This window comes from Bacillus cereus (genome assembly GCF_007678085.1).
In the GTDB taxonomy this organism is placed as follows: Bacteria; Bacillota; Bacilli; order Bacillales; family Bacillaceae_G; genus Bacillus_A; species Bacillus_A cereus_BE.
This window is the reverse complement of the sequence record NZ_VEDW01000001.1, coordinates 1,442,412-1,557,754: the sequence shown is the minus strand read 5'-3', so window position 1 is coordinate 1,557,754 and position 115,343 is coordinate 1,442,412. Positions and strand designations below refer to the sequence as shown.

Genomic DNA, 115,343 nt, shown 5'->3' with positions numbered 1-115,343 from the left:
TCTTGGTATAAGCGTACTCTTATTTGGGAAACTGCGAGACCATATATTTATATGAGAACTACTGCAGATAACAGGATTATTATAGGTGGGTTAGATGAAGATACAAACATTGCTCAAGAAAGAGATTCAAAATTAATTCATAAAAAAGAGAAATTAGTAAATGAATTTAATAAGCTCTTTCCAAATATAACAGTTGAACCTGAATTTTATTTAAGTGCTTTTTATGGTGGTACTCATGATGGTTTACCTATAATTGGAATGTATGAAGAGTTTCCAAATTGTCACTTTATCTATGCATATGGAGATAATGGATTAGTATATAGTATGGTACTTTCTAAAATTGTTCGAGATGTAATTATTAGCGGTTCAAGTCCGGATTTGAATTTATATTTACAAACTAGACCAAAACTAAATGAGTAAGCTGCACGTATGCAAAATCATAGTATTTAGGGTACCATATAAAAAGCGCTATTTTAAATGCATTAGTTTAATGTGACTATTTGTTATGTTTATGAATGCTTAAATAAAGCATTCATAAACAATATTATTTGTTACATCCATTCATTTTACTAAGTCCTGTTATTTGTATAATCCATTCTTTTTTTAGGTAGGGGAGAGTTGCTTGGATATGATGATATTCCCATTCTTCCTCCATGGCAGGATAAAGATCAAATAAGTATTTTTCTTCATCACTTGTTATAATTGCTTTAGGATTGTCAGTAAGTTTAAAATAAATGTCGCACCATCGACTATAGTTTGTTAGCATGAATAAAAAATTAGGACATGCGAATTCGATGAGGTATATTTCTTTCTCTAATTGAATATCTGATAGTAATTCCCTTACTGTCTCAACAGTAGGCTTTTTTTTGTAACCGTTGCATGAATGCCATGCCCAAATGGGCAAATCTATAATAAAATCAATACCACTCTGTTTCATATGTCTTACAATGTATTTATATGCGGTGAAATCTTCTTTACTAACAAAAATAGGATCGGCTATAAGCTTACCTGTATTCAAAAGTATATTTATAGCATTTTTGTTTTGAAAAGTACATAGGATTGTTGAATCCATAGATGTATTTAAGTTTGACTGTTTATCAAATTGTTTTCCCATATTTCTCTCCAGTTTCTTTTTATTTTGCAGAATTAAGAATAAGTATGACTAATCGGACAATAAAAAAGACCTATGCTAGATACAATTGTAAATGCTTATTTAAAGTAACAGCAAGGAATAATCTTTGTATATAGAGTGTACAATACATGCAAAACAGGATTAAAGAAGATTTTAAATATAATATGAAATAGTACAAAATAAGAATTTGATATATCTTTTATATATAAACTATTAATTGAAGTTTGTAATTATACGTTATAGTTAGTATGCTAACTATGTAATTAGTGTACTAACTATATTGGAGGTTATATGAATAATTTAGGCTATTTATTACACAAGGTAAGTATAATGACGAAAACAGAATTATCAAATCAATTAAAAGAATATAAAATAACAGCTCAGCAATGGTCTGTGTTAAAGGATATATCTCTTTATCCAAATGGAACCACCCCGGCTATGATTGCTGAAAGGCTCTTAGCAGACCGTCCAACAGTAACCGGAATTATACAAAGATTATTGCAAAAAGAATGGATTCTTATAAAACATAATCCTAAAGATAAACGGTCACATTTAATATTTTTAACTGATGAAACTAAGGCATTAATACAGGAGATAGAAAATGTAAGCGATGAAGTTATAAAAAATGCTACAGCTAGTATTCCTAAAGAGGAAGTAGAAAATACAGTTCGAGTTTTGCAAAGTATGATTCAAAATTTACAAAAAAATAAAGGGTGATTAAAATGATTTTAGTAACAGGTGCTACAGGGAATGTAGGAAAAGAGGTTGTAAAATGCCTAATAAAAAGAAATGCTACTTTCAAAGTCACAACGCGCAGTAGAGAAAATGAAGGAGTATATTTTGATTTTGAAAACCCCTCATCTGTAAAGGCGGCTTTAAAAGGTATTACTAAAGTCTTTCTAATAAGACCGCCACATCTAGCTGATGCAAAAAAGTATTTCCAGCCTGTTGTAGATGCCGCAAAAGAAATAGGTATAAAACACATTGTATTTTTATCTTTATTAGGTGTAGAAAAAAATCCGATAGTACCTCATGCTAAAATTGAAGCTATGATAAAGACTTCTGGGATCCCTTACACATTCCTAAGACCGAGCTTTTTTATGCAAAATTTATTATCACAACATGGTGATGAATTAAGAAATGAAAAAATAATTGAAGTACCTGCTGGTAAAGGGGAAACAAGTTTTATAGATGTACGGGATATTGGAGAAGTTGCAGCTAAGATATTAACCGAAGAGGGGCATGAATTTAAAGCTTATTCTTTAACGGGAAATGAGGCATTAACATATTATGAAGTTGCTGCTATTATTTCAAAAATAATAAATAAAGATATTACTTATACAAATCCAAGTATATTTAAATTTAGAAAAAGAATGGTTCAAAAGGGACTTAACAATGAATTTATTTGGGTTATGATTGGAATATATACAACTGCAAAATTAGGATTAGCTAAAAAAGTCACATCAGATTTATCGAATTTACTAGATAGAAGTCCAATAACTATGGAAACGTTTGTTTATGATTACAAAGAATTATTAATATAATAATGCAAAAGTAAAAAAGATGATCATTCACATAAAGAATCTATTATGTTTTAAGAGTAAGAAAGGATAGCCATGCAAAATAAAATTATCGTTATGTTTCAAAAAGATTTTCGTTTATATGATAACCCAGCACTATTTGAAGCTGCTCAGTCCGGTGAGGTTGTTCCGGTATATGTACATGACGAAACTTTTTCAATAGGAAGTGCGTCAAAGTGGTGGTTACACCATGCAATAATAGATGTTCAAAAGCAACTTGAGGCATTGGGCTCTACTTTAATAATTCGCAAAGGAAATACACAGAAAGAAATATTTTCTCTCATAGAACAATTAAGTATAACGGCTGTATATTGGAATATTTGCTATGATCCGGACAGATTACAATCTAATGAAAAAATGAAAATGATGTTAGAAGGTAAAGGTATTATTTGTAAGGAGTTTAATTCACATTTATTATTAGAACCGTGGATTATTAAAAAGAAAGATAACACTGAATATAAGGTGTTTACGCCTTTTTACAATGCATTTCAAAAGCAGGTAATACATAAGCCTATTAGTAAAGTGCAGCGTATAAAAGGAGGAAACTCTTTACCAGCAAGCTTATCTGTTTCAGAATTACATTTGCTGCCGACAATACGGTGGACATCTCATATTGAATCAATATGGGATCCTACAGAAGAAGGAGCATATAAAACATGTAAGAAATTTTTCTCTAGCAAATTAGCCTCTTATAGTGAAGGAAGAGATTTTCCAAATGAAAATGCTCATTCGATGTTGGCACCGTATCTTTCATTTGGTCAAATATCAGTAAAGTTTATGTATCATTACTTAGTAAATGAAAGTACCGAAAGACAATGTAGTCTTTTTGAAAAACAAGTGAATAGTTTTATACGTCAATTGATTTGGCGAGAGTTTTCTTATTATTTGCTATATCATTATCCATTTACAGTATATAAACCTCTTAATAAGAGCTTTGAACATTTTCCGTGGAATAATGAAGAGGAGTTATTAACAGTATGGCAGAAGGGTGAAACTGGCTATCCGTTTATTGATGCTGGAATGCGGGAACTATGGCAAACAGGTTTTATGCATAATCGGGCAAGAATGGCTGTAGCTTCTTTTCTTGTAAAGCATTTGTTAATTCCGTGGCAAGAAGGAGCAAAATGGTTTATGGATACACTGTTAGATGCTGATATTGCAAATAATACAATGGGATGGCAATGGGTTGCTGGAAGCGGGGCAGATGCATCACCGTATTTTCGTATTTTTAATCCAATCACACAAGGAGAAAAGTTTGATAAAGAGGGGGAGTATATAAGAAAATGGGTACCAGAATTAAGAGATATGCCTAATAAATATATACATAAACCTTGGGAAGCACCTGAGCATATTTTACAAAAGGCCAATATAACGCTTGGTCATACATATCCTTTGCCAGTTGTTAATCATAAGGCAGCACGGGAGAGAGCACTTTGTGCATATAAAAGTATGAAAGAGTTTGTATAAAATAGGTTAAACAATATGTATTTGAAATTTAAATATTCGAATTTTATCCATTACAAGGACATACTAATCATATAAAGTTTCTATAATCTTCTAGTAAAAAGGAGAATGTTTATGAAAAAATCTAGTATTATAGTGTTCTTACTAACGTATGGATTGTTTTATGTTTCTAGTGTTTTATTTCCTATTGATCGCATGTGGTACGCTGCGCTAGAAAAGCCGTCTTGGACACCTTCTGGTATGACAATCGGAATGATTTGGGCAGTATTATATGGACTGATTGCATTATCAGTTGCAATTATTTACAACAAATATGGATGTAAGCCAAAAACATTTTGGTTTGTATTCCTTTTAAATTATATGTTCAATCAAGCGTTCAGCTATTTTCAATTCAGTCAAAAAAATTTATTTTTAGCAACAGTAGATTGTTTACTAGTCGCTATTACTACGTTACATCTCATAGTGGTTTCTTCCCAATTATCTAAAGTATCGACATGGTTGCTAATTCCATATTTTTTATGGTCTGCCTTTGCTACATATTTATCTTGGACCATTTATAGTATAAATTAAAGACGTAAATAAAAACTTGAGCACAATAAAAATGCTCGAGTTTTTATGTGTATGAATGGTAATCTAAAATATAGAATATATACATCTTAGGGAGGTCATCTTTGTGAAGAAATGGATGAAAATTATTCTGTACTCTTTACTAGGTATTTTAATTATAGGAAGTATTACGTTTTTGACTTGGTCTCAGTTTACTTATAAACCAACGAAAGAGGCGTTGTCGTTAGTAGATGATAAAAAAGATGAAGATCATATCGTTTTTGGACAGAAAGATGCTAAAGTAGGGATTATTTTTTACCAAGGAGCTAAAGTAGAAGCTGAGGCTTATAGTTACTTAGGGGAAGCTCTTGCAAAAGATGGGCACTTTGTAGTGATGCCTAAGTTACCATTAAACTTAGCGATACTTGGAATCAATGCGGTAGACAGTGTAATGGAACAGTATCCTGAAGTTCAAAAATGGTATGTTGCAGGGCATTCAATGGGGGGAGCTATGATTTCTAAGTATGCCTTCCAACATGAAGACAAGGTAGACGGAATCATTTTCTTAGGCTCTTATCCTGCAGATGACTTCTCTACGAAATCGATTCCAATGTTATCAATTTATGGGGAAGTAGATGCTTTAGCAAATGTAGAAAAAATAGAGAAAAATAAAAAGTTCATGTCAAAGAATACAACTATGCACATGATAAAAGGTGGAAATCATGCTCATTTTGGCATGTACGGTGAGCAAAAAGGTGATAATGCAAGCTTAATTACGCCAAAAGCACAACGAGATGAAACTGTGAAAGTAATTGAACAATGGTTGTTAAAACAATGATAATGAATTTAATAAAGTGATCTAAAGAATTCTACTTCCTCAATATATCCTAATGGTAGGTTGGAGAGGTAATCAAGAGCCGGCTCATAAGAGTAGGCTCTTTTATTTAATTTCTACCTCTAATTGCTTTCTTATTTTCTCCGGAATATCCTTTTCAGAAATAACGTCGTAAGAATACACATACTTTCCTTTTACATGAATTTTTAAGTGAGTTTTTTTATAAAATCATTAGGGGTGCTAGTTCCTACTGTATATTCTTTCTCATTCTTTGATTTATCAACACCTTTTAGGGTATACATAGCTCGTCCTTTATGATGATAATCTGGAACACCATATCCCTTCGCAATGGCGTATACATTTTTTTCTTCAGCAATCGGATTAAATCTATCCAAATCCCCGCGTAATATGAAAGGTAATAAGTATATAGGTAGGCCTAATCCTATTGGGAAAAGTACAAATTTCTTCATGATCATTTCTCCTCTTGTTCATTTATATAATTCAGTATAGAAAAAAATTCTTATAAATATAGAGGGAAATTCCTTAAGGTTTTCTTAATAAAGTTTAACTGCGTGAAAAAAGATTAACTTGAGTATTAAGCCTATGGAATGAATAGCCAAATAACCTGTTTTCTTTATTTTTTGATGGTAGGTTATTTGGTTTTATATTGTTATGGGTGAATTAAGAAATAAGTGAGATTTAGGAACTAGAATAAATGTATCTTACAGTAATAGGAGAATTATCTAAATAAATTATAGTGAGAACAATTAAAGAAGGCATCTATCGGGGTGCTTTTTTCTTTTGGAATAGAGAACCTCATGGGTCAGTTACATGTAATGCAGCGCTGTGCTTCTATGTCGTTGGAAAATCCAATGATCAAAAAAGAGGCTTGTCTTCCAAACGAATTGTTATTTGTAACACTGTTATCAAAGCAAAGTGCTCGTGACATTTCTTTGATATTCAAAAACATTAATAACCTATTGCATGAAGTTTTTTGAAAATTTAGGTTTAACATCTTTAAAATAGGTGTATTACATATTACATAACAACTAAATAAGAAAATAAAAAACTAAGGGAGGAAAAATACAATGCATAAGAATGAAAGAAAACCGGTGGTTCATGAATATGAAAATGAACAGGAAGTAGTTATGAAAGTAAAAGAGCTAGAATTGCAAGGGATTCACCAAGATGACATTTACGTCTTAACACATGAAAAACATCTAACAAAAAAGATTGCGGATGATACAAACACAAATACGATTGGAGTAAAAGAACAAGGATTGGGAACAAGTATTATCAACTTTTTCTCCAAAAAAGGGGACGAACTTCGAAATCAAATGGAAGAAATGGGGTTGTCGAAGGAGGAAGCTAACTTATATGAAGAAAAACTAGATCAAGGGAGAATTTTACTCCTAGTAACAGCTGAAACACCAACGGCGAGTGATAGGCAGCCGCAAAACTATCATTCTCTCTAATAGATTGCAACATCTGATAAATAGGTAAGGTAATACTAACTTGCTATTTTAAGAAAAAATTGAAATAGGCTACATTTTAGGTTGTAGCATGGAAGAAAATAAAAGTAGAGAAGGGTGAGAAAAATGAAACATACAATATTTAAATATGCTGTGATTGGGATTACGACCGGAGTCATGGTTTCCCTATTAAAAAAAGAAAATCGGAAAGCTATACAAACAAAAGGAAAAAGCGTAAAAGACAAACTACAAGAAGGAAACATAAAGGAAACATTAGAGAAGGTAACTGAGACAAGTAAACAATTCTCTGTAACTGCAGCTAATGTTGCAAAACAAACATTACCACAACTACTTACAGCCACACCAGTTGTCATTTCTACTATTAAAGACTTAACAGAAAACGAAAATAATAAAAAGAAAAAAGATGAAAAGGATTACGAAATAAATCAAAATAGTAAGGACATAGATGAGGAAAAAACGAAAAATGAAAAGAAATATATGAAAGAAGGGAAAGAAGAGAGTGCTTAGATTTAATTCTAAAAAGAGAAAGTGAGGAAAAAAGTATGAAATCTCTGTATGCAATTGATGTAGGAATTGGCTTTACCAAGCGGGCATATCGACAGGATGTAGATTCTGAGATGACGATTAAGAGTGAAGCTTCCACACTAGCCCCTGTACCTAATCATGCTGAAAGTGACGATTTAACAAAGGTAAGTTTTATAGACTTAGACTTTGCATACTACATGGGAAATGAAGCACATCAATCTGACGCTTCATTTCTTCCTCCATTTGACGAAGAAATAGAAAATTATTATGAAAGCGAACAGTTTAAACAACAAATATTTGGTTGCATTGCAAAGGATTATAAAGAAAATGTCGTGTTACCTTTAGTTGTTACCGGGCTTCCCGTTACTTGTTTTGGTAGTCAGCATGAGCAATTACAACGTGCACTAAAAAAAGAAACTTCCGTGCAAATTGATGGGAAATTTATTAATATTACGGTGGAAAATGCTTTGATTCTTCAGCAACCGGTCGCTTTACATGCCTATTTCTTAAAAGAGGGAATCATTGAGGAACGAGATCGTATCTTAATTATTGATGGTGGATTTCGTACATTAGAAATGACAGATATGAAACAGAATGTTATTTTAAATCATTATGAGACGGAACTAGGATGTAGCAAGCCTTTGAAAAATATTAAGAATATCCTGCAGAATCATGCAGGGGAAAGTGATCACTTGCATATTAACGACATGCCAAAAATATTAGAAAAAGGATATGGAGGTCGAGAAGAAAATCATCAAACAAATCAGGTTGCTACTTTGATTCAAAAAGAGTTGGATACACACTTCCAAGACGTTATGCGTGTATTACAAGAACAATTTAAGCTAGACCAGTATGACACTATTATTTGGACAGGAGGAATAGTAGATATCCACAAAAAACGAATTGAAAAAATGCAAGGTGAAATTTCTTCTTTCCGTATGGTAGATGCTTCGAAAGAGGCTGCACTTCATGGATACTATATGATTGGAAGTCAAGTATTTGACGACATCACCAATCAATCTGCATATGAATCCAAATTATAATAACGACTGAAATGGAGTTCGTTGAATAGACTTGCCAAATTATGTAGCTTCTGTTCCACATATAATAAATTCTTTATAAGAAAAGATAAAAATAGCTAATATATAGGGGGTCTTCCTTGTAACAGAATAAGACCTCCTATGCCATTTAGTTTGTAATTTAGATGATCTAAAAACTTTTCCTCCAAGACATGAATACCTACATACAAATTTCATATTACGGATATGATTCGATCGAACATAAAACTATTCAGAAAGGAAGAATAATATGGAATACATAAAAATGCCGAAATGGAATTGGTATCATGTGGAAACTAGTGAGCTTGAAAAACTTTCTTCTATAATCCCTCGTGATGTAACATCTTATTTCTCTCAATTTGTAAAGAAAATAATTTCTCCTTGTGAAAATGGATTATATGTTTATACGTTATCACCAAGTCAAACTTGCGTATATGGTTCGTTTTTATATGATCAAGATAAAAAGGACGCCAAAATTCAAAAATTCCTTCATTATTTCGTAGCTCATGGAATACTGATAACGGTCCAGGAAAAAGAGGAAGAGAATTTTCGAAAATTAATACATAATTTTCCTATAGGTATAAAAAATTGTAATAGTTCCGCTGAAGGAATATGTGCTATCTTATCAATATTTATATCTCACTATTTACGAAAGGTTGACTATTTTGAAAACAATTTCAGAAATGTGTTATGGGATTTTTATCATCATAATAACATAGCGGTTTTAGAAAGAATTTATCATATTCGTCATGAATTATTTATGAATACACATGTGTTTCGCTTAATACAAGAAGTGTTACAAGGCTTGGAGGAAGCTTGGTTAGAAAATATAACAAAAACTCTTTGTTATAAACAAACAAACTTGAAATTAGAGCGTGGATTACAACTCGTTAAAGAGTACCAAGAAGAATTAGACACGATGATTCATTTACAAGAAGTTGTTTCTTCTCATCGTGGGAATGAAATTATGAAAGCTCTTACTGTATTAACTGCTGTGAGTACGCCTTTGACAGCCTTAGGAGCATTGTGGGGTATGAATTTTAAATACATGCCTGAACTAGAATGGAAATATAGCTATTTAATCGCTCTCTTATTTATTATTTTCACAACAGGGGGTATGTATTTCTATATGCGAGTCAAGGGATGGACAGGTGATTTATTACGAGTAAAGAAAAAGAAATCTTTTTTTAAATCTAATTAGTCCTGTTTATAAAAAATATGATAGATATTAACTAGAAATATGGTTAGTAATATTTATTAATAGGGGTAGCGCCACATCGCTATCAAGCTAATAAAACAAAATCCCCCCTAAAATAAAAAATACGCTATTCTTTCTGTAGAATCATAGGAAAGGATAACGTATTTTTTGATTTCTTCTATTCAATGTGTACGTTAATATTTACGCATGATGTGATGACTTATATTAACCTTTTATTGTTACTAAGGTAGGAGATATACCAAAAATAGGATTATAAAGTACATTTTTCTTGAGTGGCTCCAAAAGTAAAGAATCGTTGCCTTCCCCCTTAAACGGTTAACTACACCCAATTTTTTTCTATTTTGACGACATGCTCAGCGCTGTGGAAAAATAAGTTTATTTTCTGTTCCTAAAAGCAGCCTTTGTATATTTTCCATATGCCTGAAAATAACCATAAACGCCATTAGGAATGCAAATATATAAAAATATAAGGTATTCTCAAAAACAGGAATAAATGAAATGACCGCGACAAGCAATGTAGCACATATTGTACCTAAAGAGACATAACGGGTTAAAGCTACTATTATCACAAAAAAGCCAAGGCATAAAAGGGCCATAACCCAGTCAATCATAAACAGTACAGCCACTGCTGTAAGTGCTCCCTTGCCTCCTTTAAACCCAAAATATACCGGCCAGTTATGCCCTATAACCGCCCCTGCGCCCGCCGCTAAAAGGCTTACGCAATCTTTAGCCTCGCCCGAATAAAAGTAAACGCTAAGGAACAAGCCTATATAACAGGCAATTACCCCTTTTAATATATCTCCCGCAAGAACAAACACTGCAGCAGATTTCCCAAGTACCCTTAGAGTATTGGTAAGCCCCGCGCTTTTGCTTCCATGGCTTCTTATATCCTTGCCGTATATTTTCCCTACAATCACCGCTGTATTAAGGCTTCCTAAAAGATAACCAAAAACTAAGGCCGCAAAAATCTTTAAAATATCAATCATCCCTCTTCTCCCTTTACATTATTCTAAATTTCTTTTTTTCTACATCAATACAGGGTTTTAGCATTGTTCTTCTCCAGAAAATTTTTCAATAAACTTCTACTTATTCATTCAAGTTAAAAGGGCATCTACAATAAGGACGCCGCGCATGACTGAATAGCCAGAAAAATGACAGATAAAAAATCCTTCTTTAGTTACAACATTTTGGATCTAAACTGCACGCTTTCCTTCTTCTACTTCAATGATCCGATCAATTAATAAAAGGGGATAACGATGGGGAGTAATTTCTTCAATTTGTTGAATATTGAGCATGAATGTCTCTCCTTTATATCATAGCTAGATATTTTAGTTAGTTTAATTTCCAGAAATAAAATGTTTGAAAATCGACAATAATTAGTATCTAGTACTATTATTTGAGTATATAACTAAGTGTTAAAATAGTAAAGGAGGATAAATGTATGCAATCAAAAGCAAGAATTACAGCTATTGGTACCTATGTACCTGAAAAAAAACTGACCAATGATGATTTAGAAAAATTAGTAGATACAAATGATGCATGGATTGTACAAAGAACTGGGATGAAGAAAAGAAGAATTACTGGTGATAGCGAATATGCCTCTACATTAGCTTTTAAAGCTATTGAAAACTTAGTGGAACGTTATTCCGCCTGTTCAATCTCCTACAGCAAAACGGGCGAAAATCACATCGTTATGAGAAGAAAAGAGTCTTTGATATATTAGGTGTCGTTTACAATTGTACCCTGTCTGATAATCAAGTCGCTTAAAGTAAAAAAAATGAAACCCGTTAGGGTTTATTTCGTATGCAAAGCTTTAAATTCCCTATACGTAGTTTTTAGAAAAAAGAAACAACCCCTACTATAATTGACATCGCTATCAACCTAAGTGCCAGGATAGGAATGTATAAAAAATGCATAGATCGATAGAACAAAGAAAAGAGGTTCCCTTGTAAGTGGAAGATTCTTCCTTGGCCTTACTAATGATGCGCTATGTTAACTGCATATGTATAGAGTATACAGCTAAAAAAGTACAATACATCGCTTCTTCTAAATGGTACAATTAGGGAAAAGGGGTGGAAGAATATGTATGATTACAAATTTGTGGAAGTCGAAATTAATGGATGGAAAGGGCAACCCAAAGAAGATTATAAGCGTATTATTATCGAACATGCTGAGGATGGTTGGGAATTTGTTCAAGTCCTTACTCTAACAATCTCAGGATATACGACTTCTATGGAGATTATTTTCAAACGAACCAAAGAACTTCTTTAAAAAACGAAAGAGGTTTGCCTTAAATTAAATACAAAAAGAACTGAAATATTTTTGTATTTAATTATTATCGATTTAACTTATAAGACAAATAAGCTAATATTAATCAACTTCCAACAACGATGATTAGGTAAAATAAACGATATTCGTAGTGGCGAATAAAACGGAAGCAAATAAAAAAGTGGAAAGAATAGAAAAAGCATTTTAAAACAAAGGGGTATATGTCAATGAAACGTAAAATTTTATCTTTTTTAGTAGTTCCAATGTTAATGTTAACTGGGGTTGGATGTGAGACAAAGGTTAAGAAAGATGAAGCAATGGAAGCTTCTGTTAAACAGAATAAAAAAGAAGACTTCAGTAAGAACCTAGAATATTTAATGAAAGATTTCTCCGAACAATCTAAGGAAATAGAAGGTATTGTAAAAAGTAGCAAGTCAATGAAGAAAAAGTCAGAAAAGTTAAAAGAAGTATCTAAACCCTACTTAGAGTTAGTGGACAAAATAAGTAAGTTAGAGTATGAAGAAAAAGATCACCCAGTACAACATAATGTAGGTGTAGCGATGATTCATGTAAAAGATGGGGTTGCAATCATACAAGAAGGTTTAGATAAGGGTAAAGAAAATGAAGTTGATGCTGGGGTTGAAAGATTAGAGACTGCTTCTAAGTTAATTGATAAAGCAAACAAAGAATTGAAAAAATCTAAGTAACCTAACTATAGGGGAGTGTGAAAGAAAAAAGTTTATGTTAGTGGCGAAGTTAAATGATCTAATAGAAAATAAAAAGTTACAATTAGTAGAACTGGTAATTAAACATGGTTTTAGTTATACGAAAGTCCTCCATTTAAGTCAGGAAATTGATAAATTAATTAATAAATATATGATTATAAAAAAAGGAACCCTATAATAGTAGGGTTCAAAGGGAACAGATACATAAAATAAATAAAGAGAATAATTTAATTATATAAGAAGATTGATACTGTAATATTGAGAAAGTGTAAAAACTGAATTAATTATTTTCGTTTGAAAAGTGATGTGATTACTATTTTAAAATTAAGAACAGATTTAATAGAGAAAGCAATTAAACTAAAACATATAAAAGAAGACACTAATGTTAGTAAACAGGATGTAAATATTGCATTTAATTTATATGAAGAGTTACAAAAAATAGATGAAGCTAAGAAATTTAAATTTTATCCTTATAATGAAAAGCAAGCCAGTGAATTTTCACTATCTGATTTCTCGAAAGACGCTAAAATAATTCCTCGTTTTAGAAGTGCTGCCTATAATTGAATTATTTAAGAAAGTGGGAAAGTTACCCCTAACTAGGGAGAATGATGACTTTATAGAGTATCTTGAAGATTGTTTTATTACTTATATCTCAGGGTTAGAGAGCATTTGTAGTGCAACATTAGAAACAGTGATTACTAAAAAGGATTTGGAGCTTGTAAAGGATTTGTGTAATGGGATTATTAATTCTTTAAAAGAATATTATAGAGGTTTTCCGTCAAAGGCTTTTATAGAATTTCGTAGAGTTTTATTAAATAACGTGTCTATACCAAATCATTTCAATGATAAAAAAACACATCAAAACTTTGACAATGAATTCCTCTATAAAATGCGAGTCGGTACCGATCATGTATTTACAAGTAAAGAAATGTTTCATATTCCGTTAGAACTTCGGGGAATAGTCAGCACAAATAGATACAGTATTCCTGGGTTACCATGTATCTATTTAGGAAGCTCAACCTTTAACCTGCTGGGAAGAACTTAATAAACCTGATTTAAATACGGTTCAGACTTCAGTATTTAAATCAGATGATATAAGTTATATAGATTTATCTACACCACCTGTTGTTTTTATAGATGAGATAATTAAGAAATTCCACGATTACGGTACAATTATGAAAAAACGTTTATTTGCGAAGGAGTTAAATGAACCAAATGAAGTAATTTCTTATCTAATTATTTGGCCTTTAATGGCAGCGTGTTCTGTACGTGTAAAAAATACGACTGACACATTCAAACCAGAATATATTATCCCACAACTATTATTGCAATTTATAAGGTATGATGAATTTTTTGATGGCGTAAGTTACTTCTCAACTAAAGTGGATAACTATTCTGCTGCAACAGCCGTACTTTATAAAAATTTTGCTTTTCCAGTTCAGGATGGAGCAACTAAAGGTCTTTGTTCAAAATTACAAAGTAAATTTGATGTTTCCGATGCAGTACTGTGGAATATGTTTCAGTTATATAAGGATTCACATCATTGTCTCCCCAATGAGGGAGAGAAACGAGTTGAACATGAATTCATTAATGGAATGAGTTTATTATATTCTTCAACAGATTTTAGTAAGCTTGAAACTTTTTTACAGAACAAATTTTTATTAGAAAGATCTAATTGACATTAGTCTAGAATGTGGGAAGGTATTCAATCTATAGATTCAAATGTTTAGGAGACTAAATGAATTTGTGATATATTTTTAAAGTAGTGCACAAGTGCAAAATCACAAAAAGATCACCTATGAAATTTTGTAGGTGGTCTTTTCATGTTCGTTAAATAAACTTTTGTTCCAAATAGTCCAGATGTTTTTTTGCGTATTTTCAATAGATAAAACTATATGAAAAAATAAGTGAAAAAGTGGAGGGTTATTTGTCTAAAAATATAGAATTTTTTAACAAAAATTCGTAATTATGTTATATAATGATGTTAACAAACCATATTTTAGGAATTACCCCCGATTGTGTAGAATAAATAATTTTTCGATGAGCTAAAGTATTTGGCTAAAAGAACTTGTAGCGGGGCCTTGCTACAAGTTCTTTTATTTTTTCAGTAAAGGAAAATAAGAAAAAAGAAGGGGACACGAGTATGATCGGAAATTTAAAGAAAGCAGCATTGAATTCGTTAGATGGGAAATGGGGATAGGTATAGGAGTATCAGCTTTATTCTATTTTGTACCAACCTTAAGTGCATCAGCAATCGCCTTTTTTATGTATTTAATATTTGTACTGTTTATCGGGATAATTGGCCCTGATGCATTATTTATTTATCCAATAGGTGGGCAACCACAAGTAGATCCAGTAGTACTTGCTGTACTTATTCTAAGTTATATTGGTTTAGGTGTGGTATGTTTCCTAATTTATAGTCTCATACAAGGTATCTTCAATTATGGATATTCTGTTTTTACTTTACACTTAGGGAAAAAAGAAGATGCTAAGGTAGACGATGTATTTTCGGGATTTAAAAAGAAGAATGTGTTTAAATCAATGAAATTGGGGCTGTTGCAAGCTATTTTTCTTTTTTTATGGAGTCTCTTATTAATTGTTCCAGGTATTATTAAATATTTTTCTTATTCCATGTCGTATTACATATTAGTAGAGAATCTTGATTATACAGCAAGTGAAGCATTGAGAGAAAGTAAAAGAATAATGAAAGGACAAAAGCTAAAGTTATTTGTTCTTTGGTTATCATTTATAGGATGGTTTTTATTAGCCGCATTTATAGGGATGTTTACATTTAATCTATCATTTATTTTTATTTCTCCTTATTACAACACAACTGTCTCACATTTTTACTTAGATTTAATTAAAAAGCAGGATATTGGAGAAGCGAAGGTAAGTATATAAATAGAAAAAAAGTATGGTTAAGGTGAAAAATATAATATTAAAAGTCTTAAGCTACTGGTTATATCCTGATTATTATGATTTGAGTAAGGATACCGCAAACGTATTGCAAGTTAGATAGAATAGGTGTAGCACTACATCACTTGTAAGCTACGGTTATAAAGTCCTCCTGAACAAAGAATATCCCTTTACAATTATTTATGAGTATTTAGTTCAGCTTTATCAAGCATATACTTACCTACCGTTTACTTTTAATATATTATAGTAAAGACAGAAATCGGTTATGGCTATAATTCTATATAGGCTTTTTCTCCACCTGGAATCTTGAATGTATTTACATCAAATTCTTTAATTATATATATCTTTATCGCTTCAAAATCCTTACCAAAAGCGAGAGATGGATTTTTTAAGAAATATATTATTTTTTCCTTGTCATAGATTCGGGCTGTAATTATTTCTTTGTCCGAGTGAAACGATAAATTGACTCCTTTGTAAAAATATTCGTAGTATCCCTCTTCATCCTGCTCACTCTTATCTTCAAAAGGAACAGATTCAATATAATATATAGTGCCATTTACATATGTTGATTTCATACAGCATTACTCCCTTTTCAAGAATATCCATAAGAAATTATATAGTCTCTGTCTATTATACAAAAAATAGGGAATCTACTTTTAAAATTTTAAATAATATATAGGATCAAATTAAAATCTTTATATTATTTTTTATATTACTTTATTAACTTTGTACAATTGTGTAATTTGTCATAGAAAAAGACGTATTACAATGAGTTGCAGTGAAGAGGAATATTCCTTGAGAATATAAAAAAAGAAAATCAATCTAGAAAGGCAATCTAGTTCGATTTTCTTTTATTGGATTTTTAATTAATGCATTTTTACTCTTAAAATAAAATTCTCAACGATTGGATTATTCTTTACATCCTCAAAATCGGGTCTAATCTTAAAGTCAAATTCATTTGTTATATTGTCCAATGTATAAAGGTTTGTTCCATCTACACTTGTATGAGGGGCAATATATCCTTTTTGATCCCAATTCCCTTTGAAATCTGATGGTATTGTACTTTTACCGTTTTGTTCTATTTTAGCTCCAGGTGCACCGGAAAAAATAGTTTGGTTTGTAGTGTTATTAATTGTGTATTTTACACGAACGATATTATCAGTTTGTTCAACTTTATGAACTGTAACAATAATTCCATGTTGTTCTAAAGTAACACTTGTAGCCGATTGCTCTTGATTTTGATTCGGTTTTTGTTGATTACTGTTAGAATTATTATTCGAATTATTACTACTATTAGTGTCCCATTCATTACCTGTATTAGTGTTGTTATTCACGTTACTATTACCATTAGAATTGTTTGAATTGCTGTTACTGTTATTATTGCCATTAGAGTTATTTGAATTGCTATTGTCGTTATTATTGCCATTAGAGTTGTTTGAATTGCTGTTACTGTTATTATTGCTATTAGAGTCATTTGAGTTGCTATTACTGTTATTATTGCTTGATTCACTATTGTTATTGTTTTGTTGTTTACTAGATTCCGCATTTGTTTTTTCTTTATTATCAGTTACACCACAAGCTGCCATAGAAAATGCTAATCCAGTTGCCAACAAAATTTTCCCCGATTTTTTCTTCAAATATTTCATGATATTTTTGTCTCTCCCTCTCCAAACCCTTTGGTCATGTTAAAAAGGAATGTAAATTACTTCTATAGGCCCCTAGAAAATTCCTTTATATGTATAATATTTTACAGGAAGTTACAAATTGAGTCAAAGGAATTTGCGCAATTCCGAAAATTAAATTGGTTATATTGATATATAATTAATTCGGGTTTTACCCAATAATGAGTTGTTTGGAAGGTAAGGATAATTATAATTTATATCCATTGGGTTGCATTTATTTTACAATGAAAAAAGCCCTTGGCATAGGACTAGACTGGTGTAGTTAAAGATTTAGGACCAGTTGTAAATAGCTCCATTAATCTGAAACATTCCATTGATGAGGCAAAACCTGGGATAGAGGAACTTGTACAAGTAACGCGAAAAAACGCTCCAATTATTGCGCAAGATTTACAAGCATTGGATGCGAAAGTCCCAGGATTCTTCACAGATTTCAACATGGGATTAGCTCTTGCAAATACATTTATGGACTCCGCTAATAGAATAGCAAGTCATAAGATTGATGTATCTACTGCTGCCATCAATGTTGGAAATATTGACTTGAGTAATGCACTACGTGAATTAGGTGGCGATCCATCTAGAGTATATGATCGTAAGAATGATGGAGATGTATCATTCGTATTGGGTATGACGCCTATAATTGGTACAGGAAAAGAAATTGGACAACTCATCAAAGGGGAAGACTTAGTAACAGGTCAAAAATATGATCCAGAAGATTATGTATGGGGTACATTGGCTGTCGTATCTGGTGGTACAACACGGGTTATCGGTAAAGTTGTAGGGAAGGCTGGAGACCTTGAGAAGAAAGGTAAGGCTTTAGAAGCGGCAGCCAAGAGTACAAAATTCACGAAATATCCTACGGGTTTTGATGAAGTCGCTCAATATATAAAACAAAATAAGAAATTACCGGATAATTTCATCACAAAGCAACAAGCTGAGGCTTTAGGATGGGATAGAAAGAAAGGAAATCTCCACGAAGTAGCTCCAGGAAAAAGTATTGGTGGAAATGTTTACTATAATAATGAAAGGCTATTACCGAACGCTCCAAATAGGACTTGGTATGAAGCGGATATTAATTATTCATCAGGGTATCGAGGTAATGATAGAATTCTTTATTCTAATGATGGATTAGTATATAAAACTTCTGATCATTATAAAACGTTTACCGAAGTAAAATAGGAAATAGAGGGATTAAATTTATGGATATAGTAAAATTGGATGGAAGAACACTTACTAGTAAAGAAGTATTGCACAAAACATTAAAAAAACAATTAGATTTCCCTAGTTTTTATGGGGAAAATGCAGATGCTTTGTGGGACTGTTTAACTGGATTTATAGGTCTTCCTATAACAATAGAATGGGAATTTTTCGAGAGTACTCAAAAAATGTTAGGACCTTATGCGGATTTAATTTTAAAAATATTTCAAGATGCACAAAATGAAATGCAAGGTAAATTCTATATTGTTGTAAAATGATCTTAGGTAAAATAAAAACTGTGGAAATATTTAATTTCCACGGTTTTTCTTCTTAAGAAATATTTATTGTTGTTCTAAATTTCTTATATAAGATTTTACAGCTTGCAATAAGAATTCTTCCTGTCCCATACCATTATCCGCTGCCATGTGCACTACTTTCTGCTTAAATTCATGATCTGCATGAAAAGTTAATGGCTCTACATTACTTTTAAAGTAAATTCCTTCAACATGTGGAAGTATCGTACCGGATTTCATATGAGAATGTAAGTATTTAATCTCTTCTTGAAATTGCAATGGATCAACTTGTAATACGAAAGGTTTAATTTCTAATTTAATAGTATCAGATGAAACACTCAATCGCATATTTGTGACACCTAGCTCTTTATAAAATAAATTTATTAGATTATAAGTAATGGAATTAAATAGCTGAGGTTTTTTAAATGAAAAAGATAAATACCCTCGTTTTGTAATTACAGCTTGCTTACGGAAAGGTTCAAAGGAGTAATCATGTTCTTTATACGTGGATAGAAGGGAAATTTCTTCGTCTTCTGTAAGAATCTTGCCGTCTGCTCCATTGACTTCTATTACTCTCGCTATTTTTCCGGTATGTTGATGTGTTAATAATTGAAATAAATATATATCTTCGTCTTGAATCTTAGCAATGAATGTTTTTCGCTCTTTTGATGTAGTTTTTTCATAAGTAAGTTGAAAAGTTTCAAGGTCCTCTTTATCAATGATATATACTTCTTTTCCGCGCTTTTCAATCTTTGAAGCAGGTAGTTTTCCAGATTTGATATATGTAAAAACAATAAGAAAGTGATTCCCTATTGATAAAAAATATATTCAATCAAAAGTACTTTTGTAGTTAAGTTTAGTGACAGCTTGTAAATTAGGAGCTACACTTGGAATAGATAATAGATACATTAGCACGTGCGATTGGCGCTGTCAGTGAAGAGAGCCAATCCCTCAATGATTAATAGTTGAAGCAAACGGATTTTTAGAATTAGGTATTTTCCTAATTAATTTCATTGCTATTTCCTATTTTGGGAGTGGGAGTCTTACTGTTTAATTTGAGGTTTAGGAAAATAAAAGAGCGTGTTTAAAGTAGGAAAACAGGCTTTAAAAGCTTAAATAAGAATTAAAAGTATGAATGTATTTTTGGATGAAGAGGTGGGGGAATTGGGATATTTAATTTTAGCATTTATGTTTGCAGTTAGCGTATATTTCCTAGTTTTTGATAATCCTTATATAACTATATTCATTATATTTCTCATCATGGTAGGGAAGTCACTATATGACAACAGAAAGAACAGGGAATAATCAGGGATACAGAGAGAGTATGTGAGTAAAATAGTGAAATATTGATACATTTTAATCATAAAGTAGGTGATGTTCGAAAATGGTTTTTGAAAATGTTAGTACGATGGGTGTGCTTGTTTTTCTATTTTTGATGATTTATCTTGCGACGGATCCTAAAGATGTAAGTTTGCTTACAATCCCAGCTTACTTCGGTGGAATGTGGGTCACTAATTGGCTTAATGAAAATGGATTTCAAGGTACCTTTATGTATATGAGTTGGATAGCAGTCTACGTCATTTTAATGTTTTACCTTATATTCGCTTCCATTCGTTTAGGCATACGTAACATAAAATATATTAAAGAGAAAATAAGAAAACGTAGAGCTATAAAAAAATAACGTAAAGAAAGACCGTCCTCACAGGCGGTTTTATTGTTATACTGAAGTGCAATAGATTATTGGGGTAGCTTTTAGAACAGGAGACAATAAATGAAAAAATCAAATTAGGATTATTAGTTATATTTCTACTTATATTTATGTACATGTCTTTAGTAGGAGCTGAGAATAAGAGTTCTTTAACTCCTAATCTGATTTCAAAGATAAAATACTTAGAGACTGATTCTGTTGCTGGAGGTACATTTAGAGATTATGGCCAAGAAGCAAAATCAGTGTTTGAAAAACTAAGTAGTCAGAATGATGTTGTAACAAAAAAAGATTTTTGGAAGAAGTTATTTGAGGAATCTTCTCAACGTAATATTGACTTTGTATTAGCTTGATGGACATGGGATAGCGCCACATATCCACCAAGCTAATATTTTGATGTCCACCAAAACAAAAAATTTATCTCTTCACAGATAGTTGTCTATGAGAATTGAGTTCATTATTTTGTTTTTGGATATTTGCTTTTCTTAGCTTGATGGTAATGTGTTTTTACCTCTTATAAATGTTACAGAAATCTTTCAAATCGCTCTAACTTGCACAATGCTTCCCGTTAATATAATACGCTGATTCTGTGAAAACCGTAAATACAACCTCTACTTCTGGAAGTCCAAAATCCATTACATATGTAGTAATGGCCTTGGCAAATCGATCACGAATTTCCTGTCCACGCTCGAACCATTTCACTTCAATAAGAGGAAACGCTTCTATTTCTTCTCCATTGAATACAAACGTAGAACTTGGTAGTTCCAACGTAAAATTATCCGTACCACACTCACAGATCTCTGCGAGCTCTTCTACTAATGGCTTGCTTATGCTTTTTAATTGTTCAGTAGTAATTCCACGAAACACAACATGCGGCATGTTAATCCCTCCGTTACATAGCTTTATATTTGCTCACATCATAACACAATTTATTTTGCTGTACTAACATCTATTGGTACATTTCAATGACATTCTTAAGAATAATCATATGTTATTGAAGCAATACATGTATTGTAACTATTTAAAATATTTGAGAGCTCGGCAATTGGGGAAATAAAAAAAGCCTTATCATTCTCCCTGTAAGGAGGCATGAGGGGAGGCCTCTATTAGGAAAGGGATGGTGCGCTTATATATTTTAAAAAGAAAAGACACCCTAAGGTGCCTTCCTCCGACTTGATAACCACTTTAATTTTAATAACATTGGATTCCCATCCGAGTACTATTTTACCACGTTAAGTAATGTTGGTCATTGAGAAAGTCAAATACGTAGCGTTCATATATAGTGACCCCTGGGAGTATGCAAGATTTAATACGGTTTTTTGTTGATTCAACAACAAAAAGAACCATAAAACCGTGCCAGGATAGGAATGTATAAAAAATGCATAGCTCGATAGAAAAAGAAAGGAGGTTCCCTTGTAAGGGGAAGATTCCTCCTTGTCTTTACTACTGATAATGAGACGTTATGTTAATGTTATACATCAAAATTTCTCATACAGCGTTCCCTCCCACATGGTACAATTAGGAAAAGGAGGAGGAATTCAAAATGATTTTAGAAGCAGTCATGTTGCAAGTAAAAGACGGTATGGAGACGGAGTATGAATCGGTATTTAAGCAAGCATCTTCAATCATCTCTTCCATGCAAGGATACATAAATCATGAATTACAATGCTGTATGGAGCGGAAAGGGAAATATTTGCTCCTTGTGCAATGGGAAACTTTAGAAGATCACACGATAGGATTTCGACAATCTGAACAATATCAAGAGTGGAAAGCATTATTGCATCACTTTTATGATCCAGTTCCAACAGTTGAACACTTTGAGCGTGTAGAGTTATCACGAAACTGAACTTGACCGTCTATTAATACTTGAAAAGTATCTTCCAATAACGATAATTATGGAAATAAGCTGTTCGTATGGACAGCTTATTTTATTTTTCCACATAGCGTAGGTTGTTTTGCAAAATGCTGACAGTATTCCATGGAACATAAAAAAGGAACAAAATACTAAATTTTAGAAGTCAAATAAAGAATAATGGGGGTCTCGCCACATGCCCATCAAGCTAACCAAGTAAATTACTAGATGCGAAATGATTCTTGTTTCGAAACTAGCAAGTGATAAAAATGTAGGCATGCTAAAAAAGCCTATTAAAATGCGATTTTTTCGCTAGGCAGCTTGTCTATGCTTCACCGTCGTTTTATACACAATCCCTAGAATATCAAAGACGGTCATCTTCTTATACCTATGACATTTACGACCGTTTTTTTGAGCAGCTGATAAAGGCGATGCAGAATTTTTAAAAGTTCTTCTGCGCCAACGGCAATCGCTTGAAACAGTAAAGGAAAGTAATCTTTAATCATATAAATCGCTTTGTATTCACTCAGCTCCTGCTTTTTCTTTTCAAGCAGAAACTGTCGCATTTGAAACATCGTAGAAGAACAGAGGAGAATGCCGATGAGTTGTCCATATAAATGGCACTCTAGGCGTTCTCTTTTAATATTTTTACATTCATCAATTTCAAAGAATGCCTTCCACGTTTTAAACAAAATTTCAACCTGCCAACGAAGTGAATATAATGAATGCACGTAATTCGTCGGTACTTCTTCTAGCGACGTGTTCGTGATATATACATTCATGCCCATTAAACGTTTACTTTTATCCTTCATGACATTACCTTTCTTCTTTTCACGTATCGCTTGGTTTTTTAGACGTGTTTGTGTTTGATCATCGGTTAAACGATGGATAATAACACGTGATGGAAGTTTCTGATTTTGGCCAATGTATGCCTCGGGGATTTCTATCGTTTCACCAGGGATTAGACCAGACATCATTTGTCTCATATCAAGCTGGATGTATTCTATGCTATTTAAAAAGTTTTCTGTTTTATAAAATATCCGATTAAAACCCACTTGAAATCACTTAATTTTACAGTGTAAATATCTTGACCATATTTTATATCCATGGAAAAGTTTTATTTATTAAAACCATCAATAAAGCTTACGATTTTGGGAATAATTTATATATTATTTTTACTGGTGAGTTTCAAATGTATTCTAAGAAGCACTTTGTAATGGAGTAAATCATTTGTTGTTAATAGTGAGAATTCTATCTCAATATATTTTTATTGACTGCTATTTTCTTTTAAATTATAGTAGTAATACCTATTACAACTATTATAGGAGGTTAACATGGAACATTTAATTAATACATTTGAAGAAATTGGTTTTTCAAAAAATGAAGCAAAAGTGTATATGACGTTATTGAAGGAACCATCTATAAATGGATATGAAATTAGCAAAAAAAGTGGTGTACCACGTTCAATGGTTTATGCAGTTATCTCAAAATTAGTAACTAAGGGAGCAATCACAGAGTTACGAACCGAACCGCCAACCTATATTCCATTGTCTGTAAAAAAGCTGATTATTAATCAAAAAAAGCAAACAGAGGAAACACTTAGCCTTTTAGAAAATGAATTACAAGCTATAGAAAAACCAGTGGAAGTTAATGTTATTAAGCATATTGAAGAGCGTATGCATATCATTAGTGCAATGCAAAAATTAATAGAGGAAGCAAATGAAGAAGTTTGGTTATCTGCATGGGAGGAGGAATTAGGTGAATTACGTCCTTCTGCTGAATTACAGCGAGAAAAGGGAATTCAAATGTATTCATTGTTATTTACGGAACAAGAAACACCATCTTTCGGGAATGCTTTTTATCATCGCCACTATGCCGGTGCTATTGAAGAACAGAGAATGGGGCAAAGATTAACAATTGTTATTCAGGATAATCAAGAAGTTTTAATAGCAAGCTTTATTAATGGTCAAATTCCACTTGCTATTCAAACTACTGATCCAATGTTGGTTTTACTAGCTAAGGAATATATTCGACACGATATGATGATGAAAGTTGTTGGAGATCATTTTGGTAAAGACCAGATTGATTCGTTATGGCAAGGTAATGACTTATTGACTTATATTGTGCAAAATGTAAAGAAATGAGGTTAGTTTATTATGTATGTAGAGGTTTTTTTTCTTGGGATACTAATTGCTTTATCACCAGGACCTGATTTTGTAATAGTTATGAAAAATAGTTTAGGAATAGGTAGAAAGCACGGTATAGCTACAGCACTTGGTATTGCCAGTGCATTAATTATTCATATAGCCTATACAGTTTTAGGCTTTACCATCATATTAGAAAAATGGCCAGTTATCTTTAACTTTATTAAGCTTTTAGGAGCCATCTATTTATTATGGTTAGGTTGGAAAGGTATTCGTTCGAAAGCAGATCCAGAAGGTTCTAATGAAATACATGTTGAACAAAGTTCAAAACGCTCTTTAGGTCAGGGATTCCGTGAAGGATTTTTGTGTAATCTATTAAATCCCAAAGCTCCATTATTCTTTTTAAGTGTATTTTCACAATTCATAGGAACTAACACACCAAATTGGGTGCGTTGGATATATGGTGGTGAAATTATAATTGTAGTGGGAATTTGGTTTACTTTATTAGCGATATTAATTTCAAATAATTACTTTAAAAAAATCTATCAAAAAAATATGCATTGGTTTGATCGTGGCTTAGGAATTATCTTAATTATATTTGCGTTTACTATTGGAATTACTGCATTTTCAATCTAAAAGGAGTTAAATAAAATGACAATATTACTATATGAAGAGAATAGTTATTTAAAAGAATGCGAAGCAGAAATTATATCAATTGATGGAAGATTTATTGTATTAAATCAAACCATTTTTTATCCAGGTGGTGGTGGACAACCTTGTGACTTTGGGAAAATTCAGCAAGGAAACGAAATATATGAAGTATTAAAAGTAAAAAAAGTAGAAAATGAAATCATACATGAACTTGATCGTCCACTACTCGATTCACAACAAGGAGTTACACTACAAATCGATTGGGATTGGCGTTTTCAAAATATGCGTTATCATACATTATTACATGTAATTTCAGGGTATTTATATAAACATTACAATGCTTTAGCTACTAGTAGTCAAATCGAAAAGGATCATGCGAGATTAGAGTTAGCGTTTTCACCAGAAATTATAGTAGATATACCCTTTGAGGAACTAGAACAATCTTTAAAGAATTTATTAACGATATCGCATGATGTTTACACGAAAATAATTGATAGAGAAGAAGCAGAGCAAAGAGATGGAATCATTAAAACAGTTATCAGCTTACTTCCATCATCGCTTAATAAAATTCGACTCGTTCAAATAAATGACATTGATGAACAGGCTTGTGGAGGAACGCACGTTAACAACACAAATGAAATCGGGAATTTTTCGATTATTAAAATCCAAAACAAAGGTGCTAAGAAAAAAAGGATTAAAATTGAACTTCACTAAGATGAACTTCTGATTTCTTTACAATTTGAATTTTATTTTAATAGGTACTCATTTAACCTGCCCATCAGCTTAAGAATTTACACCCCCAAGATGAAAATTTTGTGTGTTTTTGACAGAAAACAGCTAATTTTTTCATTTTGGGGGTATTTGCTTTTCCTAGCTTGATAGCGATGTGGTACGGGATCCAACCAGTTTATCTGATGGTGGTACCTTGGTTTTTAAAAAATGATAGGAGTGAAACACATGTATTGTAAAAAAGATAGAGATTTTCCACCAATGAAGTTTCAATTGGGTGAAAAAGTATCGTTTAAATTCGGAAATCAGATTCTCATTGGAACAATTGACATTAGAGATTTTGGCGGTTCGATTGAACACGACTATCATTCTTATGATATTCTTGTCAAAGAAGAAAACATGCTATACAAACACATTCCAGAGCGTGATGTTTTCAAACTTACACATTCGGAAAATATCCACTAGAACAATGGATACTATAAATGAAGAATGCAAAATTAAAGTAATTTATGAGTTTCTAACTAAGTATAGGGGGTCCCATCAAGGGGAAGTCGCGTAAAAACACGGATATCATAAGCTTAGATATTATTAGAAGTAAAAACTCTAATACAAGAAAACAATTATTTATAACGCCTTCTCCTTGCTTTTTTTCGCTGATTTGTTTGACTATATTTTTTTATATGAGTGTTTTTGCCCTTATTATAATTAGGTAACTTGAATATAAGAACAGAAATCGCAGTGAAAACGCAAAATATAAGCATTGCAATCATCCAAAGGTTAATGTCATAGTTATATAGCTTACTAAAATACTTTTTGTCTTGAGTAATATAGCTTACATTACCGTCAATGGTTCCGAGGGTGTAGGGAATAACACAAACGTAACCAATTATCATAACAAATGTTCCAAGTATGAAACTGAGTATATGTTTTATCATGTTCTATTCTCCTTAAAGTATGTTTAATGTATACGTGTATATAGTATATATGGTTTTACTGCAAGAATTTTATTTATTTGAAGGAGTAATATAAATTTCTGTTGGAATCTATATTTTTAAGGGGTTTTTCACCACAATGGAAGAAAGCTAAGGTGAATAAATACATCAAAATTAGAAAATTAGTATCTCTAGAAGAAAATGTACAGTTTTTTGGAGTTGAATAATTTTAAAAGCGTAGAAAGATTAAATTTCTAAGCTTTTTCTTCTTAATTGAGTGCGATCTCTATATAGAAGGTTTCTTCAATATATTTTAATTTCATCTTTATTTTTCGGAATATTTATATTGTTCAGTATCTGCATTTGTATTATTATAAATATTGGTATATTAGTAAATTTTTATATTTATTCTATTCAATCTCTAAAAAATAATTCTTGGAGGCGTTGTTGTGCGTAAAAAATGGAAACTTGGGCTAATGAGTACACTTCTAGCCTGTACAACCTTTACATCTGTCGCTTTTGCCGCAGAAAAACCAGTTGATCAACCAAAGTGGGAGGAATGGTTACATGAGCATGCAAAGAGATTACATGAACCCACTTCCCAAACAACAAAAGATTTATCATTTCTTAAAGAGGCGATAAAAGACAAGCGTATTGTTGTACTTGGCGAAAGTACACATGGTGCGAAAGAAATCAATCAATCCAAAATACGAATGATTAAGTATTTACATGAGGAAATGGGATATGACGTGATTGCATTTGAATCAGGGCTGGCGGAAGCATCAGCTGTTCAGCAAAATTTTGACCGCTTAACAGCTACGGAAGCAATGAAGCAATCGTTAGAAGGTGTATGGCAAACAGAGGAAATTGAACAATTGTTTATCTATATGAAAGAACAAAAAGAAAAAGGAACGCCACTCACATTAGCTGGATTTGATATAAATCTGTTTTATCATTCACCCTTCTATCCCTATGCAAAAGAATGGTTGCAAAAACTAAGCCCAGAAGTGGCATCTGAATTTGATACAGCAGTAACAGAGTTGATTAGACTAGATAAGTATTACTATAATTTAGAGGGTACCTATCCCTATGATCAATATAAAAGAGACATACAGCCTGTAATCAACAAATTTGAAGGCGTAAGAACGTTTATTCAAAATCATAAAGCAGAATTGACTCAGGTTGCACCACATCCTACGTATGATGTGAATTTCCTTGGAAAATCAATTAGTATACGAATTGATGCGATAAAAACGCATTTAGATGCCGATATGAAAGCTAAAGGCGGTATCCTCTCGCCCACCCTTACAGATTACTCTTTTTATATCCGAGATCAAAAAATGGCACAGAACTTAGCATGGCTTACTGAAATGCAGCATAAAAATAAAAAAATTATTGTATGGGGGCATAATTATCATATTCGAAAACAAAATTCGAAAATGTTATTAGATTTTATGAAGGTACAACAATACAATTATGTAGCCCCAAATATGATGGATTACCTTCCGCAGCGCATAAAAAATCAAATGTACACGATTGGCGTATTTGCCTATAGTGGAAGCAGTTGGAATTCTAACAATAAAGATATTATTACCGTACATAACGAACACGAAGAACAAAGTGTTGAAAAAATAATCAGCACGGTGGGAAGCCCCAATGTGTTTGTTAACCTAAAGGGAGAAAGTAAACGACCAGAAACATCATGGATGTTTACTCCTACTGCGTCAAGTTATTGGGGCGACAAAGAAAGAGAAGAAATCATGGTTCCGACAGAACAATATGATGGCATTCTGTGGTTAGAAAAGACGACGCCTTCTTTACTAAAATAAATAAAGAAGCATCCTTACTATATAAGGATGCTTCTTTTCTTGTCATGATTGCACGTAAACAACATACGATTCGATGCATTCAAATACTAACGATCAAACAATATATTCATTAAATAACCCTACTCATTTTGATGGCACATTTTCAAAATGGATGGGCTTTTTTTACTGTAAAATCACTATTTGCAGCATATTTTTATGGGGAAATTCTCATTCTTATTTTGATAGCAATTTGGGTAGAGATACATGCTTATCAACCTTTTATTAGGAGGTAGCCCTTGAATATATTATTTTTTTATAGACAGACATAAAAATGATTTATTTGTCTTATTGATAATTTATAAACGATATTATAAAATGTTTGCATATATGTAAACTTAATTTATTTTTGTTTGATTCTAATGGAGGTGGGTATTTTTAATAACAATAAAGCCAATACGGAGAAGATGCTTTCGTTAAAAAATTCAAAAAGTAAGCGTTATTAACTCTTGAAGAAAAATGACTAGAAAAGTTACAAACATATGGAGAATAGGGTTATACAAAAAAGTTCTAAAGGGGGACGGAATTATGGAACAAAGAAAGTATTCAGTAACACCACAAGATCGAATGAATTATGTATTAGGTCTTTATTCTGCAGATCAACAAATTAATGCAGTTCTTTATTTTCCTGTAGGTATATCAAAGGAACTACTTGAGGAATCAGTAAGGATAACGTTACAATTGCAGCCAGTTTTGAACAGCCGTTTTGTAGAAAATGATCTTCCTTACTGGGAGGAACATTCATCTTGCACTAACTCACCTATTTGCTTTTTTGCAGAAGGAAATAATCAAGACCTTGAAATAAAGGCAATAGATTTCATTAAGGAATCTGGTGATCGTATTCAAGGGCCAATGGTTCAAACAAAATTATTACGAGGCACTACAATAGATATGTTAGTTGTGAAATTATCTCATCTATGTTCAGATGGTACAGGAGTCAAGGAATATATTCATTTACTTGGAACAATTTATACTCAGCTTTTCTTGGGACGATCTAAGAGTCAAATTATAAAGGAATTTGGTGAGGGTAATGGAAGTTTTCGAGATCAATCACATGTATTCAAATATGCTGGAATATCCGACATAAAAAGTGCGTATCGTCCTAATCAAGAACAACAGGCATCCTTATGGTCTTTTCCATCTCAATCTAACAAAAATAAATTCCCTCAAATGTCCGTACGGCGGTTGAGCCATGAGCAAACTCTACGTGTAACCCAATGGACAAAAGCACAACAGGCTACCTTGAATGATGTAATCATGACTGCATACTTCCGAGCTTTATCACATTTCACTGTGTATGCAGAACCTCGCACCCCAGAAAAAATGATTGGTTTGACAATTGATTTACGTCGATATCTGCCTAATTATACAACTGGTGCTATTTGCAACTTATCCGGTATGGAAATGCCAGTGATTAAAATGGAAGATGATGAAACATTTAATCAGACTCTTGTTCGAGTTAAACAATCAATGGATAAAATAAAGTCTCAAAATCCAGGTCTTTCTTCAGCAGCAGGAATGGAGCTACTGGCAGGTATGAAGCTTTCTACGGTGAAGGAAATGTATAATCAGCAATACGAAAAGGCTGTACAGATGGGGATGGCGTTGCCATTACTGACAAATTTCGGGGTAATCGCTGATGAACCTATTCAGTTTGGTGAAATTCAAGCTGAGGATGGGTATATGACATCACCCATTATGTATGCACCATTCTTTTCAATGGGAGCAAGCTCATATAATGGAAGACTTTCATTTACGATTGGCTATCATGCGCCGGATACATCAAAAGAAAAGGTAGACAAATTTTTAGAAAGCGTTGTGAATCAACTATTATAAGTAAACGAACATATAGCGCAAAAATTTCTAACGGAATGGTATTTTAGTGGCTCGTCTCATGTACGGCGAAACTCTGTAAATCTTCTCTGATCGCACTTATCTTTATGCTTTATTTATAGAAAAGGAATGTATTCATTATTGACGAAATTATATGTTAAATAGATAAATTATCGCATAAACAATACTACAAAATGACTTAGGAATAACCTTATACTACGACTAGAATCCTATAATTATAATCTATTGAAAAAAACATTAAAAATAAGGAGTCACATTGTATGGGAAAAAAAGTATTGTTTTTTGGAGATTTTGGAATTGACGATACAATAGCTATCATATATGCGCACTTAACAGAAAAAATTGACGTTATAGGAATTGTTGCAGACTATGGAAACGTACCTAAAGCTGAAGTTGTTAGAAATGTTCGTTTTTTACTTAAAAGTGTAGGAAAAGAATATATAAAAGTTTTTGGTGGAGCGGAGCATTCTATGTCTTCAGAAACTGAAACTTTTTATCCAGAAGTTCACGGTAAATTTGGGATAGGGCCCATTCAGCCAGGGATAAATATTCAAACTTTCGAGAATTTTTTTGATGTTCTCACACTTATTAAGCAGTACAAAAATGAACTTATTATCGTGAATACCGGTAGGCTAACTTCACTTGCAACTTTATTTCTCCTTTATGGAGAAGTGATGGAATATGTACATTCCTATTATATTATGGGAGGATCTTTTCTATATCCAGGAAATGTTACTCCTATTTCCGAAGCCAACTTTTATGGTGATCCTGGAGCTGCCAACATTGTAATGAGATACGCAAAAAATCTATCAATTTATCCTTTAAATGTCACACAATCCGCTATTGTAACACCAGAAATGGTAAATTATATTCACTCAAAAGGAAAAACTAAGTTTTTAAAGCCTCTTTTAGACTATTACTATTACCAATTTTATCAAAAAAAGGTTCCTGGAATACAAGGTAGCCCGGTTCACGATGCACTCACTTTGATTGCAATTAATCGTGATGATATTTTTACGTACCATCAATCAGCAGTTACTGTTAATGTACTTGATACTGTACGAGGACAAAGTATAGGAGATTTCAGATCTACTTTTGAACCAGAAACATTCGGTAATCGTCCAAAACATAGGATTGCAATGCAGATGAATTATGAACAGTTTTTTAAAGAGTTTATGAGTGTAATGACTGGCGACCTATTTTAGTTAAAAATCTTATATATCTAATTTCTACATGGTCATCAAGCTATGTTTTTGAAGCACCCTCCAAATATTTGTTTTTATTTTATAGCACCGTAACTTTTTTCTATAATTTTGGAGGGAGTTTATGTTGTAGTTTCTTAATTAAAAACCATGTCAAAATAGAAAGAAACTGTAAGGATAGAATAAGAGCATTATCTAATTTTATTTTCATAGTAGAACTGTTGAATTTAATCAGTGTATGTTAGGAAAATGAGTTGAAATTTATAATTTAAAAAAAGCGTAAAAATAGACCTTATTTCTATGCTTTTTCTTATTAATGGGGTCTCGCCACATCGCTATCAAGCTAAGCCCATACAACGTCAAGTTGAGTAGCGTTTGTTTCTTTTTTCTAAAAGCTAGGTGTAGAAATTTTAAAGATTTGCATGCGAAACAAACCCTATCGGGTTTCATTTTTTTAATTAGGCTGCTTGATCATCAGACATGGTACAATTGTAAACGACACCTAATATATCAAAGACGGTTTTTTTCTCATACCTATGGGATTTTCGCCCGTTTTGCTGTAGGAGGTTGAACAGACGAATGAGAATCTTTGATAATTCTTGGGTGTCTTTCTGTGTAGCTTGATAAATAAGAAGAAAATAATCTTTAATCATATATATGGCCTTATATTCACTCAGTTCTCGTTTCTTTTTCATAAGAAGTAATTGTCGCATTTGAAACATAGTAGACGAACAGAGTAGAATGGCAATCAGTTGTCCATACAAATGACATTCCAACCTTTCTTGTTTTATTCTTTTACAATGATGAATATGAAAGAATGATTTCCATGTTTTAAATAAAATTTCGATTTGCCAACGTAAAGAGTACCAATCATGTACTTGTCCCATCGGGACAATATCTGTAGAGATATTGGTCATGTATACATTGATACCGCTAAGTCTTTTACTACGAGCAGAATACTTCATTCCTTTCTTTTTTTCTCTTACAGTTTGATCTTGTAATCGTTTTTGTTGTTGTTCTTTTGTAAGTCGATGAACAATCACACGAGTTGGGACTTTATCAGTCATCCCTACATAAGCGTTTGATATTTCGCATGTTTGTCCAGGCTGAAGAGTGTTCATTAAAACCTCCATATCTATTTGGAGATACTCTGTGCCTTTCTTAATTCTGCCATCTTGAAAATAATTAGGATTAGGATTTTTTTGATAAATACGTGTATTCGATTTGATACGTGAGATATAATATGCCTTTTTATCTTGTATATGTTGCAGATCTTTCAAATGAAAATAGCCTAAATCTCGGATACATAAATCATTCGCTGTTACAGTTGGGACACACAGAGAACCGTAGGTTCGATCATGTTGTTTGCCTGGTCCTGTATGAATATGAAGGAATTGTCCACTTAATAAATCATATTCAAGCTGAACCTTCACTCCCGCTGTATGACTGCAACCTCCTGCACCCGGATAAACAGATGAAAAAGGATCTGGGAGTTGAAATGCAGTTGAATCTAAAATACGAATACGTTTAAAAATAGAGGTATATGGAGAAGAAATCGGCATAGACGAGGCTAATTTTTGGTTTAGTAGTTCAGCTAATATATGTTGTAAAAATTGAACCGCTGCTTTATTAAATCGTTGATTTAGTCCTTCAGGACTGATGAGCACTTTTGTTGATGCTTCTAAACGGCTAGATAACTGAGTTAATGAAGTCGTAGCGATATTTTGACTCATCCATACACATAAAGCGACTAAATCTTTTGCTTGGTACTTACTAGCTCGTTGCACAAAACCAACATCTCTAGCAAGGTCTCGTAAAATATTTGGAGATAAAAATCTTTGAATTTCTTGAGCAAATAATTGTAATTCATCAGATATAGAAATAGACATACAAGAACGCCATCCTTTCCTATGATTCTATAGAAAGGATAGCGTATTTTTTCATTTTATGGGGTATTTTGTTTTTTAGCTTAATAGAAATGGGCTGGACTCTATTTCTATCAATCCAAGTAATTCATTTCTAGATTTAATTATTTTGAGTTCCTGGAGTCTAACCAAATCCCCTACCAGTACTCATACTCAAAAATAGGGGGGTATTTTATGGTATAATATGGATGATTCAGAATAGTGATTTATATTAAGAGTAAGGGGGAGTAGAGTAGGATGAAAAAACAAAGATTTTTAAAAAAACTATTAAGAAAAACCTTTTATATTGAACTAGATGATTCTCTTCATTATCCATCTCCTAAAACAATTTGTTCAGCCGTTGAAACCTATGCTATACAGTCTAAGGAGAAACTAAGGTTTGAAAGTAAAACAAAGCCGATTACTTTTTATTTAGAAGATACATTGTATAGTACAGATGTACGAATGGCTCGTGGAGGATATTATATATTTTGTCGAGAAGTATAGAGGGCTTGAATTAATATGATTCTCTGTATTAGTTAAGCAAAATAAATAGACTAATTAGTACTAGTGTCTAGGATTTATTTAGGGCTAGCACCACAGTAACTTAATATTTTGAAGTATCCCCAAAACGATAAAAATGAACTTCTTTCTATAAATAACACAAATTTTTCGTTTTGGGGAAATTCATATTTTTAGCTTGATGGCGATGGGGTCTCGCCACATGCCCATCAACTTAAGAATTCAGAATTACCCCAAAACGAAAAATTGAGCTTTTTTGTCACAAGTTAGTACAAAATTTCGTTTTGGAGGTACTATAAAATTTTAGCTTGATAGCGATGTGGCGGTACCCTTAATATAATATTTGTGAATCCTTATTATAAAAACTAGTTTTCAATACAAATAAAGTTGTTTACTCTCGAAAACATAACAGCCGTATCTTCTCGTTTGAGAAATACGGCTATTTCCTTTTAATAAATCAATACAAAAAGTAGTCATTACTTAGCTATGTAAATGCGCCCCCCATTTTGTCGATTAACTAACTTAAATAAGTAATTGAATAATTTTCCTGTGTATGGAAATTTTAAGAAAGATATCGATGGTGTATTTTCTTCTTGGCATTTTGCAGACGAATGATTTTACCTTCCGAAAATCATTATTTATTCAAAACCATTAGGTGGGAAGGTATATAAAAATTTGCTAACAAGGACTCATTAACTTTAAGGTCCAAATATAGAAAATCTACTTTTTATAAAAAACATAAACAGTTCGATAAATGGGGTTGTATGATGAAGAAACTTCGTATGATAAAGCGTTTTAAAAAAGATATTCAGGAACTTGAGAGTGCAAGTATGTTGCTCCAAAATGATCAAGATCGTGAACTTGAACAGAGTGTATCTGCGAATGAAGAAGCTTTGAAACAAGTTTTTGAAAATTGTTCCGATATTGTTTTTCGTCCAATTATAATAAATAGTCAAACTAAAATTCTCTTTATTTATATAGATGGATTAACTGACACTAAGATTTTGGAACAGGTTATTTTGAAACCAATGATGTTCGAAGGTATGCCTGGTGGATTAAAGGGTTTGGATTCAGTAGGGGAAATCATCCAAAATCAGCTTATTGCTGTTTCACAAGTAAAGACGGTTTCTAAACTTCGTGAGGTTATAGAGGGAGTATTGAAAGCTAATATCGTCATTTTAACAGATGGAGAGAGTCAAGCCCTGATTGCGGATTTAAAAGGGTTTGAAAAACGTAGTATTGAAGAGCCTGCTGCCGAAATCTCTGTTCGCGGTCCTCGGGACGGTTTTACAGAAACGTTAAGAGTCAATACGAGCCTTATTCGCCGAAGAATTCGGAGCCAAAAACTAAAAATGGAACCCTATTCGATTGGGGAATTATCACAGACAGATGTGGCGATTGCCTACATTGAGGGCATTGCTCCCGATTCGGTTTTGGATGAAGTTCGCCAAAGGGTACAGCGAATTCAAATTGATGGAGTGTTGGATTCAGCTTTCATTGAAGAGTTTATCGAGGATCAACCTTTTTCTCCCTTTCCGCAAATTCAAAATACCGAGCGGCCAGATGCAGTGTGTGCAAGTCTATTAGAAGGGAAAGTAGCCATTTTAGTGGATAACACACCTTTCGTTTTGATCGTTCCTATGACATTTTGGACAGGTCTGCAAGCAGCGGAGGATTATTATGAACGCTCCATCTACACAACTTTTATTCGATGGATACGTTTAATATTAATCAATATGTCATTATTTCTTCCGTCTCTCTATGTCGCTATTACAACCTTTCATCCGAAATTAATTCCGACAAATTTGCTTATTAGTATTGCAGCTGCGAGAGAAGGCGTTCCTTTCCCGGCTGTCATAGAAGCGCTAATGATGGAATTTATATTTGAAGGTTTGAGGGAAGCGGGCGTTCGGTTACCAAAACCTATTGGATCAGCAGTTAGCATTGTGGGAGCACTTGTTATCGGACAAGCTGCGGTGCAAGCAGGTATTGTTTCGGCACCTTTGGTCATTGTTGTTGCGACAACCGGTATTGCGTCGTTTGCGTTCCCGCGCTACAACTTAGGAACCGCTTACCGGATGTTACGCTTTCCGATGCTGTTATTGGCGGGGATGCTTGGGCTATATGGTATTGCAATAAGCACTCTTGCGATTTTGATTCATGTAACTAACATTCGTTCTTTTGGCATTCCGTATTTAAGTCCGGTTGCGCCTCAGACTCCGAGTGATTTAAAGGATGTTTTACTTCGAACACCTCGTTGGAACATGACGCACCGTCCTATAATGGTATCTGGTGAAGAAAAAGTCCGTTTTCCAGATGGACAAAAGCCAGGCGCGAAACGGGGAGGGGAAACAGAATGAGCCTGTACAAGGCATTTTGTATGATATTGGTCATTTCTTTATTTTTCTTGACGGGCTGCTGGGATCGTACGGAGTTAAATGATCTGGCAATTGAATTAGGATGGGGACTTGATCAAGCGAAGAATAATAAGGTTGAAATTAGCGCTCAGTTTATCATCCCATCAAAAATGGGAATGGGACAGAGCGGAAGAAGTAATGCAGGAAAAGCGGTTTTTATAGAATCCGGAACTGGAAGGGATACACATGAAGCTGTACAAATGATGCAAACAAAAATGTCGAGAGAAATCTTTCGAGGGCACCAGCGTGTAATATTGATTGGAGAAAAAATGGCTAAAAATGGTCTCACGCCAGTTTTAGATGCATATAGCCGCGATCCGGATATTCGATTACGAGCAGGTGCGTTTGTAATAAAGGGGAATACTGCAAAAGAATTTCTGAAAGCATCCCTCCCTTTAGAGTCTATCCCGGCACTTGGGGCACTTAAAGAGCATACGCAAATAGAGGCATTGGGAGACATGTCTTTATTAAATTTTCTTATTGCTGGTACGAGTGATGGAATCACTCCTATTTTGCCCGTTATTAAACTAAATGTGTCTCATAAAAAAGGTAAAACCGAGGTCAAAGGGTTTCAAATTGTAGGCGGTGCTATATTTAACAACGATTTCAAATTGGTAGGATACTTAAACATGCAGGAATGGTTAACTACTCTTTGGATAGTGAATCGTTTAAGTAAACAGACGGTTACAGCAACAGCCTCCGAAGGAAATGGTAGTGCAAGTTTATATATGACAAAGATCAATAGAAAAATCATACCTACTATACAAGGGGACACAATTAAGTGTGACGTTGTTTTTTCTGGTGAAGGAACGATTCAGGAGAACAATACGAATTTAGATCTTTCACAGCCAAAAAATCTTACTCTTTTAGAACATGTATTGGAAAAACAATCCGAAAAGCAAGCTCTCCAAACTATTAAAAAGGTTCAAAAACAATACGGAACGGATATCTTTGGATTTGGGGAATCCCTTCATCAAAAATATCCATCCGAATGGAAAGGGCTAAAAAAGAATTGGAGTAAACAGTTTCGAAAAGTGCAGGTTTCTGTTCATACAAAGCTTACTATTCGGCGAGTAGGACTGACTGGACCATCGTTGCAGTTAAAGAAAAATGAAATAAAAAAATAAGGAGGAATATAGAGTGTGAGAAATTCAATGAAAATCTCTGGCAGACAAATCTTTTGGATGATGTTCACATTTGAAGTGGGACAATCACTCCTTCTAGTTATTCCGGCGACGATTCGTACTGCCAAACAAGATGCATGGATCTCACTCTTGATTGCAGGGTGTGTTGGGATTGCTCTTACTTTTTTGGCAACTACACTTGGTTCGCTTTATCCGAAGCAAACTTTGATTGAATTTAGTCAAACCATTCTTGGTAAATGGCTAGGAAAGCTACTGATGATTCCCTATTTCTTTGGATGGTACATGATAATTTGGATAACCGTCCGTGAATTTGGTGAATTCATTATTATCGCTTTATTTCATAATACACCTTTGTGGGTTATTGTCTTTACTGCTATGTTATTGCTCATTTTTATCATTTACCAAGGTGGAGTGGAAGGTATTGGGCGCTTAAGTGAAATCATAGGGCCAATGGTACTTTTAATGATCACGTTTGTAATCCTTTTAAATGTTGGCAATATGAATTGGGATTATATGCGTCCTATTTATCACGATTCTGGATGGCTTCCCATCCTTAAAGGTTCCTATACCCCTGTAGCTGCATTTTTTGGAGAGGCTGTCATGATGACAATGTTCGTTTTCTTTATGGACAAACCAGAACAAGCGTCATCTCGGGCGATGTGGGGAGTAGGAATTGCGGTTTTCATGGTAACGATCGGAACATTAGCGGTCATTTTAACATTCGGTCCGAATTTGCCTTCAAGTTTTTTGTATCCGGTTTACGATTTAAGCCGGTACATATCCGTCATGGAGTTCATTCAAAATGTGGATATTTTGATTGTTATTATTTGGTTTTTTAGTATTTTTGTTAAACTGGCGTTATACATGTTTCTAGCTTGTTATGGAACAGCACAAATATTTCATTTGAGGGATTGGCGAAAAGTAGCTTGGGTTCTTGCTCCTATTTCGTTTATCATAGCCGTGTCGGTTAAAAATATCCAGACATTTACCCATTATTACTACATATTTTTCGTGATTCCAATTGCATTTCCCGTCTATGAGCTAGGGATTCCCTTACTGTTATTGGTGGTTGGCAAAATCCGAAGGAAATATGTATAAATCCAATTGGTAGCTTGATTAAATGTAATCGTAAAAGGCTAATTAATTTTTCGACGCAAATAAAATGTGTTTTTTGGTGGGGTATCATCCCATAGCTATCAAGCTAAGGTTTTACACTACCCATAAAGAAAAAAAGCGTTATCCTTTCTGTAGAATTATAAGAAAGGATGGCGTTTCTTTATGAATCTTTCGATTCTTGATGAACTTCAACCGATTGCTGAAGAATTACAACGACATATGTCTTCTCATGTTCTAGAGCACTTAGCCAAAGAAAAAGGATTCGTTCAGCGAAAGAGTAAATATCAAGCACAGGAGTTAGTTGCTTTATGTGTATGGCTTAGTCAACAGGTCGCAAGTGCATCACTCACACAATTATGTAGCTGCCTTGAAGTATCTACGGGTGTTCTTATAAGTCCCGAAGGACTTAACAAACGATTTAATGCTTCCGCAGTAAAGTTCCTTGAACAAGTTCTAGCTAACCTTCTAACCCAAAGAATTCATTCAACACAAGAAATAATTCATCAATATACCAAGATTTTTAAGCACATTCGGATTCTAGATTCTACAACATTTCAGCTTCCAGATAAGTTTTCTTCACATTATCAAGGTTCAGGTGGAAGTAGCCATACGGCGGGAGTCAAAATTCAATTAGAGTATGACTTATTAAGTGGGAAGTTCCTGTACGTTTATATAGGAGAAGGAAGAGAAAATGATAAAACCTTTGGTTCAACAAGCCTACAAACCATTCGCCCCAAAGACTTGTATATAAGAGATTTAGGCTATTTCGACCTACATGACTTACAGAAAATCCATGATAAAGGAGCTTATTATGTCTCACGTTTGAAATTAAATTCTCGAATCTATCGTAAGAATGATGAGCCAGAGTATTTTCGAAACGGGACCGTGAAGAAAGGAACACTCTATATTCAATTAGATATGGAAGAACTCATGAATCAATTGCCCCCTGGTCAAACATTGGAAATTTCAGAAGCATACATTGGACAGTATCAAAAATTACCAGCTCGTGTTATTATTCATCGATTAACAAAGGAACAAACAGAGAAAAGGTTGAAGGAACAAGCCAAAAAAGAAAGGTATTACCTACAAAGAACGAAGTAAGCGGTTGAGTGGAATCAACGTGTATATTACGAATCTTTCAGCAGAAAATGCTCCAACGGAACACATCCATGACTTGTATTCATTACGCTGGCAAATTGAAATTTTGTTCAAAACATGGAAATCTTTTTTTAAAATTGACAAGTGCAAAGAAATTAAGAAAGAACGCTTAGAATGCCATTTATATGGGCAACTCATTAGTATTTTACTCTGTTCACCGACGATGTTCAAAATGCGTCAGTTACTCTTGGATAAGAAAAAGAAAGAGTTAAGTGAATACAAATCCATCTATATGATAAAGAATTATTATCCATTGTTTTATGAGGGACTACAAAAGAGCATCCATGAATTATTAAAAGTTTTGCTGCGTTTGTTTTACCTTTTAGAGAAAAACGGGAGAAAATCTCACCGGTATGAAAAGAAAACCGTTTTTGATATCTTAGGTGTTGTGTATGATTATATGTTGTCAAAAAGTTTCAAGGTTGCATAATATTTTTTAAAATGCCTAGTTAATAGGTTTATTTGTTATGCCTATCTTTAGAACAGTCGTAGAAATTTAAAGGAATAATCCTCACATATAACCTCTTAGCGCCCTAAGGTTGATGGCGATGTGGTGAGACCCCATAGCTATATCGCTATCAAGCTAAGAAAATACAACTACCCCCAGAACAAGATTTTGTGCTAATTTGTATTCTTAAGTTGATGGGCATGGGGTCTCGCCAACATAACGCGAATTTCGTACGCTAAAGAATTACTAAGTTAAAACCTGTTTTTTTCGGTACGTTAACAAAGTTCCATTTAAAATTATCGTTTTACATCTTCACATTTTTGAGGAAGGAACATTTTATCAGAAAACAATAAAATTTTATTAATTTTTATAATTAGTTGAATTTTTATAGAAATAATTCTCTTAATATATTAAAATAACATCGTATTATGTCAGATTTTAATTAGGGGAGAGAAATTTTATGTTGAAAAAAATCATTCCAGTTGCTTTAGCATTAAGTACAGTTACTTTTACTAGTGTATTTGCTACGCCTTCAGCCCAAGCAAGTACAGGACCAAACCGCTACATAGATGTGCAAATGCTCGGTATTAACGATTTTCATGGGCAACTAGACACTGTAAAAAAAATTAACAATAAAGATGCAGGGGGAATTGAGTACTTAGGAGCTTATTTACGTGATCGTGAAAAACAAAATCCGAATACATTAAAGGTACATGCTGGCGATGTTGTTGGAGCAAGTACTCCTGTTTCAGCATTATTACAAGACGAACCTACGATTGAATTTCTAAATGATTTGAAATTCGATGTTGGAACTATAGGAAATCATGAATTTGATGAAGGTGTTGCGGAAATGAACCGCCTTATTTATGGTGGGGACCATGAGAAAACAGGGAATTTTAAAGGAGCAAAATTCCCATATGTTGCTGCAAATTTCTATAATAAATCCACCGGTCGTTTATTTTTACCACCATTCACTATAAAAAAGGTACAAGGAGTTCCTGTTGGATTTATAGGAGTCGTAACAACGGATGTTCCTAACCTTGTTATGCCTACTATGCTAAAGAATGTAGAAATTACAGATGAAGTTGAAGCTATTAACAAATCCGTAAAGCAATTACAAAAACTAGGCGTTAAATCTATCGTTGTTCTTGCACATAACGGAGGTACAACAGATGGGAACGGTGTAACAAATGGTGATATCGTCCGATTAGCAAATGAGACTGATCCAGAAGTCGATGTTATTTTTGGTGGGCATAGCCACACTTATGTAAATGGAACTGTTAATAATAAACTTGTCGTACAAGCAAATTCTTATGGTATGGCTTTTGCTGATGTTGATGTAAAGATTGATCGTAAAACACAAGATATTGTTGAGAAAAAAGCAGAAATTGTTACAACTTACCATGAAGGCATGGAGCCTGATAAAAAAATAAAGAAGAAGATGGAGAAATATCAAGCAAAAATCGCACCTCTTGTTAATGAAGTTGTAGGTAAGTCTACTGCTCCACTAGATCGCAAACTAAATACGGCTGGTGAATCTACTCTTGGAAATTTAGTTGCTGATGCCCAGCGTACAACAATGCAATCCCAAATTGCACTTATGAATCCTGGTGGTATTCGTAATGACTTAGATGCTGGTGATATTACATGGGGAGAGATATATGGTATTCAACCATTCGGAAATCAATTAATAAAAGTAAATTTAACAGGCCAAGACATTCGTGATATTTTAAACCAACAATGGCAAAAAGACATAACAAGAATGCTTCAAATTTCAGGGATCCAATACACTTGGGATGCGAACAAGCCTAATGGAGAAAAAGTAACAAGTATTCGCTTAACAAATGGAGAAGAAATCATTCCTTCTAAAACTTACAGCGTCGTTGCTAACGCATTTTTAGCTTCAGGTGGAGATGGATTTGTATCCTTTAAAAACGGTAAAGATGCTGAAACAGGACCGACTGATTTTGAAGCATTAGTAGATTATATAAAGAAATCAAAAGAACCAATTCAGTCTATTATTGATGGAAGAATTCAAAAGATAAATTAGTTTTTTATTAATCTCAAAAACAAATAGATTACCTGTACGCTATAATTTTTCGTGTGCAGGTAATCTATTTTTTGTGGGTTTGAAATAAAGTCTTACTGTGGACAATGGGTATATCGTCTAGATGCAGAGTGCAGAAAAAAATGAAGTAAACAAAAAAATAACCCCTAAACTAACTCTATGATAAAGAGAATACATTGCGAAAAACAAAATTTGGAACTTCATATTAGCCCAATATTAACTGCACTACAATGGATTGAAGCTCATGTAGTTTTATATTCGTATGAGTGAATTAAGGATTTCTTAAGAACCTATTAAGAAATAAGTGAGTTTTAGGAATTAGAATAAATGTATCTTAACAGTAATAAGGGAGTTAATGGTTTTAACGGAAGTCCTTATATTATGTTGAAAATTAATAAAGATGTATTTCAGGAGGTTTTTATGAAAAAGAAAATAATTATTGCACTTAGTGCTTCTGCTATAATACTGACTAATTTTGTAGGAAGTACTTATGCAGAATCGAAAACAGAAGTTTCTGTTACAGCTCCATACAATACAAATCAAATAGCGGAATGGTTAGAAGCACATGCAAAGCCTTTAAAAACAACTAATCCAACTGAATCTCTTAATGATTTAAAACCACTTAAGAATATGGTAGGTTCAGCTTCAATCGTAGGTTTAGGGGAAGCTACGCATGGGGCTCATGAAGTTTTTACGATGAAACACCGTATTGTTAATTACTTAGTATCTGAAAAGGGCTTTACCAACTTAGTTTTAGAAGAGGGATGGGACAGAGCTTTGGAACTTGATAGATATGTTCTTACTGGTAAGGGAAAACCAAGCCAACATCTATCACCTACATTTAAGACGAAAGAAATGTTGGATTTACTTGATTGGATTCGGCAATATAATGCTAATCCAAAACATAAATCTAAAGTGCGTGTCATCGGGATGGATATTCAATCAGTAAATGAGAATGTTTATAATAATATAATAGAATATGTAAAGAGGAACAATTCAGATCTTGTGCCTAGAATAGAAGCGAAGATAAAAGGTCTTATTCCTGTAACAAAGGATATGAATACTTTTGAGAGCCTTTCGAAAGAAGAAAAAGAAAAGTATATTTCAGATGCTAAACAAATTAGTGCTTTATTAGAACAAAATAAAAGGTATCTAAATGGAAAATCCAAAGAGTTTGCATGGATAAAACAAAATGCCCGTATTATTGAACAGTTTACTACAATGTTAGCGTCATCTCCGGATAAACCATCGGATATCTTTTTGAAACATGATATCGCAATGTATGAAAATGCAAAGTGGACTGAAGAACATTTAGGAAAAACCATTGTATGGGGACATAATGGGCACGTTTCGAAAACAAATATGATTCCTTTTATATACCCTAAAGTAGCTGGGCAGCATTTAGCAGAATACTATGGGAAACGGTATGTATCTATTGGAACATCAGTTTATGAAGGACAATATAATGTTTATAATAGTGACGGTGAATTTGGCCCTTATGGAACATTAAAATCAGATGATCCAAACAGTTATAATTACATCTTCGGACAAGTTAAAAAAGATCAATTTTTTATTGATTTACGTAAGGCGAACGGAGTGACAAAAACTTGGTTAAACGAACAACATCCAATTTTCGCGGGGATAACTACCGAAGGGCCTGATATACCAAAAACTGTTGATATATCATTAGGAAAATCATTTGATATACTTGTTCAAATTCAAAAAGTGAGTCCATCTCAAGTGCATAAATAAAAGTAGAATCGTATGTCTTAATGACAACGTGATAAGTGTTTCATATAGCGCTATGAAATTTTGTTATATAGCAAGAAAAATAATCATATTAGAAAAAATCAGCAATGTAACTTGTTAAGAGTAAAAAGAATATTCAATATTTAAAACACAAAAAACACCGAAGCGACATCGGTGTTTTTTTGCGCTTTCGGGGACAGATGCTACTTCAATCCTATCATTATAGAAACGATTTCGAATGTAAGGAATTCGTAAGGGATAGGTAAGAAAAAAGAGATTTTCATTGTGTAGGATAAAAACATAAGGAGGCGTGAAGGGGGGATAAGTACGGCCTACATATAAAACAATTAGTAACAAGAGTGTTTTGTGAAAATAATGAGTACAGTGATTGCAAATACATTGTTGCCTTTTCATCATTGGGAGAATGGATAGCTGTATGGTTCGTGTATGACACAGCTATCAACTATCTATACATTTTAATAGAAGAGAGGAATTCTTTATGAAAACACGTAGTAAAATTACATGTGCAAGTCTAGCACTTTTAATAGCTGGAAGTTCTCTGTTATACATAACACCAGCCTCAATTGTAAAAGCAGAACCCATCAAAAATGTATCTAGTTCTTTACAAACTAATACTCAAAATGATCGTACTTCCGTTAAGAAAGCAATGCGGGATGCACTGCAACTTGGATATCCGGGAATACTCGCTAAAATTTCTAAGGGTAGTAAAACTTGGAGTTATGCCGCTGGGATAGCGGATCTAAGAACAAAGAAACCAATGAAAGCAGATTTTCGCTTTCGCATTGGCAGTGTGACGAAAACGTTCATTGCAACAGTTCTACTTCAATTATCTGGGGAGAACCGTTTGAATCTAGACGATTCCATTGAAAAATGGTTGCCTGGTGTCATTCAAGGAAACGGATATGATGGCAACCAGATTACGATTCGGCAAATTTTGAATCATACAAGTGGTATTGCTGACTATATAAATTCAAAAGACTTTGATATTATGGATACAAAAAAATCGTATACGGCTGAAGAATTCGTAAAGATGGGAATTTCACTTCCTCCAGACTTTGCTCCAGGAAAGGGTTGGTCTTATTCAAACACAGGATACGTAGTACTGGGAATTCTTATTGAAAAAGTAACTGGAAATAGCTATGCGGAAGAGGTTGAAAAGCGGATTATTGAACCGCTTGATTTGTCAAATACATTCCTACCTGGTAATTCAAGCGTGATTCCAGGCACCAAGCATGCCCGTGGCTATTTCCAACTAGACGGAGCAAGTGAGCTAAAAGACGTTACTTATATTAACCCAGGTAGCTCGGATGGAGATATGATTTCTACTGCTGACGACTTAAACAAATTCTTCTCTTACTTACTCAGTGGCAAATTACTGAAGGAACAGCAACTAAAACAAATGCTTACTACAGTGCCTACAGAAAGAGAAGGAACCGGATATGGCCTTGGAATCTTTGAAACTAAGCTTCCGAACGGTGTCTCGGTATGGGGACACAGAGGTGGCGTTCTAGGGTTTTCCACTTTTGTTGGTGGAACACTTGGAGGCAAGCATACAGTGGCCGTCAATTTAAATAGCTTTAACCTTAGTAATCCTGATCCTTTTAAAAGTATTTTACTTGCTGAATTTAGAAAGTAGGCAAAAAGGAAAAGCGGATAAATTTTGTTATTTGTAATTTCAATCGGAATAGATTACTGATTGAAATTAGTATAGAGGGGATTAAGTATCTAGAAACAATCAAACTAATCATGAGAGATAGCTAAGGTTTATACATTGGCCGATTAAAAGAGCAACACATATAATGAGTTATACTATTGTATTTGTATGGGTATTGTCACTAATTGTAAATTTATATAAAGTGCGAAGTCTAATTTAAGACTTCGCACTTTTTCCGTTTAACAGCTTTTATTATGAAGCTATTAACAATAGAAAAAGGAGAATGTAACTAGTTATGGGGATGAATCTTGGTACATGTGCTATATAGGAATTTTTTTGGGGAATATACAAAAAACAAATTTAGAAGAATATATGAATTAGAGACAAGAAAGCTGAATTGAATTGAAAACCTTTACTTTTTTGTTTTGGAAATAGTATTTAATTAAACAGTATGGTACTTTATTTTAATAATTGAACAACTGCCTACTAAAAAAATTGATAGGCAGTTGCTTTGCTTTTGGGTGAAAAAAATGATTTTCCTTTAATCTGTAATAACAGTTATAAATTAATTTTAATTATCTTATGAAATAGGGAAAATCAATATAAGTTATAATTATTACTTGTTTTTTTGTTTTACTTGTTCTTTTAATTCATCAAGGGTCTTACCGCTAATATTGTCAGTAATAGTTTCATGTATTTCATTTTTTAATACAATTGTTTTTCCTGCAAGTTGTGCTTTGGAAGACATTTTACTTTCATTAATAGTTTCTATGTTTGTCTGAAGGTCTGCTTTGTTATTTTCATCAAAGGTAATTGCGAATGGTTCAATTGCTCCGTAGTAGTTACCAAATAATTGATCCTTCTTCAAAAACATCATATATTTTTTATTAACCATAGGTTCGATATATAAAGGATCCTTATTTTGCACCTCTTTAGTAGTTATCTTAGTAGCCTTTTTTGTAACTGTGCCATCTGGTGCAACAACTGCATTAGAATCTTCAAGTTTTACAGTTTCAGCGAAACGATGATTGATTTTTATTTGTTTATTTTCATTCACACCTTTAATTGTTTCGGAAATGTTGAAATTATATAGATGTCCTTCAACGTAATTTTCTTTGTCCTCTTCCGATGGATTACTTGGATTACGTGCCATATTCCACTTAGAGTCAAGACCTTCATATTCACCGATTACAACTAGATCTGCTTCATTAATCATTTGATTTAAATCACTTGTAGCAGGGAAATCTTTACTGAGAATAACAGTTTCGGTATTCTTATCTTCTTCAGCAACAGGGGAGAAGTGACTATTAAATGCTGAATATCCTCCCAAACCAATTACTGTAGCCAAAGGTATTGCAATTACCATAGTTTTTGCTTTTTTACTTAACATTAAGAAATCATCTCCTTTTTCTGTTAATAGATTGCATTTACACCATTTTTATCGTCAGTTTGAGGGACATGCATAGTAGTACGATTACGATTGCTGTTCATAATTGAAGTACCACTGTTGTGACCTATTCCTATTGCATGACCAAACTCATGGACTCCTGTACTTTTAGCAACATTTGATTTTGTAATATTTGTATTACCTGCGTTAATATCACCGGCAAATTTCGTTACTTTTTTAGTGGATGTATTATAAGATGTCTTCATTCTTCCATAATAAGTAGAGGAACTTTCAAACCAAGAGTTTAATGTGTTCACAGAAGAAGCAGAAACTGTAAAATTAATACGAGAAGCAGTGTACCAGGCTGAATCGGCAGCTTGCCAACCAGATTTGATGATACTTGAACCATCGTCTAATCGGTCTCCCCATTTATAGGTAGCTGATTTTGAAGGCAGTTTCCATCCTTCTTTTACATAAGCCTCTGAAACGCCAACGCTTGAAAAAACAAACACAGTACCTAATAAAAATGCAGTAATCCCTTTTTTAAAATTCATATTATCCCTCCAAAGATTATTTTTAACAAGAGAATTATAGCACCATTCTCTTCTTTTGGATTAATATTTAATTAAGATTTAGAATATTTTGTATTGAGAAAATATAATTTAGGGAGACTTTATTATAATGTATAAATATAAAGCAATGAAATGGTGTCTATGTTTATTCATATTTACTTTTTTAATTATTATTGGTAAAACAATTTGGTCCAGTATAGATGTGGCAGGAGTGTCTAGCGTGTCATCGAATTCTGAAACTATAGTATTAAATAAGACATTCAAAACTACAAATCATTTAAGCGAAATGGTTGAAGAAGCAGACGTAATTGTACTAGGTAAATATGACGGCTTATACTCTAAATGGAATATGGCAAACAGTTCATCACATGAGATTCAAAGTGAAGATGTTGAAGGCCATTTGTTTAGTTTTCATGTCAAAGAAATCTTAAAAGGGGACTATGTAAAGAATGAAATCTTAATAAATCATAGATATTCAGAAAATCTCGTATTAGAGGAAAGTAATGAAATCATTGATAAAAATGGAATCATTCTGAAAGGTGCTACGAAAGTGTTTACTAAAAAAGTAGAAAATAAAGATCCATTGTATATAAAACCAAAATCCGAGGAGACATATATAGTTTTTTTAAAAGAAAATAATAAACTTGGACATTTTTATCCAGCTTTAGAACCTTTTATGATTGAATTTGATGTAAGAAATATTGCACACTTAAAGAGCAATCTAATAAATTGGGATAAAAATAAATATAAATTTGAAACAAAGGTTAAGAATAAAACTTTTTATATTGAAAATGACATAGATTCAACGATCAAAGATAATATTAGCGGAAAAAAATTGAGGGACATTAAGGATTTTGTGAAGAGGACTTCAAAAATGAAATAACATTGTAATAAGTTATATTTCTATTATTAATTGAAAGTTATTACCCTATAAATTCAGTCATTTATTATATAACTGAGTGCATAAAAAATGAACTGAAATCTAATAAATAGCGTAAAAGCTAAAAGATTTTCGCTTTGAGAACATCTTAAAATATTAAATTGATGGTAACTTTGTTGTATCTCTTTAAACATACCTATATTAAAACCCAAATTTCTCAATTTAATGCTGAGATATTTGGGTTTTTCTAAAGTAATCAATTTTTTAAAAAATTGATTACTTTAGAAATTTAAAGATAAAGTATTGTATACATGTAAGTATGATTAAAAATGCAAAGTTGTAAATGCTAAATTTAATTAAATACGCCTTACTCTCTTTACCATTGGCTTGAGTGAATAGTTTATAGGAAATTACACTGGCTAAAGATGCGATAATTGTTCCAAGCCCTCCAATATTTACTCCTAGTAATAAAGCTTTCCAATCAGAAGTAAAGTTTGATAGAAGAATTGAAGTAGGAAAATTGCTAATCAATTGACTCAAAAATATGGAACTAAAGAAGACTGAAGTATCTCCTTTTAAATTAGCGCGAGCAAATGTCTCCAGCGCATCGGAATGGGAAATGTTTCCGATAAAAATAAAAAAACAGACAAAGGTTATTAGAAGAAAGTAATCGATCTTAAATAGTAAGTTTCTATCTAACGTAAATGCTGCCATCAATGTAACTACTAGTGCAATGTAATAATTAATGACACCAAAAATAGATGCAATGATAGTGATAAGTATCAAAATCCAGATGGTAGCTTTTTTTCGATTCTTCACGGTAATAACAGGTAGTTCTATTTTCAAATCTGTTTTTTGAAGTTTTTGAGTAAATATAAACAACAAACTGATTCCAAGTACAGCTAAAAGCAGGATTGAGCCTAAAAATGGGATGAGCTTAATTCCATAGTAAGAATATAAGTATAAATTTTGTGGGTTTCCCATAGGCATCAAGCTACTGCCGATGTTTGCCGCAATTGTTTGCAGGATGATTGTATCCATCATGTTCATTTGTGTTTTTTTACTAATGACAAGTGTTATTGGCACAAAAGTGAGGAGAGCGACATCATTTGTTACAAACATGGAGCAAATAAAGCATAACAAAATTAGAATAATAGATATTGATCTGCTGTTATTGCATTTATTTAAAATGGCAACGGCAAGTTTGTCTAATATCTTTAGCTGTTCAAAGGCCTTAATGGCCACCATTAGATTAAATAAGCTAATTAACACTTCAAAGTTAATATATTCAATCTTTGGCGAATATATTATGCAACTTACAATTGCTAGTATCAGTGAAATGGTAAGTACTATATCCTTTTTTAAAAATTCGAATTTCATAAGGAGTCTTTTTTTATTTTGAACGAATACGATTTCTTTCACAATACACCACCTGTAATCTATGTTAGTAGAATGAAACGCAAAGGAAATATACATTTAATAATAGATATTCAACAAATCTCACTAGGGGATTAATTGAGAAAACAAATGTTTTTTGTATGATACCATAAATAAATTAAATGTTTTGTTTTTTTTAATATTCTTATAATAACTTATCGATTCTTGATTTCAAATACTTTATATGAAGTTCTAAAAGAGAAAAAGTATGCATGTTTTTATGAAGAAAATAGAGACTTGTCAAAAGTTAGGTAGAATGGAATCCATGATGTTTGGATACTGTATAAAATTCACAAAACCTCACTGTTTTTTAGATGAAAAAACCTTAAAATATTTTTTGGTTTTTATAAAAATCTGTACTTTTTCGTAACATTCTGTACTTTTGATTATAAATTAAAAATAAGCTTCTCTTAGTTGAAGATTGAAAGCGCTTCATAGTTTTTCTATGAACTTTTTACCTAGCCTATTTTTGAGATTAGTAGTGAGAAAGGAGATATTTCCATGTTCTAGGGAAAATTAACAAAAAACCAGTTAATCACTATTGATTATTATGATTTAAATGTAAATCACCCGTAAACGAAACAAACATAATAGTACAACAACGTTAGTGGATAAGAATATTAGTTTTACAGAAGGGGATAGAGCACCGTGTGTATAAACGTTAAGTTCTTCAAAATTCCAGTTTTACAGTTACATGTTGTGATGTTTGCTTAAACAGGCCAATCCTATTCATATAGAAAATTTTTATCCTTGTTGTATTTGAATATGAATGAGGTATTTATGCCAGGGAATATAGGTGATTTTATATAGATTATGATAGATAAATTTTTGGTATGGAGTGATAATATGGAAAGATTTTTTGTAGATTTAGTCGGGTCAACGAATGATTTTTTATGGTCTAAATTGTTAATTATTATGCTTGTTATTTGCGGAATTTATTTTACATTTAAATTGAATTTTGTACAGTTTCGAATGTTAAAAGAGATGGTCCGTGTATTAATGGAGGGGAAAAGTGGTTCTAAAGATCAAATCTCTCCTTTTCAAGCGTTTTGTATTGGTATGGCAGCTCGCGTTGGAACAGGGAATATTACAGGAATTGCGATTGCGATTGCATTAGGGGGGCCTGGAGCTGTATTTTGGATGTGGATTATTTCTATTATTAGCTCGGCATCCAGTTTTGTTGAAAGCACATTAGCACAGATATATAAAGTAAAAGATAAAACTGGCTTCCGCGGTGGTCCATCCTATTATATGGAAAAAGGGTTGAATAAACGTTGGATGGGAGTATTATTCTCTATTTTAATCACAATTACTTTTGGTCTTGTATTCAATTCAGTACAATCAAATACAGTTACAATTGCTTTTCAAAATGCATTTGGTACAGATCGCCTAACAGTCGGGATAATCATGGCCATTGCTTTCGCTGCGATTATCTTTGGTGGTGTACAACGTATTGCAAAAATGGCTGAATACAAAGTGGTATTTTTAGCGGTATTATACATTGGAGTTGCATTATTTGTTGTAGTTACCAACATATCAAAAATGCCGGAAGTTCTTTCTCTTATTGTTCAAAACGCATTTGGTTTTAAACAAATAGCAGGAGGTTCAATTGGTGCAGCACTTATGAATGGGGTTAAACGTGGTTTATTTTCAAATGAAGCTGGTATGGGAAGTGCACCAAACGTTGCTGCAACAGCAACAACAAGTCATCCGGTGAAACAAGGACTGATTCAAGCATTTGGTGTATTAACGGATACACTGATCATTTGTACTAGCACTGCCTTTATTATTTTGCTTTCTGATGCATATAAACAACCGGGGTTAAATGGTATTGCACTTACACAAGCAGCATTAAGTGAACACATCGGTTCTTGGGCATCGGGTTGTCTTGCTATCTTTGTTTTTTTATTTGGATTTGGTGCGTTAATTGGCAACTATTATTATGGTGAAACAAATATTCGCTTCTTACATACAAGTAAAGTGTGGTTAATGATATACAGAATAAGTGTGTTGGCTATGATTGTATTTGGTTCCGTTGCAAAGGTTCAAATTGTATGGGATTTAGCGGATTTATTTATGGGCTTTATGGTTATTATTAATTTAATTGCTATTACCTTACTTTCAAAAGTAGCATTTGCGGCGTTACAAGATTATATAAATCAGAAAAAAGCTGGTAAAGATCCTATTTTTTATAAAGAAAACATTAAAGGGCTTAAAAATATTGAATGTTGGGACAATTATCAGGAAAATTCAAAAAAGAAAAGTGTGTAATAAGAAAGATATTCAGACTGCAATATGTCTGAATATCTTTCTTGGTTCTAGTGCAAATATTATTGATTATAGTAAAGAAAAAATCATTCTATATAAAGTTAATAGTACGGGGGAATATTTTTAAATGATAAAAGATTATAGCATTCAAATTGAGGGTCAAGAAAAAGTTTGCTTAGATCAATGGGTAGCCCATTATCGAACGTATGCCGCTAAGGGACGAAGCGCCAGTTATATTCCCGCTCTGGGGGAAATAAATGTATCGCAGTTAGGTATTTGTATAGTAAAGCCAGATGGAACAATGATAAAGTCAGGAGATTGGGAGATACCTTTCACATTACAAAGTATATCAAAAGTAATCGGTTTTATAGCCGCTTGTTTAAGTCGCGGTATTTCTTATGTATTAGAACGAGTTGACGTAGAGCCGACTGGAGATGCCTTTAATTCAATTATTCGTTTAGAGATACATAAACCAGGAAAACCTTTTAATCCTATGATTAATGCTGGAGCGATTACGATAGCTTCACTTTTGCCAGGAACATCGGTGCAAGAAAAATTAGAATCTCTATACGTATTAATTGAAAAAATGATAGAGAAGCGTCCTGCTATTAATGAAATAGTATTTCAATCCGAATGGGAAACGGCTCATCGTAATAGAGCTTTAGCATACTATTTAAAGGAAAATGGTTTTCTAGAATCAGATGTGGAGGAGACACTAGAGGTTTACCTAAAACAATGTTCGATTGAAATAAATACAGAAGATATTGCCTTAATAGGGCTTATACTAGCACATGATGGATATCATCCTATTCGCAAAGAACAAGTGCTCCCTAAAGAAGTAGCTAGGTTAACAAAAGCTTTAATGCTTACTTGTGGAATGTACAATGCTTCTGGAAAATTTGCTGCTTTCATTGGATTACCAGCTAAGAGTGGGGTATCTGGCGGAATTATGACACTTGTTCCCTCAAAATCTAGGAAGGATTTATCGTTCCAAGATGGATGTGGTATTGGTATTTACGGACCAGCCATTGATGAGTATGGGAATAGTTTACCAGGAATTATGTTGTTAGAACATATTGCAAAAGAATGGGATTTAAGTATATTTTAAAAAGGAGCACAGATATTTTGGTGTTAGAGTGAGTCCAAAAGTGTTCAGACCTTATATTGTGTCTGAACATTTTTGAGTTATAAAGTATCTTTCTAAAGTAGAAGAGTGTAATGAATACTCACAATCTATAATGCTTTCGTTTATATCTTATTTATCAGTTTTTGAAAAAAATAGAGTAAGTATTGTATTAATGCAAATAGGTTTGTATACTGACTGTTAGGCGAAAGTGAGAAGTGATTATTTTGAATCTTAGTAATTTAGTAAAAAAAGACATCTATATTCTCGTTTTAATGATACTTACAGTACCCTTAGTAGGTGAAATAAAGTCATTTCCCTTAAATGAAACATTTAGAATGAGCTTTGGTGCACCAACATTTTTCTTTTTTTTGTTATTATTTCGACGAGTTCCAGCATTTTTACCGGGTTTTTTAACAGCAATAGTCGTTGTAGTATTTCGTATCTCAATGGATGTCATTATAAAGGGAAATATGGATTGGCTAGCTGCTTTTCATACGCACTATCCTAGTTTTTTCTTTTATTTTACTTATTCGTATCTCTTTCATTTAGCAAAAATCAAACGTTTTTATCATCAACCACTAATGATTGGTTTTATTGGTTGTATTATTGAAATACTGTCAGACTGTGTGGAATTAATGATTCAATATTTCGTATTAAAAACATCAATCACATCCGAGGCAATAAATGAGATCATTGTTATCGCATGTTCCCATAGTTTTATAGTTCTAAGCTTTTTCAATATGATGAAATTGTATGAAGCGCAATCAAGGGAGAGACACATAAAGAAACAAAATGAACACATGCTCATGCTCATCTCTAATTTATATGAAGATGCTGTTCATTTAAAAAAAACATTACAAGATGCTGAGAATATAACAAAAAAATCCTATGATTTATATAAAACCTTAGACTCTTTTGAGCACAAACAGATGAATTTTCAGTTTGAGGATTTAAGGCAACAGGCATTACAAATTGCTGGCGAGGTCCATGACGTTAAAAAGGATAACCAACGCATTTTTGCGGGACTTTCAAAACTAATTTCTGATGAAAGTTTTACAGATTATATGTCTGTACATGAACTGGTAAACATCATTATACGGGCAAATACGAAATATGCACGGTTGCTAGAGAAAGACATCCAATTTGTGTATAAAATTGATGGTGTGCATCCTCATTATCATATTTATACAATCTTATCTATTATAAATAATATCGTAACAAACGCTGTAGAAGCTATCCAAGGTATGGGAATCATCACAATTGACATTAATAAAGACCATCATTTTGTTGAATTTCGAGTAGGAGATAACGGTCCAGGTATTTCTTCAAAATATAAAGATTCAATTTTTGAGCCTGGTTTTACTTCTAAATATGATGATTTAGGCAATCCATCGACAGGCATCGGACTATCGTATGTTAAAGAAATGGTCGAACAACTAGAAGGTGATGTTACGCTTGAGGACAGAACCGAAGGAAAAGGATCAATTTTTATAATTAGATTAGGGATTGATCATATAATTTCGAAAGGGTGATTCTATGTATTTTTATATAGTAGATGATGAAAAAGCGGTTCGCTCAATGTTGGCTCAAATTATCGAGGATGAAGATCTTGGAGAGGTTATAGGAGAAGCTGAGGATGGTTTATCTTTAGAGCAACACATGCCAATCCTTAAAAAGATAGACATTTTATTTATCGATTTGTTAATGCCGATTCAAGATGGAATAAAAACAATTCGTCAAATAAAGCCTTCGTTTAAAGGGAAAATCATCATGGTCTCTCAAGTAGAATCAAAAGAATTAATTGCTGAAGCTTATTCGCTTGGCGTTGAATACTATATTATTAAGCCAATTAACCGGATTGAAGTATTAACAGTTGTTCGGAAAGTCATTGAAAGAATTCGTTTGGAAAAATCGATAAAAAACATTCAAGAATCGCTTAATATGGTATTAAAATTGGATAGTAATTCAAGTGCGCAAGAAAAATACCGTAATGAAAAACATTTAAATACTTTTAATCACTTTCAAAATTCCATTCATTTTCTTTTGTCTGAATTAGGAATAGCCAGTGAAAGTGGAAGTAAAGATTTAATGGATATGCTAGATTATTTATATAAATATGAACAAGATAACACGTTGGAACAAGGTTTTCCTTCACTAAAAGAGATTTTTATGAATTTAGCTCAAAAAAAACTTGGGGATTCAGCTGAAGATGCCGAATTAAAAAGGTTCATAGAAGCTTCCAAACAACGGATTCGGAGAGCAATTTATCAATCATTAAACCATTTAGCTTCCCTTGGACTTACTGATTTTTTAAACCCGAAGTTCGAAAATTATGCTTCTAGATTTTTTGATTTTACTACCGTAAGGAGAAAGATGACAGAATTGAATAATGAACCAACAGTACCTGCTCGTATTGATACGAAAAAATTTATTCAAGTTCTTTATTTTGAAGCAAAACGAATACACTTGGAATTAAGATGATAAACTCTTGCTCATTATTATTTTCAATTAATAGATTGATAGTTGTTTTCATGTTATTTGTTTTATGTAGTCTTTCTAAGAGAGTAGTTTCCTTTATTTCATATTGGTTTTAAAATCAGAAAATTCCGTATCGATTTGGTAGAAATGTACTAACTTGGAACAAAAGAATATGTATTTTTACACATTAATATCCATTAAAAAAAACGAGTATTTCTAAAATAAAATATAACTACATAGTAAGTTGAATTGAAAAAAAGATGCTATCTTCTAGCATCTTTTTTTCTTTAAGAGAAAATATCATTGATACTTATATTATTTGAAATTCAAATGCAGGCATATAAATAAGGGAAAAGGAGATAATATTTAACAAACTATAATTTGGAAATGGTATTTTAGGTCAGAAATGTTTTTATACTAATTAGGTTATTGGTACTAAATAAGCATAATGTCTTGCTTTTATGCTCTTTAATCTTACAGTTATTTTTTATTAAGTACATACCGTTCTTTAGAAGTCTCAATCCTAGCAGAGTATATAAATTGGGTGATAAACATGTGGAACATAATTACTTCTTATCTTCCAGATTGGAAAGTCTTTGTACAAGCTTTTATCTTGTTTTTAATTCCGTATACTATCTCAAGATTTTTTCATTGGGTTCGTATGTCAGAGAAAGAGTGGGAAGAATGAGTTGGTGGAAGTCAAGAGACAAACAAGTGAAGAAAAATAATATTCAAAATAAAACGAAACAAGAGTATAAACCTTCTCAAAATACAATCGTTCATTTCACAAATGATTTTGCCTCTAACTTAGAACTTATAAAGCAACAAATCGGACATAATTCTGATGTTCGCTTTCGGAAGTTTAATATTGGACGCACAGATATTCAAGCTGGGATCATTTTTGTTGATGGTCTATCAGATAAAGAGATCATTGACAAACATATTATGAAATTACTAATGGATGATTTTTCTGACGAATATAAAAATGAATCTTCTTATGTGGAGGGGACTGTTTCAAAAGAATATATTAAAAATAAAGTTCTTACAATTAGTGAAGTAGCAGAAGTCCATTACATAAAAGATGTGATATCCAAAGTATTGATAGGTTCAACAGCTCTTTTAATTGATGGTTTAGCAGATGTGTTTATTCTTGGTACAACAAAAGCAAATAAACGAAACATGGAAGAACCAGTATCGGAGGCATTAGTCAGAGGTCCACGGGTGGGGTTTACTGAAGTATTAAGTGACAATACCTCACTTTTGCGACGGCATTGTGCGGATGAGAACTTATCATTAGTAAAGCTACCAGTAGGAGAGCGTGCAAAGAAAGAGCTAGTTGTCGCATTTATTAAAGATCTTGCTAGTACAGAATTGGTGGAAGAAATAAAAAACAGAATTCAGAAAATTGACATAGATAGTGTACTCGAATCTGGTTATATAGAGCAACTCATTGAAGATAATTATCTCAGTCCTTTCCCGCAGATTCAAAATACAGAACGACCTGATCGTGTTATTAGTGCTTTGATGGAAGGCCGAATAGCTATTTTGTTAGATGGAACACCATTTGTTTTAATTGCTCCAGTTACATTTAGTATGCTGCTGCAATCACCAGAAGATTATTATGAACGGTGGATTCCTGGTACGCTTCTCCGCTTATTACGCTTCATAACAGCTTTTGTTTCATTATTTGCTCCAGCACTGTATATTTCTTTTATTTCATTTCATCCAGGATTAATTCCCACTAAGCTAGCTATTTCTATTATCGGGTCGCGAGAAGGAGTTCCTTTTCCCGCTTTAATTGAAGCGTTGATTATGGAAGTAGCCATCGAAGTTTTACGAGAAGCAGGTTTACGTCTGCCTAAACCGATTGGACCTGCAATGGGAATTGTGGGCGGTTTAATAATTGGTCAGGCTGCCGTAGAAGCAGGAATCGTTAGCCCAATAATGGTTATCGTTGTTGCGGTAACAGCTATTTCTTCTTTTACTATCCCACAATATAGTGTGGGAATTACGTTACGCATTCTTCGTTTTGTAGCTATGTTTTGTGCTGCGATATTTGGCTTGTATGGAGTTATTCTCTTCTTTCTTTTACTTTGCAGTCATTTAGTGAAACTGAAAAGTTTTGGCGTTCCTTATACTAGCCCTGCTGTTCCGTATCGATTTAGTGACTGGAAAGATTTTATGGTTCGCATGCCATTAAAAATAATGAGACGTAGACCAAAAATAATGCATACTAAAAAAACTATCCGCAAAAAGTAGCTGATGACGAAAGGAAGTGGCCTTCAGTGATTACTAAATCCCAAGACCGAATAACAACTTCGCAAGCAGTTGTTATTATTGTAAATTACATACTCGGAACAGGAATCCTCACTCTGCCCAGAGCATCTGTGGAAAAAGTGAAAACACCAGATGTATGGCTAAGTGTGATATTAGGTGGAATACTCGCAATGGTTTCAGGAGTAATCATGGTCAAATTAAGTCAAGGATTCCCAGAAAAAACCTTTTATCAATACAGTCAAGAAATTGTAGGGAAATGGATAGGCAGGTTACTCAGTTTTCTTATTATAGGTTATTTTCTTACAACCTCAGCTTTTCAAATTCGTTCAATGGCAGAAGTAATAAGCTTTTTTTTGCTCGAAGGAACTCCTACATGGGCTATTATTATGCCTTTTATGTGGATAGGTCTTTATTTGATTATGAGTGGTATTAACTCAATTGCACGGATGTTTGAAATAATATTCCCTATTACTGTTTTTATTTTTTTAGTCATTTCCTTTATGAGTATCGGAATATTTGAGATAGATAATCTCCGTCCCGTATTGGGTTTTGGGATTAAACCAGTGTTAGATGGGATAAAAACAACGTCTCTCGCATATACAGGTCCTGAAATTATGTTAATTCTTTTGGTATTTATGGAACAACGAAATAAAGCAGTAAAAGCTATTTTAGTTGGAATTTCTATTCCGTTAATCTTTTATGTAATAACTGTTGTAATGGTCATCGGTGCATTATCAATTGATGGGGTTGTAACAAGAACATGGCCGACAATTGACCTTATGCGCAGTTTTGAAATTTCTGGTTTGATATTTGAACGTTTTGAATCTTTACTACTTGTAATATGGATTATGCAAATATTTGCTACCTATACGATTAGTTACTATGCAGCTGCATTAGGATTAGCCCAACTCTTTAAAAAGAGTATTCATCCGTTTATTTTTGCTTTGATTCCAATCATTTACATCATTGCTATGACTTCGAAAAATATAAATCATTTGCTTAAATTGGGGGATATGCTCGGTAATGCTGCTATATTTTTATTTGGTTTACTGCCACTGCTCCTTCTTATTATTAAGCGATTAAAAGGAGGAATAGTGTGAAAACGAAATTTAATTATATGCGGTTCTATTTGGCTTTGTTATCGATGCTTGTGCTCCTATTTTTAACAGGATGTTGGAGCAGTAAAGAAGTAGAAGAGTTGAGTTTAACTGCAGGTATAGCACTAGATAAAGGGAAGGATTCAACAATTGAGAAAGAGGATGAGGAAGGAGGATATCCTAAAAGAAATCTTATAACAGCTACTTATCAAATTGTTAGTTCGCAAGCACAAAGTAAAGGAAACGGACAACAAAAACGGTATATAAATGTTTCTGAGACCGGTGATTCCATTCATCAAATTGTTCGGGAGCTTTCATTGAAAAGAGAGAGCGAAATGTTCAGCCCGCATTTAAAAAACATTGTTATTAGTGATAGTCTTGTACGTACATACAGTTTAGAACAATTACTTGAACAGTATCTCCGTGACAATGAAGTTCGGCTGAGCTCTATGATCTTAATTAGCAAGGGGCTAGCGAAGGAGGTACTGGAATCAAACAAAAAAGGAGAAATCCCAGCATTTCGTTTGTCTGGAATTGCAGATAATAGAAATAGAACAACAAGGATTTTGGCTCCTGTATCGCTCGCTAAATTAGAAGGAAAGATGCGGTCAGGGTCCAGTTTTCTTTTGCAAAATGTAATCTCGATGAATGGCGAAACAAAATTTGCAGGAGCTGCTGTAATTAAAGGGAAGACAAAAAAATTGATGGGCTTTTTAAATGAACAGGAATTGGAAGGAGTAGTATGGATAAACGGAAAAAGGAATGGTGGTGTGGTAAAAACTTTTGATAAAGAATCAAAGAAACTCGTTATATACGAAATAAAGTCAATAAAAAGCAAAATCATACCACATGTTAACGGAAATAATATTTCCTTTGATGTAAACATTGAATCAGAAGGACGTTTGTCTGAAAATTGGGTGCAACCAGGAAAAGATTTTGAAAATGAATTTTTAAAAAGGGAAGAAAAAGCTATTGAAAATGAAGTAAAGCACTTAGTACATCATGTTACAAAAAAAATACAAAAAGAATATCAAGTCGATATTGCGGGTTTTGGCAACCAATTAAGAATTAAACACCCGAGAACATGGGAGGAAGTCAAAAAAGATTGGGATCGAACATTTAGTAAAGTACCGATTAAATATCATATAAATGTAACTATACAAGATTATGGAGCATCAAGTTTAAAACGGTGAGACGTCTTAATTGACCTTATATTTACACAAAAACAAAAATTTTTGTAACTTTTTGTTTTTTTATGTCCTTCTTATTATAAATTAAAGAAATGATTTTACCCTATACGTTTCTTTTGCGTTATAAAAGTAGATCACAATAGTTACTATTTAACGTTAGGAAAGAGGAATCGTTATATGTCTTGAATAGGAGGGAGTTTGAAGTGCAAGCGAAAGCGGTACAAATAGAAGAAATCTATCAAGAAATATTAGATGGTAAAAGAAGTAGGTTTCCACCGAATACATGGAAAGAAGATAGCAATAGAGAGCTATCTAAAAGGGTTACAAAATATTTAATTGAAACAATTTTAAAATGGACTGAAGAGGATATTAAACAAAAATGGAATACCCCTTTAATTATAAAATATCGATTACTCGGCACGCTCAAACATGGTTATGATAACAGTCCCTATAAGATGATTGAAGAGTTATATCCTAATAGATTTAAAGAGTGGGAGTTTGGTATGGCACCATTAAATTTTTGGACTAAAGAAAAAGCTCTTGAAGCATTAAAATGGACTGTCGAAGAAAAAGAAAAGCTAAGTAAAGTAGAACTACTCAAATTCTATAGTAAAAAATGGTTAGAGAAAAATAAACTCAGTGCACCATTAGTTATGTATTGGAATGGTAGCCCTTATGCAATGATAAATTCTTTATATCCTAATAAATTTAAAGAGTGGGAATTTAGTATGACTCCTAACAAGTTTTGGACTAAAGAAAAAGCATTGGTAGCATTAAGGTGGACTATTGAAGAAAAAGAAAAATTAACTTCTTTTCAATTATTACAAGTTTACAGTGTAAAATGGCTTACTATTCATAAATTAATTTCTCCTTGTCAAATATTCTGGAATAACAGTCCGTACTCCATGATCAATGAATTATATCCTGGTCAAAATAAAGAATGGGAATATAAATTCACACCTACCGGATTTTGGACTGAAAAAAAAGCATTAGAGGCGCTGAAGTGGACTATTGAAGAAAAGGAAAAACTAACAGAGGAGCAATTACTATCTATGTACACACAAAGATGGTTAATTAAACATAAGTTATGGACACCATTAAGAAGATATTGGAAGGGAAGTCCATACAATATGTTAAATACTTTATACCCCAATCGTTATGCAAAAGATATGTTAAAAGGTTATAAAAATAAATAATGATTATATTAGAAGTCTTACTTATATCATACAATATCAAGTTTAATATAGAGTTAATAAAATATTGATTTAATTAATTCTTAACTTAATTATAGGAGCGAAATTATATGTCACTTTTACGAGATGAAGCATTAAAAATGCATAAAGAAAAACAGGGGAAGATTGGTGTTTATTCTAAAGTTAAAGTACAAAATTCAACAGATTTAAGTCTCGCTTACTCACCAGGTGTTGCTGAGCCATGCTTAGAGATTTATAAAGATGAAAGCAAATTATATGATTATACAATGAAAGGGAATCTAGTTGGAGTTATATCCGATGGAACTGCAGTATTAGGTCTTGGGAATATTGGACCTAAAGCAGCTATGCCAGTGATGGAGGGAAAAGCTTTACTTTTCAAATCATTTGCTGAGATCGATGCTTTTCCTATTTGTTTAAACACTAATAATCCGGATAAGATTGTTGAAGTTGTTAAATTATTAGAACCAAATTTTGGTGGGATAAACTTAGAAGATATTGCAGCACCTCAATGCTTTGAAATTGAGGAGCGCCTAAGAAAATCTTGTGATATTCCTGTTTTCCATGATGATCAACACGGTACAGCTATTGTAACGATTGCTGGCCTAATTAATGCACTTAAGTTAACAAATAAAAAAATTGAAGATGTGCAAATCGTTGTAAATGGTGCTGGTGCTGCTGGGATAGCGATTGTTAAGCTGTTACTTCATATGCATGTAAAAAATGTTATTTTGTGTGACACAAAAGGGATAATATATGAACAGCGACCTATTGGAATGAATGCGCTTAAAGAAGAAATAGCTCGTATTACAAATATAGAACAGAAGCGGGGAACATTAGCAGAGGCCCTTATTGATGCTGATGTATTTATTGGAGTATCAGCTGCAGATGTAGTTGATGAGGATATGATTCGTTCTATGAATCATAATCCTATTATTTTTGCCTTGGCTAACCCTACACCTGAAATTATGCCTAATAAAGCAAAAATAGCAGGAGCACTAGTAGTTGGTACAGGACGTTCTGATTTTCCTAATCAAGTAAATAATGTACTAGCTTTCCCCGGAGTTTTTCGTGGAGCTTTAGATGTACAAGCAAAAGAAATTAATGAAGAAATGAAGCTAGCAGCTGTTTATGCAATAGCTGAGTTAATTTCAGAAGAAGAGCTTCATGTCAACTATGTCATTCCGAATCCGTTTGATCCTAGGGTGGTGCCACATGTAGCATATGCTGTCGCACGTGCTGCAGTGGAAACCGGTGTTTCAAGAAAAAATATCAGCATGTCTGAAATTAAAAACAATCTATTCAGGTTAACAAAAGAGGCAAATATATTAAAATAAATATTTTTCTTAAGAAAATATTATGTAGTAAAGGTTATCTACTTAGTTCTTAGCGTATAAAAAGTTAAATTATGTATATCTCCCTTTCTGATATTTGTAAAACGCATATATTTATTCCTTGTGAAGCATGGCAATTAACAAAGTCTTAAAAGGAGCGAGTTTAAATGATGATTGTTCTTCAGGTAGTTTTAGCAATTTTTATTGTAGTAGGGGGATTCATAAAAATTTTTCGTATATCTTTTCAGGTAGAACATTGGCAACAATATCAATATCCATTATGGTTTATGTCTATAATTGGTTTTATTGAAATTATTGGAGCAATAGGAATAATCGGTGGTATTTGGAATCAATACTTAGCGCTAGGAGCAAATATATTATTAGCAGTTCTCATGGTCGGAGCCATTCATTCTCATATGTTTCGAGCAAAACAATCTATTTTAATGATAATCCCTGCATTACTTTGTTTCATGCTATCTATGGCGATAATTATTTGGAATTTAAATACATTTTCTTAAGCGTAACTATAAATTTTGAAAATAAGTAATTATTAGAGGAATATGTAAACTCTATTTAAAATGGTGAATAGTTAAAGAATATTAATTCCGAAAAATTATCACCATTTTACTCTTGTTTTTAATAGTTCTATGAATAGAAAGTCTCTTCATTTTTTTAATGCATGCTTGTAAAGTACATACAAAAGCATATCTCATTATAGGAAGGAGAATTTTTAAATTCTATTGATAAAACCAGTAATTGTAATAGCACTTATTTAGAATAATAATTTCAAAATCAATAAAGTTTAGAATAGAAGGAGCAAGATCAAATTATTATGAATAAACAAATAGGATTTATCGGATGTGGAAACATGGGTATTGCTATGATAGGTGGAATGATTAATAAAAATATAGTGTCTCCAAATCAAATAATTTGTTCAGATTTAAACGTCAGTAATTTAAAAAATGCTAGTGATAAATATGGTATAACTATAACTACTAACAATAATGAAGTCGCTAACAGTGCTGACATTTTAATTTTATCAATTAAACCAGACTTATACACATCGGTAATTAACCAAATAAAAGACCAAATAAAAAATGATGTAATTGTTGTAACTATTGCTGCAGGAAAAAGTATTAAGAGCACTGAGAATGAATTTGATAGAAAGTTAAAGGTTATTAGAGTAATGCCGAATACACCGGTACTTGTTGGGGAAGGAATGTCTGCATTATCTTTTAATGAAATGGTTACAGAAAAAGATATAAAAGAGGTACTAAATATATTTAATAGTTTCGGCCAGACGGAGGTCGTAAATGAAAAATTAATGGATGTTGTTACATCTATTAGTGGTTCTTCTCCAGCATATGTGTATATGTTTATAGAAGCCATGGCAGATGCTGCTGTACTTGACGGTATGCCGAGAAAACAGGCTTATAAATTTGCGGCTCAGGCTGTATTAGGTTCTGCAAAAATGGTATTGGAAACGGGAATACATCCAGGTGAATTGAAGGATATGGTTTGTTCTCCAGGGGGAACGACGATAGAAGCTGTAGCAACATTAGAAGAAAAAGGTTTAAGAACAGCTATCATTTCAGCTATGAAACGTTGTACGAAAAAATCTATGGAAATGTCTCGTTTAACTAGTAAGTGAGAAGATTTGTTTAGGCGTAACTTCATATCCATTAATGTAAGCTATTATTTAAATTAAAAGCTTGTTGCTATTCTCTTATAGAGAGCGGGGCATAAAATTGCCTTTCACAATGGTGCTCTAGTCTGGAATAAACTAGATTAATATATATTATTTGGAAAATAAAGAGCGTATACAAATGTATAATCGGAGGAGTTGTTATGTCAAATAAAGTTCCTACTTCTTTTATCATTATTATAGGATTGATGCTGTTTGCATTGTTTTTTGGAGCAGGAAATTTAATTTTTCCACCTATGCTTGGTCAAATGGCTGGAAATAATGTATGGATAGCCAATGCAGGCTTTTTAGTTACTGGAGTTGGTTTACCATTGTTAGCAATAACAGCATTTGTTTTTTCAGGTGAAAGTGATTTGCAATCTTTAGCTAGTCGTGTACATCCGGTGTTTGGTATTGTATTTGCGATCGTTCTCTATCTAGCGATTGGTCCCTTTTATGCCATCCCTAGATCTGGAACTGTATCATTTGAAATTGGAATTAAACCGTTTTTATCAAATGATGCAGGTCCTGCTGCATTAACCGTATTTACAATCTTATTTTTCACAGTTACATGCTTATTATCCCTTAATCCTACAAAACTTGTTGATATAGTTGGAAAAATTTTGACTCCTATCAAATTGACTGTTATTGGGATGCTCGTAGTTGTTGCTTTTATTCACCCAATTGGAAGAATTCAGGCACCTAGTGAAGTGTATGCATCAGATGCATTTTTTAAAGGTTTTCAAGAAGGGTATTTAACATTAGATGCTCTTGGAGCTTTTGTTTTCGGAATTATTATTGTGAATGCAATTAGAGAAAAAGGGGCTACTACTAAAAAGCAGCTTATGGTTGTTTGTGTAAAAGCAACGACTATTGCTGCTACACTCTTAGCTCTTATCTATACTGCCCTTTCCTATATGGGCGCTTCTAGTGTAGAAAAACTAGGTCATTTAAATAATGGGGCTGAAGTTTTAGCAAAAGTTTCGGGCTATTACTTTGGTTCGTATGGTGCAATTTTCTTAGGTGTAATGATTATAGTAGCATGTTTAATCACAAGCGTAGGACTTATCACTGCTTGTTCTTCTTTTTTCCATAAATTATTTCCAAAGATTTCTTACAAAAAACTTGCTATTATTTTGTCTGTTTTCAGTACACTAGTTGCGAATATAGGGTTAACACAATTAATTAAGATTTCAATCCCTGTATTAATAACTATGTATCCAATTGCTATTACCTTAATATTTCTAACATTTTTACACTCTGTATTCAATGGTAGATTTGAAGTATATCAAGGGAGTTTGATATTGACATTTATTTTTAGTTCGTTAGATGGATTAAAAGCTGCTGGAATAGAAAGCGAAATAATCCATAATTTTTTTGAGCACTTTCTTCCTTTATATAGTGTAGGTTTAGGGTGGGGATTTCCGGCTATTATAGGCGGTGTATGTGGGTATGTTGTTAGTGTATTACGGAAGAAAAATACCTTAAGTTCTAGTGAAACTCAATTAAATAAATAAATTATTTTTGTTTATCATACCATTATCGGGCATACAAAACTAATTATCTCTTTGAAATGAAAAAATCTTTTATTTATATCTTTGGAGGTAAATTGAATTAGCTATAACACATTATAGCTGATGTTTGTTGAACAGTGGAGGAAAGAAAAAAATAGAATGTTTCAAATTTATTTAACGTAAAAGAAATATTATAAGACTATGTAATAACTAAGTAAATTTATATACAACAATAATGAGAAGAGCAAACCTTATTTTAAAGGGGATACAGAGAATATGAGTAAGTTATTAAAAAAGAAATCCGTTACACAATTGTTGGAGCATAATCAAAGTAAGGCCTTAACGAAAACATTAGGGGCATTTGATTTAATTATGTTAGGGGTAGGCTCGATAATTGGAACGGGGGTTCTTGTGTTAACTGGATTAGTAGCAGCAAGAGATGCTGGTCCAGCAGTTATTTTTTCATTTGTACTTGCAGCAATTATATGCGGATTTATAGCATTATGTTACGCAGAAATTGCTTCCACACTCCCGGCGTCTGGTAGTGTATATACGTACTCATATGCAACAATTGGTGAGTTTGTTGCTCATCTAGTAGGTTGGTCTTTACTGTTAATATATATTGTGGCAACAGCGGCTGTCGCTGCTGGATGGACAGGCTATTTCCACAATTTAATAAAAGGGTTTGGATTAGAGATACCTAAAGCTCTAGTAACGATTCCTTCGCATGGTGGTATTGTAAATCTACCGGCAGTAATTATTACATTAATATTAGCATGGATGTTATCCCGTGGTACGAGGGAAAGTAAACGAATCAATAATATAATGGTATTGATTAAAATTGGTATGATTTTATTGTTTATTACAGTTGGTATATTCTATGTAAAACCAACGAACTGGATACCAATTGCACCATACGGTTTAAGTGGAGTTTTTACGGGTGGAGCAGCTATTTTATTCGCCTTCACGGGTTTTGATATATTAGCAACTTCAGCAGAAGAAGTAAAAGATCCGAAACGTAATCTTCCCATCGGTATTATTGCATCATTAATCATATGTACAATTATTTATGTTATCGTATGCCTTGTTATGACAGGAATGGTTTCCTATAAAGAATTAAATGTTCCTGAGGCAATGGCTTATGTAATGGAAGTGGTAGGACAAGGGAAAGTCGCTGGTGCAATTGCTGCAGGTGCTGTAATTGGCCTTATGGCTGTTATTTTTTCCAATATGTATGCGGCAACACGAGTATTCTTTGCAATGAGTCGTGATGGATTGTTACCGAAATCATTTGCAAAAGTTAATAAGAAAACTGGAGCACCCACTTTTATAACTGGATTGGCAGGAATAGGGAGCTCTATAATAGCTGGGTTTATTGATTTGAAAGAATTGGTTAATTTAGTTAATATCGGTAGTTTGGTGACGTTTGCGTTAGTTTGTCTATCAGTTATTATTCTCCGTAAATCACACCCAAATTTAAAACGTGGATTTATGGTACCTTTTGTACCTGTATTACCAAGCGTTTCAATTGTTTGTTGTGTGTTTTTAATGCTAAATTTACCGTTAAGAACATGGATGTACTTTAGTATTTGGATTACTATTGGAGCAGTAATATATTTCTTTTATTCGATAAAACATAGTAATTTAAATGAGGAAACGATCTCGAAATTACATGATAAAATTGCGAGATAATAACGATAGAAAATTGTATTAATAATCATATTAATAGTTGAGTAACATAGAAATAGTTTTTTAACATTTAGCAAGAAATAAAATGAAAAATCCTAGGGCAGCTGAGTGCCTTTTTTAGAAACCTTGCCTGTTTTTCATGATTTAAAACTAATAAGGAGAGGAAAGTATGAGTGAATTGCATTTTATGAGTCTAGAAGAACTGGATAATGAATTGGAAAAAGATGACAGTGGTATTTATTTTATTAAAGATTATAATGACAATATTATTTATATAGGCAAGGCTTTTAGTATAAAAAGTAGAGTATTAGCTCATTTTAATAGTTATTCCAATATTAAGGAATATGTACATTTATTTAATAAAGTAGCGTATCTCATTGAAGATAGTTTGTTAAAACGCTCATTGTTACAAGTTACTTATATGATTAAATATAAACCAGTATTAAACAAAGAAGTCCAAAAAGAATTCCCAGAGTTATATACTCAATACATTAAGCAAACAAATAAAAAATCCATGTTGTTAGAAATTGATGAAGCTAAAGAAAAAAGGGATGAGTTAAAGAATAGATTAGTAAAATTAGTGGGTGGAAAAACTATGTTTTATGACATAATTTCTCTGTTAAACAATGGATATAACTATCATGTTCTCGCAAAAGTATTGAGCATAGAACTTCAAACTTTAATTATAATGAAAGAACACCGAAACAAATTTCCGATACCACATAATTATAAGAGGACAATAAAGCATCAAGATATAATGTATGCTTTATCTGGAAAAAAGAATTTAAGTACTTCAAGGTTAAACACTTAACTTTAAAGTAGTAAATTCGTTGCTTTTATTGTTATATTGAAATGCAATGTACATTTGTGTTTCAAATTTAATTGGTGGAATAAGGGGAGGGAAAGGGTTCCCATAAAAATACTAGAAGAAATTAGGTTACTCATGCATAAATAGGCACATGTTATTTATAAATATATTGGAAGTGCAATTATAAATATTCAAAGATACGAAAGTAATACAAATGAAATTCTTATTTCTGCTACTACAAGTACTATTGAGAAAATGAAGTATGAAATTGCTTTTGAACTAGGAGTCACACTGGGAACTGATACATCATCATCTGCAAATGGTTCGGATCGGTGGAGAGATTACAAAACGCTTAGTTCGAGTGACTGAAAAACAGTTAACAGGTCAATACAGATTACACTAAGAAAATAATCCGTATATATACGGATTATTTTTCCTTTAATTTACAAAAAAATAATTTTGAAATTGAAAAAACTTCTCAGATTCCTTTGTAATAATCTTTTGTAGGTGTGTTAATGACATAGGTATCGAAAGGGAATTAATTCAATACAAACGATGTATGATCCCTTAAAAGAGTTTTGGTGTTATTTGCAATTTTAATTCCATAATACTTAAGCCGATATAATAAAATGTTTTATGTCTAAATCGATATAAAGTAATAATTATTAAGTAATATTTCTTTTTTTATAGAATAAGTAAAAACTGATACTGTAGTAATTACTGTTTTGAGGTCAAGTTACTGTGCACTTTAATTATTGAAGTTTTTTTGTTGATTAACAACTATTGTATTTGGAAATTAATAATAAGTTTATCCCGCTATTTGTGGGCAGTAAGACCCTCACCTCAAAATTTAGCGGAAGCAAAGAAGTTAGGTGGGGGATCAACTGTCCGTAAAAGCCCGATTGGTGAGGGCTAATAATCAGTGGGGGATGAACAAAACCCCCACTGATTAAAGTTTCACTTTATGTGATGCGGTAATAAAACTATCTAGTTTGCTATTCTTAGTATTTGTAAAGTATATATATTTTTTCCTCTATTGTGGAAAGTAAAACTAATGTTGCGACCAATAATATAGTACCAATTAGATAAAACTAGTTGCCACTATATAGCCGATTTTTTGAATATTCCATTCGTTTTTTATTCTTATTTTTTGTTGATGAAAAGACCTTTCTCTCAATTAAATGTTTAATTGAGTACTTGAATTTCTTCCACCTTGTATTTTTCAAAGCATAGTGCTTCAAAAATAGCCTTATCACTTTCAGCTGTTTCCAATTTCATGACTTCGTTATTATCTTTTTTTAAAATTTGAAACGAAGTGGTTTTTCAGTTTCACATTTAAATTAGCAGTATTTATTTTTGGAATTCAATTTGTATAAGTGATTGAATTGGAACTTTGACTGTTGTTTCTTGCGGTGGTACAGTATCTCCTGTAACTTTCGCTGCATTTTAAATCTTTTTCCAGCTTGGTCCTCGCATTGACTACCACTGTATTTTGTAGTACTTCACTGTTTTCTCAAGTTCAATAATATATCTTGTAGAATTAAGAAAAGAACTTAGTGTATTTCCTTTACTTATCTACTCTGATATTTAGATGCTAACTACAATTAAATAATATATGATTTTTATAAAAAAGATATAGTAATATTTTGTTGTGAATTGTACTAATTTGATATTTTATAGTATTATTTGTCGTGAATTATATATAACAGAATATATTTTATGGATCTATAAAGGAGAATGTAATGAATACTTCCATCGATATACAACACTTGTGTGATCTTGCACATAAAGCATTTAATGCCCCTGTACATATTTTATCTGCAGACAGAAAAATTTTATATCATTCTACATCTGATAATGTTTGTAGTCCTTTTTATTCTTCTAAAGAAGAACATCTTACTGATATTTATCAAGAAAACGATCCCTTTAACTTGCCACTTTTCCGAAGTAACAACTATCTTGAAAATTTTGTTCTAATTCATATAGAAAATCATGATGATATTAAAGGGACTATTATAATTGGTCCTACTATACATCCAAAAGATTCAGATGATATGATCATAAAATTTCAGAAAGAATTTAAATCAAATGATAACATTCAAGAAAGACTTGCCTATTATCAGTGTTTATCTGAGATTAAAAAAACTACATTAATTGATATGGGAATTTTATTACATTACATGATTTTCAATGAAAAGTTAGATGTAGATATTGTCTTGGAAAAAAATAAAGTACTAGAGGAAATTCCTAATAAAATTGTGAAACCTGATTTATATATTTTAAAACGCCGACAAAACAAACCTAAAACGCACAATATGGCATTAGTAAATGATTTCTTTTCGACTATCAAAGAAGGAAATAAAAAAAAGTTAATACAGTATATGTATGCGGTTTCGCAAGAAGATGTTGAACTTATGCTAATAGAGGATCCGCTCAGGAATCAAAAAAACCTGGGAATTATTGCGATTACCTTAGCCACTCGATATGCAATAGAAGGAAATCTGCCACCAGATATTGCTTTTGCTCATAGTATTTTATATATACAAACCCTGGAACAATTAGATAGTGTAGAATCTGTAAAGCGTTTGTCAGGGGACGCTTTACGTACCTTTGCAGATCGTGTGAAAGAATACAATGCAAAAAAGTATTCTTACGCGGTTACTACATGTATAAAACACATTAATAAAAATGTTTACGATGGAATATCTCTGAATGAACTTGCTAATCATTTAGAAATTACGCCTACTTATCTGTCTAAACTATTTAAAAAAGAAATGGGAATCACTTTAAGCGAATATATTCAAAGGGAACGAGTGGAAGAAGCAAAAAAATTATTAACACTCACTACTTATTCATTATCAGATATCTGTGCTTGGCTTAACTTTAATGACCAAAGTTATTTTATAAGAGTTTTCAAAAAACACACTAGCATGACTCCTAGGCAGTACCGTGAAAAATATACAATAATATAAGCTTGTTATCTGCTGTCTCCAATGTAAAGACTTAAACATGGGTATAAGTATCCTAAAAAATAAAAATTCACTAACCATTATTTTGCTAAAGGAAACAAAAAGATAGAAGGCTGCAAAGTGTTTCAAGGAGGCTTTGCAGCTTTTTTGTAATTTAGAACCTACGTTTATAACGAAGATAAGTTTATAGATTAATATCTTCATATTAAATATATTTAATAACAATGATATTAGGATGTTTTGTAAAAAAATCAACAATATAACATATATTACTAAATATATCTACATTTTATGCAATTATACATAACTAAATAAAGGTAAAAAAGTATAAAAAGACCTATTATATTATTCTATAAGTATTTTTTCTAAAATAAAATTTCTTGGTTGAGCTAAAATAGTTATTTTTAACCGTATACACATTAATTTGTAATCATTCCAATTACAGAAATGAAATTTACGGATAACTATATTTATATAATTTTTTTTGGGACATATTTTTATTTAACAGTAAATTATCGAGCTTAATCGACAAAATTTTTCTATTTACGCATTAAAAATTTAATGTTTTAATGAACAACATAACTGGTATGACCAGACAGAAAGGAGAAGGTTACGCTAATAGGAATTATAGTGAAGTTGTAAGTAACATTATGTTGAAAATATTTTTCTGAATAGTCTTTCTGTTTACGAGAGGTCAACAATCAAATTGGTAATAAACGTGTTCTAAGTTTCTGCATAACAAAAGTGAAGTTATTCCGCAATAAAAGTATAAGCAATGTACAGTATAATTTCACCTTTTGTTGTCTAGTAAGGAGTTTGCTGACAAAACTAAGAGGAATATTATCAAATTGAAATTAAACAATGTTATGACAAGATTAACTGTAAGCATTGGTTTATTGATCCTCACGATTCTGTAAGTTAAACCGCAACTTTAGGAAAGAATTAATAATTTACTACTCATAGGGTGCCTGATTCAAATATAGTTAATAAATTTTTGTTATTTATATTTTAAAAAATAGAGTATCGAAATGAGAGATAAATAAAATTCTTACATCCTATTAGAAGTAAAAAACAACGATATTAACGTATCTGAAAGATTTCTCCTTCCTAACCAGTTTACAAAGAGAGAGGTCGTACAAGTTATATGAATTAAGTTATAAAAACAATGGTAAAGGAGTGTACGGAATGAAAACTAAAATAATGACAGGATTATTAGTCACATCCATTGTAACTGGAGCAACTATTCCTATCAATACTCTCGCAACACCAATCGTTCAAGCAGAAACTCAACAAGAAAGCATGGATATTTCTTCATCATTACGAAAATTAGGTGCGCAATCTAAATTAATCCAAACGTATATTGATCAATCTTTAATGAGTCCTAATGTACAGCTAGAGGAAGTCCCAGCTTTAAATACAAATCAATTCCTAATCAAACAAGATATGAAGGAATGGTCATCGGAACTCTATCCACAGTTAATTCTATTAAATTCAAAAAGTAAAGGATTTGTAACAAAATTTAATAGCTATTACCCGACATTAAAATCGTTTGTAGACAATAAAGAAGATAGAGAAGGGTTTTCGGATAGACTTGAAGTACTTCAAGAAATGGCTATGACGAATCAAGAAAATGCGCAACGACAAATCAATGAATTAACAGATCTTAAATTACAGCTTGATAAAAAATTAAAAGATTTTGATACTAATGTGGCAACTGCGCAAGGCATATTAGGTACAGATGGAACAGGAAAAATAGATCAGTTAAAAAATGAAATATTAAATACCAAAAAAGCAATTCAAAATGATTTACAACAAATTGCATTAATACCTGGAGCTTTAAATGAGCAGGGATTTGCTATATTCAAAGAAGTTTATAGTCTTTCAAAAGAAATTATTGAACCAGCTGCTCAAGCAGGGGTGGCAGCGTATAACAAAGGAAAAGAAATTAACAACTCTATTCTAGAAGCGGAGAAAAAAGCGGCGCAAGAAGCGACAGAACAAGGTAAAACTGCTCTAGAGATTGAATCAGCAAAAAAAGCAGCTCGTGAAGCAATTGAGAAAAGCAAACAAGGTGAAATAGCAGCCGCAGCCGCAGCAAAAACACAAGAGTATGACCTGATGAAAGCCATTGATACCGAAAAGATTAAGAAAACATTTGGCGTTTTTGCTGAAGTAAATAAATTAACAGCAGAACAGCGAGCATATTTAGATGATTTAGAGAAACAAAATCAAAAAATATATGATTTAACAACGAAATTATCAATAGCTGATTTACAAAAATCAATGCTTCTTCTTACACAAAATGATTTGCATACGTTTGCAAATCAAGTAGATGTAGAACTTGATCTACTAAAGCGCTATAAAGAAGATTTAAATCTAATAAAAAATAGCATTACAAAATTATCTACTAATGTTGATACAACTAACGAGCAGTCTCAAAAAGATACATTAAGACAATTAAAAAATGTAATAAGTTACCTTGAAGAACAAGTATATAAATTTTGATATTACGTTTTTGAGAATCCATAAAGATTATAACTATTTAGCGAAAGAAGGAGAATAGTCATGAAAAAATTTCCATTCAAAGTACTAACTTTAGCTACATTAGCCACTGTTATAACTGCTACTACTGGTAACACTATTCATGCATTTGCACAAGAAACAACCGCTCAAGAACAAAAAGTAGGCAATTATGCATTGGGCCCTGAAGGACTGAAGAAAGCATTGGCTGAAACAGGGTCTCATATTCTAGTAATGGATTTATACGCAAAAACAATGATTAAGCAGCCAAATGTAAATTTATCTAATATTGATTTAGGCCCAGAGGGGGGAGAGTTGCTCAAAAATATTCACCTTAATCAAGAGCTGTCACGAATCAATGCGAATTACTGGTTAGATACAGCGAAGCCACAGATTCAAAAAACTGCTCGTAATATTGTAAATTACGATGAACAATTTCAAAATTATTACGACACATTAGTAGAAACGGTACAAAAGAAAGATAAGGCAGGTCTAAAAGAGGGTATAAATGATTTAATTACTACAATCAATACAAATTCAAAAGAAGTTACAGATGTGATTAAGATGCTACAAGACTTCAAAGGGAAACTATATCAAAATTCTACAGATTTTAAAAATAATGTTGGTGGTCCAGATGGGAAAGGTGGATTAACTGCAATATTAGCAGGTCAACAGGCAACGATTCCACAACTTCAAGCTGAAATTGAGCAACTTCGTTCTACTCAGAAAAAACATTTTGATGATGTATTAGCATGGTCAATTGGTGGTGGATTGGGAGCAGCTATTTTAGTTATTGCAGCTATTGGAGGAGCGGTAGTTATTGTTGTAACTGGCGGTACAGCAACACCGGCTGTTGTTGGTGGACTCTCGGCTCTTGGTGCAGCTGGTATTGGTTTAGGAACAGCGGCTGGTGTCACAGCATCTAAGCATATGGACTCCTATAATGAAATTTCTAACAAAATCGGAGAATTAAGTATGAAAGCAGATCGTGCTAATCAAGCAGTTCTTTCGCTTACTAACGCGAAAGAAACATTGGCATATCTATATCAGACTGTAGATCAAGCGATATTGTCTCTAACAAATATTCAAAAGCAATGGAATACAATGGGCGCAAATTATACAGATTTACTGGATAATATCGATTCTATGCAAGACCACAAATTCTCTTTAATACCAGATGATTTAAAAGCCGCTAAAGAAAGTTGGAATGATATTCATAAAGATGCAGAATTCATTTCAAAAGATATTGCTTTTAAACAGGAGTAGAACTGAAATTTAGAACCTAAATTGGAGGAAAATGAAATGATAAAAAAAATCCCTTACAAATTACTCGCTGTATCGACGTTATTAACTATTACAACCGCTAATGTAGTTTCACCTGTAGCAACTTTTGCAAGTGAAATTGAACAAACGAACAATGGAGATACGGCTCTTTCTGCAAATGAAGCGAAGATGAAAGAAACTTTGCAAAAGGCTGGATTATTTGCAAAATCTATGAATGCCTATTCTTATATGTTAATTAAAAATCCTGATGTGAATTTTGAGGGAATTACTATTAATGGATATGTAGATTTACCTGGTAGAATCGTACAAGATCAAAAGAATGCAAGAGCACATGCTGTTACTTGGGATACGAAAGTGAAAAAACAGCTTTTAGATACATTGACTGGTATTGTTGAATATGATACGACGTTTGACAATTATTATGAAACAATGGTAGAGGCAATTAATACAGGGGATGGAGAAACTTTAAAAGAAGGGATTACAGATTTACGAGGTGAAATTCAACAAAATCAAAAGTATGCACAACAACTAATAGAAGAATTAACTAAATTAAGAGACTCTATTGGACACGATGTTAGAGCATTTGGAAGTAATAAAGAGCTCTTGCAGTCAATTTTAAAAAATCAAGGTGCAGATGTTGATGCCGATCAAAAGCGTCTAGAAGAAGTATTAGGATCAGTAAACTATTATAAACAATTAGAATCTGATGGGTTTAATGTAATGAAGGGCGCTATTTTGGGTCTACCAATAATTGGCGGTATTATAGTGGGAGTAGCAAGGGATAATTTAGGTAAGTTAGAGCCTTTATTAGCAGAATTACGTCAGACCGTGGATTATAAAGTAACCTTAAATCGTGTAGTTGGAGTTGCTTACAGTAATATTAATGAAATGCACAAGGCGCTTGATGATGCTATTAACGCTCTTACTTATATGTCCACGCAGTGGCATGATTTAGATTCTCAATATTCGGGCGTTCTAGGGCATATTGAGAATGCAGCTCAAAAAGCCGATCAAAATAAATTTAAATTCTTAAAACCTAATTTAAATGCAGCGAAAGACAGTTGGAAAACATTACGAACAGATGCTGTTACATTAAAAGAAGGAATAAAGGAGTTAAAAGTAGAAACTGTTACTCCACAAAAATAGGGAAATATTAATTCTGTTGTAAAGTGAACTAAAACATAGAAAGTCTATGATTACACTGCTAAACAGAAAAGTTATAATTAATAAATCCTTATATAACAGAAAGGCGGAGTCTCATTAAAGACTTCGCCTTTCAATTATATATAAGTATTATTCGAATAAAAAATAACCTTGTAGTTTAATTGCTTTTTAAAAATTTGCAACAGAATCGGTTAATTTGAAGCAGATTATATACATTTTCTTTAATACTTAATGATTTGAAGGCTGCTAAAGAAAGTTCAAACGATACTAATAAAAGATGTAGAACTCATTTTGAAAGACATCGCTTTTTAATAAGATTAGAACTTGAAACCATAGCCTATATAGGAGGAATACGAAAAGATGAAAAAAATCCCTAATAAACTACTCGCTGTATCAGCGTTTTTAACTATAACAACTACTTATGCAGTCATACCAATAGAAACTTTTGCAATTGAAATTGGACAAACGAACACTGAAAATATGTCTCTTTCAGCAAACGAAGAACAGATGAAAAAAGCTTTGCAAGATGCTGGTTTATTTGCGAAAGCTATGAATGAATATTCTTATTTGCTAATTCATAATCCAGATGTAAATTTTGAAGGAATAACTATTAATGGAAATGCAGATTTACCTAGTCAAATTGTACAAGATCAAAAGAATGCAAGAGCACATGCTGTTACATGGAATACACAAGTAAAAAAACAGCTTTTAGATACATTGACAGGCATTATAGATTACGATACAAAATTTGAAAATCATTATGAAACATTAGTAGAGGCGATCAATACTGGAAATGGAGATACTTTAAAAAAAGGGATTACAGATTTACAAGGAGGAATTCAACAAAATCAAAAGTCTGCAAAAGTATTAATAGAAGAATTAATTCAATTAAAAAATGCTATTGGAGAAGATGTTAGAACATTTGGAAGTCATAAAGAGACATTGCAATCGATTTTAAAAAACCAAGGTGCTGATGTGGAGGCTGACCAAAAGCGTCTAGAGGACCTTTTAGGACAAGTAAAATATCAGAAAGACATAGAATCTAAGGGATTAGACATGGTGAAAATCCCCTTTATTCCAACCTTGATTGCTGGTGGCATAATGATAGGTGATGCAAGAGGTAAGTTAGGTTGGCTAGAACCTGAATTAGCAAAATTGCGTCAGACTGTAGATTATAAAATAACATTGAATCGTGTAGTTGGAGTTGCATTTCATAATATTAGTGATATGCATAGTATGCTTGATAGTGCTATCACTGCTCTTACTTATATGTCTACGCAATGGGAGGATTTAGATTCTCAATATTCGGGTGTACTGGGACATATTGATAAAGCTGATCAAAAAGCTGATCAAAATAAGTATAAATTCTTAACCCCTAGCTTGAATGCAGCGAAAAACAGTTGGAAAACATTAAAAACAGATGTTGTCACTTTGCAAGAAGGGATAAAAATTGCAGAGAAAAAAGAACAGGATTTTTTGAATCAGTTTCGTCCAGCAAACGTTTTCTACTTCTATAAAAAAATTCATAACGCATACACTTTTGAAATAAAGACTGGAACAAATGCGCCAAATGCGTCTTATAAAGTTATGAATTTAACTAAAAACACTGTTCATAATATGTGGAGCGGAGGGGCTAATACTAACATGTGGGCTGATTGGCTTTCATTCAATCCAAATGATGAATTTGCGGTAGTAGCAGTAGTGGGTGGTAAAGAATATGTTGTGTATAAAGACAAAGTACAAAATATAATGAACTGAATCTGAAAAGTAACGAAGTAATTGGAGCTGGACAATAAACTAGACACCAAGTTAATTGAAAAATTGCAATGGCATATATCTCCTTATGTCCTAGAATACTTAGCTAAAGAAAAAGTAAATATTGAACCAAGGAGTTAGTTGCATTATGTGGATGGTTTTACCGAAAGGTTTCAAGTACATCACTCATACTCATACAATTATGTAGTTATCCTGAAGCATCTACAGGTGTTCTTATGGACCCTGAAGAACTACTTCGCTTCCTAAGTGCAGTAATTTTATGCAAAATTAAGTGAACGTTTTTGTACATAGATTAGTTGACATTTATATAGGCTTTTTCCATTTTTAAAGATAGTTTTGTTTTTTGTGTTATATTTCAAAAATTACAGATGAAATTTCTATATTCATGAACTCAGCATATAATCATTGTTCGATGAAATGACATACCACGTCCCTTAGAGTTTCAGACATATTACGATAACTTAAAGAAAAAAGATAATAGTAGTCAACGGTTGCTATTATCTTTTTTAACTATTTTTCACTAAAATATCTTATCTGCTGTGCTCATAATTTACTTTTCTAGATTTTATCCTAGTTTAAATTTTATGCATTTGAACTGTTTATACTATTTGTAGGATTTTTAGCTTTTTTGTCGAATACACTTAATGCAAGGAGGGACATTACATGATTATTAAAGATTATTTCATCAATCTTTCTATTTTTTCTTTATTAGTTAGCGCAGCAATATTTATTCAAGTGTTTACAATTAATTTCAGGAAATATTTAGAAAAACTCTATGGAGGGATTATTGCAGTTACGTTAATGTTCTTTTCTTTTCCATACATGGGATTTTCCTACGATCTTCGAGTTGTTCCTCTTATTCTATCTTTTATTTACTTTGGTCGTATTGCTGGTTGGATTACGTTAATTAGCATTATTATAATGCGTATCTTTTACATTGGAGGTTACTGGGAACCTCCTGTGATTGCTTATTTAGGTATGGGTATCCTATTTACTAGTTTTAAAACATATTTTAAAAACCTTCATCCCTTTAAAAGTGCATCTTTCTATTTTTCTGTTTTTGTCGGAATAAAGTGGTTAGTTGGCATATTATTTAATACTACATTACTTTACACAGGAGGCTTATTATATATAGCATTAGGACTTTTGATTGGGCTATTTCTTATGGAAGCCTACCAGAGATTGTATTATTTAACACAAGACTTATCTAAAATAAATCGAGAGTTAAAAAAATCGAAGAAAGAACTTATAGATACCGTACATGAGCTTCAAGGAGGAATTTTTAAATTTAAAAAAGTGGGTAAGCACTTTATACACACTTTATGTGATGGACAGTTTTATTATCAAAACGGATTTTATTCTCAACAGGTGGTAGGAAAAAGCTTACGCACTATTGATGCTTCTATTGTTCCTCCACATTTAGTTCCACAATTGATGAAGTACTATCTTCAGGCGTGGGAAGGGAGAGAAATTATATTTGAATTACCTTGGCCAAATGATAAAACTATTATTCTTATTGCGCTTAGGCCAATTAAACGAAATGGACAAGTTATTGAAGTTGTTGGTTCTACAGTTGATATAACCGAAAGGAAAAAGGTAGAATCAGAATTAAGGGCTACCAAAGAATTATTAGAATCATTTATAAAGCACAATCTAGATGCTATTACCATTTCTGATCGAGAAGGGCATATTTTACAAGCAAATAAAGCTTATGAAAATATATTTGGGTGGTCATCACAAGAAATCATAGGTAAGAGATTACCCTGTGTACCAGATTTTTTAATGGAAGAATCACTCGAAAATATTCAGAAAATTCTAACTAACGAATCCGTAGTGACTAGATTAGAAACTGTTAGACAACGTAACGATGGAAGTCTTCTTGATGTCAGTTTGACAGTTTCTCCTATACTAGATGTAAGAGGAAATGTGATAGCTTTATCAGCAATATGTAGAGACATCTCTGAAAGAAAACAAGCAGAAAGAGAACGGCATCGATTACACCAGCAATTAAGAGATAGTGAAATGAAGTACCGTGCACTAATTGAACAAGCAACTGACGCCATATATGTAGTAGAGCTGAATGAAGATCATGCCCCAAGTCGATTTATTGAGGTAAACCCTGTTGGGTGTAAAAGATTTGGATATAGTAGAGAAGAGTTGCTCTCACTATCATTTCCAGATGTAGTACCACAAGATTCTCGAATGATCGTAAGGTTGTTAGAAAAAATTAAAAAGGGACAAACTTCCTTCACTTTGCAAGATGAATATGTTTTTCCAACGGGAAAAATAATAACAACCGAGTTTAATGTGCGTGTTTTTAAGTTAAATGGTAAAAAGGTCTTTTTAAGTATTTCTCGTGATATTACTGAAAGATTAAAAACAGAAGAATTACTACAAAAATCTGAAAAACTTGCTGTTGTAGGACAATTAGCGACTGTAATGGCTCATGAGATTAATAATCCATTAACTGCAATGAAAGGGTTCATGCAATTACTAAAATCAACGGAAAATGAGAATAATCAGGGTTATATTAATATAGTATCATCAGAGATTGAGCGTATAGAGAGCATTACAACTGAATTTATGGCGGTAGCCAAACCACAGGTGGTAAAAATACAACCTAATGATATTAGTGTGCTAATGGATCAAGTTTTAATGCTACTACAACCTCAAGCAATGATGAATAATATAAAATTTAGAATCGATCTTAACCCTGGTATTCCATTGATTTCATGTGAAGGAAATCAATTAAAACAAGTATTTGTTAATATATTAAAAAATGCAATTGAATCTATGCCGATGGGAGGGGAAATTCTAATTCAATTAAATATACTTGATAATAATCAATTAAGCATTTGTTTTATCGATCAAGGGTGTGGGATTCCAAAAGAACGTATACCATACCTCGGAGAACCTTTTTATAGTATTAAAGAAGAGGGGATTGGCTTAGGGTTAATGATCTGTTATAAAATCATTGAAACACATAAGGGAAAGGTATTTATTGAGAGTGAAGTGAATAAGGGGACTATAGTTGAAGTCACTCTCCCTATTTGTACACTTCAAAATTAATATATTCTTTTACTGAAATTTTTAAGAAACCATACAGAATGTAATGCTAATGTTACTTAATGAAATAATAAAGAGAAGAACACTGGTAAAATTGTACCCTATAGAATAGACACTTGAAAAAGCTTGTTATAAAAACATCCTTTCTTTAGAACCAAAAGAAAGGATGTTTTTAATATCGTAATTCTTCTTGAAAATATTTCTAATATTTACTTGTAATACATTTTTTAACTAATTTTGGTTAAGTTATTTTCAAAGGCGTTATTATTAATTCAATAAGTATACTTACATATCACCATCTCTAATTTTAAAAATTGCAATTTCCTGAAAACTATATATAGTTTCTTTCTGAAAGGAAGGGTATTATCAATTGAAACCACATGAAAGAATATCTGTTTACCCAATAGAATCTTTGCAGGATTTAATGAAATTACTAAAAAAATCTAAAGATTTTATAACGTTGGAAATTGCTTCTAATAAATCCTCTATAGTCATTTCATATTTTAGAACATTAATCGATGTAAATATATTTCATGAAGAGGTTTTGACTTATATAAAAGAGAAGAGCTTCGATTCGTTACAAGATATTCAGTCTGTCTTACCCTTTGAGAATTCAAAAGTAACAAATCAAATGGAAGATATTCAGGATAGTATTTTAAATGGCTATATACTTATTCAGTTTGATACAGATACATTAAATTGTTTGTTAGTAAATGTGTCAAAGAAAGAAAAAAGGGATATTACAAAAGCTGAAATTGAATACAATATTGTGGGTCCGCAAATCGCATTTGTCGAAGATTTAGATGTGAATTTAAATTTGGTACGTAGAAAGCTTCCAACACCTTATTTACAAATGAAGGAATTGAAAGTAGGCGCGCTCTCTAACACAACTGTTGCAATTGTATTTATTGAGGGAATTGTAAATGATCAAAATCTACAAGAAATTATAAAACGGGTAAGCCAAATAAAAACAGACCATGTTTTGGATAGTACTTATTTGATTCAGTTAATTGCAGACAACCCGAATTCTATATTCCCTCAATTTTTGAATACAGAACGTCCTGACCGTGTAGCAGCTGTATTAGCAGAAGGGAAAATTGCACTTTTTGTAGATGGCTCGCCTTATGCTATCACTCTTCCAACAACATTAATTGACTTTTTTTCTACGACAGAAGATTATACCATGCCTTGGATTATGGCCTCATTTTTTCGACTGTTAAGGATTTTTGCTTTTATCTTTTCTGTTTTAACGACTCCATTATATGTTGCGATCTTAACATATCATTATGAGCTAATTCCAAAAGAACTTCTTGAAACGTTGATCATATCGAGAAGTAAAGTACCTTTTCCTCCAGTCATTGAAGCACTTTTTTTAGAAATAACGATTGAATTACTGAGAGAAGCGGGGACACGTTTACCAACTAAAGTGGGTCTAACTGTCGGTATAGTAGGGGGTATTGTTATTGGACAAGCATCGGTAGAGGCAAGTCTTACAAGTAACGTACTTATTATCATTGTTGCACTTTCAGCTCTTAGTTCATTTACAGCACCAATATATCGAATTGGGAATACAATTCGAGTAATTCGTTTTCCTTTTATAATAGCTGCACACCTGTTGGGCTTATTAGGAATTGTTTTAACAAGTTCTTTACTTTTAGCACGCCTATTACGTACAGAATCATTAAGACGTCCTTATTTGTTCCCTTTTTATCCTACACGCCCTACAGATTGGAAAGACAGCATTATACGTATGCCAATCTCAGCGATGTTCCGACGTCCTATTTTTTCAAGGTCTAAACAGCGTTTTCGTTTTAATCCAGAAGGGGTAGAGAAAAATAAAATCAAATCACGAAATGATTTTGATGATTGAAATTAACAGGGAGGAGCATTATGAAACAGGTCCCAATTGAGTATCAAGTCTCTCCATATATGGTATTTTTTTTAATTATTACTATACAGATGGGGGTTGGTATGCTTGGTTTTGAAAGGATTAGTGCAAAATTAGTTGGAAATGATGCGTGGATAAGTACGCTACTTTTTGGAATATCTGTTAATCTTATGATTTGGATCATATATCAGATTTTAAATCAGGGTAATGGAGATATCATTGCAATCAATCAAAACGTGTTTGGGAAATGGATTGGTGGAATGTTCAACTTCATTTTTTTATCTTATATTGTATTGTTAGGTGCAACAACACTACATACTTATATCGAAGTAGTACATGTTTGGATGTTTCCTTCCATTTCATCTTGGATTATAGCAGGGGCTTTTTTGGGTCTATGTTATTACATTGTTACTGGAGGATTTCGGGTAGTTGCCGGAATCGGCTTCTTTGGAATCGTTATCCCAAGCATTCTAATCTTCACATTTTTTTATCCTTTGCAGTATGCAGATTTTCAAAATTTATTTCCAATTGCACAGCATTCATTCCTAGAAATTATGAAAGGAATGAAAGGAAATATGTTTAGCTTTTTTGGATTTGAAATGTTATTGCTGTACTACCCATTTATTAAAAAGGCAAGAACGTCTCAAAAATATGCGCACTATGCAAATTTAGTAACGACTATTGTCTACACATACCTTATGATTTTAACTCTCGCGTTTTTTAGTGAAAAACAACTAGCGAGCGCGATATGGGCATATTTAAGCATGATTAAAATTATACAATTTCCCTTTATAGAGCGGTTTGAATACATTATTGTTTCTGTTTGGGCTTTTTTTATATTACCTAACGTTTCCTTTACATTGTGGGGAGTAAGTCGTGGTATAAAAGAGGCGCTGGGAATAAAGCAAAAATATGTTTTGCCAGTTATCATCGTATTCATCTTCGTTTTATCATTTTTCTTGAATAACCGTAATAAAATTAACTTATTAAATACTTGGACTGGTCAAATTGGCTTTATGTATATATATGTATACTTACCTGTACTATGGTTAATTCAAACCGCCAAAATAAAGTTAAGGAGATAAACATGAAGCGATGGTTACTTTTCATTATAGTAAGTGTCTTCTTAATAGGTTGTGCTAAAACGAAAATTGTGGATGACATTGATTTAGTTCAAGTTGCGGCATATGATACTGAAGCAGAAGGTAAGCTAAAAGGAACCTTTGCGATTTCAGCTTATAAAGGAGGGGGGGAAGGTGAAACGAAAATCTATTCAGCATCAGGCCAGACTGGTAGAGAAGTTCTTGCAAGAGCATCCGAAAAATCTTCTGGACCTCTAGAGTTGGGTCAATTGCGTGTGATTATATTTAATGAAAAAATAATTGAAAAGGGAATGCAGGAAATTTTAGAGACTTTGAACCGAAATCCTAGTGTGGGAAATGCAATTTATTTAGCAATTACAAATGTAAAAGGGGAATCACTATTAAAGGGGAACTATTCTAAAGAAAAAGAAATTTCTTCCTATCTATCCTCTTTACTGGAGCAAAATATGGACAACGGAACGCAGCCAAAAACAAATTTTTTTATGTTTTTAAACCAACTTAATGATGATGCGAGAGATTCATATTTACCGATGATATCTAAAAAAGGTAACGTGTTGGAGTTAAATGGAATAGCACTTTTTAAAAGATGTAAAATGGTTGATAAAGTGAACCCTAAAGATTTATTTGTATTTAAATTGTTGACAGATAATTTTAAACAAGGTACATACCAATTCAAATTACCTGGTTCTTCAAACACGTACGCCACGATAGAGAATATAAAGGCGGGAACGAAATATAAGATGGAGGGGAATAGTAAGCATCCATTCGTAAATGCTCATATTCAAGTTAAAGCTGAAATTCAAGAATTTACAAAAACAAAAAATTTAGATAACCCTAAAGAAATAAAAAAATTAGAAAAAATTATGGGAACAGAAATAGAAAAAAAAGCAACTACATTGATAAAGAGATTTATTAAAAAAGGCACAGATCCTATAGGGCTTAGAAAGCTTGGTAGAACTCACGTAAGGAAATGGAACAGTCAAGAATGGGAAGAATCCTATAAACAGTTACGTTTTCGTGTAACAGCTGATGTAAAAGTAACCCAATCTGGTGTTACAGAATAAATAAATCAAATAAGATGTGGAAAATTTTAATAAAAAATAGAATCTTGCAGGAGATTAGGGAGAAGAGAAACGATTAACAAAGCATTTCATAAACATTAAGATGCTTTGTTAATCGTTTTTATACCTGTAGCTTTATCACTTACAGTAACCATATCAGCATTCCGTGACGCATAATTTCATAATCTACACCAATTCTAAAGGTTACACTTACACCTTGTTACAAGTAATTTATATGATTAAATATAAAACAGTATTAAATAAAGAAGTTCAAAAAGAATTCCCAGAGTTATATACTCAATTCATTAAGCAGACAAATAAAAAATCCATGTTATTAGAATTGATGAAGCTAAAGAAAAAGGGAGGAGTTAAAGGGTAAATTAGTAAAATGAGTGGGTTAAAAAACTATGTTTTATGACATAATTCTTGTTTGAAATCTGTTATACTTCCAAATTCTTTCGATACAGAAATAGACATATAAAAACGCCATCCTTTCCTATGGATCGTCAGAAAGAATAGCGTGTTTTTTTCAAAAATGAGTTCTTTTATTGAAATTCTCTTTTTCTATATGACAGATAAAAGGGCAAGCAGCGCTAAAATAGCAGGAAGTCCTTGTTTCACGATAATTGATTTATTGGATGTGAAACCTCCGAAAATAGCTGCTACCACTACACAAATGACGAAAAATAATTGAACCATATAACCAATGTGATTGTTTCCAAGTATAAGTCCCCAAATGAGGCCAGCTGCTAAAAATCCATTATATAAACCTTGATTTGCAAACATAATGGCTACGTTTCGATCTCCTTCTAAATGCTTCGGCAATTTGAAAGCGCGTTTTGCTACTTTTGAATTAATAAAAAACATTTCGAGAATCATGATAAATAAATGCTCTAATGCTACGATTCCTACTAAAATAGCTGTGATGATTTCCATACTATTCTGCCTCCTTTAGTATTTAATATAAGTTTTATGCTATTTCCATTTTGCAGTTCTCTCAACAGGGAGACGATATGTAGCATATCCTTCGTTGGCTATTTTATCAATAGATAGAATTATAACTGATACATAGCGCTCTTTTTCCAATCCAAAGAATGTATTGTTATTTTCTTTGTCATGCTCTCTGATTGGAGTGGAATCATATTTATGTGCAAGTGCTGTCAGCATGAACTGCATAGAGAGAAGTACTAGATCAATCAGTATAGTTCCACGATTTTTCTTGATATGGAAGTTTTTAAGAAGAATATTTTGTATATGCAAAATATTAAAATATAATTTATAAATGTAAAGTTAATAAAATAAATTCGGATTAATCCTATATATACCGTTTACAAATTAGTTGTCTAAGTATTTTTAGTTTAAAGAGTGTAGTGTCTTCGTTTTTTATTGAATCAACTTTTACATGTTGGTTTAATATTTTCTATTCTCTTGGAACTTAGTTCTCGTTTACTTCTCACAAAAGCAATAAAATCAATTATCTCTTCTGTTGAAAGTGCTTCTCCATCTATTAAAAGTGTTGGATCTGTATCGTTTAGGAGTCTTGTAATATCAATTACATCTTTGTTTTGATGTGAATGTTCAATTCGACCTAATATATAATCTACAGACGTATCAAATAAATCTGCTATTTTAGATAAAGATTGTAATGAAGGTAATCTATAACCATTTTCATAACCAGCATAGGTGCTTTTCGCAATCCCAAGTCGATCTGCTGTCTCTTGTAAGGACCATTTTTGATTTTTTCTTAATTTAGATAAACGTTCCAGCATTCGTCTCATACCCCATCTAATTTTATTAAATTAATTATAACATAGAAAAAGAATCAAGAATAGAAAAAAAGTACGCGTATTGAATACAAAATCTTGATTAATTCAAATTAAGTTCTATAATGATAAATATAAATACGCATTACGCGAACGATATATCGTTGTTTATTTTATGGAGGGGTTGTGTATGAAGAAGATTTTATTACTTGCAACTGGTGGGACAATTGCATCTGTGGAGGGGAATGAAGGGCTTGTTCCAGGATTGTCCGCTGAGGAATTATTGAATTATTTTTCGAAGTCGTCTCGAAACTTAGAAATAGATTGCAAAATCTTACTGAATATTGATAGTACCAATATGCAACCTGAGCATTGGAAAGAAATAGCTAATGCTGTTTTTAATCACTATGATGACTATGACGGGTTTGTGATTACACATGGAACGGATACGTTAGCTTATACATCTTCTGCGTTATCTTATATGCTTCAAGGTTTAAGAAAACCAGTTGTTTTAACAGGCTCACAGGTGCCTATTAGTTTTAAAAAGACAGACGCAAAGAAAAATGTAGCTGATGCTCTTAGATTTGCCTGTGAGGATGTTGGCGGTGTGTTTATTGTTTTTGATAGTAGGGTGATTATTGGGACGAGAGCAGTTAAAATGCGAACAAAAAGTTATGATGCATTTGAAAGTGTGAATTATCCATATGTTGCTGAGGTAAATGAAGATGAAGTGAAATATCATTGGAAGCCAACGTCCTCCCATAATGAACTTTCAATAAATACTAATTTATGTACGGATGTTTTTCTTATGAAATTGTATCCAGGTACAAAGCCAGAGATATTTGATTGTTTAAAAGATTTGTATAAAGGGGTTATTATTGAAAGTTTTGGTAACGGTGGATTACCTTTTGAAGGAAGGAACTTGCTTTCGAAAATTCAAGAGTTGACTGAAATGGGGATTGCTGTAGTGATTACTACTCAATGCCTGGAAGAAGGAGAAGACATACTTCTCTATGAAGTAGGACGGAAAGTGGCGCAACATCAAGTAATATTGTCTGGAGATATGAATACGGAAGCCATCATAGCAAAATTGATGTGGACGCTTGGAAAAACTAATAAATTAGAAGAGATTAAAAAAATTATTGAAGAGCCTTTAGCCTACGATTTAACAATAAAGTCTGATAAGGATTGGTAATGACTTCATATGATTTATTTAGGTTTTACATTTAATATGGGAGAGAAATTAAAATGTCAATGACAAACAAGAACATGCGAGTGGAGAAGGATTTTTTGGGAGCAAAGGAATTACCTATTAAGGCATATTACGGAATTCAAACTTTACGCGCTGTTGAAAATTTCCCGATTACAGGGTACAAAATTCATGAAAGTTTAATTAGGGCGTTCGCAGTTGTAAAAAAAGCAGCAGCGCTTGCGAATACAGATGTAGGAAGATTGGAATTGAACAAGGGCGGCGCAATTGCAGAAGCTGCTCAAGAAATTCTTGATGGAAAATGGCATGATCATTTCATTGTAGATCCAATCCAAGGCGGAGCAGGTACTTCAATGAACATGAATGCAAATGAAGTCATTGCCAATCGTGCTCTTGAATTATTAGGGATGGAAAAGGGAGACTATCATTATATTAGTCCAAATAGTCATGTAAACATGGCACAATCAACAAACGATGCATTTCCAACGGCGATTCATATCGCAACATTAAACGCATTAGAAAGTTTATTACAAACGATGGGTTATATGCATGATGTATTTGAATTAAAAGCAGAACAGTTCGATCATGTGATTAAAATGGGTCGTACACATTTACAAGACGCTGTGCCAATTCGTCTTGGACAAGAATTTAAAGCATACTCTCGCGTACTTGAACGTGATATGAAACGAATTCAGCAATCACGTCAACACTTATATGAAGTAAACATGGGAGCAACTGCAGTTGGTACAGGCTTAAATGCAGACCCAGAATATATTGAAGCAGTTGTAAAACATTTAGCTGCAATTAGTGAGTTACCACTTGTTGGTGCAGAAGACTTAGTAGATGCAACGCAAAATACGGATGCATACACAGAAGTATCAGCAGCACTTAAAGTATGTATGATGAATATGTCTAAAATTGCGAATGACCTTCGATTAATGGCATCAGGTCCACGTGTTGGCTTAGCGGAAATTATGCTACCTGCTCGTCAACCAGGTTCTTCTATTATGCCAGGGAAAGTAAACCCTGTTATGCCAGAAGTAATTAATCAAATTGCATTCCAAGTAATTGGTAACGACCATACAATTTGCCTTGCTTCAGAAGCAGGACAATTAGAATTAAACGTGATGGAACCAGTATTAGTTTTCAACTTACTGCAATCAATTAGTATTATGAATAACGGTTTCCGTGCCTTTACAGATAATTGCTTAAAAGGAATTGAAGCGAATGAAGATCGCTTAAAAGAGTATGTTGAGAAGAGTGTAGGAATTATTACAGCCGTTAACCCTCATATCGGTTATGAGGCAGCAGCTCGCGTTGCGAAAGAAGCAATCGCGACAGGGCAATCCGTTCGAGAACTTTGTGTGAAAAATGGTGTACTGTCACAAGAAGACTTAGAATTAATTCTAGATCCATTCGAAATGACACATCCAGGGATTGCAGGAGCAACCCTTTTAAAGAAAAATTAAAAGAAGAGGGGGACAAGCCCCTCTTCTTTTTTACAATATAGGGATATTATATGTGAATAGAGGTAGGGAGGTTATAAGTAAGTATACAGTGGCGTCTAATGGTTCATAGAAACAAAATTAAGAGGAGCAGAAATATGATTTAAATAAAGAGGATTTATAAAAACATCCTATCACATTAACAACAAGCTTACATGAATTTTTATAAAGAACTATGACCAACCATGAATAAATAGTTGGCCATAATGATCTTAAAGATCCATATCTTTTAATCCGGGACTATGCTCATTTGGCATTTCAGGAAGTTCTGGTACAGGAAAACCTTTTGGCGGTTCCGTTACTGTTAATGTTCCTTTGTTTCTACTTGGGGATTCACCTTGGAATATTTCTCCCATTCTTGTTGGATCTAAACTAAAATTAAATTGTGCGTTATGGAATCCCATGTCTACATATTTTCTGCACTCTGGGTATTTATTAATATCATAGTTCGGCACAGGGAAGAGTTTCCCCCATTCAACTCCTAATGTCTCTAAAGCTTTTGCAAAAGCATTTTGATGTGCATTATCACGTACAATTAAAAATGCAAGAGTTTCTCTAAATGTTTGATTAGAACTCATTTCATAAATTCTAGTCTTTTGAAGTACGCCTGTAGATTCAAGTACGACATTATCTAGTAAATCGCTAATTAAGTTTCCATGACTATATACCCAAGATCCATTCCACGGATTTCCAGCTGCATCAACAGGCAATGAACTTTGAGCACCTACAATAAAGTGGTGAGGGTTTGCATGTTTAACCGCTTCATCAAGCGGTGCTTGGTCAATACCAGCATTTCCTGGCGTAGGTTCACCAGATCCAGTTAATAGCTGATTAATTGTATGTTGTACAAGTTCTACATGGCTTATTTCCTCTAAAAAAACACCTCGAAGTAAATCGCGATATTGCTTCTCTTTACCTCTAAAATTTGAGCTTTGGAAGAAATATTGCATCATTGTACGCATTTCACCATAATGTCCACCTAATATTTCTTGTAAAACTTTTGCAGCAGCTGGGTCTGGTTTATCCGGCTTAATCATATTAATTATTTCTTCTTTATAATAAAACATGAAGTACACCTCTTTTTAAGTTAGTTAACATTGTTATCGTGTCCGCTAGTTGGTTACTTAATACTTAAATTCATTTTTTTACCAATAAACCGTTACCGTAAAATGCAAAGTCTTTTTGAAATAACTATTTTCGATATGAGATGAGAGTGGGGGAATAGCTACTTAGCATGTAATAAAAAAGATAAGATTACGGAGTGTAATCTTACCTTTTCATGAAGAATAATAAATTGTATCTTCAAGGTTTCAAAATGACTTTTATACAATCATCTTCACGATTATTAAAAATTTGATAACCGTAGCTTGCTTCTTCGAGGGGAATTTTGTGTGTAATAATCTCCTTTGGATCGAATTCTTTGTTTGTTATTTTTTCAAATAGTTCTGGCATAAAATGAATAACAGGTGCTTGTCCCATTTTTAGATTAATATTTCTAACCCAAAATGCCCCGAGTGGAAATGCATTATAATTGCCACCATAAACACCAGTCATTTGAACCGTTCCGTATTTTCTTACAGCTTTCGTAGCAATTTGAATAGGACCGAGAGTTCCACCTTGTAATTTTAACTTTTGTTCTAGAAATTCTAGTGGTGATTTTTTTCCATCCATGCCCACGCAATCAATGACTACATCGGCACCGCCATGCGTGATTTCCTTTAAATGTTCTCCCATATCAGGAAATTTTGTAAACTCAAATACCTCAACATTGTTAATCTTTTTTGCATAATTCATTCGGTAATCTAAGTAATCGACTGCGATTACGCGCTTAGCACCTTGCATCCAAGCGAATTTTTGTGTCATTAATCCAACAGGTCCACAACCTAGGACGATAACAGTATCACCTGGCTTAACACCTGCATTTATTACACTCCAATAGGCTGTTGGCAAAACATCGGATAAAAACAGTAGAGATTCATCTTCAAGTTCGCATGATTCTGGTATAACAAATGGAGTGAAATTTCCAAAAGGAACTTTTAAATATTCTGCTTGTCCACCTGGATGGTTACCAAATTTCTCTGTGTAACCAAAGTATCCACCAGAATCGTAATGAGGATTGGAGTTATCACATTGGCTTTCCATTTCATGTTGGCAATAAAAACAATGTCCACAAGCAACGTTAAAGGGGATAACAACACGATCTCCTTTTTTTACTTTCGTAACATCTGGACCAACTTCTTCAACAATGCCCATTGGCTCATGACCAATAACGTACCCTTGCGGTAAAGGCATGTTGCCTTGATATAAATGTAAATCAGAACCGCAAATAGCGGTTGAAGTAATTTTTACAATAATATCATCTTTTTTCTCTAACTTTGCATCATCCACTTGTTTAACTTGTACTTGGTTTGGCCCTTGATAGGTTACAGCTTTCATCTCATATCTCCTTAGAAATCATTTTTCATAATTTATATGTATCTTTTGGCAAAACAGAAATCTTTAGTAAAAAGAAATTTATACACATTGTTGTTATGAAAGTACGTTATAGTAGCTCTTCTTTCTTATATCTTTTGCCCTATTTTAAGAAGAAACTCAATATTTATACATAATCTAACTCCCATAAAAAGGATAATTATTATTTCATAATTTGTAGCATATTAAAAGCATTGGAGGTGAAACGATATGACAAACAATAACAGTGGAAGTCGTAATGAATTGTTAGTTCGAGGCGCTGAACAGGCTCTTGATCAAATGAAATATGAAATTGCACAAGAGTTTGGTGTACAACTTGGTGCAGATACAACAGCTCGTTCAAACGGATCTGTTGGTGGTGAAATTACAAAACGTTTAGTAGCAATGGCTGAACAACAACTTGGTGGTAGAGCTAACCGCTAAGTAAATTGGCATACAATATAGCAGATATGTAAATCAATTTCTTTTGTATATGTATAAAAATAAAAAACCTTATAGTAAATGGATTCTCACTCAAAGATTATTGATAATCTTCTTTCATAATCTTTGAGTATTTTATTTGTAAACGACTTTCCTAAACAATAAACACACAGTGTTGGAAAGGTGTTTTCCATGCATAGTAGAAAATCTTTTGCAGGAAAAAGCATACTTAAAAATTTGATTTCAATAGTGAAATCAATATTTATTATGATATTTTCGAAAGGGAGGAATTTAAAAATGGGTATTTTAAGTGGAAATCCTCAAAATGAACCGTTACATTATGGAGAAGTATTTGATATTTGGAGTTATCTTCTAGCAGCACAAGGTGGAATCGCAAGCCATCAAGTGTTTATGAATCACACAGGTGACGAAGATTTGAAGAAGTTTTTAGAAAGCTTAATTGAAAATGATATGAATTCGGAAATAGAAGAGTTAAAAACTCTTTTAAAGGTTAATGGCGTAGCATTACCGCCTGCTCCTCCAGAACGACCAGTTGCATCTATCGAAGATATTCCTCCAGGAGCGCGTATTAATGATGCTGAAATAGCAGCAGCTGTTTCTACAGGATTAGCAGCTGGACTTGTGACATGTAGTCAGGTGATGGGAAAATGTCTGCGAGAAGATGTAGGGATGCTATTTGGACAATTTCATATGAAAAAAGCGCAAGCAGGTGTAACTTTGCTACGTTTAAGTAAGAAAAAAGGGTGGGTAGTTCCACCTCCATTACATGTAAGAAATTCTGATCAAGCGTAATAAACAAAAATAAAAAAGTGGCGTTAGCCACTTTTTTATTTTTTAGATGTATCCTCAAGATTGGATTTATTTACTGTGGAAGAATCCATATATTCCTCTGACATCTCCATAGCATATTTATCATGGCGAATATGATTGTGATTTCTTAAATTATCATCGTTACGCAGTACTAGCCTCTTCATATAAATGTGGAAGAAAATTTCTGTTCCACCAATAATTAAAGCGGCTATAAATGAAGAAAGTCCAATATTACGAGTAACATCTAAATCAGTAAACAAGGATGTTAGTAACCAAATTCCAAAGAAGCTTAAGCCTAAATCTGCTATTGTAGCAATCATATTTCCGTATTTAGGTAAAATGAAGAGATCTCCGATTAAATAGGCAGCTCCTGTAAGGAAAAGAGAAATTAGTAATACTCTAGGAATTGAAATGCCTTTAAAGATACTAAGTATGACTAGTAATACTGCAGTTATCGCTGTGTATTTAATTAATAAAGCAACAATATGTTTCATCATTTTCCTCCATTTTTCAAACGTATATGGAATAAAAGATTTCATTAAAAACAGGTTATGCTTTTAAAGAGCGTAACCCGTTTTAATCACCTTTTAATGGTAAGAAGTACAAGCCGGGTAAGAAGCAGGCTTATACTATGGATAGTATTTGCGGAATATCGAGCTTTATTCACAAAGGGGAGTTCCACTCTTATAATCGAGATGTTGCCTAAGTACAGTGTTTTTTATTTTATTTCTTAACTATAAGAATAAAAAGTATTTTCATGTTTAATGTATCTTCTTGTCTACATATTTTCCATAATCGGGTACAGCAATTTTATCAAATTCTTGAACGAGTGTTTTGAGGCTTGTTGATAGCAATTCACCTGACATTGGTATCCCATGTCCAGTAATAGCGACCAAAGGCTTTAATTCTTCTAATTTAATGACTGATTCTTTAGCGGCTTTCCAGTCTGTTGTTAAATAACGAGGGGGGCCGCTTATTTCCTGTTCCTGAGTAAATACTTTATATAGATATTCCTGTTTCACTGTAACAAAAGCATCCCCAGCAATTAAAGTTCGGTCTTTTTCTCGGAATAATGAAATATGCCCAGGAGTATGCCCTGGTGTATGAATCCATCTAAACTCTGGCATATGGGGAACAGTTCCATCGGTAGGTAGTGCTTTTACGCTACTTCCTAAATCAATCGGTTCATTAGGGAACAGGGGAGACATTTTCGCTACCATACCACCTTCAACTGTTGGATCTGGTTCAGGATAGCTTTGTTGTCCAGTCAAGAACGGTATCTCCATTTGATGGGCATAGACTGGAACATCCCAATATTTAATGAGTTCAATTATCCCTCCAACATGATCAAAATGCCCATGAGTTAAAATAATTGCTCTTGGACAACTATTTGTACCAAATCGCTTCTCAGTAACAGAGATAATTTCATTTGCACATTTAGGCATTCCAGCATCAACTAAAACAAAATCATCGGTATGCGGATTTCCAACAAAACAGATATTGACGATTTGAATCGTGTAGCAAAATAAATCAGGCAATACTTCGAGGCCATGACCACTTTCAATTGAAGTTGCTGGAATAAACTTGTAATCACTTCCATAATTCATTTCCTTGTCCACTTGTTATCCCCCTTAATATATTTCAATACGACATTATAGTTCCCTAATTTCTCAAATCCATTTTGGGGGATTTGAGAAAAGAATTAGTGGGGGATTACAAAAAAATTAAGTCCTAGAATTAAGGAGGAGACATATCAATTTATATAATAGTTGCTACAATTTTTTTGAGGAGGGTGATGGGTTAATAAAATATTCATCTTAATATATTAATGTAATGTTAAAAACTACGCAAAAGTAGCTAATAGAACCCTATTAAATAAGACGATTAATTTTACAAAGGCTTTTTGTAGTCAAAGAATGTTTAAGTTTGGAGTTGGAATTGAAGTGAATGAGAGGGGGGGAGAAATAAAAAAATTATCTCTTCCTAAGTTAATTATATCATGTAAATCAAGTTCAAAATAGACTGTTTATTCGTATTTACTCCTGCTACAATCAAGAACACATGCAAAGTAAGGAGAGATGTTACATGAGTTCTTTCGTTCTCGATTTTCAAGAAATAGAAAACACGCAGCTTTCACTCGTTGGTGGAAAAGGTTTGAAGTTAGGGGAGTTATCTAACATTCAAGGGATACAAGTTCCAGAAGGATTTTGTGTTACAACGGTAGGATATGAAAAGGCCATCGAACAAAATGAAGAGCTTCAAACTTTGTTGCAGCAACTAACAAAGTTGAAAAAGGAAGAGCGAGCTCAAGTTGGTGAAATGAGTAAGAAGATTAGAGAAGTCATTATGGCAGTAGAAATCCCTTCTGATGTAGTGGAAGCAGTAACTCATTATCTCTCACGTTTTGGAAATGAACATGCGTATGCCGTGCGTTCTAGTGCGACGGCTGAAGATTTACCGTATGCTTCGTTTGCTGGTCAACAGGATACGTATTTAAATATTATCGGAGAAGAAGCGGTTTTACAGCATGTAAGAAAGTGCTGGGCTTCTTTATTTACAGAGCGAGCAGTTACGTACCGCATGCAAAATGGTTTTGAACATAATCAAGTTTCTATATGTGTTGTCGTTCAAAAAATGGTTTTCCCTGAGGCTTCGGGTATTTTATTTACGGCTGATCCGGTTACTTCTAACCGAAAGGTGTTATCCATTGATGCCAGTTTTGGACTTGGTGAGGCATTAGTATCAGGATTGGTCTCTGCCGATAATTATAAAGTAAAAGAAGGCGAAATTACAGAAACGATGATAGCGACTAAAAAAATAGCTATTTATGCTGTAAAAGAGGGCGGAACAGAGACGAAACAGATTGATCCAGCTCAGCAAAAACTTCAAACATTGTCTGAACAACAAATTTTACAACTAGCAAGTATCGGAAGACAGATTGAAGCTTATTTTGGTTGTCCGCAAGATATTGAATGGTGTTTAGCCCATAATACATTTTATATTGTCCAAAGTCGCCCCATTACGACTTTATATCCAATTCCTGAAGAAAATGATGGGGGAAATCATGTGTATATATCAGTTGGTCACCAACAAATGATGACCGATGCGATGAAACCGCTTGGGTTATCTTTTTTCCTGTTAACGACTAATGCTCCTATGCGTAAAGCGGGAGGACGGCTGTTTGTGGATGCTACGCAACAACTAGCTTCACCTGCTAGCAGAGATTATTTAATAAACACTTTAGGAAAATCAGATCCACTCGTAAGAGATGCATTAACGACTATAATCGAGCGAGATGATTTTATTACATTGTTACCGAATGATGAAAAAGGAAAGAGTGCTGGTAAAAGTGTGCCACCTGCAAATTCACAACCAGAAATCGAAAATGATCCGGCAATCGTTACGAATTTAATAAAGACTAGTGAAGCATCAATCGAAGAGTTAAAACGAAACATGCAAACGAAGTCAGGGGTAGATGTACTCGATTTTATTTTGGAAGATATTCAGCAATTAAAGAAAGTATTATTTAACCCGCAAAGTATAGCTATCATTATGGCAGGTATGAACGCTTCAACATGGGTGAATGAAAAGATGGAGCAATGGCTAGGCGAAAAGAATGCAGCAGATACGCTTTCTCAATCTGTACAAAATAATATTACGTCTGAAATGGGTTTAGCATTAATGGATATTGCTGATGTGATTCGGCCGTATCCAGAAGTTATTGCATATTTACAACATGTAGAAGATGATAGCTTTTTAGATGAATTAGTTCAGTTTAAAGGCGGGGAGAAAGCTCGAGAGGCAATCGATGCTTTTCTAAATAAATACGGAATGAGATGCAGCGGAGAAATTGATATTACGAAAACACGCTGGATTGAAAAGCCAACTACAATTATCCTGATGATTTTAAATAATATAAGAGACTTTGAACATGGTGCAAGTAAGCGGAAGTTTGAAGAAGGGCTGCAAGAAGCTTTGAAAAAAGAAGAAGAGTTAGTAGATCGATTACAGCACTTGCCAGATGGTAAACAAAAAGTAGAAGAAACGAAGCGAATGATTCGAACCATCCGTAATTGTATCGGCTATCGTGAATATCCAAAATACGGCATGATTAATCGTTATTTCATATATAAGCAGGCGTTATTGAAAGAAGCTGAGCAACTTGTGCAGAGCGGTGTCATTCATGAAGTCGATGATATATACTATTTAACTTTTGAAGAGCTTCACGAAGTTGTTCGCACGAATAAACTAAATTACGAGCTTATCCAAAAACAAAAAAATGATTACAAATTATATGAAAAACTAACGCCTCCTCGTATTATGACGTCTGATGGAGAAATCATTACAGGTAAATATAAACGAGAAAACCTCCCAGCTGATGCGATTGTAGGTTTGCCTGTTTCTTCAGGAGTAATAGAGGGAAGAGCACGCATTATTTTAAGCATGGAAGAAGCGAATTTAGAAGAGGGCGATATATTAGTTACTGCTTTTACTGATCCTGGCTGGACACCATTATTTGTGTCTATAAAAGGGTTAGTCACTGAAGTTGGCGGACTTATGACGCACGGAGCAGTGATTGCACGTGAATATGGATTACCAGCAGTCGTCGGAGTAGAGAATGCTACGAAATTAATAAAAGACGGACAGCGAATTCGGGTGCATGGAACAGAAGGTTATATTGAAGTGTTGTAATGAAACAAAAGATCATCCGCTATTATAGTAGATGATCTTTTGTCATATATAGCTGGCTCATTTCTTTAAACCGGCCGCATAAAAAGGTCCATGAACAGCGATCGTTGATAAAATACGAGCAATTTCCTCAGGTGTTTCTTTTTGTCCGTTATTTAGCCATTGCTGAATAACACCAATATGAGCAGATGCCATATAAGAAGCTAAGTATTGACTTGGGACAAGTAAGTTTTCCTTATTAATGAGAGCACCATTCGTATCTTCAAATAGTGTTTTCCACATAAAGTCTTTCAGTTTTGTTTGGAAAGATAAATCTCCTTTTGGGCTCAGTACAGCTTTCATAAAATCACTATTTTCATTTAGAAATTCAAGAATAGAAGTGATAAGTATAAACGGCATCGTTGGGGAAGGATTTGATCCAAGGTCAGCAATAACTTCTGGAAACTTCCGTTTTGCAATGCTGGAAAACTCATACATAATGTCTTCTTGGCATTTCGTCATTAAGTCAAATTTATCTTGATAGTGCGCATAGAAAGTACCGCGATTAATGTTTGCTTTCGTTGTAATATCTTTCACTGTAATGGCGTCAAAACCTTTTTCTTCAATTAGTTCCACCAATGCATTTCGTATAGCAGTTTTCGTACGAACAACACGTAAATCTAAATTACTATCACGCAAAGCATGTCCCTCCTTCATTTTAGCCAACACATTTCAAAGATGTGTCTTATAACCGACACATTTACGATTTTTGATTATTGTATAAGGTTCAACTGGAACATATAATTCAAAATATAAATAAACAACACGTTGTTGGTTATTATAAATCAAATGTAAGGGGGAGAAAAGAAAATGTTTAAAAATAAACTTTTATTGTTATCACCAGTTATTGCACTACTTGTTGTTTTTATTTTTTCATTAACGTTATTTCCAACCGTTCAACCTCAGCCGAAAAACTTGCCAATCGCAATTGTAAATGAGGATCAAGGAGTAGAAATTCCGAACCAACCAAAGATGGATATGGGGCAAACGATTGTTGATAATATGAAAAAGACATCAAAATCAGAGGAAGAACCTGCGATGAAGTGGGTAGAAGTGAAAAATAAAGAAGCAGTTCAAAAAGGCTTAAATAATCAAGAGTATTACGCAGCATTAGTTATTCCGAAAGACTTTAGCGCAAAACAAGCATCATTACGAACACCACAGCCATCTTCGCCAGAAGTAGAAATATTCATCAATCAAGGAATGAATACAGCAGCGTCAACTATGGCAGGACAAATGTTAAATGGGGTAGTTGATAATATGAACAATACTGTTCGCGCGCAACTACTAGAAGGATTGAAAGCAAAAGGAGCTACATTAACAGCAGATCAAGTTACAAATGTAGTAACACCGATTGCAAAGAAAGTGACAAATGTGAACGAAATCGGCAAAAATAGTGCGAACGGTAACTCGCCAATGTCTTTATTTCAGCCGTTATGGATTGCCAGTTTAGCGAGTGCAGCAATTATCTTCATTGCGATAAGTAAAATGCCAGTAGGTACAAGAAAAGAAAGCTTCGTATTAAAACTAAAACAAATCGTAACAGGGGCTGTTGCGACACTTGTCATTGGGTTCGGTCTTACATGGATCGCGGATGGTATGGTAGGGTTAAATATTTCGAACTTCACAGATACGGCACTGTTTTTATCTATTACATCCTTTAGTTTCTTCTTAATGATATCGGTGGTACTTTCATTAGTTGGACTAAAGGGAATCGGTGTATTCGCTCTCTTACTATTCTTCGGGGCACCGTTATTATCGTTAGCACCGGAAATGTTGTCGCCATTTTATCAAGAGTGGGTGTATGCATGGTTACCAATGCGATTTATGATTGAAGGGCTGAGAGAAATATTCTTCTTCGGAAAAGGGTTAAGCTGGAGTACACCTCTTACTGTACTCGTTTGGATTGGTACGGTAAGTATGATGATTATTTTAGCGACTGCTTTCAAACGTAGTGTAGGAAAGGAACACAAAACGGAATTAAACGCATAAAAGATAAAAGCGTTTCACTAGGAGTGAAGCGTTTTTATCTTTTATTAACTTATAGGTTAAAGGGAATAAAAAAGTTCGGATTTGCAGTTCCTTTTTGTATACATGCTCCTGCTATTTAAAATTGCATAAAATGTTATGCGGAATAATGGAGGGGATACGATGTATAATTCGAATTATTATGATTCGTATAGGCAAAATGATAAGCTGATTCGTGATATTGAGAAAGCAATTAACGGAGAGTTTAGTGCTATAAATTGCTATGCGAAATTAGCTAATATGGCTCCAAATACGGCGGAACGAAATCAAATTCTTGAGATTCGTAACGATGAAATAAAGCATTTCCATCATTTTGTACAAATCTATACAAATTTAACGGGTCAGCAGCCGAAACCACAAATTACGGAAGAATGTCCAAATACGTACTTACAAGGATTAGAATTCGCTATACAAGATGAACAGAAGACAGTAGATTTTTACTTGGAAATTTCAGATGAAACATCGGATGCACATCTGAAAGAGTTAATGCGCAGAATAGCTGCCGATGAACAAAATCATGCGGTGTGGTTTTTATATTATTTTGTGAAGACGAAGTGAGCATTAAGAATGAATGGCTGATGTGATGAATATATTAGAATTTATTTTAAAGCGCAGTGCAACAATTGCATGGAAAACTTAAATATAAGCAGAGAGAAACCGTTTCATAAGTAGTGGGACGGTTTTGTTCGCGGTGAAATACAAGTTACATAGATATCGACAAAATATGGTAATTGAATTTGGTATATAATGTATGAAATGAAAACGAAAATAAATAAGCTAGGAGCAAATAAATGAAAAGAGGAATTACAGTAGATATTCCAAATGAATATGATAATTTACTTTGGAAAGTGTTAAAGCCAATTGATATTTCTTCATATGATTGGTGGGTAGGGAGTGAGGAGTCATACTTAATAGCACGTGGTGGATTGGATGAGGCATTATTTCCAGAAGAACCAAGTATAGTGGAAGGATCAGATTTGAAAATATTATTTAAAGACAATATATATTATGTTATTTTTGCAGATTTAAAAGCGTATTCAAAAGGAGAGGAAGTAGTACATATTGAAACATATGAAGAATTTAAAGAGAGTAAGTGTGAATTAGTTTTACTAGTTGCGGATTGTACATACGTCACAATTTACGCTAAAGATCAAAAACAGATTGAATTGATGTATGAAAACGCAAGGAATCAAGGTTATTATGTTGAATACGTTACCGACGAAAATGACGGTAGAACGCGTTTATCAGTATGATAGCGATAGGAAAGGGGAACAGCAATATGGAGAGAACCACAGTTAAAGAATATACAATTCGAACTGCTATTGAAGAGGAAAGCGATAGCATTATCACTCTATTAAAAGAAGTAGCACAGTGGTTACAACATAAAGAAGTGGATCAATGGCAGTATTTGTTAGGCGGAGAGGCTACGGCTGAAATATTAGAAGGTATAAAAGAGAAATATACGTACGTTGTTGTGAAAGAAAATGAAATTGTCGGTACGGTTACAGTATCTCCTAAACAAAATGAATGGGATGAGCGTATTTTTGGTAAGGAGGAAGTTTCAGATTCTTTATATATTCATAGATTTGCGGTGAAACGGAAGTATAAGGGGAATGGGATTGGAGAATGGATTTTACAGTGGGTAGAAGAGAATGTACAAAATGACAAAGAGTTTTTGAAACTAGATTGTGTTGGGCATAATCGAACGTTGAATGATTTTTATAAGAAAAATGGTTTTGAATATGTTGGGAGTACAGATGGACTTAGTAAGTTTCAAAAGAGAAGGGGGTAAGTGAATGAATCAAATTCATACGGAGTTAGTTAAAAAGTTGATAGGGGAACAGTTTCCTAAATGGGCACATTTAGAGGTGAAGCCTGTAAAGTTTAGTGGACATGATAATCGAACGTTTCATCTAGGGGATGAGATGAGTGTCAGATTGCCAAGTGATGCGGCATATGCACCGCAAGTAGAGAAAGAAAATAAGTGGCTACCTATATTAAGTAAGGAGCTTTCTTTACCGATTTCTACACCAGTTGCGAAAGGAAATCCATCTGAATCGTATCCATGGCCTTGGTCTATTAATAAGTGGATAGAAGGAGAAACAGTTACGAAACAAAATGTCCGTGACTTAAATGAATTTGCGGCGGACTTAGGAGCATTTTTAGTAGAGTTGCAATCCATTGATGCGAGTAACGGCCCGATAGCTGGAGCACATAATTTTTACCGAGGCGGGCTTATATCTGTATATGATGAAGAGGCGAGAGGTGCTATTGAAAATAATAAGGACGTTTTTGATGAAATAGTATTAAAGCGTCTTTGGGATTTAGCACTTCAGTCAACATGGAACCGTAAGCCAGTTTGGGTTCATGGAGATGTTGCACCAGGAAATCTACTTGTTAAGGACGGAAAGCTTTGTGCCGTAATTGATTTTGGTATTTTAGGAGTAGGAGATCCGGCTTGTGATGCAGCGATGGCATGGACGTTTTTTGATAAAAGTAGTAGAAAGATATTTAAAGAAGTATTGTGCATAGATGAAGAAACGTGGAATAGAGCGAGAGGTTGGGCACTTTGGAAAGCGTTAATTACATATGATGAGAATAAGACGTGTAATAAGATAGTGGCAGAGGAATCGTATCGTGTGATTCAAGTGATTGTAGATGATTATGAGAGATAGTAAAAAAAGCCTATTTTAAATAGGCTTTTTTTATATGATTAAATATAGAAATGGAAAGAAGGAATCTAACATAATTATACAGAATATTTAGATAATAGGAGGTGTCGAATTTTGAGTGAAATTGAATTAAAAAGGAATGTAATTAAGACAGGGAGTGAGAAGGGGGGTATTCTCCGGTTTATACTCGCTAGTCTAGTTGGGGTGTTTATGTTTTTCGTACCAGTTACGATAAACGGTGCTTCTTCCATTATGATTGATCATATCGTATCATGGATTAGAGCTTCGGTTCCGAGCGTAGTACCTTATTACGCTCTACTCGTTATGATAATGGGTGCGATTTATCCGTTTTATACGAAAAAGTGGAATACATCTATCTTAGATATTTGTTTTTCGTTTTTAAAAGTAGTTGGCGTCGTTTTTGGTGTATTATATTGTTTGAAAATAGGGCCAGCTTGGTTCTTTGCACCAGATGTAGGGCCGTTTTTGTATGAAAAACTAGTAATATCGGTAAGTTTACTCGTTCCAATTGGCTCGGCTTTTTTAGCGTTATTAGTCGGGTATGGATTACTTGAATTTATCGGTACGTTTTGTCGTCCGATTATGAGACCGTTATGGAAAACACCAGGACGTTCAGCAATTGATGCGGTTGCTTCTTTCGTTGGAAGTTATTCGCTTGCGCTTCTCATTACTAACCGAGTATATAAAGAAGGAAAGTATACGACAAAAGAAGCAGCGATTATCGCTACAGGCTTTTCTACAGTATCCGCAACATTTATGATCATCATCGCAAAAACATTAGACATTATGCATTTATGGAATGTTTATTTTTGGACTACTCTCGTTGTAACATTCATCGTAACTGCTATCACCGTAAGAATCCCACCACTTAGTAGAAAACCAGATACATATGTAACGAAAGAAGGGTTCCCAGAGCCTGTTTATAAAGAGAAAATATTAGAACGCGCTTGGGAAGATGCGCTAGAGGTATCAAAATCTGCACCAAGTATTATGAAAAATATTGCAGTAAATTTAAAAGATGGTTTTATTATGACGATGGGAATTTTACCATCCATTATGTCAGTAGGATTAATTGGTATCGTCTTAGCGAAATTTACGCCAATATTTGATTGGATCAGTTATATTTTTTATCCTTTTACATGGCTATTACAATTACCAGAAGCAGAACTAGCTGCTAAAGCGGCATCCGTTGGTATCGCAGAAATGTTTTTACCTTCTCTTTTAGTTGTAAGTGCACCACTTGTGACAAAGTTTGTCATTGCGGTTGTCTCGGTATCATCTATATTGTTCTTCTCAGCTTCCATTCCTTGTATTTTATCGACAGACATCCCGTTAAAAGTATCGGAACTTATTATTCTCTACGTACAAAGAACAATATTAACGTTACTTATTATTACACCGCTTGCTTATTTGTTGCTTTAAAGTTTTTAAAAGATAAAGCTATAACAAAAAAAGCCTTCTATAAAAGGAAGGCTTTTTTGTTTAAAAGCGAGGTATTCCCACATCACTATCAAGCTAAGAAAATCAAATATCTTAAAACATGAAAATGTACTATTTTATGTGTTTGGGATGCTTTTATTTATTTTTTGAATATGATGTCATGCTTCTTAAGAAGACTCCTAGTCCTGCAAAAAAGAATCCTAAGCATAATAAGCTGCCTGGCGTTCCCCAAGTAATTTGATCTAGCATTTTTATCCCCTCCCGTTCATCATTATATAGTATTTATTGGTAATTATCAAAATTTTCCTTTTTAAAGGTTATTGATGAGCCTTTCTACCTTATACGAGAAGAATATATTTGAAAAGGAATTCTTTTAAAGATATTCTATTATTCTTATAAAACGTTTCTGTTACATATGATATAGTAACAACAAAGGGGGCTTTCAAATGGAAATGATTCACGAAAGAGTAAAGTTACGGTTAATGGATAGTGATGATGTCGAAACTTTGTTTTCGATTGTAGAAGGAAATCGGGATATTTGGGCGTATTTAATCTCTAAAATGGATAGTGTTCAAGATATGCAGCAATATGTTCAAAAAGCGATACGGGGTTATGGGAAGGGGACTCAAATACCTTTCGTTGTAGTGGATCAACAGACGAATACGATTGTAGGAAGTACACGTCTATATAATATTTCAGTAGAAGATAAAACAGTCGAGTTAGGACAAACGTGGTATCATCCAAGTGTGCAACGTACGAGTATCAATACAGAGTGTAAGTATATGCTTCTCCAGTATGCTTTTGAAAAACTGCATATGCTGAGAGTACAAATTAAGACGGATGCAAGAAATGAAAAAGCACAACGAGCAATTGAAAGGTTAGGTGCAGTTAAAGAGGGCGTGCTTAGAAATGAAAGAAAATTGCCAAACGGTCATGTGAGAGATGCAGTTGTGTATAGTATGATCGCAAGCGAATGGCCAGTTTTGAAAGTACGTCTGTTAGAAAAATTAGAATTGTATAAAGAAAGGTTATAATTCGTGTTTTGAAAGGTATATTGTTCGAAATGTATGAAAAATATACCTTTTTTCTTACAAAATGCTACTTTATTTTAATTCCTTTTGTTTCATCGTTCCCTTCTGAGAAAAAATTCGTTACAATGTAGTTGTATGGTAATAAACTTATGAATTTAAAACATGTAATGAAAACCGCAAATAAAAAATGAATTGATAATCCTCAATTTTAAATGAAAACCCTTTTATACATAAATAACAAGTAAAGTTCCTTCTTTTAAATAAACTCAAACAAAACGATTTGATATAAATGTTTTTGATAGAAGTATGGATGATGTACGGAGGCAATTACAAATGAAAGAAAATAAGAAGAGTAAGAAAAGACGAATCTTCCAAGTATTTTTACTAATGATTTGTTCTGCTATTTTATATGTAAGTTATGCAGCTTACGATATTTGGAGCTATCGCTTTAAAACAGATGATAGTGTGAAAACGGATGCTGGTATCGTACTAGGAGCAGCTTCATGGAACGGAAAACCATCTCCAGTATTTAAAGAAAGAATTAATCATGCGATTTCTTTATATAAGAACGGAAATATTAAAAAGATTATTTTTACAGGTGGTACAAAGTTCGAGGCAGAACTTGAGGAAGCGCGTACTGCAAGAGTATATGCAATGAAACAAGGTGTAAAAGAGGAAGATATTTTAATAGAAACTAAATCCCTTTTCACTGAAGAAAATTTAAAGAATGCGAAGGAAGTTGGAATAGAGAACGGAATACGCACATACACGATTGTAAGTGATCCACTTCATATGAAACGCGCAATGAGAATCGCAAAACATATTAATATTGAAGCGTATGCTTCACCAACGCCGACATCAGCATATAAAACGTTAGACACAGAAATACCATTCTTCTTTAAAGAATTATTCTCGTACATTGGATATGTAACCTCATTGCCATTAAAGGCATTAAAGGGAGATTAATAAGAAAAGAACCTATTTTAAATAGGAACTTTTCTTATTAGTCAAAAACATTGTATTTTTATCGGAATAGTGAAACAATAGAGAGGTAGCTTCATATAATCATAATGAAAAAGTGAGCGGTTCATGAATCGAACATAAAGGAGATTATAGTATGGCACTCTCATTTGTTGAAACAGAAGAACAATCTTTCATTATTGAAAAAATAAATAAATTGATTCCGAAGTTCATGGAAAGGGAGCATCAACTAAGTGAATTAGGATCATTTCCGTATGAAAATATAAGTGATTTGAAAGATATCGGATATACGAAATTAACGTTACCGAAAGAATTTGGTGGTAGTGCGATTTCTTTATATGACTTCGTTTTATTTCAAGAGAAAATCGCGGAAGGCTGCGGAGCTACTGCATTATCGATTGGCTGGCATCTTGGTATTGTGAAAGAGTTAGCGGAAAATCGCTCTTGGAATGATGAGATGTTCAAATGGTTTTGTGAAGAAGTGCGTAACGGTGCGCTCTTTAACAGGGCAGCAACAGAACCAAAAACAGGGAGTCCGACGCGTGGCGGTAAACCAGAAACAATAGCGGTTCAACAAGGCGATAAGTGGGTTATAAACGGAAGAAAAACCTTTACAACGATGGCGCCAATACTTGATTATTTTATTATTTCAGCAAGTATTGAAGGCCGAGAAGAAGTTGGTGAGTTTGTTATTCCAAGAAACACGCTCGGTGTATCCATTGAAGAAACGTGGGATAGCGTTGCGATGCGAGGGACTGCTAGTCACGACCTTGTCTTACAAAATGTAGAGATAGAAAGTCGCTTTTTTACAGATGTAAAGGGCGGGAAAGTAAAACAAAAGGGTATTGGCTGGTTGCTACATATACCAGCATGTTATTTAGGAATTGCACAAGCAGCAAGAAATTATGCAGTTCAATTTGCGGGATCATACAAGCCAAATAGTTTAAATCATTCTATTAGTTTATTGCCGAATGTTAGAAGATTAGTTGGAGAATTAGAACTTGAGCTTATGCAAGCTCGCGTCTTTTTATATCAAATTGCGAAAAAGTACGATGAAGCAGAGGATAAACTATCATTGCAAGCCGAACTAGCAGCAGTGAAATATGCAGTAACAAATGCGGCAATATCTATTGTAGATAAAGCAATGCGCATCGTAGGAGCAAAAAGTTTATCAGAAAAAAATCCGCTTCATCGTTACTATTTAAACGTCAGAGCAGGATTGCACAATCCGCCGATGGATGATGCAACACTATCTATGCTGGCGGATGCGGCGTTTCGGTCGTAATTATTTTAAACTTACATTTTATTGTTTATGGGTAATATAGTTGTTTTGAAAGCACATGTTTGGTTACTAATCAAACATGTGCTTTTTATGTGTACAAAGTACCAAATTGAGATGTAGATTTTTAATATAAATGATTATCATGATTTTGTAAGTGTTCCTTGATGGAAAAACATTTGCCATCTTCCATCTATCAGTTTCCAAATGGAGCTTCGCAAAGTATTCTGCATTCTAGTTTCATCTCTTACAAAATATGTCGCCAACACAGTATCCTTCGATAAAGGGTATATTTCAAAATTAGAAAGAGTCATTTCTCTCACACTAAGTCCGTCTCCACCAACGGAATCCTTCTTATACCAAATGTTTCCCGAACTTCCAAACTCAAAAAAGTTGTCTGCAAGTAGCTTGTCCAGTTCTGCGGGATTTGTACGAGTTTTAGGTTCTAATAGTTTTTTCTCTAGTTCACATAAATGCTTTTTTAATTCAGAGTGCTTTTTCACGTGATCATCCCCATATATTAATTATCGTACAACAACTAAACTACTCTTTTTAACTAACGATAAGAATTTCGACTAGTTAGATAATTGGTTGCGTATTATTATAATGCCAGTATAGAAGCGTTGTAAACATTTGTCATATCTAATCCCAAATTAAAGGTCTTTCCAAGTTTACCATTCGTAAATATTGTAAAAATTGACCTGCATGGACCGCATCATGATAGGCAATTCGTAATAGCATGTCGCCTAAATATCTTTCATAGCCAACATCGCTTCGATCAATAAGGGTTGAATCTAGCTCGGCTATGCTTATTGATTGTACATATTCTATGAAGTTAGTAAAGTATACTTGTGCCAATTCAATTTCTTTTTTTACACAAGTAATTGGCTCGTCATCATACGGGAAATGTATATCATGTATTGAGCCGTTGTTTTTTAAAATCATATGATAGTAAAAAGTTGAGCTCCATACATGACGAATCATTTCACCAAAGGACATAGCCTCATGATCAGGTTTCCAATTAAGAAAATTGTCAGGAAGAGAATTCCATAATTTTTCTGAGCGCCTTCTCGTTTCTTTCAAATTTAATATACTAAGATCAATTGCATTCATAATACATTCTCCTTTACTATTAAACTTAAAATAATTGTATCAGTTTAATAGTTAGGGTATCATCGAAATATGAATGTATATCCGAATATCTCATATATAGCTAAACTAATTGCTGAACCTACAAGAGCAATTATCTTAGATTGTTTAATGAATAATCAGGCACTACCTGCTAGCGAATTGGCTTATATGGCGAAAGTTTCAAATCCAACGATTAGTTCTCATCTTTCTAAATTAATAGAGGGGAATCTACTTACAGTTGAACAACATGGTAGACATCGTTACTATCGACTTGCTAATCAAGAGGTAGCAGAAGTTCTTGAAAAGTTAGGAACAATCGCACCAACAGTCCAAGTTCGTTCTTTAAAACAATCGAATCAACTAAAACAAGTTCGTTATGCTCGAACTTGCTATGATCATCTTGCGGGCAAACTCGGTGTAGAGATAACCGAAAAATTACTAGATAAGGAATTTCTAATTTTAGAGGAAGGAGAATACATTGTAACGGAACAAGGTAAGCAATGGTTTCTGAATTTTGGAATAAATATTAAAACGGCACATATAAAGAGGAGGGTATTTGCAAAACCTTGTCTTGATTGGAGTGAACGACGCTACCATATTTCTGGTTGGTTAGGATCTGCAATAGCAAAACTATTTTTTGAACAGGAATGGATTACAAAAACGGATAAGAGTCGGGCTGTCCATCTTACACAAAAAGGTATGAAGTTATTGAAGGACCAATTAGGCATTGATATGGACAATAAAAAAGTCCATCAAAATGCAGTGCCTCCTGTCGAGTAAACAGTATTAAATAACCTGAGTTCTATATTTATATAGACTCAGGTTATTTAATTTCTTTTAAAATCTTTGATGATATTTGCGCAAGGCAACTTTCACCTCGTTGGCTGTATGGGAAGAGCTTAAATGAAAACATAGTAGTTGAAGCAATTCTATTAAATTAGTAATCATATTCATTGAAAATTATGCGTAAGAATATAGTAAATGAAGGGAGATATAAAATGAATAAAATTAAACTGAAAGTATTAAATGTAAGATATGTAGTGATATGTATTTTATTCACTATTATATGTATCCTCACTTCATTCTTCATTTCTAGTAATTCCAGCGTATTTAAATCATTTTATATGAATCAGTTATTAGGAACGAATTCTACTAAAGGTCTTATGTATATGATAGGAAGTGAAAATCGTTATTTTGCAGAAGAATTTCATAAAGAAAAAGGACGAGCGTCGTTGGAATCTTTTTTACTGTCACTTTCTACAAATATTAATGTAAATGATCTTCGAAGTTTATTAACTCGAGAACTTCCTAATATGAATCAATTTTATTCGGAAATATTAATTGCTGGGGAAGGGACAGATTATACGAACATTCCTGAAGAATCCAGTATTCCTTTAGAGAATATTAAAGATAAAGGTACTGCTATTGAACACCCAAAGAGTGGGAAAGAAAACAATTCTACTGGTGAAAATTCAAATAAACAAAATAACGGTGAAAATAAAGTATTTATTTATCATACACATAGTTGGGAAGCGTTTATTCCTCTTATTCCAGGTGCTACGATGCCCGATGATGCTTCCAGTACAAATAATGAAGTGAATATTACGTTTGTTGGAAACTATTTAAAACAAAAATTAGAAGAAAAAGGAATAGGTGTGTCACATGATACGACAAATATGAGGGATTTTCTGCGAAATAAAAATTTAAATTGGGCCCAATCTTACAAAGGGTCCCGTCAAATATTACAAGATAAATTGGCACAAGATAAAAATATTATGTTTCCGATGGACCTTCATAGAGATGATGCACGAAAAAATATTACAACAAAAAATATTAACGGAAAGAATTATGCTCGGCTTTATTTTATTTTAGGAAGAGAAAATCCTAACTATGAAAAAAATAAAAAAATAGTAACGGCAATAAATTCATATTTAGATGAGAAGTATTACGGTTTAAGCCGAGGGATTTTTATTAAAGATCGTAAAAGCGGGAACGGAGTATATAATCAAGATCTTTCTCCGAATGCATTACTTATTGAAATGGGAGGGGTAGATAATACACCAGAAGAATTGTATGCGTCAGTTGATGCATTAGTAGAAGCATTTAGCCACTATTATAATGGAGTAACTAAGAAAAATAACTAAAATAAAAAGGAGTGATACCCAGTCAGAAGTGCTAGGGGATTACTCCTTTTTTTACTGTTATTCAGGATGTACCTCAAGTCCCAAACTACTCTCAGATCCATCTTCATTATAAGCGGATAAATAATATGTTCCTGGCCGAGGAGAGGAAATTAATGAACGAAAAGTAAATGTTTTACTTTCATTTTGTTGTATTGTATGTTTTACTAGTGGCTCTTCATCTGGTGATTTGATTGAATATGTAAATGCATTTGTACCGATATTTTTAACTGTGACTTTTAGGTCGCCGAGACCACTAAAATCAAATCCGGTACTGACTGACCCACGGAATGTATGTGTATCATTAACTGATAACGAACGAAATGTTTGGGGTTCATTTGTTTCACTTGATGAGGGAGTGATTGTTTCTTTTGCTTCTATTTTAGCAGGAGTCGAATTTAGTTGTGTATTTGGCTTTGTTAATAAAGTAATTGTGCAAAGTGATGCGATGAGAATAAATGAACTAGAAATAATGAAATGTTTTTTTGTAAGAAGCATAACTTGTTCTCCTTTTTATTGTATAATATATGAAAAATATACCATTACCAATAATTGTTATCAATTTAAAAAATCTTTCTTTTCATTCTTCTTTTTATAGTATTAAAGGAGAAAGCTAGGTTTCTTATTTTTACTGATGTTATAATAAGAAAAAAGCACGAAAAGAGGTCATCTCATGCTAGAGGTTATTGCAACATGTTTAGAAGATGTAAAACGAATTGAAAGAGCTGGCGGGAAGCGAATTGAATTAATTTCATCTTATACAGAAGGCGGTTTAACACCGAGTTATGCATTTATTAAAAAAGCGGTAGAAGCAGTACATATACCGATTCACGTTATGATTCGTCCGCATGCGAAGTCTTTTACATATACGGAAGAAGAAATTGAAATGATGAAGGAAGATATTATCGTTGCGCAGAAGTTAGGTGCAGCTGGTGTTGTATTAGGCGTATTAAACGAACGAAATGAAGTGGATGAAGAGAAATTAGCAGATTTACTATCTGTTGTAGATGGTATAAATGTAACGTACCACCGTGCGATAGATGATATAGAAAATCCAGTAGAAGCGATGAGAACGTTAAAGAAGTTTCATAAAGTGACGCACGTTTTAACTTCAGGTGGACAAGGAAATATAGTAGAGAATATTCCGGTACTTACACATATGCAAAAAGTAAGCGATGGTCAAATTCAACTTGTTGCTGGAGCTGGCGTGACGAAAGAAAATATAAAGCAATTGCTAGATGAAACTGGAATTTCGCAAGCACATGTCGGTACAGCGGTAAGAGAAGGGAAATCATGTTTTGCTGAAATTGATCTTAATTTAGTACAAGAATTAGTTCAAATTATACAATAAACACGTAAGAAAGAGGAGAAACGATGAAGGAAAATACGAAGAAAGAATTATTCTCATGGGCTAAAACGATAGGGTTTACCCTTGTATTAATCGCTATTATTCGAGGTGTTTTATTTACACCTTCATTAGTACAAGGTGAATCGATGATGCCTACTTTAGAAAATAACGAACGAGTTCTTGTGAATAAGATTGGTTATAGTATAAGTGGATTAGATCGCTTTGATATTATCGTGTTCCACGGTAAAGAAGGATACGATTTAGTAAAACGAGTAATTGGTGTACCAGGAGATACAGTTGAGTATAAAAACGATGTTTTATATGTAAACGGAAAAGCGATGGAAGAACCATATTTAAAAGAGTTTAAAGAAAAAGCAGCAGGCCGTGTATTAACTCCAGACTTTACGTTAGAACAAATCACAGGAAAAACGAAAGTGCCAGAAGGCCAAGTGTTTGTTTTAGGAGATAATCGTGAAGTTTCGAAAGACGGTCGTATGTTTGGATTCATTTCAGAAGATGAGATTGTCGGAAAAGGACAAGCTGTTTTCTGGCCGTTGAAACAAGTAAGAGCGTTATAAAGCAAGTATGGGAGAAATATTCTTCCGGTGGATTTAAATCACATTTTTTGTAAAACTGAATGTTCATTTAAGAAAGACAGAGGTCATTTTGATTATTATTTTTCAAAATGGCCTCTGTTTATTTGAAGATAGTATTGCAAGGAGGGAATTTAAATGATAACGAAAGAAGTAGAAGCTATCCTAAACAGGAAAGGACCCAGGAAAGTAAACGAAATTCCTAAAGAGGTCTTACAATTACTACAGCAAGGGAAAGTAGAAAGTGTTAATCTAACAGAATGGCTAGCTATAAATCATATTGAACTACTTAAAAATGTCTTACCTTCAATAGGACTAAAGGCTAGCTTGGAATGTATAGTAGCTGAATTAGAAAAACAGAACGTTGAAACAGGAATGAAAGTCATACGAATAACAGGAACTTTATTGGATGAAATTATACTCAAAGAGTATGAAGGAAACAAGGAAGACATACTGTTGAAATTATCTGATCATATTTCAGATAGTGTACGATGTTGGGCGGCGTTTATGAATAAAAAATCAAATAACACATTAAAAGATACATTAACGTACATTCGATCTTTTGCGGCGGATCATCATTTTGGTGTTCGAGAAATTGCTTGGATGTCTATTAGAGAAGATCTTTCACAAAATATAGAAGAAAGTGTGGAATTGCTAGTAGAATGGGCAAAAAGTGAGGATGAGAATATTCGCAGGTTCTCTGTAGAATCTATTCGTCCTCGAGGTGTATGGAGTAAACATATTGAAATATTAAAACAAGAACCTGAAAAAGCACTTCCCATTCTTAATTTGCTTAAATCAGATCCATCAAAATATGTACAAGATTCGGTTGGAAACTGGTTAAATGATGCAAGTAAAACTAAACCGGATTGGGTAATGAACCTGTGTGAAGAATGGGCAAAGGATACTGACATAAAATCAACTAGTAGAATTATTAAAAAAGCTAAAAGAACGATTTTGAAAAATAAGTAATATGTAACTAATAGACTTGTTAGTTGTACGGAGGAACAATCAATCATGTTAAAAAAGAATATTTCGAATAACTATGAGGAGAGCATGTATTGATCAATACATGCTCTTTATATTTTTTTATATTAGTGTTAGGAATGAAAGGTGATCAAATTTCATTTCAAATCTAAACTTCCGTACTTTTTTATTGTAACTTTTATTCTAATAGTTTTGTGGCAACATGTACTTTGGAAAGTGAACCGTCGTGATTTTTAAATTTAATTATATATTCACTGTCAGGAAGCGAATCACTCCAATATAAATTACATTCACTAATAGTTCGTTCTTTACGTGTTAAAGTTCTGTCAATCATCCAAGAGCCTTTCATTCTATATAAATCACATATTATTTGTGTTTTTTTAATAGCGGACAAAATATATCGGATTATGTATGTGAAAAAAATATTGATAGAATTGAAAGAATATTTTATAATTTTAAATTATATGTTTGTTTCGAAAATCGGAATTTAAGTTCCGAAATTTGGAACAAGAGGGAGATAGAATGAGTATAAATAAAACAGCAGTTAAGACAATGGATATTTTAGAGTTGTTTTATGAGCATGAAGAGCTAAGTTTAACAGAGATGGTTCAGCTTACGAGTATGCCGAAAACATCTGTTTATCGTTTAATTGGCTCGTTAGAAGAAATGGAGTTATTACAAAAAAATGAAAAGGGGAAATATCGTCTAGGAGTCGTTTTTTTACGGTTCGGTCAACTCGTTTCACAAAGATTATCAGTAAGGAATATTGCGATTCCATATATGAAAGAGCTTAGAGATAGTTTAGGACAGGCAGTTAATTTAATTATTCAGGATGGTAATGATGCGATTTATGTGGAAAAGATGGAAGGTGCTC

At 33.1% G+C, this 115,343-nt stretch carries 100 protein-coding genes and 12 pseudogenes (2 of these 112 cut by a window edge); 85 read left to right on the top strand and 27 right to left on the bottom strand.

The genetic code is table 11. From position 1 onward, the window contains the following. Positions 1-420, top strand: the end of a protein-coding gene (locus tag FS742_RS08000) for an NAD(P)/FAD-dependent oxidoreductase (RefSeq protein ID WP_144611883.1). The gene continues 798 nt to the left of window position 1, outside the view; the window shows 420 of its 1,218 coding nt (coding positions 799-1,218); its start codon lies beyond the left edge, outside the window; the stop codon is at positions 418-420. A gap of 124 nt (positions 421-544) precedes the next feature. Here FS742_RS08000 and FS742_RS07995 read toward each other — a convergent pair whose 3' ends face one another. Then, positions 545-1,114: a DUF3841 domain-containing protein gene (locus tag FS742_RS07995; protein WP_144611882.1), complete on the bottom strand. Its 570-nt coding sequence runs from the start codon at positions 1,112-1,114 to the stop codon at positions 545-547. A 309-nt stretch (positions 1,115-1,423) separates the two neighbouring features. Between FS742_RS07995 and FS742_RS07990 the strand changes: the two genes are divergently transcribed. From FS742_RS07990 to FS742_RS07970, 5 genes are all read left to right on the top strand, one after another. Next, positions 1,424-1,849 (top strand): MarR family winged helix-turn-helix transcriptional regulator, encoded by a 426-nt coding sequence (locus FS742_RS07990; RefSeq protein ID WP_001061039.1) that lies wholly within the window; start codon positions 1,424-1,426, stop codon positions 1,847-1,849. 5 nt (positions 1,850-1,854) lie between these two features. Beyond that, entirely contained in the window at positions 1,855-2,676 is an 822-nt protein-coding gene (locus tag FS742_RS07985; RefSeq protein ID WP_144611881.1) for an SDR family oxidoreductase, read from the top strand. 72 nt (positions 2,677-2,748) lie between these two features. After that, positions 2,749-4,179: a cryptochrome/photolyase family protein gene (locus FS742_RS07980; RefSeq protein ID WP_144611880.1), complete on the top strand. Its 1,431-nt coding sequence runs from the start codon at positions 2,749-2,751 to the stop codon at positions 4,177-4,179. Between the two features lie 111 nt (positions 4,180-4,290). Then, the gene (locus FS742_RS07975) at positions 4,291-4,746 is read left to right on the top strand and encodes a TspO/MBR family protein (RefSeq protein ID WP_144611879.1); all 456 of its coding nucleotides are present in this window, start codon (positions 4,291-4,293) and stop codon (positions 4,744-4,746) included. Between the two features lie 103 nt (positions 4,747-4,849). Then, positions 4,850-5,560, top strand: coding sequence for an alpha/beta hydrolase (locus FS742_RS07970; RefSeq protein ID WP_144611878.1), 711 nt, complete (start codon positions 4,850-4,852; stop codon positions 5,558-5,560). A gap of 102 nt (positions 5,561-5,662) precedes the next feature. On the opposite strand, the pseudogene FS742_RS07965 reads toward FS742_RS07970, so the two are convergent. Both FS742_RS07965 and FS742_RS27970 read right to left on the bottom strand, forming a co-directional pair. Beyond that, positions 5,663-6,027: pseudogene (locus tag FS742_RS07965) on the bottom strand (YxeA family protein). 353 nt (positions 6,028-6,380) lie between these two features. Next, positions 6,381-6,527: an acyl dehydratase gene (locus tag FS742_RS27970; protein ID WP_144611877.1), complete on the bottom strand. Its 147-nt coding sequence runs from the start codon at positions 6,525-6,527 to the stop codon at positions 6,381-6,383. Between the two features lie 118 nt (positions 6,528-6,645). On the opposite strand from FS742_RS27970, the gene FS742_RS07955 reads away from it, so the two are divergent. The 4 genes from FS742_RS07955 to FS742_RS07940 all read left to right on the top strand — a co-directional run bounded on the left by FS742_RS07955 (position 6,646) and on the right by FS742_RS07940 (position 9,834). Further along, a complete protein-coding gene (locus FS742_RS07955) occupies positions 6,646-7,032 on the top strand; it encodes a YflT domain-containing protein (RefSeq protein ID WP_144611876.1) in 387 nt (128 codons plus the stop codon). A gap of 123 nt (positions 7,033-7,155) precedes the next feature. Then, on the top strand, positions 7,156-7,557 hold the full coding sequence (locus FS742_RS07950; protein ID WP_144611875.1) for a peptidase U61: 402 nt from the start codon (positions 7,156-7,158) through the stop codon (positions 7,555-7,557). A gap of 35 nt (positions 7,558-7,592) precedes the next feature. After that, entirely contained in the window at positions 7,593-8,618 is a 1,026-nt protein-coding gene (locus FS742_RS07945) for a ParM/StbA family protein (protein WP_144611874.1), read from the top strand. Between the two features lie 265 nt (positions 8,619-8,883). Continuing rightward, positions 8,884-9,834: a magnesium transporter CorA family protein gene (locus FS742_RS07940; protein ID WP_144611873.1), complete on the top strand. Its 951-nt coding sequence runs from the start codon at positions 8,884-8,886 to the stop codon at positions 9,832-9,834. Positions 9,835-10,205: 371 nt separating this feature from the next. On the opposite strand, the gene plsY is transcribed toward FS742_RS07940, so the two are convergent. Beyond that, positions 10,206-10,838 carry a glycerol-3-phosphate 1-O-acyltransferase PlsY gene (plsY, locus tag FS742_RS07935; RefSeq protein WP_070174394.1) on the bottom strand — a complete coding sequence of 211 codons (633 nt, stop codon included), beginning with the start codon at positions 10,836-10,838 and terminating at the stop codon, positions 10,206-10,208. A 117-nt stretch (positions 10,839-10,955) separates the two neighbouring features. Beyond that, positions 10,956-11,147, bottom strand: a pseudogene (locus tag FS742_RS07930) (hotdog family protein); the annotation flags it as partial. Between the two features lie 146 nt (positions 11,148-11,293). On the opposite strand from FS742_RS07930, the pseudogene FS742_RS07925 reads away from it, so the two are divergent. The 9 genes and pseudogenes from FS742_RS07925 to FS742_RS07885 all read left to right on the top strand — a co-directional run. After that, positions 11,294-11,497: pseudogene (locus FS742_RS07925) on the top strand (ketoacyl-ACP synthase III); the annotation flags it as partial. Next, positions 11,479-11,619: pseudogene (locus tag FS742_RS07920) on the top strand (IS4 family transposase); the annotation flags it as partial. The pseudogenes FS742_RS07925 and FS742_RS07920, both read left to right, overlap by 19 nt. Positions 11,620-11,934: 315 nt before the next feature. Further along, the gene (locus tag FS742_RS07915) at positions 11,935-12,123 is read left to right on the top strand and encodes a DUF4177 domain-containing protein (protein ID WP_061682331.1); all 189 of its coding nucleotides are present in this window, start codon (positions 11,935-11,937) and stop codon (positions 12,121-12,123) included. A 218-nt stretch (positions 12,124-12,341) separates the two neighbouring features. After that, positions 12,342-12,827: a hypothetical protein gene (locus tag FS742_RS07910; protein ID WP_144611872.1), complete on the top strand. Its 486-nt coding sequence runs from the start codon at positions 12,342-12,344 to the stop codon at positions 12,825-12,827. A gap of 34 nt (positions 12,828-12,861) precedes the next feature. Further along, positions 12,862-13,023: an aspartyl-phosphate phosphatase Spo0E family protein gene (locus FS742_RS28260; RefSeq protein ID WP_144611871.1), complete on the top strand. Its 162-nt coding sequence runs from the start codon at positions 12,862-12,864 to the stop codon at positions 13,021-13,023. A gap of 128 nt (positions 13,024-13,151) precedes the next feature. Further along, complete coding sequence (locus FS742_RS07900) at positions 13,152-13,409, top strand: hypothetical protein (RefSeq protein ID WP_260869638.1); 258 nt, start codon at positions 13,152-13,154, stop codon at positions 13,407-13,409. Positions 13,410-13,422: 13 nt separating this feature from the next. After that, positions 13,423-13,890, top strand: coding sequence for a hypothetical protein (locus FS742_RS07895; RefSeq protein ID WP_144611869.1), 468 nt, complete (start codon positions 13,423-13,425; stop codon positions 13,888-13,890). A 130-nt stretch (positions 13,891-14,020) separates the two neighbouring features. Continuing rightward, positions 14,021-14,524, top strand: coding sequence for a hypothetical protein (locus FS742_RS27965; RefSeq protein WP_260869637.1), 504 nt, complete (start codon positions 14,021-14,023; stop codon positions 14,522-14,524). Positions 14,525-14,988: 464 nt separating this feature from the next. Next, a pseudogene (locus tag FS742_RS07885) lies at positions 14,989-15,746 on the top strand (DUF975 family protein). Between the two features lie 284 nt (positions 15,747-16,030). Here the strand turns inward: FS742_RS07885 and FS742_RS07880 are convergent. Together FS742_RS07880 and FS742_RS07875 are read right to left on the bottom strand one after the other, a co-directional pair. Next, positions 16,031-16,336: a hypothetical protein gene (locus FS742_RS07880; RefSeq protein ID WP_144611868.1), complete on the bottom strand. Its 306-nt coding sequence runs from the start codon at positions 16,334-16,336 to the stop codon at positions 16,031-16,033. Positions 16,337-16,627: 291 nt separating this feature from the next. Continuing rightward, positions 16,628-17,407, bottom strand: coding sequence for a hypothetical protein (locus tag FS742_RS07875; protein WP_144611867.1), 780 nt, complete (start codon positions 17,405-17,407; stop codon positions 16,628-16,630). Between the two features lie 288 nt (positions 17,408-17,695). On the opposite strand from FS742_RS07875, the pseudogene FS742_RS27960 reads away from it, so the two are divergent. Together FS742_RS27960 and FS742_RS07865 are read left to right on the top strand one after the other, a co-directional pair. Next, positions 17,696-18,619 (top strand): annotated as a pseudogene (locus FS742_RS27960) (ribonuclease domain-containing protein); the annotation flags it as partial. Positions 18,620-18,639: 20 nt separating this feature from the next. Further along, positions 18,640-18,915: a barstar family protein gene (locus tag FS742_RS07865; RefSeq protein WP_144611866.1), complete on the top strand. Its 276-nt coding sequence runs from the start codon at positions 18,640-18,642 to the stop codon at positions 18,913-18,915. A gap of 63 nt (positions 18,916-18,978) precedes the next feature. Here FS742_RS07865 and FS742_RS07860 read toward each other — a convergent pair. Next, positions 18,979-19,722, bottom strand: a pseudogene (locus tag FS742_RS07860) (helix-turn-helix domain-containing protein); the annotation flags it as partial. A gap of 592 nt (positions 19,723-20,314) precedes the next feature. Between FS742_RS07860 and FS742_RS07855 the strand changes: the two are divergent. Next, positions 20,315-20,611 carry a hypothetical protein gene (locus FS742_RS07855; RefSeq protein WP_144611865.1) on the top strand — a complete coding sequence of 99 codons (297 nt, stop codon included), beginning with the start codon at positions 20,315-20,317 and terminating at the stop codon, positions 20,609-20,611. Positions 20,612-20,754: 143 nt separating this feature from the next. Then, positions 20,755-20,988, top strand: coding sequence for a hypothetical protein (locus FS742_RS07850; protein WP_144611864.1), 234 nt, complete (start codon positions 20,755-20,757; stop codon positions 20,986-20,988). Positions 20,989-21,181: 193 nt separating this feature from the next. Here the strand turns inward: FS742_RS07850 and FS742_RS07845 are convergent, their stop codons facing one another. Beyond that, complete coding sequence (locus FS742_RS07845) at positions 21,182-21,514, bottom strand: DUF1904 family protein (RefSeq protein ID WP_001120973.1); 333 nt, start codon at positions 21,512-21,514, stop codon at positions 21,182-21,184. A 664-nt stretch (positions 21,515-22,178) separates the two neighbouring features. Between FS742_RS07845 and FS742_RS07840 the strand changes: the two genes are divergently transcribed. After that, complete coding sequence (locus FS742_RS07840; RefSeq protein WP_144611863.1) at positions 22,179-22,481, top strand: antibiotic biosynthesis monooxygenase family protein; 303 nt, start codon at positions 22,179-22,181, stop codon at positions 22,479-22,481. A 318-nt stretch (positions 22,482-22,799) separates the two neighbouring features. Here FS742_RS07840 and FS742_RS07835 read toward each other — a convergent pair. Then, positions 22,800-23,494: pseudogene (locus FS742_RS07835) on the bottom strand (transposase); the annotation flags it as partial. Between the two features lie 327 nt (positions 23,495-23,821). Between FS742_RS07835 and FS742_RS07830 the strand changes: the two are divergent. From FS742_RS07830 to FS742_RS07815, 4 genes are all read left to right on the top strand, one after another. Next, on the top strand, positions 23,822-24,631 hold the full coding sequence (locus FS742_RS07830; RefSeq protein ID WP_098674939.1) for a TrmB family transcriptional regulator: 810 nt from the start codon (positions 23,822-23,824) through the stop codon (positions 24,629-24,631). Between the two features lie 12 nt (positions 24,632-24,643). Further along, a complete protein-coding gene (locus FS742_RS07825) occupies positions 24,644-25,267 on the top strand; it encodes a LysE family transporter (protein ID WP_078183330.1) in 624 nt (207 codons plus the stop codon). A gap of 15 nt (positions 25,268-25,282) precedes the next feature. Continuing rightward, positions 25,283-25,996 (top strand): alanyl-tRNA editing protein, encoded by a 714-nt coding sequence (locus tag FS742_RS07820; protein WP_144611862.1) that lies wholly within the window; start codon positions 25,283-25,285, stop codon positions 25,994-25,996. A 243-nt stretch (positions 25,997-26,239) separates the two neighbouring features. Further along, on the top strand, positions 26,240-26,476 hold the full coding sequence (locus FS742_RS07815; RefSeq protein WP_144611861.1) for a hypothetical protein: 237 nt from the start codon (positions 26,240-26,242) through the stop codon (positions 26,474-26,476). A gap of 155 nt (positions 26,477-26,631) precedes the next feature. Here the strand turns inward: FS742_RS07815 and FS742_RS07810 are convergent, their stop codons facing one another. Then, positions 26,632-26,946: a hypothetical protein gene (locus tag FS742_RS07810; RefSeq protein WP_144611860.1), complete on the bottom strand. Its 315-nt coding sequence runs from the start codon at positions 26,944-26,946 to the stop codon at positions 26,632-26,634. A gap of 446 nt (positions 26,947-27,392) precedes the next feature. Between FS742_RS07810 and FS742_RS07805 the strand changes: the two genes are divergently transcribed. The 3 genes from FS742_RS07805 (at position 27,393) to FS742_RS07795 (ending at position 31,867) form a co-directional block, all read left to right on the top strand. Next, positions 27,393-28,772 (top strand): erythromycin esterase family protein, encoded by a 1,380-nt coding sequence (locus tag FS742_RS07805; protein ID WP_144611859.1) that lies wholly within the window; start codon positions 27,393-27,395, stop codon positions 28,770-28,772. Between the two features lie 564 nt (positions 28,773-29,336). Next, on the top strand, positions 29,337-30,644 hold the full coding sequence (locus FS742_RS07800; protein WP_098096897.1) for a condensation domain-containing protein: 1,308 nt from the start codon (positions 29,337-29,339) through the stop codon (positions 30,642-30,644). Positions 30,645-30,922: 278 nt separating this feature from the next. Then, entirely contained in the window at positions 30,923-31,867 is a 945-nt protein-coding gene (locus FS742_RS07795; RefSeq protein ID WP_144611858.1) for a nucleoside hydrolase, read from the top strand. 455 nt (positions 31,868-32,322) lie between these two features. Here FS742_RS07795 and FS742_RS07790 read toward each other — a convergent pair whose 3' ends face one another. Beyond that, complete coding sequence (locus FS742_RS07790) at positions 32,323-33,753, bottom strand: IS4 family transposase (protein WP_144611857.1); 1,431 nt, start codon at positions 33,751-33,753, stop codon at positions 32,323-32,325. A gap of 273 nt (positions 33,754-34,026) precedes the next feature. On the opposite strand from FS742_RS07790, the gene FS742_RS07785 reads away from it, so the two are divergent. The 8 genes and pseudogenes from FS742_RS07785 (at position 34,027) to FS742_RS07745 (ending at position 46,048) form a co-directional block, all read left to right on the top strand. Next, positions 34,027-34,275, top strand: coding sequence for a DUF4318 domain-containing protein (locus tag FS742_RS07785; protein WP_000744688.1), 249 nt, complete (start codon positions 34,027-34,029; stop codon positions 34,273-34,275). Between the two features lie 779 nt (positions 34,276-35,054). After that, entirely contained in the window at positions 35,055-36,650 is a 1,596-nt protein-coding gene (locus FS742_RS07780; protein WP_144611856.1) for a spore germination protein, read from the top strand. Continuing rightward, the gene (locus tag FS742_RS07775) at positions 36,647-37,834 is read left to right on the top strand and encodes a Ger(x)C family spore germination protein (RefSeq protein WP_098570826.1); all 1,188 of its coding nucleotides are present in this window, start codon (positions 36,647-36,649) and stop codon (positions 37,832-37,834) included. Before FS742_RS07780 ends, FS742_RS07775 begins: the two co-directional genes overlap by 4 nt. A 27-nt stretch (positions 37,835-37,861) precedes the next feature. Then, positions 37,862-38,950: a GerAB/ArcD/ProY family transporter gene (locus FS742_RS07770; RefSeq protein WP_144612078.1), complete on the top strand. Its 1,089-nt coding sequence runs from the start codon at positions 37,862-37,864 to the stop codon at positions 38,948-38,950. Positions 38,951-39,130: 180 nt separating this feature from the next. Continuing rightward, positions 39,131-40,556: pseudogene (locus FS742_RS07765) on the top strand (IS4 family transposase). A gap of 478 nt (positions 40,557-41,034) precedes the next feature. Continuing rightward, a complete protein-coding gene (locus tag FS742_RS07760; protein ID WP_144611855.1) occupies positions 41,035-42,624 on the top strand; it encodes a bifunctional metallophosphatase/5'-nucleotidase in 1,590 nt (529 codons plus the stop codon). Positions 42,625-43,062: 438 nt separating this feature from the next. Beyond that, positions 43,063-44,394, top strand: coding sequence for an erythromycin esterase family protein (locus FS742_RS07755; protein ID WP_144611854.1), 1,332 nt, complete (start codon positions 43,063-43,065; stop codon positions 44,392-44,394). 496 nt (positions 44,395-44,890) lie between these two features. Next, the gene (locus tag FS742_RS07745) at positions 44,891-46,048 is read left to right on the top strand and encodes a serine hydrolase domain-containing protein (RefSeq protein ID WP_144611852.1); all 1,158 of its coding nucleotides are present in this window, start codon (positions 44,891-44,893) and stop codon (positions 46,046-46,048) included. A gap of 634 nt (positions 46,049-46,682) precedes the next feature. Here FS742_RS07745 and FS742_RS07740 read toward each other — a convergent pair. Together FS742_RS07740 and FS742_RS07735 are read right to left on the bottom strand one after the other, a co-directional pair. After that, positions 46,683-47,456: a hypothetical protein gene (locus FS742_RS07740; RefSeq protein ID WP_000949362.1), complete on the bottom strand. Its 774-nt coding sequence runs from the start codon at positions 47,454-47,456 to the stop codon at positions 46,683-46,685. A gap of 23 nt (positions 47,457-47,479) precedes the next feature. Next, positions 47,480-48,007 (bottom strand): matrixin family metalloprotease, encoded by a 528-nt coding sequence (locus tag FS742_RS07735; RefSeq protein ID WP_001009604.1) that lies wholly within the window; start codon positions 48,005-48,007, stop codon positions 47,480-47,482. Between the two features lie 127 nt (positions 48,008-48,134). On the opposite strand from FS742_RS07735, the gene FS742_RS07730 reads away from it, so the two are divergent. Beyond that, positions 48,135-48,908 (top strand): hypothetical protein, encoded by a 774-nt coding sequence (locus FS742_RS07730; RefSeq protein WP_144611851.1) that lies wholly within the window; start codon positions 48,135-48,137, stop codon positions 48,906-48,908. 273 nt (positions 48,909-49,181) lie between these two features. Here the strand turns inward: FS742_RS07730 and FS742_RS07725 are convergent, their stop codons facing one another. Further along, positions 49,182-50,327, bottom strand: coding sequence for an anion transporter (locus FS742_RS07725; protein ID WP_144611850.1), 1,146 nt, complete (start codon positions 50,325-50,327; stop codon positions 49,182-49,184). Between the two features lie 861 nt (positions 50,328-51,188). Here FS742_RS07725 and FS742_RS07720 point away from each other — a divergent pair. From FS742_RS07720 to FS742_RS07650, 15 genes and pseudogenes are all read left to right on the top strand, one after another. Further along, complete coding sequence (locus FS742_RS07720) at positions 51,189-52,613, top strand: alanine/glycine:cation symporter family protein (protein ID WP_144611849.1); 1,425 nt, start codon at positions 51,189-51,191, stop codon at positions 52,611-52,613. A 124-nt stretch (positions 52,614-52,737) separates the two neighbouring features. Continuing rightward, a complete protein-coding gene (gene glsA / locus FS742_RS07715) occupies positions 52,738-53,718 on the top strand; it encodes a glutaminase GlsA (RefSeq protein WP_144611848.1) in 981 nt (326 codons plus the stop codon). A gap of 233 nt (positions 53,719-53,951) precedes the next feature. Then, on the top strand, positions 53,952-55,268 hold the full coding sequence (locus FS742_RS07710; protein ID WP_048527826.1) for a sensor histidine kinase: 1,317 nt from the start codon (positions 53,952-53,954) through the stop codon (positions 55,266-55,268). Between the two features lie 4 nt (positions 55,269-55,272). Beyond that, positions 55,273-56,217, top strand: coding sequence for a response regulator (locus FS742_RS07705; protein WP_000274068.1), 945 nt, complete (start codon positions 55,273-55,275; stop codon positions 56,215-56,217). 681 nt (positions 56,218-56,898) lie between these two features. After that, positions 56,899-58,473 carry a spore germination protein gene (locus FS742_RS07700; RefSeq protein WP_144611847.1) on the top strand — a complete coding sequence of 525 codons (1,575 nt, stop codon included), beginning with the start codon at positions 56,899-56,901 and terminating at the stop codon, positions 58,471-58,473. 26 nt (positions 58,474-58,499) lie between these two features. After that, on the top strand, positions 58,500-59,591 hold the full coding sequence (locus FS742_RS07695) for a spore germination protein (protein ID WP_000629019.1): 1,092 nt from the start codon (positions 58,500-58,502) through the stop codon (positions 59,589-59,591). Further along, positions 59,588-60,781, top strand: coding sequence for a Ger(x)C family spore germination protein (locus tag FS742_RS07690; protein WP_144611846.1), 1,194 nt, complete (start codon positions 59,588-59,590; stop codon positions 60,779-60,781). The genes FS742_RS07695 and FS742_RS07690 overlap by 4 nt, the downstream gene beginning before the upstream one ends. Positions 60,782-60,981: 200 nt before the next feature. Next, positions 60,982-61,974 (top strand): DUF4046 domain-containing protein, encoded by a 993-nt coding sequence (locus FS742_RS07685; RefSeq protein ID WP_144611845.1) that lies wholly within the window; start codon positions 60,982-60,984, stop codon positions 61,972-61,974. 107 nt (positions 61,975-62,081) lie between these two features. Further along, a complete protein-coding gene (locus FS742_RS07680; RefSeq protein WP_000055207.1) occupies positions 62,082-63,326 on the top strand; it encodes an NAD(P)-dependent malic enzyme in 1,245 nt (414 codons plus the stop codon). 164 nt (positions 63,327-63,490) lie between these two features. Continuing rightward, positions 63,491-63,841, top strand: coding sequence for a DoxX family protein (locus FS742_RS07675; protein WP_144611844.1), 351 nt, complete (start codon positions 63,491-63,493; stop codon positions 63,839-63,841). Positions 63,842-64,155: 314 nt separating this feature from the next. Next, positions 64,156-64,974 carry a pyrroline-5-carboxylate reductase gene (gene proC, locus FS742_RS07670; protein ID WP_001041306.1) on the top strand — a complete coding sequence of 273 codons (819 nt, stop codon included), beginning with the start codon at positions 64,156-64,158 and terminating at the stop codon, positions 64,972-64,974. A gap of 197 nt (positions 64,975-65,171) precedes the next feature. Then, on the top strand, positions 65,172-66,524 hold the full coding sequence (brnQ5, locus tag FS742_RS07665; protein WP_071736090.1) for a branched-chain amino acid transport system II carrier protein BrnQ5: 1,353 nt from the start codon (positions 65,172-65,174) through the stop codon (positions 66,522-66,524). Between the two features lie 273 nt (positions 66,525-66,797). After that, the gene (locus tag FS742_RS07660) at positions 66,798-68,213 is read left to right on the top strand and encodes an amino acid permease (protein WP_144611843.1); all 1,416 of its coding nucleotides are present in this window, start codon (positions 66,798-66,800) and stop codon (positions 68,211-68,213) included. Between the two features lie 166 nt (positions 68,214-68,379). Further along, positions 68,380-69,021, top strand: a complete 642-nt coding sequence (locus tag FS742_RS07655) for a nucleotide excision repair endonuclease (RefSeq protein ID WP_001292174.1) — start codon at positions 68,380-68,382, stop codon at positions 69,019-69,021. Between the two features lie 180 nt (positions 69,022-69,201). After that, a pseudogene (locus tag FS742_RS07650) lies at positions 69,202-69,421 on the top strand (small, acid-soluble spore protein, alpha/beta type). A 782-nt stretch (positions 69,422-70,203) separates the two neighbouring features. On the opposite strand, the gene FS742_RS27955 reads toward FS742_RS07650, so the two are convergent. Next, positions 70,204-70,323, bottom strand: coding sequence for a peptidase (locus FS742_RS27955; protein WP_260869646.1), 120 nt, complete (start codon positions 70,321-70,323; stop codon positions 70,204-70,206). 437 nt (positions 70,324-70,760) lie between these two features. On the opposite strand from FS742_RS27955, the gene FS742_RS07635 reads away from it, so the two are divergent. The 10 genes and pseudogenes from FS742_RS07635 to FS742_RS07590 form a co-directional block, all read left to right on the top strand. Next, positions 70,761-71,990, top strand: a complete 1,230-nt coding sequence (locus FS742_RS07635) for a helix-turn-helix domain-containing protein (protein WP_144611841.1) — start codon at positions 70,761-70,763, stop codon at positions 71,988-71,990. A gap of 1,182 nt (positions 71,991-73,172) precedes the next feature. Next, complete coding sequence (gene hblC / locus FS742_RS07630; protein WP_144611840.1) at positions 73,173-74,492, top strand: hemolytic enterotoxin HBL lytic component L2; 1,320 nt, start codon at positions 73,173-73,175, stop codon at positions 74,490-74,492. 60 nt (positions 74,493-74,552) lie between these two features. Then, a complete protein-coding gene (hblD, locus tag FS742_RS07625; protein ID WP_120450433.1) occupies positions 74,553-75,773 on the top strand; it encodes a hemolytic enterotoxin HBL lytic component L1 in 1,221 nt (406 codons plus the stop codon). A 36-nt stretch (positions 75,774-75,809) separates the two neighbouring features. Then, the gene (hblA, locus tag FS742_RS07620; protein ID WP_000591961.1) at positions 75,810-76,937 is read left to right on the top strand and encodes a hemolysin BL binding component B; all 1,128 of its coding nucleotides are present in this window, start codon (positions 75,810-75,812) and stop codon (positions 76,935-76,937) included. Positions 76,938-77,315: 378 nt separating this feature from the next. Next, entirely contained in the window at positions 77,316-78,713 is a 1,398-nt protein-coding gene (hblB, locus tag FS742_RS07615; protein WP_144611839.1) for a hemolysin BL regulatory component HblB, read from the top strand. A gap of 681 nt (positions 78,714-79,394) precedes the next feature. Next, a complete protein-coding gene (locus FS742_RS07610) occupies positions 79,395-81,800 on the top strand; it encodes a PAS domain S-box protein (protein WP_144611838.1) in 2,406 nt (801 codons plus the stop codon). Between the two features lie 367 nt (positions 81,801-82,167). Then, positions 82,168-83,667 (top strand): spore germination protein, encoded by a 1,500-nt coding sequence (locus tag FS742_RS07605; protein ID WP_088081152.1) that lies wholly within the window; start codon positions 82,168-82,170, stop codon positions 83,665-83,667. A gap of 20 nt (positions 83,668-83,687) precedes the next feature. Beyond that, entirely contained in the window at positions 83,688-84,770 is a 1,083-nt protein-coding gene (locus FS742_RS07600; protein WP_144611837.1) for a GerAB/ArcD/ProY family transporter, read from the top strand. Between the two features lie 2 nt (positions 84,771-84,772). Beyond that, complete coding sequence (locus FS742_RS07595) at positions 84,773-85,852, top strand: Ger(x)C family spore germination protein (RefSeq protein WP_144612077.1); 1,080 nt, start codon at positions 84,773-84,775, stop codon at positions 85,850-85,852. A 211-nt stretch (positions 85,853-86,063) separates the two neighbouring features. Beyond that, a pseudogene (locus FS742_RS07590) lies at positions 86,064-86,238 on the top strand (nucleotide excision repair endonuclease); the annotation flags it as partial. Between the two features lie 175 nt (positions 86,239-86,413). Here the strand turns inward: FS742_RS07590 and FS742_RS07585 are convergent. The 3 genes and pseudogenes from FS742_RS07585 to ansR form a co-directional block, all read right to left on the bottom strand. Then, positions 86,414-86,785 carry a DUF1304 domain-containing protein gene (locus FS742_RS07585; RefSeq protein ID WP_088081149.1) on the bottom strand — a complete coding sequence of 124 codons (372 nt, stop codon included), beginning with the start codon at positions 86,783-86,785 and terminating at the stop codon, positions 86,414-86,416. A 39-nt stretch (positions 86,786-86,824) separates the two neighbouring features. Further along, positions 86,825-87,064: pseudogene (locus tag FS742_RS28185) on the bottom strand (nitroreductase family protein); the annotation flags it as partial. Positions 87,065-87,240: 176 nt separating this feature from the next. Beyond that, complete coding sequence (gene ansR / locus FS742_RS07575) at positions 87,241-87,618, bottom strand: HTH-type transcriptional regulator AnsR (protein ID WP_144611836.1); 378 nt, start codon at positions 87,616-87,618, stop codon at positions 87,241-87,243. 184 nt (positions 87,619-87,802) lie between these two features. On the opposite strand from ansR, the gene ansA reads away from it, so the two are divergent. Further along, on the top strand, positions 87,803-88,807 hold the full coding sequence (gene ansA / locus FS742_RS07570) for an asparaginase (protein WP_144611835.1): 1,005 nt from the start codon (positions 87,803-87,805) through the stop codon (positions 88,805-88,807). A gap of 53 nt (positions 88,808-88,860) precedes the next feature. Further along, entirely contained in the window at positions 88,861-90,291 is a 1,431-nt protein-coding gene (gene aspA, locus FS742_RS07565) for an aspartate ammonia-lyase (protein WP_144611834.1), read from the top strand. Between the two features lie 248 nt (positions 90,292-90,539). Here the strand turns inward: aspA and FS742_RS07560 are convergent, their stop codons facing one another. Next, complete coding sequence (locus FS742_RS07560) at positions 90,540-91,394, bottom strand: manganese catalase family protein (RefSeq protein ID WP_144611833.1); 855 nt, start codon at positions 91,392-91,394, stop codon at positions 90,540-90,542. A 235-nt stretch (positions 91,395-91,629) separates the two neighbouring features. Continuing rightward, entirely contained in the window at positions 91,630-92,763 is a 1,134-nt protein-coding gene (locus tag FS742_RS07555; RefSeq protein ID WP_098520552.1) for a zinc-dependent alcohol dehydrogenase, read from the bottom strand. A 246-nt stretch (positions 92,764-93,009) separates the two neighbouring features. On the opposite strand from FS742_RS07555, the gene sasP reads away from it, so the two are divergent. Then, a complete protein-coding gene (sasP, locus tag FS742_RS07550) occupies positions 93,010-93,222 on the top strand; it encodes a small acid-soluble spore protein, SasP family (protein ID WP_046959866.1) in 213 nt (70 codons plus the stop codon). A 294-nt stretch (positions 93,223-93,516) separates the two neighbouring features. Next, entirely contained in the window at positions 93,517-94,032 is a 516-nt protein-coding gene (locus FS742_RS07545) for a DUF3231 family protein (RefSeq protein WP_000512140.1), read from the top strand. Between the two features lie 35 nt (positions 94,033-94,067). Here the strand turns inward: FS742_RS07545 and FS742_RS07540 are convergent, their stop codons facing one another. Next, entirely contained in the window at positions 94,068-94,544 is a 477-nt protein-coding gene (locus tag FS742_RS07540) for a YndM family protein (RefSeq protein WP_098347072.1), read from the bottom strand. A 267-nt stretch (positions 94,545-94,811) separates the two neighbouring features. Beyond that, complete coding sequence (locus FS742_RS07535) at positions 94,812-95,669, bottom strand: MBL fold metallo-hydrolase (protein WP_144611832.1); 858 nt, start codon at positions 95,667-95,669, stop codon at positions 94,812-94,814. Positions 95,670-96,135: 466 nt separating this feature from the next. On the opposite strand from FS742_RS07535, the gene ppsA reads away from it, so the two are divergent. Beyond that, positions 96,136-98,742 carry a phosphoenolpyruvate synthase gene (gene ppsA, locus FS742_RS07530; RefSeq protein ID WP_144611831.1) on the top strand — a complete coding sequence of 869 codons (2,607 nt, stop codon included), beginning with the start codon at positions 96,136-96,138 and terminating at the stop codon, positions 98,740-98,742. Between the two features lie 57 nt (positions 98,743-98,799). Here the strand turns inward: ppsA and FS742_RS07525 are convergent, their stop codons facing one another. Next, complete coding sequence (locus tag FS742_RS07525; protein ID WP_283881509.1) at positions 98,800-99,417, bottom strand: TetR/AcrR family transcriptional regulator; 618 nt, start codon at positions 99,415-99,417, stop codon at positions 98,800-98,802. Between the two features lie 171 nt (positions 99,418-99,588). On the opposite strand from FS742_RS07525, the gene FS742_RS07520 reads away from it, so the two are divergent. The 9 genes from FS742_RS07520 (at position 99,589) to FS742_RS07480 (ending at position 108,236) form a co-directional block, all read left to right on the top strand. After that, a complete protein-coding gene (locus FS742_RS07520; protein ID WP_144611829.1) occupies positions 99,589-100,770 on the top strand; it encodes a YhgE/Pip domain-containing protein in 1,182 nt (393 codons plus the stop codon). Between the two features lie 159 nt (positions 100,771-100,929). After that, complete coding sequence (locus tag FS742_RS07515) at positions 100,930-101,364, top strand: ferritin-like domain-containing protein (RefSeq protein WP_071759100.1); 435 nt, start codon at positions 100,930-100,932, stop codon at positions 101,362-101,364. A 233-nt stretch (positions 101,365-101,597) separates the two neighbouring features. Next, a complete protein-coding gene (locus tag FS742_RS07510; RefSeq protein ID WP_144611828.1) occupies positions 101,598-102,059 on the top strand; it encodes a DUF2691 family protein in 462 nt (153 codons plus the stop codon). A 26-nt stretch (positions 102,060-102,085) separates the two neighbouring features. Beyond that, positions 102,086-102,598, top strand: a complete 513-nt coding sequence (locus tag FS742_RS07505) for a GNAT family N-acetyltransferase (RefSeq protein ID WP_144611827.1) — start codon at positions 102,086-102,088, stop codon at positions 102,596-102,598. Positions 102,599-102,602: 4 nt separating this feature from the next. Continuing rightward, complete coding sequence (locus tag FS742_RS07500; protein ID WP_144611826.1) at positions 102,603-103,481, top strand: aminoglycoside phosphotransferase family protein; 879 nt, start codon at positions 102,603-102,605, stop codon at positions 103,479-103,481. A 111-nt stretch (positions 103,482-103,592) separates the two neighbouring features. Further along, a complete protein-coding gene (locus tag FS742_RS07495) occupies positions 103,593-104,921 on the top strand; it encodes a YjiH family protein (protein WP_144611825.1) in 1,329 nt (442 codons plus the stop codon). Between the two features lie 464 nt (positions 104,922-105,385). Further along, complete coding sequence (locus FS742_RS07490; protein WP_144611824.1) at positions 105,386-105,973, top strand: GNAT family N-acetyltransferase; 588 nt, start codon at positions 105,386-105,388, stop codon at positions 105,971-105,973. A 330-nt stretch (positions 105,974-106,303) separates the two neighbouring features. Then, positions 106,304-106,936 carry a YdcF family protein gene (locus tag FS742_RS07485; protein WP_000662223.1) on the top strand — a complete coding sequence of 211 codons (633 nt, stop codon included), beginning with the start codon at positions 106,304-106,306 and terminating at the stop codon, positions 106,934-106,936. 151 nt (positions 106,937-107,087) lie between these two features. Then, the gene (locus tag FS742_RS07480; protein WP_144611823.1) at positions 107,088-108,236 is read left to right on the top strand and encodes an acyl-CoA dehydrogenase family protein; all 1,149 of its coding nucleotides are present in this window, start codon (positions 107,088-107,090) and stop codon (positions 108,234-108,236) included. 137 nt (positions 108,237-108,373) lie between these two features. Here FS742_RS07480 and FS742_RS07475 read toward each other — a convergent pair whose 3' ends face one another. Together FS742_RS07475 and FS742_RS07470 are read right to left on the bottom strand one after the other, a co-directional pair. Next, positions 108,374-108,733, bottom strand: coding sequence for a nuclear transport factor 2 family protein (locus tag FS742_RS07475; protein ID WP_144611822.1), 360 nt, complete (start codon positions 108,731-108,733; stop codon positions 108,374-108,376). A gap of 139 nt (positions 108,734-108,872) precedes the next feature. After that, the gene (locus FS742_RS07470; RefSeq protein WP_048527745.1) at positions 108,873-109,343 is read right to left on the bottom strand and encodes a DinB family protein; all 471 of its coding nucleotides are present in this window, start codon (positions 109,341-109,343) and stop codon (positions 108,873-108,875) included. Between the two features lie 69 nt (positions 109,344-109,412). On the opposite strand from FS742_RS07470, the gene FS742_RS07465 reads away from it, so the two are divergent. Next, positions 109,413-110,141, top strand: coding sequence for an ArsR/SmtB family transcription factor (locus FS742_RS07465; protein WP_144611821.1), 729 nt, complete (start codon positions 109,413-109,415; stop codon positions 110,139-110,141). Positions 110,142-110,359: 218 nt separating this feature from the next. After that, entirely contained in the window at positions 110,360-111,505 is a 1,146-nt protein-coding gene (locus tag FS742_RS07460; RefSeq protein ID WP_144611820.1) for a stage II sporulation protein P, read from the top strand. Between the two features lie 57 nt (positions 111,506-111,562). Here the strand turns inward: FS742_RS07460 and FS742_RS07455 are convergent, their stop codons facing one another. Next, complete coding sequence (locus FS742_RS07455; RefSeq protein ID WP_144611819.1) at positions 111,563-112,039, bottom strand: hypothetical protein; 477 nt, start codon at positions 112,037-112,039, stop codon at positions 111,563-111,565. A gap of 175 nt (positions 112,040-112,214) precedes the next feature. On the opposite strand from FS742_RS07455, the gene FS742_RS07450 reads away from it, so the two are divergent. From FS742_RS07450 to FS742_RS07435, 4 genes are all read left to right on the top strand, one after another. Further along, positions 112,215-112,892 (top strand): copper homeostasis protein CutC, encoded by a 678-nt coding sequence (locus FS742_RS07450; protein ID WP_144611818.1) that lies wholly within the window; start codon positions 112,215-112,217, stop codon positions 112,890-112,892. Between the two features lie 23 nt (positions 112,893-112,915). Then, positions 112,916-113,467, top strand: coding sequence for a signal peptidase I (lepB, locus tag FS742_RS07445; protein WP_000662492.1), 552 nt, complete (start codon positions 112,916-112,918; stop codon positions 113,465-113,467). A gap of 153 nt (positions 113,468-113,620) precedes the next feature. Continuing rightward, positions 113,621-114,454, top strand: coding sequence for a DNA alkylation repair protein (locus FS742_RS07440; protein ID WP_144611817.1), 834 nt, complete (start codon positions 113,621-113,623; stop codon positions 114,452-114,454). 537 nt (positions 114,455-114,991) lie between these two features. Then, positions 114,992-115,343 carry the start of an IclR family transcriptional regulator gene (locus FS742_RS07435; RefSeq protein WP_144611816.1) on the top strand. The gene runs 401 nt beyond the window's last position, so 352 of the gene's 753 nt are visible here — the first part of the coding sequence; the start codon lies at positions 114,992-114,994; its stop codon lies beyond the right edge, outside the window.

Excerpts from the sequence above, each read along its gene's own strand:
- FS742_RS07995 (WP_144611882.1), bottom strand. The coding sequence starts at position 1,114 with ATGGGAAAACAATTTGATAAACAGTCAAACTTAAATACATCTATGGAT.
- FS742_RS07990 (WP_001061039.1), top strand. The coding sequence starts at position 1,424 with ATGAATAATTTAGGCTATTTATTACACAAGGTAAGTATAATGACGAAA.
- FS742_RS07985 (WP_144611881.1), top strand. The coding sequence starts at position 1,855 with ATGATTTTAGTAACAGGTGCTACAGGGAATGTAGGAAAAGAGGTTGTA.
- FS742_RS07980 (WP_144611880.1), top strand. The coding sequence starts at position 2,749 with ATGCAAAATAAAATTATCGTTATGTTTCAAAAAGATTTTCGTTTATAT.
- FS742_RS07975 (WP_144611879.1), top strand. The coding sequence starts at position 4,291 with ATGAAAAAATCTAGTATTATAGTGTTCTTACTAACGTATGGATTGTTT.
- FS742_RS27970 (WP_144611877.1), bottom strand. The coding sequence starts at position 6,527 with ATGTTTTTGAATATCAAAGAAATGTCACGAGCACTTTGCTTTGATAAC.
- FS742_RS07955 (WP_144611876.1), top strand. The coding sequence starts at position 6,646 with ATGCATAAGAATGAAAGAAAACCGGTGGTTCATGAATATGAAAATGAA.
- FS742_RS07950 (WP_144611875.1), top strand. The coding sequence starts at position 7,156 with ATGAAACATACAATATTTAAATATGCTGTGATTGGGATTACGACCGGA.
- FS742_RS07945 (WP_144611874.1), top strand. The coding sequence starts at position 7,593 with ATGAAATCTCTGTATGCAATTGATGTAGGAATTGGCTTTACCAAGCGG.
- FS742_RS07940 (WP_144611873.1), top strand. The coding sequence starts at position 8,884 with ATGGAATACATAAAAATGCCGAAATGGAATTGGTATCATGTGGAAACT.
- plsY (WP_070174394.1), bottom strand. The coding sequence starts at position 10,838 with ATGATTGATATTTTAAAGATTTTTGCGGCCTTAGTTTTTGGTTATCTT.
- FS742_RS07915 (WP_061682331.1), top strand. The coding sequence starts at position 11,935 with ATGTATGATTACAAATTTGTGGAAGTCGAAATTAATGGATGGAAAGGG.
- FS742_RS07910 (WP_144611872.1), top strand. The coding sequence starts at position 12,342 with ATGTCAATGAAACGTAAAATTTTATCTTTTTTAGTAGTTCCAATGTTA.
- FS742_RS28260 (WP_144611871.1), top strand. The coding sequence starts at position 12,862 with ATGTTAGTGGCGAAGTTAAATGATCTAATAGAAAATAAAAAGTTACAA.
- FS742_RS27965 (WP_260869637.1), top strand. The coding sequence starts at position 14,021 with ATGAAAAAACGTTTATTTGCGAAGGAGTTAAATGAACCAAATGAAGTA.
- FS742_RS07880 (WP_144611868.1), bottom strand. The coding sequence starts at position 16,336 with ATGAAATCAACATATGTAAATGGCACTATATATTATATTGAATCTGTT.
- FS742_RS07875 (WP_144611867.1), bottom strand. The coding sequence starts at position 17,407 with ATGAAATATTTGAAGAAAAAATCGGGGAAAATTTTGTTGGCAACTGGA.
- FS742_RS07865 (WP_144611866.1), top strand. The coding sequence starts at position 18,640 with ATGGATATAGTAAAATTGGATGGAAGAACACTTACTAGTAAAGAAGTA.
- FS742_RS07855 (WP_144611865.1), top strand. The coding sequence starts at position 20,315 with ATGGTTTTTGAAAATGTTAGTACGATGGGTGTGCTTGTTTTTCTATTT.
- FS742_RS07850 (WP_144611864.1), top strand. The coding sequence starts at position 20,755 with ATGTCTTTAGTAGGAGCTGAGAATAAGAGTTCTTTAACTCCTAATCTG.
- FS742_RS07845 (WP_001120973.1), bottom strand. The coding sequence starts at position 21,514 with ATGCCGCATGTTGTGTTTCGTGGAATTACTACTGAACAATTAAAAAGC.
- FS742_RS07840 (WP_144611863.1), top strand. The coding sequence starts at position 22,179 with ATGATTTTAGAAGCAGTCATGTTGCAAGTAAAAGACGGTATGGAGACG.
- FS742_RS07830 (WP_098674939.1), top strand. The coding sequence starts at position 23,822 with ATGGAACATTTAATTAATACATTTGAAGAAATTGGTTTTTCAAAAAAT.
- FS742_RS07825 (WP_078183330.1), top strand. The coding sequence starts at position 24,644 with ATGTATGTAGAGGTTTTTTTTCTTGGGATACTAATTGCTTTATCACCA.
- FS742_RS07820 (WP_144611862.1), top strand. The coding sequence starts at position 25,283 with ATGACAATATTACTATATGAAGAGAATAGTTATTTAAAAGAATGCGAA.
- FS742_RS07815 (WP_144611861.1), top strand. The coding sequence starts at position 26,240 with ATGTATTGTAAAAAAGATAGAGATTTTCCACCAATGAAGTTTCAATTG.
- FS742_RS07810 (WP_144611860.1), bottom strand. The coding sequence starts at position 26,946 with ATGATAAAACATATACTCAGTTTCATACTTGGAACATTTGTTATGATA.
- FS742_RS07800 (WP_098096897.1), top strand. The coding sequence starts at position 29,337 with ATGGAACAAAGAAAGTATTCAGTAACACCACAAGATCGAATGAATTAT.
- FS742_RS07795 (WP_144611858.1), top strand. The coding sequence starts at position 30,923 with ATGGGAAAAAAAGTATTGTTTTTTGGAGATTTTGGAATTGACGATACA.
- FS742_RS07790 (WP_144611857.1), bottom strand. The coding sequence starts at position 33,753 with ATGTCTATTTCTATATCTGATGAATTACAATTATTTGCTCAAGAAATT.
- FS742_RS07785 (WP_000744688.1), top strand. The coding sequence starts at position 34,027 with ATGAAAAAACAAAGATTTTTAAAAAAACTATTAAGAAAAACCTTTTAT.
- FS742_RS07780 (WP_144611856.1), top strand. The coding sequence starts at position 35,055 with ATGATGAAGAAACTTCGTATGATAAAGCGTTTTAAAAAAGATATTCAG.
- FS742_RS07775 (WP_098570826.1), top strand. The coding sequence starts at position 36,647 with ATGAGCCTGTACAAGGCATTTTGTATGATATTGGTCATTTCTTTATTT.
- FS742_RS07770 (WP_144612078.1), top strand. The coding sequence starts at position 37,862 with ATGAAAATCTCTGGCAGACAAATCTTTTGGATGATGTTCACATTTGAA.
- FS742_RS07760 (WP_144611855.1), top strand. The coding sequence starts at position 41,035 with ATGTTGAAAAAAATCATTCCAGTTGCTTTAGCATTAAGTACAGTTACT.
- FS742_RS07755 (WP_144611854.1), top strand. The coding sequence starts at position 43,063 with ATGAAAAAGAAAATAATTATTGCACTTAGTGCTTCTGCTATAATACTG.
- FS742_RS07745 (WP_144611852.1), top strand. The coding sequence starts at position 44,891 with ATGAAAACACGTAGTAAAATTACATGTGCAAGTCTAGCACTTTTAATA.
- FS742_RS07740 (WP_000949362.1), bottom strand. The coding sequence starts at position 47,456 with ATGTTAAGTAAAAAAGCAAAAACTATGGTAATTGCAATACCTTTGGCT.
- FS742_RS07735 (WP_001009604.1), bottom strand. The coding sequence starts at position 48,007 with ATGAATTTTAAAAAAGGGATTACTGCATTTTTATTAGGTACTGTGTTT.
- FS742_RS07730 (WP_144611851.1), top strand. The coding sequence starts at position 48,135 with ATGTATAAATATAAAGCAATGAAATGGTGTCTATGTTTATTCATATTT.
- FS742_RS07720 (WP_144611849.1), top strand. The coding sequence starts at position 51,189 with ATGGAAAGATTTTTTGTAGATTTAGTCGGGTCAACGAATGATTTTTTA.
- glsA (WP_144611848.1), top strand. The coding sequence starts at position 52,738 with ATGATAAAAGATTATAGCATTCAAATTGAGGGTCAAGAAAAAGTTTGC.
- FS742_RS07705 (WP_000274068.1), top strand. The coding sequence starts at position 55,273 with ATGTATTTTTATATAGTAGATGATGAAAAAGCGGTTCGCTCAATGTTG.
- FS742_RS07700 (WP_144611847.1), top strand. The coding sequence starts at position 56,899 with ATGAGTTGGTGGAAGTCAAGAGACAAACAAGTGAAGAAAAATAATATT.
- FS742_RS07680 (WP_000055207.1), top strand. The coding sequence starts at position 62,082 with ATGTCACTTTTACGAGATGAAGCATTAAAAATGCATAAAGAAAAACAG.
- FS742_RS07675 (WP_144611844.1), top strand. The coding sequence starts at position 63,491 with ATGATGATTGTTCTTCAGGTAGTTTTAGCAATTTTTATTGTAGTAGGG.
- proC (WP_001041306.1), top strand. The coding sequence starts at position 64,156 with ATGAATAAACAAATAGGATTTATCGGATGTGGAAACATGGGTATTGCT.
- brnQ5 (WP_071736090.1), top strand. The coding sequence starts at position 65,172 with ATGTCAAATAAAGTTCCTACTTCTTTTATCATTATTATAGGATTGATG.
- FS742_RS07660 (WP_144611843.1), top strand. The coding sequence starts at position 66,798 with ATGAGTAAGTTATTAAAAAAGAAATCCGTTACACAATTGTTGGAGCAT.
- FS742_RS07655 (WP_001292174.1), top strand. The coding sequence starts at position 68,380 with ATGAGTGAATTGCATTTTATGAGTCTAGAAGAACTGGATAATGAATTG.
- FS742_RS07635 (WP_144611841.1), top strand. The coding sequence starts at position 70,761 with ATGAATACTTCCATCGATATACAACACTTGTGTGATCTTGCACATAAA.
- hblC (WP_144611840.1), top strand. The coding sequence starts at position 73,173 with ATGAAAACTAAAATAATGACAGGATTATTAGTCACATCCATTGTAACT.
- hblD (WP_120450433.1), top strand. The coding sequence starts at position 74,553 with ATGAAAAAATTTCCATTCAAAGTACTAACTTTAGCTACATTAGCCACT.
- hblA (WP_000591961.1), top strand. The coding sequence starts at position 75,810 with ATGATAAAAAAAATCCCTTACAAATTACTCGCTGTATCGACGTTATTA.
- hblB (WP_144611839.1), top strand. The coding sequence starts at position 77,316 with ATGAAAAAAATCCCTAATAAACTACTCGCTGTATCAGCGTTTTTAACT.
- FS742_RS07610 (WP_144611838.1), top strand. The coding sequence starts at position 79,395 with ATGATTATTAAAGATTATTTCATCAATCTTTCTATTTTTTCTTTATTA.
- FS742_RS07600 (WP_144611837.1), top strand. The coding sequence starts at position 83,688 with ATGAAACAGGTCCCAATTGAGTATCAAGTCTCTCCATATATGGTATTT.
- FS742_RS07595 (WP_144612077.1), top strand. The coding sequence starts at position 84,773 with ATGAAGCGATGGTTACTTTTCATTATAGTAAGTGTCTTCTTAATAGGT.
- FS742_RS07585 (WP_088081149.1), bottom strand. The coding sequence starts at position 86,785 with ATGGAAATCATCACAGCTATTTTAGTAGGAATCGTAGCATTAGAGCAT.
- ansR (WP_144611836.1), bottom strand. The coding sequence starts at position 87,618 with ATGCTGGAACGTTTATCTAAATTAAGAAAAAATCAAAAATGGTCCTTA.
- ansA (WP_144611835.1), top strand. The coding sequence starts at position 87,803 with ATGAAGAAGATTTTATTACTTGCAACTGGTGGGACAATTGCATCTGTG.
- aspA (WP_144611834.1), top strand. The coding sequence starts at position 88,861 with ATGTCAATGACAAACAAGAACATGCGAGTGGAGAAGGATTTTTTGGGA.
- FS742_RS07560 (WP_144611833.1), bottom strand. The coding sequence starts at position 91,394 with ATGTTTTATTATAAAGAAGAAATAATTAATATGATTAAGCCGGATAAA.
- FS742_RS07555 (WP_098520552.1), bottom strand. The coding sequence starts at position 92,763 with ATGAAAGCTGTAACCTATCAAGGGCCAAACCAAGTACAAGTTAAACAA.
- sasP (WP_046959866.1), top strand. The coding sequence starts at position 93,010 with ATGACAAACAATAACAGTGGAAGTCGTAATGAATTGTTAGTTCGAGGC.
- FS742_RS07545 (WP_000512140.1), top strand. The coding sequence starts at position 93,517 with ATGGGTATTTTAAGTGGAAATCCTCAAAATGAACCGTTACATTATGGA.
- FS742_RS07540 (WP_098347072.1), bottom strand. The coding sequence starts at position 94,544 with ATGAAACATATTGTTGCTTTATTAATTAAATACACAGCGATAACTGCA.
- ppsA (WP_144611831.1), top strand. The coding sequence starts at position 96,136 with ATGAGTTCTTTCGTTCTCGATTTTCAAGAAATAGAAAACACGCAGCTT.
- FS742_RS07520 (WP_144611829.1), top strand. The coding sequence starts at position 99,589 with ATGTTTAAAAATAAACTTTTATTGTTATCACCAGTTATTGCACTACTT.
- FS742_RS07515 (WP_071759100.1), top strand. The coding sequence starts at position 100,930 with ATGTATAATTCGAATTATTATGATTCGTATAGGCAAAATGATAAGCTG.
- FS742_RS07510 (WP_144611828.1), top strand. The coding sequence starts at position 101,598 with ATGAAAAGAGGAATTACAGTAGATATTCCAAATGAATATGATAATTTA.
- FS742_RS07505 (WP_144611827.1), top strand. The coding sequence starts at position 102,086 with ATGGAGAGAACCACAGTTAAAGAATATACAATTCGAACTGCTATTGAA.
- FS742_RS07500 (WP_144611826.1), top strand. The coding sequence starts at position 102,603 with ATGAATCAAATTCATACGGAGTTAGTTAAAAAGTTGATAGGGGAACAG.
- FS742_RS07490 (WP_144611824.1), top strand. The coding sequence starts at position 105,386 with ATGGAAATGATTCACGAAAGAGTAAAGTTACGGTTAATGGATAGTGAT.
- FS742_RS07485 (WP_000662223.1), top strand. The coding sequence starts at position 106,304 with ATGAAAGAAAATAAGAAGAGTAAGAAAAGACGAATCTTCCAAGTATTT.
- FS742_RS07480 (WP_144611823.1), top strand. The coding sequence starts at position 107,088 with ATGGCACTCTCATTTGTTGAAACAGAAGAACAATCTTTCATTATTGAA.
- FS742_RS07470 (WP_048527745.1), bottom strand. The coding sequence starts at position 109,343 with ATGAATGCAATTGATCTTAGTATATTAAATTTGAAAGAAACGAGAAGG.
- FS742_RS07465 (WP_144611821.1), top strand. The coding sequence starts at position 109,413 with ATGAATGTATATCCGAATATCTCATATATAGCTAAACTAATTGCTGAA.
- FS742_RS07460 (WP_144611820.1), top strand. The coding sequence starts at position 110,360 with ATGAATAAAATTAAACTGAAAGTATTAAATGTAAGATATGTAGTGATA.
- FS742_RS07455 (WP_144611819.1), bottom strand. The coding sequence starts at position 112,039 with ATGCTTCTTACAAAAAAACATTTCATTATTTCTAGTTCATTTATTCTC.
- FS742_RS07450 (WP_144611818.1), top strand. The coding sequence starts at position 112,215 with ATGCTAGAGGTTATTGCAACATGTTTAGAAGATGTAAAACGAATTGAA.
- lepB (WP_000662492.1), top strand. The coding sequence starts at position 112,916 with ATGAAGGAAAATACGAAGAAAGAATTATTCTCATGGGCTAAAACGATA.
- FS742_RS07440 (WP_144611817.1), top strand. The coding sequence starts at position 113,621 with ATGATAACGAAAGAAGTAGAAGCTATCCTAAACAGGAAAGGACCCAGG.